Below are 89,055 nucleotides of genomic sequence, written 5' to 3'. Positions count from 1 at the left end.
CGGCGACCAGATGAACATTACGCCTCCGTGACGCGCTTGCCAAATCGAGGAACGCCCCAGCGAAGGCTGTCACCTTCGCCAGGGCGTTCTCGCAGGTCAGAGGCTACTTGAGGCGTACGCCGGCGAACTTCTTCTTGCCCCTGCGCAGGACGACCCAGCCGTCACCGAGCAACTCTTTTTCGTCGAGCGCGCCCTCAGCGTCCTCGACGCGGACGTTGTTGACGTACGCACCGCCCTCGGAGATCGTCCGGCGGGCCTCCCCCTTGGAGGAGACCAGGCCGGCGGCGACGAAGAGGTCGACGTACGTCGGCAGCTCCTCACCACGCTCCACCTCGACGGCACCGGCCTCCGTGATCGCGGCGGCCAGCGTCGTACTGCTCAGGGTTGCCAGGTCGCCGCCCCCGAAGAGCGCGGCTGCGGCCTGCTTGGCCTGCTCGGTCTCCCCCGCCCCGTGGACGAGGGTCGTCATGTGATCGGCCAGCGCCTTCTGTGCCACCCGCAGGAACGGCTTCTCCGCGTGCTGAGCCTCCAGGGTCTCGATCTCCTCGTGGGACAGGAACGTGAAGACGCGCAGCATCTCCCCGACCTTGGCGTCCTCGACGTTGAGCCAGAACTGGTGGAAGGCGTAGGGCGACATCATCGTCGGGTCGAGCCAGAGGGCGCCGCCCTCGGTCTTGCCGTACTTGGTGCCGTCGGCCTTCGTGATCAGCGGAGTGGTGAAGGCGTGAACGGTCTCGCCGGTGACCCGGCGGACCAGCTCGACACCGCCGGTGATGTTCCCCCACTGGTCCGAGCCACCGAACTGGAGGCTGACCCCGTGCGTACGGAAGAGGTTCAGGTAGTCCATGGACTGCAGGAGGATGTAGGAGAACTCGGTGTAGGAGATGCCGTCCTCGAGACGCTTCTTCACCGTGTCGCGGGCAAGCATCCGGTTGACCGGGAAGTGCTTGCCGATGTCACGCAGGAAGTCGATCACCGACAGCGACGCCGTCCAGTCGGCGTTGTTGACCATCGTCGCGGCCGTCTCGCCCTCGAAGGAGACGAATCGCTCGATCTGGCTACGCACCTTCCCGACCCATTCCTTGACGGTCTCGGGCGAGTTGAGGGTGCGCTCACCGGAATCGCGCGGGTCGCCGATCATGCCGGTGGCGCCGCCGACGAGTACGTAGGGCGTGTGGCCGGCCTGCTGCAGGCGCATCGCCATGGTGATCTGGAGGAGGTTGCCCATGTGGAGGCTCGGCGCGGTGGGGTCGAACCCGATATAGAACCGCACACTCCCGCCGGCCAGCGCTTCTCGGAGCGCGTCGCGGTCCGTCGAGTCGGCGATGAGGCCTCGCCACTCGAGGTCGTCGAGGAGGGTGGGATCGATGGACACGTGGTGCCTTTCTCAGATCGTTCTCAGATGGTGTTTCCGGGGCCCGGAACGGGTTGTCCCGGAAGCAAGGGTAGTAGGCGATACCCCCTAGAGTTGACCACTGGCGTTCGCGACGAGATTTGAGGGGACCTGGGTGATCGCAGGGAGGTACCGGCTCGAGAGGGAGCTCGGCCGGGGAGCGATGGGGGCCGTCTGGCTCGCCACCGACGACGTGCTGGGACGTTCCGTCGCGCTCAAACAGCTGGTCGCGCTCGACGGCGTGTCCGATGCCGCGGTCGAACGCGAGGCACGGCTCGCGGCACGACTGGTCCACCCGAACGTCGTCGCCGTCTTCGATCTGGTGCGCGACGACGACAAGCCGTGGCTGGTGATGGAGTACGTCGAGGGGAAGACCCTCGCCCACATGGTGCGCGACGACGGTCCCCTGACCGTCGAGGACGCCGCGAGGCTGATCGGTCAGATCGCCTCCGCCCTGCGCGCCGCCCATGCCGCCGGCATCGTCCACCGCGACGTGAAGCCCGCCAACATCGTGGTCGGCCGTGCCGACCGTGCCAAGCTGACCGACTTCGGCATCGCCCGCGGCGTCGACTCCCAGACCACCCAGACCGGGCAGGTGACCGGGTCGCCGGCATACCTGGCTCCGGAGATCGCCACCGGCGGCCGGGCCAGCCCGGCCAGCGACATGTGGTCGCTGGGGGCCACGCTCTTCCAGGCGCTGACCGGCGAGCCGCCCTACGGGATCGGCGACAACGCGCTGGCGACGCTGTATCGCGTGGTGCACGAGGACCCGCCGCGTACGCCGCTGGCCGGCCGGCTCGCGCCGCTGTTGGAGCACACCATGGCCTACGACCCGGCCGAGCGGTGGTCGGCCCAGGACGTCCTCGACTTCCTGGCGGGGCGGATCGCGGCCGAGAAGCTGGAGCCGGTGGCGATGCGTACGCAGACGCTCACCGCCGTCGCGGCGCCGGCTCCGGCTCCGGTGGAGGCCCCAGCACCCGCGGTGGCGTCGCGGCCGGCCGCGGCCGGCCGCCGCAGGTGGTGGCCGGTGGTCGCCGTCGTGGCCGCAGCACTGGTGCTGCTGGTCGGCGGGGCGCTGTGGGCCAACCGTGGGGACGAGCCGACCGCGAAGCCGAAGGAGGTCGCCTCCGCGTCGCCGCTGTCGGAGGCCACCGACGAGAAGACCGAGGACGCCGCCGAGGAGGAGTCAGAGGAGCCGTCGGAGGAGCCGACGCCTACCGAGACCGCCAGCGAGACCCCGAGCGAGAGCCCGTCGGCGAGCCAGACCGCCGGCGCGAGCGCCGAGGGCATCGACGCCTTCATCCGCAGCTATCTCGCCACCGCTCCCGCGAACCCCGACAGCGCCTACAGCTCCATGCTGACCCCGGCGTTCCAGGCGAGCAGCGGCGGGCTCGAGGGCTATCGCGACTGGTGGGGCTCCGTCGACAGCACCAGCGTCGTGTCGGTCTCACCCAGCGTCGACCCGCTCAAGGTGACCTACACCTACAGGTACACGATGAAGGACGGCCGCCAGGACGGCGGCACGGTGACGCTCGGGCTCGTCTACGCCGACGGGCGCTACCTGATCAACAGCGAGGGTTGAGCACGTCAGAGCAGTTTGCCGAGCGGGCCCAGATCGATGTTGAGGTCCTCGGCGGTGAGACCGAAGTGGTCACGCAGCTCCGTCATCTTCTCGTCGAGCAGCATCAGGGTCTGTCCCAGGCGCTCGATGTCGTCGTCGCTCAGGCCGCCGGCATCCATGCGCCGGATCGCCTGCCGTTCCATCAGCTGCCGGAGCAGTTCCACGAGGGTGAGGACAAGCTGCACGAGCCCCTTCTCCACGGACTCGGGATCGGCGTCGATGCGCCGGCTCAACGCCGACGGCAGGTCGCGTTCGTCGTCGAGGTCCAAGGGCCACGGGGCGGAGTCGTCGGGCCGGTTCACTCGCCCGCCTCCTGACAGAAGCTGAACGGTGGCCACGGGCCGGTGACGGTCGCCTCGGGCCCGTTCGTGGACCACTCTTCGACTACCGTTCGGACCGCCTCCACGTGCTCGTCCGGAACCAGGACCGCCAGTCGCACCTCGTGCGGGCGGACGGGCGGCAGGGGCCTGATCTCCGAGGCGTACGGTGCGAGCAGGGCCTGCAGCTCAGCGGTCTCGGCATCGCGCTGCTTCACCTCCATCGCCCGTCGACGGAGATAGTCCGACCCGGTCCGCACCGTCGCGGCGCGGGCCGGCATCAGGAGGTGGACGATGCACTCGCTGTGTCCGGTGACGGCGGCGAGCCGATCGCTCCACTCGCTCTCGTGCTCGGCGACGAGCCGGTCCAGCTCGTCGTCGTCTCGGACGACCGTCCCGAAGCGCATCGGCAGCACCGGGACATACGCCCAGAGCTGGTGGAGGGCGCGCCCGAACCCGAGCAGCTCGCGCGTCGAGCGCTGGGGTGGCTGCGTACGCGGTTCCGCGAAGACGGTCAGGCCACGGGATCGGTGTGCCCGGAGCGGGAGGTCGACCTCCTCCCCCGTGCTGCCGGCGTCCGCGGCGGCCACTGCGTAGAGGAGCATCACCGCTGCCTCCCGGAGTCGGGCGGCGAGACCTTGTGGGCGGGGGCGAGCACCAGGCGCAGGCCGAGGTAGACGAGGTCGACGCCCGCGAGCGACAGCACGATGTCGCCGCCCACGACGACACCGCCGTCGATCAGACGGTCGACGAGGTCGACGAGCGACGTCTCGTCGAGGGCCGGGGAATGCTCGAGCGTCACGACGCCGTCCCGGTCAGGTCGTCATCGCGCCGCTCCCCCGCACCGACGAAGCTGTAGGGCGGCCACGGGCCACTCACCTCGACGCGCATGCCCGCGTCGACGACCAGCTGGTTGTGGTGCTCCTCGGCGACCCGGAGGAACCGCCGCTCCTTCTCACGTGGCACCAGGTAGGCGCTGTTGAGCAGCATCGGCTCCTCGCGGCCGGTCACGGCGCTGTCGAGAGGGGCTCTGACCACGCTCGCGACCGCCTCGCGAGCCAGCGCTTCGTGGGTGTTCGCCAGGAGGCGCTCGCGCCGTCCGCGTTGCTCGTCGCGCTCGTCCTGCTGGGACCGGCGTCGCTCCAGGTACTCCCGGCCGCTGCGGGGCGCGGGCACCTCGGACTTGCGCGGAGCCGAGGTCGGGAAGACCTGCAGCGACCACTCGACACGTCCGCTCAGGAACCGCCAGACGCCTTCGAGATGGGCGCGGCTCGACTCCAGCGCGGCGACCAGCGCCTCGTCGTTCCGGTAGATGCCCGGCAGCTGCAACGGGAGCACGTCACCGCGGTCGACCAGATCCTGGAGCACCTCGTGGTGAGCCGAAGCGACGGGCGTGACCCAGCGGGTGTCCTCGCCGTGCTCTGCCCACGCGGCCTCGCCGAACGACTCCGCGGCCAGATCGCTGACGACCACCTCGAGGTCGTGGAAGCCGATGGTGCGTAGGTCCGCCTCGGCGATGCCGTGGTCGGGCAGCGTCCGGGGCCTGTGCACGAGGCCGTACGCATGGACGACGGTGGTCGGGTCAGCGGCGCTCACGGCTCGTCTCACCTTCCACGATCTGGCTCTGTTCGCCGACGCTGCGCTCGAGCGCCTCGAGGCGCTTGCGGAGGTCGAGCTCCTCGTCCCGCTTCTCCTCGTCCGCGAGGTTGCTGACGAACGGGTCGCCCTCCCACCAGTTGATGCCCATCTCCCGGGCGCGGTCGACCGAGGCGACCATGAGCCTGACCTTGATGGTCAGCAGCTCGATGTCGAGGAGCCGGACCTGGATGTCGCCGACGATGACGATGCCCTTGTCGAGCACGCGCTCGAGCACGTCGGCGAGGTTCTGAGAAGATGGCTGGGGCCGGTTGTTGACGAAGACCGGCGTACGCGGTGTCTCGCTCATCGATCGTCCACCTGGGCTCGGAGGTAACGGTTGACGCGGCGGTAGCCGGTGATCTCACCGTCCTTGTCGACGGTCACCTCGTAGGAGGCGAGCACGTCGGTGGTCTCCGGGACTCGTTCGAGCTCGAGAATGTCCGCGGTGACGATCCAACCGTCGTCGTCGCGACGGATCGCGGTCACGCCCTCGGCGGGGCAGCCCACCAGCGCCTCGAGCTCCTCGAGCACGTGCTCGGCGATCGTCGACAGGGACGAGTCAGTCATGCCAGCCTCCGGCCATCAGCCGCTGCACCAGCTCCTCCTCGAGGGCGGCCGCCTCCTCGTCGGTCAGCTCACCTGCCTGATGGCGGGCGTCGACGTCGTCGAGCGCGGCCTGGATCGCGGCCGGGTCGTAGTACTGGCTCTCGGCCTCCTCGAGGATCTTCTCGCCGACCCAGACCACACCGCGTACGGGCGCGATCGGCAGGGTGAGCAGCTGGGTGATCAGCCCCATGCGGGCACCTCCGACGACGCGGCATCGAGGAATGCGTACGGTGGCTGCGGGCCGACGTAGCGAAGGGCTGCCAACGGCGTCAGGTCGTCGCGCAGGGTGGTCACCGTCGCGTCGACCTCGCTCTGTCGGTCGCGCTCGACCAGCAGCGCGGCCTCGACCGCCTGCAGCGCTCCACGGGCTTCGCCGAGCGAGACGGCCCGGGCGACCGCAACCAGCTCGTCGACGACACGGTCGCCGACCTCGGCCCGCAGCATGTCGAGCGCGCCGGCCATCGCCTCGCCCAGGCGCAGCTCGGACGAGGGCCGCTCCCCCGGGCTCGCACGCCGTACGTGGTCGCGCAGGGCGACGAGGTCAGGATCGCGTCGCAGCGCCTCCCGGAGGGCTTCCTCCTCGTTCAGCTCGACCGACACGCTGAGCTGGAGCAGGCCGTCGAACCGCTCCAGGAGCGAGCGGATCTCTCCGCCCCGGCTCTCGATCAGCTCGTGGCGTACAGTGTCGTCGTCCGGCATCTCGACGCCGAACTGCATCGGCAGCACCGTGCCGGCCGCGGCCATCGCCTCGAGCGCGTGGGCGTGGGCCATCAGGTCCTCGCGCATCACGCGCGAGTCGGCGTCCACGTCGCTCACGAGCACCCGCAAACCATCGCCGTCGATGCGACGCAGCGGACGTGAGGCTCGTCCCTTCCGGTCCGCAGGGATGGCGACCGAGGTGTCCGTGACTCCGTAGATGTGGACAGGCACGGTCAGTCCTCCTTCGCCTTCGTCTGTCTGGACGTGCTCTTCCGAGTACGCCGAGCCGGCTGCTTGCGACCCTGGCCTTGGTCCTCGTCGTCGTCCTCGTCTGCGTCCTTGTCGGCGTCCTCGTCGGAGTCCTCGTCGTCGCCGCCGAGAATGCTCCCCAGCTTCTCCTTGGCTCCTTCGATCGCTCCGGATGTCTTCCCCTTGGCCCCGGACTCGGTCACCCCCTCGATCAGCTCCGGGATGCCGTGCGTCTGGGTGTCGGTGAGGTCCAGCCGATTCACCGCCTCGGCGAAGCGTAGGTAGGTGTCGACGCTGGCGATCACGATGCGGGCGTCGATCGTCAGCAGCTCGATGCCGACTAGCGAGACACGCACATAGATGTCGATCACCAGACCCTTGTCGAGGATCGTGTCGATGACGTCGGCGAGGCTGCTCGGAGCCGGGCGGTCGAGGTACCGGTTCTGCTGGGTGATGGTCATGACTCAGTCGCTTTCTGCCGGGGTGCCAGCGGGCACGGGTTGCTCGGCCCGCTTCAGTACGTGCCTGCGGATGTAGGCCCGGTTGGCGCCGAGCGACCTCGCCAGGCCGGATTTCCCGCACCCGACGAAGTAGCCGATGCACCAGTCGAGCTGCTGCAAGGCGTCCTCGGTGGCGGTCCGATAGCGATCGACCTCCACCATGAGCTCCTCGACGTTGCGCTCGAGCTCCTGGACACGGCGTTCGTCGTCTTCGGCCATGGTCAGGATGCCTTCGTGGAGGAGCCGGAGGACGTACGCCTGCTCGGGCTCTGCTTGCTGGCGCTCTGCTTGCTGGCGCTCCGCTTGCTCGCGCTCTGCTTGCTCGCGCTCTGCTTGCTCGCGCTCTGCTTGCTCGCGCTCTGCTTGCTCGCGCTCTGCTTGCTCGCACTCTGCTTCGTCGGGCGCCGCGTGGTCGTGGTCTTCTTGGCCGCCGGTTTCTGGGCAGCCGTCTTCTTCGCAGCTGTCTTCTTGGCTGCCGGCCTCTTGGCAGCGGCCTTCTTCGCGGTCGTCCTCCTCGCCTGCGGCTTGTCACCGGACGACCCGTTCGCGGAAGACCTGCTGTTGGAAGACCCGTTGCCCGTCGTGCTGCTCGACGACGACTTCTCGGAGCTCCGGGAGCTGCTCGTCGTACGGGCCTTCGTCCTCCCGCTCTGCTCCCGACGCTTCTCCGAGCCGTTCTTCTGCCCTCTCTCCGACCCCTCGCCGGAACCGTCGTCCACGACCTCCTTGTCATGGATCTCGCCCGTCCACCCCTCGATCTCCTCGCGGTGGAGAAGCGTGTGGTTGGCCACATGACGCCGGAAGTGCTTCATCTCCAGGCGAACCCGGCGCCCCTGGGCCCGCCAGAGGTTTCCGGTGTGCTCGAAGAGGCCCTTCGGGTGGTACTCGAGCGAGACGAGGATCCGGGTCAGGTTCGGCGCGAGCTCGTGGAAGGTGACCGCGCCGTCGATGCGTCCCTTCTCGCTCTCGCTCTTCCACACGATGTGCTCGTTCGGAACCTGGTCGAGGATGGTTGCCTTCCACGTGCGGTGGGACCAGAACACCTGGGCCTGCCAGGTCACGACCTGGTCGTCCTCCTGGGTGACGTTCTCGACCTTCTTCATGAACGACGGGAATTCCTCGAACTGGGTCCACTGCTCGTAGGCGACGTCCCGGCTGACGGGTACGTCGACGGTCTCGACGATGTTGGTCACCTTGAGCTTCTTGCCGGTGGGCTGCTCGCTCTTGTTGAGACCGCCCGAGACCTTGTCAACGGTGTCCTTGACCTGAGTCGCCGTGTCCTTGACCTGGGCGGCGGTGTTCTTCACCTTGCCGACCGGCGCCGTCACCTTGTCGACGGCCGCCTTCGCCCCCGCTTTCACGGTCGAGCCACCCTTGGACCCCTTCGCCCCTCTCATCGAAGGGACACCGTCGGCGATGCCGGTCAGTCGGTCGGTGAGCCCCTCGACGCCGCTGCCCAGCTTGCTCAGGCTCCGCTTCCCGAAGGCGCGGCTGAGGCCCAGGACCTCCTTACGCAGCCGATCGACGGGGAGCTGCGACAGAAGGCCCGAGTCCTCCGTGTCGGAAGCCGCTTTCTTGCGTGTCTGCTCCGTCATGACTCAGGCACCTCCTCTCGGCGCACCTGCGCGCTGACGACGGGAGCTCCGCGCGCGCCGGCGCGGCTTCTCCTCTTCCTCGTCCTCGTCCTGCTGGTCGGCCTCGTCCTGCTGGTCCGCCTCGTCCTCGGGCTCGTCCTCGTCTTCGTACTCGTCCTCGGGCTCTTCCTCCGCCTCTTCGTCGTACTCGTCCTCGGGCTCTTCCTCAGCCTCGTCCTCAGGCTCCTCCTCGTACTCGTCCTCAGGCTCCTCGCCCTCGGCTTCGTCTTCGGGTTCGTCTTCGGGTTCGTACTCGTCCTCGGGTTCCTCGTCCTCCGGAACCTCGTCGGTGTCCTCGTCGGCGTCCTCATCAGATGACGACGCGCTCCAGAGCGTGCTCTGCTCGTGCAACCGATCGCTGAGCTTGTCGATCTGGCTCGCGGCCGCGGCGACCGCGGCCGCCTTACCAGCCATGACGAGCTTTCCGCTGACCTGCTGCCCGAGCTTCTGTACGTCCGACGAGCCGCCAAGGCTCTGCGTACCGATCTTCAACAGCTCGAGGCTGCGGTCGCGAACGGCGCTGTTGCTGAGCGCTGACCCGACGATCACGGCGAGTCGAAGCTTCTTGAAGCGCCCGAGCACATAACCCGCCGCGACAGCGGTTCCCACTCGTGTGGTGACAGACATGTTGGTGCTCCCTCCTCGGGCGGCCCTCCAACCACCCGCGTACCCCGGGAGGTACCCGATGCATGGCGGGGCATACCTTGGCGGCGCGAATTCGCGATTCGGCGACGACACCGAGAGGGACGCGCAGGCGTCGGTACGCCGCCGGACGATCGCCGTCAACGACGAGGGTTGAGCGCGGGAGCGTGCCGGGTCCCGATAGGCTCCCCTGCGGGCCGTTAGCTCAGTCGGTTAGAGCAGAGGACTCATAATCCTTGGGTCGCGGGTTCGAGCCCCGCACGGCCTACCAACGATCGGTGCGCTGGACCTCGTGCATGAGCTCGATCTTGCGGAAGCCGAACTGTCGGTTGATGCGCTGCATCACGTCGTTGGACGGGTCGGTCCAGGTGTGGATGCTGGTGCGTTCGGGGTGGTCGCGCTGGACGGCGGCGAGGGTGGCGACCTTGAGGGCCAGGCCGAGCTTGTGGCCGCGGTGGGCGGACTTGACGAAGGTGTCGTCCTGGATGGCCTCGTCGCTGCCGTGGGCCAGGAAGATGACCGAGTAGCCGACGAGCTCGCCGGTGAGGATCTCGCGGGCGGCGGCGGTGATGCGGTCGTAGGAACGGGCGGTGCTCTTCTCCGCCGAGCGGATGCGGTCGGCGGTGTGGGCGACCATGTCCTCCTGGGACTTGCCCGGCATCTCCTTGCCCATCTGGTTGCGCAGGCCGACGAACTGCGCCAGCAGCTCCTCGGGGGTGCGGTCCTCCCACATCAGGATCTCGTAGCCGAGCACGTTGAAGGGCTTGTGCGGCAGGGGGAGGTCGGCGGCGAGGTGGTCCTCGCGGCGTACGGACTTGAAGCCGAGCGCCCGCGCGAAGGCCAGGGAGGACTTCGGGGGGATGGTCACCTCGGCGGTCGTCAGGGTGCGGCCGTTGGTGCGACGTACGTCGTCGGCGGCTCGCCACAGCTCGGTGCCGACGCCGCGCCAGCGGTGCACGGGAAGGACGTGGATCCCGAGCTCGACGACATGGCTGCGCTCCTCCTCGGGGAGATCGAGCTCGGCGATGCCGATCGTCTCGCCCTGCTCCTTCGCAGCGAGCAGGACCCGGCGGCCGTGGTCGTGCGGCATCCGGACCGAGTTGGCCAGCGCCTCGTAGGTGCGATGTGACGCGTAGGGTCGGTCGAAGGCCATCGATGCCGCCTCCACGGCGTACCAAGCCTTCAGAGCGGTGTCATCGTGGACGTCAACGGGGGCGATCACAGACACGGGCTCTATCTAACCGTGTCGAGCAAGGTCGCGGGAAGTGAGGTCCCCCAGCAAGCGTTGACACGTCATCTGATGCCGACCCGAGGCGCCTCAGACGGGCCCGGGCTCGGTCGACGGGTCCTCGGGATCAGGATCCGGAGGACCGGGCGACTTGGTCGGCGTCGGAGTGGGCGTCGGCGTCGGAGTGGGGGTCGGCGTCGGAGTGGGCGTCGGCGTCTGGGACGGCACCGGGGTGTTCGACGGCGACGGCTCCTTGGTCGGCTCCGGGTCGGGGCTCGGCGGGACGTAGGGCGCGTGACCCTCCTCCGGGGCGTCGCCGTCGAGCCAGGCCGGCTCGGGGAACTGCTCGTAGTCGAGCTCGTCGGTCAGCGGGCCCATGATCTCGACCCAGGTGTCGGCCGGATAGTCGGCGCCGAAGAACGTGTCGAGCCAGCCGTCGAGGGCACCGCTGCCCTGTCCGCGGCTGTAGGCGACGGCGGTGGAGAGCTGCGGGGTGTAGCCGACGAACCAGGCCGAGGAGACCTCGTCCTTGTCGTTGGTCGCGGTGCCGGTCTTGCCGGCGGCCGGCTGGACCACCGCGCTGGCGGCCTGGCCGGTGCCGCTGGAGACGACCTGCTGGAGGGCGTAGGAGGTGTCGTCGGCGACTTCCTCGTCCATCGCCCGCCGGCTGGTCTCGGTGTCGTCGTGCTCGTAGAGGACCGTGCCATCGGCGTCGACCACCTTGGAGACGACGAAGACGTCGTTGTGCATTCCCCCGTTGGCGATCGTGGCGTAGGAGTTGGCCATGTTGATCGGGCTGACCGTCGAGTTGCCCAGCGTGAGCAGGAAGTTGTCGGGACGCATGTCGCCGCCGGACTTCATCGGGATGCCCGGGTAGTTGGCGTCGCTGCGGTCACCGCGCGGGATGCCGGCGCGTACGGCCATGTCGTAGACGTCCTTGCTGCCGTTGGGCAGCGAGTCGGACATCTCCACGAAGGCGGTGTTGATCGAGTCCTCCATCGCCTGGAGGCTGCTGACGTTGGCTCCGTAGCTGTGGCCGTACGGGTCGGCAGCACTCTGGCCGGAGTTGCGGATGCTCACGCCCCCGGGGAACTCCATCGGCGAGTTGCCGTTCCAGCTGTCCTTGAGCGAGTAGCCCGCCCTGAGCGCGGCGGCGAGGGTGAACGGCTTCATCGTCGACCCGGCCATGGTGGCGCTGCTCGCGGCCCAGTTGATCTGCGACTCGAGGTAGTCCTGGCCGCCGTAGAAGCCGCGCAGGGCGCCGGTCTTGACGTCGACGGTGGCCGCGCCGACGTGGAGCTCGTCGGAGACGTCGCCCTCGACGTACGCCTTCTTGTCCTCCGGACGTACGTCGTTGACCGCGTCCTCCACGGTCTTCATCGTCTTCTTGGTCAGTGTGGTGGTGATCCGCAGGCCGCCGCCGTTGATCTCGTCCTCGGTGACCAGCTGGTTGCCCTGCTCGTCCTCGAGCTTGAGGAGCTCGTCGCGCACGAGCTTGAGCGCGTGCCCCTTCTGGCCGCCGTAGCGGCTGTCGGAGCGCGGCTTCTTGAACTTCGGCAGCGAGGCCTTGGCCTCCTCCCCCTCGGCGGCGTCGACCATGCCCATCTTGACCATCGAGTTGATGACGTAGCGGTAGCGGCCGTCGAGCTCGGCAACCGACTCCTCGCCGTTGCTGGGATCGAGGTCGTTGGGGTCGTTGAGGATGGCGGCCAGCGCGGCTGCCTCCCGGAGGTTGATCTTCGCGGCCGGCTTGTCGAAGTAGGCGTTGGACGCCGCCTCGATGCCGTAGGCACCGCGGCCGAAGTAGATGGTGTTGAGGTAGCCGGCGAGGATCTCCTCCTTGGACTTCTGCCGGCTGATCTTCAGCGAGATGACCGCTTCCTTCACCTTGCGGGTGTAGGTGCGCTCCTGGGTGAGGTAGAGGTTCTTGACGTACTGCTGCGTGATCGTCGAGGCGCCGGACTGGGTGCCGCCGGTGTTGTTGTTGACCACAGCGCGCAGGATGCCCTTGATGTCGATGCCGCTGTTGGTCCAGAAGGTGCGGTCCTCGGCGGCGACCGCGGCGTCCTTCATCAGCTGCGGGATCTCGTCGTACGGCAGCGAGTCGCGGTCCTGGGAGTCGGCGATGTAGCGGCCGAGCTCCTCCTTGCCACCGCGGTAGTAGACGAAGGAGGTCTCCTTCTCGTAGGCCGCGTTGGCGTTCGGGATCGGGATGGCGTTGTAGGCCACGATCACACCCAGGGTGCCGATCAGCGCGCCCACCAGAATCAGCACGAAGAAGGCCTTCAGAACCTTCTTCACCCGCTTCTTCTTCGGCTTCGGCGTGGGTGTGTAAGGCGGATTGCCCTGCCAGCTCAAGATGTCCCCTCCCGCGGTCACAAACGAACCAAGAGTACGGCGGGCTCCCAGGCCCGACGCGATCCTCGGCGTCGTGTCCAGAACGTCTCAGCGGGGTCTCAGGTTGCACGTGGCGTACGAAAGGGCCTCTGACCTGGGCGAGCGCGTCGGTGTCGTCCCAGGTCAGAGGCCCCTTCAACGAGTCAGACCAGCTTGTAGAAGGTGCTGTAGTGGTCCGGGGTGAAGTACACCGCACCGGAGCTGCGGTCGACGACGATCCGGTAGGACTGACGCGCGGCGCCACAGGCGCGCGGGGTGACGTCGAACTCGAGGTAGGAGCGGCCGGTAGGCAGCTCGCCCTCGTAGTTGTTGTAGGTGCCGCCGGCGAAGTTGCAGGTTCCGGTGGGGGCCCAGTCGTACCAGCCGCGGCTGGAGGGATAGCCCATCGACTTCCAGGTGCTGTTGGAGCTGCGCGCCTCCGCACAGCCGCTGTGGGTGCAGCTCGGGTTGTAGTAGGCGCTCGCGGACGGAGCGGTGGCGAGACCGGCACCGACGAGGCCGGTGGTGGCGACGAGGGCTGCGAGCAGCAGCTTGACGATGGTGAGCACGGAGCGGTTCTTCCCGGACATGAATCCTCCAGTGTGTGCGTTACGGACGCAGGTAATTCTGCTACCTGATCCGCCCGGATAGGGGCTCCCGAGGTCACGAACCGGTGAACTCTCGGCGGTGTCCGCGTCTCAGACGACGCCGGCCTCGCGGGCCACGATCGCCGCCTGGACCCGCGAGGTGACCTCGAGCTTCGCCAGGACCCGGGACACGTGGGTCTTCGCGGTCGCCTCGGAGATCACCAACCGCTCCGCGATGTCGGCGTTGGACAGACCCTGGCCCAGGGCCGCCAGCACATCGCGCTCTCTCGGGGTGAGATCGGCCGGAAGCCGCGTCTCGGTGGCAGCCGCGGACGGCTGCCTCGGGTTGGTCAGCTCGGCGAGCACCCGGCGGGTCACCTCCGGGGCGACCACGCCGTCACCGGCGGCGACGTGCCGGACCGCGTCGATCAGCGCGGAGGCCTCCGCCGACTTGAGCAGGAACCCGGCTGCTCCGGCGCGCAGCGCACCGAAGACGTACTCGTCCAGGTCGAAGGTGGTGAGCACGAGTACGTCGGCGAGCCCCTCGTCCACGACCTGGCGGGTGGCGGTCACGCCGTCGGTGCCCGGCATGCGTACGTCCATCAGCACGACGTCGGGACGCAGCGCGCGGGCGTTGGCGACCGCGGTCGCGCCGTCGGCGGCCTCCCCCACCACCTCGATGTCGCCGGCGGTGGCCAGCAGCATGCGCAGGCCCGCCCGGATGGCCGCGTGGTCGTCGGCGAGCAGGACACGGATCATGCGCTCGTACCTCCTTCCGGCGCGCTGTCGGCGCTCGTGGTCGCCGCGGGCAGCGGGAGAACGGCGCGCACCCACCAGCCGCTGCCGGCAGGGCCGGCCTCGAAGGTGCCGTCGAGAGCTTCGGCGCGCTCGCGCATCGAGACCAGCCCGGTGCCGGTGCCGACCCCGGTCTCGACGGCCGGGGCGTTCGCGCCGCCCTCGTCGCTCACCTCGACCTCGAGGGCGTCTCCGGGGATCAGCCGCAGCTCAGCCGTGCCGCCACCGTGCTTGAGCACGTTGGTGAGGGACTCGCGCACGATCCGGTAGACGGCGTGGTCGACCGCCACCGGCAGCGCGTGGTCTGCGCCGTCGAGCAGCCCGCCGGGGTCCTCGACCCGCAGCGACAGACCGGCCAGCCGGGCCTGCTCCAGGACCGGGCCGAGGTCGGCCGTGCGGGAGGCGGCGGTGAGATCCTCGGCCTCCCCAGGCTCCTCGTCCGCACGCAGTACCCGGATCATGGCACGCATGTCGTCCAGGGAGGCCAGACTCTCGGCCCGCACCGACCGCAGCGCCGCCCGGTCCCGCTCGGGGTCCTGATCGCCGGCCAGCGCCGCGCCCGAGGTGAGCGCGATGGCCGACAGGTGCGAGGCGACCACGTCGTGGAGGTCGCGGGCGACCGCGGAGCGCTCCGCCCTGACAGCGTCGTGCCGCTCGGCGTCGGCCAGGCGCAGCAGCGCGGCGCTGCGCTCACGCTCGAGCCGGGCACGTTCGTCCGCCGCGTCGGCGAGCTCGCTGCCCTGACGTACGTTGTCTCCCCACCACATCGGCGTGACCACGAGCGCGACGAGGGTGAGCGCGAGCACGGCGGGCGTGCGCGGGTCGGCGGTGGCCGCCGCGGTGGCGATGACCGCGGCTGCGATGACCGCGACGACCGTCCCCGTCGTGAGGCGGCGTGCCGGGAGCGATCCATGCAGGTGGACCGCGAAGAGGGCGTCCCAGAGCACCACCACCATCGCGACGCTGCCCCCGATCAGCAGATCCGCTCCGACGCAGAGGGCGACCACGGTCATGGCGGCCAGCGGCCGACGACGCTTGAGCACGAGCGCGCCGGCCGCGAGCGCAAGCGGGAGCAGATGCCACCAGGACGGAGCGTTGTCGGAGCCGAGGCCGAACGGGTGCAGGCCGCGTACGGTCCCCACCTGGCCCAGCGCGTAGAGCGCGATGCCGGCGACGAGGACGACGCCGGCATCGAGCCAGGCCAGGCGCCGGTCCCCGGCGCGCAGACTGGTGCCACCGCCGAGAAGCGCCGCGGGCAGCTGCTGCAGCAGGGTCGGGCGGTCCACGACACCATCTCAGCACGTACGCCGCCGCTCCGGGGTCATCCAAAGGATGTATCCCCGCCTCGAAGGATCACCGGTTCGGCCGACGCCCGGTGGACACCGCGCGCACGAGGCTCGGGGCATGGACATCGACCTCGGCCCACTGACCGGCGATCTGGGCGGCACGGCGACGTACGTCGCACTGGCGGTGCTGGCGCTGATCGACTCGACCAGCTTCGGCACTCTCCTCATCCCGGTCTGGCTGCTGATGGCGCCCGGGCGGGTGCGAGCCGGGCGAATCCTGGTCTATCTCGGCGCCATCGCCGGCTTCTATGCGCTGCTCGGCATCGCGATCCTGCTGGGCGGATCGGCCGTGGCGGAGACGCTCGCGGGACTGCGCGACTCGCGTGCGTTCCTGTGGGGACAGCTGCTCGTCGGCGTCGGCCTGTTCGCCTGGAGCTTCAAGCTGGACCCACCGAGATCGGCGAAGGAGCGCGCCCCGGAGACCCCGCGCCGGCTGCTTCGCTGGCGCGAGCGGGCGGTCGCCTCCGAGTCCGGCTCGGCGTCCGCACTGGCAGCGATGGCGGTGCTCGCCGGGCTCGTCGAGGCCGCCTCGATGCTCCCCTACCTCGCGGCGATCGGAATCATCGGGACCGAGGGGCCGGAGTGGCCCGTCTCGGGCCTGTGGGTCCTGGCGTACTGCGCGGTGATGATCGCTCCGGCGCTCGTCCTCACGGCGCTGCGGGTCCTGGCCGCGCCGCTCGTCGCCAGACCGCTGGCACTGCTCGACGGCTGGCTGATCAAGCACGCCGCGAGCGCCACGGCGTGGGCGGTGGGGATCGTCGGGTTCCTGCTCGCCCGGGCCGCGCTCGGGCCGCTGTTCGGCTGAGGCGCCTCACTCCCAGCCGCAGTGGCCGGGCAGGAAGTCGTAGAGCGCCGCCTTCTGCGGCTTGCTGAGCGGCAGGAAGTAGGCCGCCTCCTCGGGAATGCCTGGACCACCGACGTGGACCCGGAAGAGGCTGCCGACCTTGTCGTCGGCCAGGGCGTGCGGGTCGCATCGGGCAGGCAGGACCCGAAGCTCCAGCGTGGTCGGCTCGCCGGTCATCGGGCGCGGCGCCGAACGCGGCCAGGTCGGTGTCTCGGCGGCGAGCTGGAAGAGGACGGTGCCCTCCCAGCCGGCGAAGGTGACCTCCGGAGCCTTCTCCGTCGGGGCGAAGGTGACCGGGAGGACGAAGACGCTCTGCTTGCCCTCGCCTTCGACGCGGGGCTCGCCGACGGTGATCTCTGCGGCCTCGGTCAGGGTGCGCTCGGCGCAGTCGCGGTCGAGGAGACGGTCGATGTTGGCGTACCTGTCCTCGGCGGTGCCGGTGCTGGTGCGCCACTCCCCTGCCTCGCCTGTCTTGCGCCAGGTGATCGTCAGGTCGGCGTCACCGCCCTCGCCGCACTGTCCGCGTGGCATGTCGAAGTCGAAGTCCATCTCGGGGTCGACCGGTTCCGAGCCCTTCCATCGGGCCCGGAACCGGTCGCTGCTCACCTCGAGGCGCGAGACCTCGATCGAGGAGCCGGTGTCGTTGACGAGGCGTACGAACGCCTCACCGGTGTTGCGCTGCAGCCGGGTCTGGTCGAGGTATGCGGTCAGCCCGTCGGGCCATGCGGTCTTCTGCGGCTCGTCCGTGCCGCAGGCGGCCGGCATCGACCCGATCAGGAGAACCGCGGCCAGCGCGGCGATTCGGCGCACTGCGGCAGGTTAGCGAAGTCACCGGTCGGTGGCGACCACCAGGACGTGGAGGGTGCGGGGGCCGTGCACGCCCTCGACGCGGTCGAGCTCGATGTCGCTGGTGGCCGAGGGGCCGCTGATCCAGGTCTGCGGGCGGGCCGGGTCCAGGACGGCGATCGCGTCGGGGACGTCGGCGACCACCTGGTCCTCGCGGACCACGCAGAGGTGGGTGTCGGGGACCAGGGAGATCGCCCGGCGGCCCTGGTCGGGGGCGTGGTCGAGGACGATCGTGCCGGTCTCGGCGATGCCGATGCGGGCCTCGGTGACGACGGCCGCGATCCGGTCCAGCTCCGCGGCGGTCAGGGTGCCGTCGTCGACGACGGCGCCGGGGACATGGACCGACAGGCCGGGCGGTACGACGACCTGACCGGCCGGGAGCGCGGCGGCGATGCGGTCCTGGATCTCGTCGGCTCGGCAGCGCTCGACCACGGCACGGTAGTCGGCCACGCGCTCGGCGAAGAGGTCGATGACCTCGGGGGCGGCGACGGGCGCGAGGTCCCTCGGCGCCGGGGTCTCGGCGGGCTCGACCGCCGAGCCGGCAAGTGCCTCGCGGACCCGGGCGAGGATCTCGGTGCGGGCGTCGGTCATGCGTCGTCCTTTCCGCCGTTCGTACGTTGCCACCAGGCCCGGAAGCTTTCCCCCGGCGCGTCGGGCAGGTCGCGCGCGCCGGTCCAGGCGGTGGGGCCGAAGCGGCGCGCGAAGCGCATCCCGAGACCGGTGAGGCGCTCGAGGGCGGACAGGCGGCGCGAGCGCCCCAGGACGTACGCCGCGCCCTTCATCGCCGCGGCCTCCGGCTTCGGCACGCCGCCTCGGTGGGCGTCGACCACCTGGGCGCGCAGGTCGACCAGGACGGAGGGGATGTCGATGCGTACCGGGCAGACCTCGAAGCAGGCGCCGCACAGCGAGGAGGCGTAGGGCAGCGAGTCGACCTGGTCGTCGTGGCCCACCCCCTTGAGCAGCGGGTTGAGGATGGCGCCGATCGGGCCCGGGTAGACCGAGCCGTACGCATGCCCGCCGGTGCGCTCGTAGACCGGGCAGACGTTGAGGCAGGCCGAGCAGCGGATGCAGCGCAGCGCCTGCCGGCCGACCTCGTCGGCGAGCGCGCGGGTGCGGCCGTTGTCGAGCAGGACGACGTGGACCTCCTGCGGGCCGTCGCCAGGGGTGATCCCGCTCCAGGTCGAGGTGTAGGGGTTCATCCGCTCGCCGGTCGAGGACCTGGGCAGCAGCCTCAGCAGAGGGTCGAGATCCTCCCAGCGGGAGACGACCTTCTCGATGCCGACCACCGAGACGAGCACCTCGGGCAGGGTCAGGCACATCCGGCCGTTGCCCTCGGACTCGACCACGACCAGGGTGCCGGTCTCGGCGACCGCGAAGTTGGCGCCGGAGATCCCGACCTTGGCACGCAGGAACTTCTCGCGCAGGTGCTCCCGGGCCGCGGCGGCGAGGACGGCGGGCTCGTCGGTGAGGTCGGCCGGCGCCGGACGGCCCGCGGCCGCCATCCTGGAGCGGAAGATCTCCCGGATCTCGGCGCGGTTGCGGTGGATCGCCGGCACCAGGATGTGCGACGGCAGGTCGTCGCCGAGCTGCACGATCAGCTCGGCCAGGTCGGTCTCCCAGGCCGCAATTCCCTCCTCGGCGAGCGCCTCGTTGAGCCCGATCTCCTGGGTCACCATCGACTTGACCTTCACCACCTCCTGGGCGGCGTGAGCCTTGGCGATCGAGGCGACGATCGCGTTGGCCTCGGCAGCGTCGCGGGCCCAGTGGACGGTGGCGCCGTTGGCGGTGAGGGTCTCCTCGAGGCGTACGAGCTGGGTGTCGAGATCCAGCAGCGCGCGCTCCTTGACCGCGGCGCCGGCCAGGCGCAGCTCCTCCCAGTCCTCGACCTCGGCGACGACCCTGGCCCGCTTGGCGCGGATGGTGCCGGTCGCGTGGGCGAGGTTGTGGCGCAGCTGGGAGTCGGCGAGGGCCTCGCGCGCGGCGGTGGGGAAGGCCGGCATGCCGACGAAGGTGCCACTCATCGCAGCGTCCTTTCGATCGAGCCCGCCTCGGTCGAGGCGAGGATCTCGGCGAGATGGACCGTGCGTACGCCCGAGCGTTGCCGGGAGAGCACGCCGCCGATGTGGGTCAGGCAGGAGTTGTCGCCGGCGACCACGATCTCGGCGCCGGTCTCGCGGATGTGGCGGGCCTTGTCGGCGCCCATCGCGACCGAGGTGTCGGCGTTCTTGACCGCGAACGTGCCGCCGAAGCCGCAGCACTGGTCGGCGCCGGGCAAATCCACGAGCCGGATCCCCCGGACCGCCTCGAGCAGCCGGCGCGGCCGGTCCCCCACCCCGAGCATCCGCAGCGAGTGGCAGGTCGGGTGGTAGGTCACCCGGTGCGGGTAGTAGGCGCCGACGTCGGTCACTTTCAGGACGTCGATGAGGAACTCGGAGAGCTCGTAGACCTTCGGTCCGACCTCCGCGACGGCCTCCTGAAGGGCCGCGTCGCCGGAGCGGCGGGCCACGATCGAGTGCTGGTGCCGCGCCGAGCCTGCGCACGATCCGGACGGGGTCACGACGGCGTCGTAGCCGGCGAAGGCGTCCACGAACGTACGCACCACCGGGACCGCCTCGTCCAGATAGCCGGTGTTGACCATCGGCTGCCCACAGCAGGTCTGTGCCAGCGGGAAGTCGACCTCGACGCCCAGCCGGCGCAGGAGGCGTACGACCGCCTGCCCGGTGCTCGGGTAGAGCGCGTCGTTGATGCAGGTGACCATCAGCGCGACTCGCATCCGGCATGCCTCCTTCGTCGGTGTTGCCATCAAATCAGATGAGTCCGGCGCGTACGGCCCGCACGACCGCCTCAACGCTCGTCCCCGCTCCGAGCGCGTCGGCCGCCGCTCGCAGCCGCCGCCGCACGGTGCGCTCGGAGACCCCCAGCTCCCGCGCGATCCGCTCGATCGTGTAGCCCCGGGCGAACAGCGCCAGCACCTCCACCTCGTCCTTGGGAAGGTCGGTGGAAGGACGTACGCCGCCCGAGGCTGCCACGATTCACTCCTGTCTCAGCATGACGCTGCCCGATGCGCGGAGCAGCACGGTGCTCATCCGGCGACCACCTTCTCGACGTAGGGCACCAGCCGGACCGGTCCGGCGAGCCCGTAGCTCTGCCGGGCCGCCACGCCGTAGACCGACGGGGTCACGGTGCGCAGCCGGTTGAGCAGTGTCGAGGCGACCTCGACCTCGATAGTGTTGGAACCGGCGACGAGCGTGTGGCCGAGGTCGACGACCGGGTCCATCGGATCGCACGGCGGCAGCAGCTCGCCGTTGACGCGGACGCGGAAGGTGTCGTTGACCTCGCCGAGCTCCAGGTGGGCGCCGTCCTCCGCGGTCCAGTCGGTGCCGAGGTCGACGGTCGTGCGGTAGCGGCCGATACCGGAGACGTCCTCGAGCCCGGCGACCTTCGACCAGGACTGCAGCTCAGCGAGGTCCCGCGCGACGATCTCCTTCGTGGTGGTGAGGTCCTTCGGGTCGGCCGGGTTCGCCGGCTTCCAGTCCTCGAGCTCGAGGCTCCACGACGTCGGCACCACGGGCTCGCGGACCCTGTCGACGGCGACGCTCACGGTGCGTCCGCCGGCTTCGGTGAGCTCGAAGCTGCCGGCGGTCGTCGTGCGGAGCGCGACGTTGGCGCCCCGCGCCACCACGGCCTGACCAGCGGTGGCGACGGGGAGTACGGAGCGGGCCACGCCCGCGCCCGGGGCCGCGAGGGCGACCACGGTGGACTGGCCCGGGACGAACTCGACCCGGACCCGGACCCGGTCACCGGCCCGCTCGTAGCCGGCGATCCGGGTGACCCGGCCGGTCCACGCGTCCAGCAGCCACGGCACGGCGGCGCGGTCGGTGGCGGTCAGCCAGACGTCCTGCTGCACCGGGTTGAGCCGCCGGTTCTCGGCATGCCTCGCGTTGGCGAGGTAGTAGAGGTCGACGTCGCCATCGACCCGGCGGACGTGCATGACCGTGGAGTCGGCGTGCTCGACGTCGCGTACGACACCGAGAGCGGCCAGCGCGTTGCCGACCTCGGCCTCGGGGACGGTGCGGGTGGTCGGCAGGGCGCCGACCTGGGCCATCAGCGTACGGACCTCGGCGGTCGCCGCCGCGTCGTCGCGGCCGGCGGCCGTCACCTGCGACCAGTCGCCGATGAGCACGATCAGCAGGCCCTTGCGGCCGAGCGCGAGCAGCCGCTTCGCCCCGTCGACGTCCATCGTGAACGCGTTCCCGCGCAGGTTGTCGGGGCCGATGACCACGGCCTTGTAGGCCGGTCCCTCCGGCGCCAGCCGGCCGTCGGCGAAGTCGACGCCGTCGAGCGCGAGCAGCGAGGCGCTCACGAAGGAGTGCGACCAGCCGAGCTTGGTGCCGTTGTTGGTGATCCACTGCGGGCCGATGCCGGTGGAGGCCCAGCCCTTGTGCCGCCAGAAGGCGACGTCGTACTTGGGGGTGCCGGTCTGCAGGACCAGCTGGGTGCGGGCGAGGTAGGCGGCGATGCCGGGGACGTGCTGCCACTGCGGCGTGCGCGGTCCCCAGGCCTCGCCGAAGCCGATGGCGTTGTTGTAGTAGGGCGAGAAGGCGGCGAAGCCCGGCCAGGTGACGCCGGGGGCCTTCGCGTAGGGGAAGCCGTGGACCATCAGCTGGTTGACGCCGGCGGCGAAGATGCTGTTGATGGTGAACAGCGCCTGGTTCTGCGCGGTGGGGCTGGTCCCGTTGGCGCCCCAGGTGGTGTTGTAGGCCGCGCCGTTGTAGCAGATCGCCTCGCAGGAGAGGACCGTGTGGCCGGCGAGGTCGCGACCGGCCGCCATGACGCGGTAGTCGTCGAGGTTCTTGAAGCCGAGCGACTCGGTCTCCGGGACGTCGACCACCGCCGCGTGCTGCATGGTGTCCGTCTCCAGGCCGTAGGGCTGGATCCGGATGCCCATGCCCAGCGACCGCGCGAACTCCTGCATCGGGCGCAGGTGCTGGTCGCGGTAGAGGTCGGAGAGGACGATGTTGTAGTCGTCGCGGATCTCGTTGGTGCGCAGGCTGTCCGCGGTCGTGGGGTCGGCCGCGGCCAGGGAGAACTGGTACTTCTCGTCCTTCTCCAGCACGAACGGGAGCCACGGCCGCAGGTCGTAGCCGTGCTTCGCCTCGAACTCCTCGAGGAAGTCGCGGGTCCAGATCGTCGCCTCGGTCTCGATCTCCAGCGAGTCCTCGAAGAGGTAGCCGCCGGCCTTCCGGAGCAGGGTCCGCAGCTCGCCGTCGAGGACGCGGTCCTGCCACAGGTCGATCACCTTCTGCGCTCCCCGGCGGCTGAAGTGGTCGACGACGTAGGCGCGCGGCGAGGTGTGCGGACCGGCCTCGGGCTCCTGGCCCGAGCCGCGACGCCAGGTGACGAGCAGGACCCAGGTGGCACCAACCGGCTCGGCCGGGGCGGTCCAGGTGAGGTGCTCGCCGTCGGTCTCGCCGCTCAGGTCGACGTAGGACGCCGGGTCGAGGATCGTGCTGGTGATGTTGTTGTTGCGGTCGCGTACGTAGCCGGTGACGCGGTGGGCCTGCACCGTGACCAGCTCGACGCGGGTGACCGCCGATGCGGGCTCGACCACGGGCTCGGGCAAGGCGGCGTCATAGGTCGAGCCGGCGGTGACCATCGCCTGCCCGTGCACCAGCTCGGTGCAGGCCGCGTCGTCGTCCGGAGTGATCGTCGGGACCGCGGCGGGCCAGGAGGGACCGACCGTGACGTCGACACGTACGCCTCGCTTCGCGGCCTGGGCGAGCGCCGCCTTCACACCGGCCACCCACGGGGCACTCCCCCAGCCGTACGTCGCGACGTCGATCTCGATGTTGCGGGCGCGCAGGCTGTGGGTGACGTCGGCGACCTCCAGCACCCCGAAGCCGGCGTCGGCGACCTGGTCGACCTCGCGGGCGATCTCGACGGGGTCGACGAGGCCGTGCGGCCACCACCAGCGGAAGCCGGCGGCGGTGGCGGTGCCGGGCTTGCGGAAGGCCTTCGTGAAGGCGTCCGGGAGGCCGGCGGGGACCGCGGCTTCGGCGGCCTGCGCGGGGATGGTGTCGGCCGCGCCGGCGACGGCGGCGGTGCCGAGGGTGGCGGCCGCGGCGCCGAAGAGCGCGCGACGGCTGAGCCGGGGGTTGGTGAGGAAGTCAGTCATGGGGGCCTTCGGGGTGGGCTGGGTCAGGGGATACGGGCCTCGGCGGCGGCCCAGTCGAGGCCGTCGCGCGGCTCGAAGCGGCGTACGTCGTAGGAGCGGCGGACGAGATCCCGCATCCCGGGCAGGCCGGGCAGGTCGGCCCCGAGGGACCTGCCTTGGACCAGGACGTTGCCGAGTGCGGCTGCCTCGACCGGACCGGCGAGGACCGGCAGGCCGCAGGCGTCGGCGGTGAGCTGGCAGAGCAGCTCGTTCTGAGAGCCACCGCCGACGACATGGACGACCTCGGGCGAGGTGCCCGCGAGCGCGGCGGCGGTGCGGACGTGGCGGCGGTAGGCGACAGCGAGGCTGTCGAGGATGCAGCGGGTCATGGCGGCCGGCGAGTGCGGGATCGCCTCGTCGGACTCGGCGGCGAGCGCGGCGATCCGCTCCGGCATCGGGTCGGCCGAGGTGCTCGGGAAGAGCAGCCGCGAGTCGTTGATGTCGACCACCGTACGCAGCGGCTCGAGCTCCGCCGCGGCGGCGAGCAGAGCGCCCAGCTCGGCGCCCTGGTAGCGCCGCTCGCTCCAAGACCGCAGCGACTCGGACAGGACCCACAGGCCCATCACGTTCTTGAGGAACCGGATGGTGCCGTCGACGCCGACCTCGTTGGTGAAGTCGGCGAGCCGGGCCTCCTCGGTGAGCACCGGACCGTCGAGCTCGAGGCCGACCAGCGACCAGGTGCCCGAGGAGATGTAGGCGAAGTCCCGGGTCTCCGCGGGGACCGCGACGACCGCCGAGGCGGTGTCGTGAGAGCCCACCGCGACCACGGGCACGTCGGCGGATGCCCCCAGATCCTCGGCGACGTCGGGCAGCAGCGGGCCGAGGAGGGAGCCCGGGTCCCGAAGGGGAGGGAGGATCCCTTCGGGAAGCCCGAGCTCCTGGCACAGGTCGACCGCCCAGACGCCCTGGCGGACGTCGTAGAGCTGGGTGGTCGAGGCGTTGGTGCGTTCCGCGCCGATGGCACCGGTCAGCCAGTAACCGAGCAGGTCCGGCAGCAGCAGCATCGTCTCGGCGGAGTCGAGGACGGCGGTCCCTCGTGCCGCGGCGAGCTGGTAGATCGTGTTGAACGGGAGCTGCTGGATGCCGGTGGTGGCGTAGAGCCTGCTCGCGCCGAGCTGGGCGACCACCTTCTCGGCGATCCCCTCGACGCGGGCGTCGCGGTGGCTGAAGACCTGGCCGAGCAGCTGGCCGTCGTGGTCGAGCAGCCCGTGGTCGATGGCCCAGGCGTCGATCCCGATGCCGTGCAACGGCCCGGTCCGGGCGACCTCCCGGATGCCCGCGAGCACCTCGCGGTGGATGCCGAGCACGTCCCAGAAGAGCGAGCCGCGGACGCGTACCGCTCCGTTCGGGAAGCGGTGCATCTCGTCGAGCTCGACCCGGTCGCCACCGATCCGGCCGGACATCACGCGGCCGGAGGTGGCGCCCAGGTCGACCGCGGCGACGCGTACGGTCACGGGTGGCTCCTCGGGGTCGGCGGCGTCGGTTCGTCAAGGTATGCAGACCAACCTGCGCTTCCCACGCGGAGCTCCGCTTGGGAAGCATCGGGTCGGCTGCATACCTTGATGAACATGCGTGACCCACTCATCGCAAGAACGCCGCCGCGACGCCGGCGTCGACGGGCACGTGCAGACCGGTCGTGTGGGTCAGGTCCGGTCCGCAGAGCACGAAGACGGCGTTGGCGATGTTCTCCGGGAGCACCTCGCGCTTGAGCAGGGTGCGCTGGGCGTAGAACTTGCCGAGCTCCTCCTCCTTGACGCCGTAGACCTCGGCGCGCTTGGCGCCCCAGCCGCCGGCGAAGATGCCGGAGCCCTGGACGACGCCGTCGGGGTTGATCCCGTTGACCTTGATGCCGTGCTCGCCGAGCTCGGCCGCCAGCAGCCGGACCTGGTGGGCCTGGTCGGCCTTCGCGGCACCGTAGGCGACGTTGTTGGGGCCGGCGAAGAGCGAGTTCTTCGAGGAGATGTAGACGATGTCGCCACCCATCTCCTGCTCGATGAGCACCTTGGCGGCGGCCTTGGAGACCAGGAACGAGCCCTTGGCCATCACGTCGTGCTGGAGGTCCCAGTCGCGCTCGGTGGTCTCCAGCAGCGACTTCGACAGCGACAGGCCGGCGTTGTTGACGACCAGGTCGACACCGCCGAAGGCGAGGACCGCGGCGTCGAACATCGCCTGTACGGCGGCCTCGTCGGAGACGTCGGCGGCGAGGCCGACGGCCACATCACTGTTCCCGATCTCGGCGGCGGCGGCCTCGGCCTTGGCGAGGTCGAGGTCGGCGATCACGACGCAGGCACCCTCTGCGGCTAGCCGCTTCGCGGTCGCCTTGCCGATCCCGGAGGCGGCGCCGGTGACGAGCGCGACCCGGGTCGCCAGGGGCTTGGGGGCGGGCATCCGCTGGAGCTTGGCCTCCTCCAGCGCCCAGTACTCGATCCGGAACTTCTCCGACTCGTCGATCGGGGCGTACGTGGAAAGCCCCTCGGCGCCGCGCATCACGTTGATCGCGTTGACATAGAACTCCCCCGCCACCCGTGCGGTCTGCTTGTTCTTGCCGAAGGAGAACATGCCGACGCCGGGGACCAGGACGATGAGCGGGTCCTTGCCGCGGATCGCGGGGCTGTTCGCGTCCTTGTGCCTGTCGTAGTAGGCCTGGTAGTCCTCGCGGTAGGTCACCGCGAGCTCCTTCAGCCGGGCGACGCTCTCCTCGACGGTCGCGTTGGCCGGGAGGTCGAGGACCAGCGGCTTCACCTTGGTGCGCAGGAAGTGGTCGGGGCACGAGGTGCCGAGTTCGGCCAGACGCGGGTGAGCCTCGCTGGCCAGGAAGTCGAGGACCACCTCGGAGTCGTTGAAGTGGCCGACCATCGGCTGGTCCGCCGAGGCGATGCCACGGATCGTGGGAGCGAGAGCCGCTGCCTTCGTACGCCGCTCCTGCTCCGGGAGGGCCGCGTAGCCCTCCAGCGCGGAACCGAACGGCTCCGCCTTGCTGTGCTCCTCGATGTAGGCGGCCGCGGTGTCGATGATCCACAGCGAGTTCTTCTCGGCCTCCTCGGACGTGTCGCCCCATGCGGTGATGCCGTGGCCACCGAGGATGCAGCCGACCGCCTGCGGGTTCTTCGCCTTGATCTCGGCGATGTCGAGACCGAGCTGGAAGCCGGGTCGACGCCACGGCACCCAGACGACCTGATCGCCGAAGATCGTCGTGGTCAGCGCCTCGCCGTCGGCGGCCGTCGCGATCGCGATGCCGGAGTCGGGGTGGAGGTGGTCGACGTGGGCGGCGTCGACCAGGCCGTGCATGGCGGTGTCGATCGACGGCGCCGCGCCGCCCTTGCCGTGCAGGCAGTAGTCGAACGCGGCGACCATCTCGTCCTCGCGCTCGACGCCCGGGTAGACGTCGACCAGCGCGCGCATCCGGTCGAGCCGGAGCACCGCCAGGCCGCTCTCCTTCAGCGTGCCGAGGTCACCGCCGGACCCCTTCACCCAGAGCAGCTCGACGTCCTGGCCGGTCACCGGGTCGGTCGCGGTGCCCTTGGCGGAGGTGTTGCCGCCGGCGTAGTTGGTGTTCTTCGGATCCGCGCCGAGACGGTTCGAGCGCGCGATCAGGTCTTCTGCAGTCGTCATTGCTTCCCTTGTTTCTTGGTGTGGGGTCGCGTGGGGCCCGGGCGCTGTTCGTCTAGGTATGCAGCCGAGCAGTCGCTTCCCACGCGGAGTTCCGCATGGGGAGTGATGGCTGGGCTGCGTACCTTGACGAACATTCAGCTCCAGCCCGCCTGGGTGCCGCCGACTCGGGCGGCCTCGATCTGTTCCTGGTAGCCGCTGGCGAGGTAGGCGCGCATCGGGTCCGCGGGCAGGCCACGGTCCTCACGCCACCCGCCGAGGTCGGCGCGTACGTCGGTGTAGAAGGCGTCCATGAAGATCTCGTTGGCCAGGAGTACGTCGCCGTCCTCCTGCGCCCGGGCGAGAGCATCGGTGTCGAGCAGGAGCGCCCGTGCGGTCATCTCCTGGACGTTGAGCACGGAGCGGATCTGGCCCGGGATCTTCTTCTCGATGTTGTGGCACTGGTCGAGCATGAAGGCGACGCCGCCGTCCTTCACCGGCTTGAAGCCGCCGCCGCGGACCACCTCGACGAGGATCCGGAAGAGCTGGAACGGATCCGCCGCACCGACGATCAGGTCGTCGTCGGCGTAGAAGCGGCTGTTGAAGTCGAACGAGCCGAGCTTCCCCAGCCGCAGCAGCTGCATCACGATGAACTCGATGTTGGTGCCGGGCGCGTGGTGGCCGGTGTCGAGGCAGACGACGGCCCGCTCGCCGAGGGTGTTGACCTGGGCGAACGAGGTGCCCCAGTCGGGGACGTCGGTGTGGTAGAACGCCGGCTCGAAGAACTTGTACTCGAGGACGAGGCGCTGGTCCTCGCCGAGGCGCTCGTAGATCGTGGCGAGGGACTCGGCGAGCCGGTCCTGGCGGCCGCGCATGTCGGCCTGACCGGGGTAGTTGGAGCCCTCGGCGAGCCAGATCTTCAGGTCGCGCGAGCCGGTCGCGTTCATCACCTCGATGCACTCGAAGTGGTGGTCGATCGCCTTCTGCCGGATCTTGGCGTCGGTGTGGGTGAGCGCACCGAGCTTGTAGTCGTCGTCCTGGAAGGTGTTCGAGTTGATCGTGCCGAGCGCGATCCCCTGGTCCTCTGCGTGGGCGCGCAGGGCGGCGTAGTCGTCGACCTTGTCCCACGGGATGTGCAGCGCGACGCTCGGCGCCAGGCCGGTGAAGCGGTGGACGGTCGCGGCGTCGGCGATCTTCTCCTCGGGGGTGCGCGGCGTGCCCGGGGTGCCGAAGACCTTGAACCGGGTCCCCGAGTTTCCGTAGGCCCACGAGGGGACCTCGATCTCGAGGGCGGCCAGGTCGCCCGAGATCTGGTCGAACGTCGTCATCGGAGAGCCTCTCTATCTGCGAGTTGAAAGGTTTCAAAGCGCGCATCCGACGTTAGTGGCGCACGTCACTCGCGTCAAGAGGAGGCTGGCTTTCGTCGCGTTTCAGTTTCGCCGACCGTCGCCGAGTCGACGCGTCCCGACCACGAACGTCGCCGAGTCGGCGCGTCAGAACGAGCCGACTCGGCGAGGCATTCAGTCGCGACCGAGCTGATCCTCGAGATGGAAGACCTCCTCGAGGCGGAGGAAGCCCTCGTCGGGGGCGACGCCGTCGAGGTCCTCGAAGAACTCCGCCATCTCGGCCTGCCAGCGGGCGTTGACCTCGGTCGCGGCCATCCCTGCCTGAGCCGCCTCGATGGATGGCGTCTCGACATAGCCGATCAGCAGGCCGTCGGGACGGAGGAACAGGGAGTAGTTGTGCCACCCGGTCTCCGCCAGCGCCTGGAGCATCTCGGGCCAGACGGCGGCGTGGCGCCGCTTGTACTCCTCGATGCGCTCGGACTTGACCTGCAGCTGGAAGCAGACGCGCTCCATGACAACCTCCGATGAAACGATTTAGGCACGGACGCTAATGAGCATGTCCGACACCGGTCAATCCCGGTAGCGTCCTTCCTCGTCACAGCGCCGCCCACGGCCTATGCTGCGATTGAACGTTTCAGGAAGGAGCCCAGGTGGCGATCACCCCAGGTGCGGGCACACCGCGCAGCGCCTCGGTCAAGGACGTCGCGGCCACCGCCGGCGTCTCCCTAGGCACGGTGTCCAACGTGCTCAACCGCCCCGACCGGGTCAGCCGGACGACCCGCGAGCGTGTCGAGCGCGCGATGGCCGAGCTGGGCTTCGTACGCAACGAGTCCGCGCGCTCGCTGCGCACCGGCAGCACCCAGTCGCTCGCCTACGTCATGCTCGACGCCGGCAACCCGTTCTTCACCGACGTCGCCCGCGGCATCGAGCTGGCCGCCGAGGCGGCCGGCCTCTCCCTGTTTCTGTGCAACAGTGACGGGCGCTCGGCCCGCGAGGGCGCCCACCTGGCTCACCTGCAGCAGCAGCGGGTCCAGGGCATCCTGATCACTCCGGTCGACCCGGACGATCCGCAGATCGACCAGCTGCGCGAGCGCGGCACCCCGGTCGTCATCGTCGACCGCACCCGAGCGGGCTCGTCGTTCTGCTCCGTCGCCGTCGACGACGTCCTCGGCGGGCGGCTGGCCGTGGAGCACCTCATCGACGCAGGCCACAAGCGGGTGGCGTACGTCGGGGGGCCGGAGTCGATCGGACAGGTCCGCGACCGCGGCGAGGGCGCCCGGCAGGCCTGGGCCGAGGCCGGTCTCCCGCCCGAGGACCTGATCACGCTCTCCTGCGAGGCTCCGACCGTCGCCTGCGGCCGCGCCGCCGGCGAGCGGCTCGTCGGACTGCCGGCCCGCCGCCGCCCCACCGCCGCGTTCTGCGCCAATGATCTGCTCGCGCTAGGGCTGCTCCAGCAGACGATCTCCGGCGGCCGGACCGTACCCGGCGACCTGGCGATCGTCGGCTACGACGACATCGAGTTCGCTGCTGCCGCGGCCGTGCCCCTCACCTCCGTACGCCAGCCCCGCCAGGACCTCGGCCGCCGCGCCGCCGAGCTGCTCCTCGACGAGGTCGGCAACCCCGCCCACAAGCACGAGCAGGTCGTCTTCACCCCCGAGCTCGTCGCCCGCGCCTCCACCCTCGGCCGCCCCTCCTGACCGCCCACTCGGCGCATCTGTCCCGGGCCGAAGTGTCGAGTCGGCGCGAATGTCCCGCCATTCCGCGCCGAGTCGGCTCATCTGTCCCAAGACTCCGGGACAGACGCGCCGACTCGACGGGCTGGCGCGGGACAGATGCACCGAGTCGTCGGGTGACGCGGGACATCTGGAGGAGACACGAAGCGCGGCGTACGTCATCGTCGGATGCCATAGGCTCCAGGAGCGGAAGCCTAAGGAGAGTCAGTTGGCCGGAGAACGCGCAGCGACGCTGAGCGACGTCGCCCGCGAGGCGGGGGTCTCGCTGGCGACCGCGTCGCGCGCGCTGAACGGGAGCGACCGGGTGGTGCGCCCTGAGCTGCAGGAGCGCGTCCTGGCGGCGGCGAACAAGCTCGGCTACACGCCCAACGCCAACGCCCAGGCGATGGCGCGCGGCTCGACCGAGACGGTCGGACTGCTGGTCAAGGACATCTCCGACCCCTACTTCTCCACGATCGCCGGCGGCCTGGCCGACGAGGCCGAGAAGCACGGCCTGCTGGTGATGCTGTGCAACACCGGCGGTCAGCCTGAGCGGGAGAAGAAGTTCCTGGCCGCCCTGCGGCGCCAGCGGAGCCGGGCGATCGTGCTGGCGGGTAGCGACACGGCCGACGTACGCCACACCCGCGAGGTCGCCGGCCTGCTGACCTCCTACGTCGATGGCGGCGGCCGCGCGGCCGCGGTCAGCCAGCCGCGCCTGCCGGTCGACACCGTCGTGATCGACAACCACGGCGGCGCCAAGGCATTGGCGGAGCGGCTGGTCGGCCTCGGCTACCGCCGCGCCGCGGTGCTCACCGGGCCCGAGGACCTGCTGGTCTCGGCCGAGCGGCACGCCGGCTTCGCGGAGGGATGGCTGGAAGCGGCCGGCTCGAAGCCGGGCTACGTCGCCGACGAGTTCAGCCGTGACGGCGGACACCGGGCGATGTCCCGACTCCTCGAGGACGGCCCCGAGGTCGACTGCGTCTTCGCGGTCAACGACCTGATGGCCGTCGGCGCCCTGGCCGCCTGCCGTCAGGCCGGCGTGGACGTCGGGAAGGACCTGGCCGTCGCGGGCTTCGACGACATCGCGACACTGCGAGACGTGACACCGGGGCTGACCACCGTACGTCTCCCCCTGGCCGACATCGGCCGGCTGGCTCTCGAGCTCGTGCTCGGCGAGCCGTCGGCGGAGATCCGCAAGCAGTCCGTACACGGCGAGGTCGTGCTGCGGGAGAGCACTCCCCCACGCACCTAGCCCGGCGCGAGTCGGCGCAACTGCCCCACTGACGCGTGCCGAGTCGGCGCAACTGCCCCACTGACGCGTGCCGAGTCGGCGCAACAGTCCCGCTGGATCGGGCCGAGTCGGCGCTCCGAACCGAGACAGACGCGCCGACTCGGCGTACGCCTGACGGAACGCGCCTCTTGCGACGGGCATCACATTTGTCCTACCGTACCGGGAAAGCGCTTTCCCCCACCGCTTTTCCGGCACTCCAGCAGACGAGGACCCTCACATGGCCACACGACGGCTCGGCATCATCATGAACGGCGTCACCGGGCGGATGGGCTACCGCCAGCACCTGGTGCGGAGCATCCTGGCGATCCAGGAGCAGGGCGGCGTGGAGCTCTCCGACGGCACCCTGATCCAGCCCGACCCGATCCTCGTCGGTCGCAATGCCGAGAAGCTCCAGGACATCGCCAAGGAGCATGGTCTGGACCGTTGGACGACCGATCTCGACGAGGCCCTGGGCAACGCCGAGGACACGGTCTACTTCGACTCGCAGCTGACCAACGTCCGCGAGGCCGCCATCAGCAAGGCGATCGCGGCCGGCAAGCACGTCTACACAGAGAAGCCGATCGCCGACGACGTCGAGGGATCGCTGCGCCTCGCCCGCCTCGCCGCGGACAAAGGCGTGAAAAGCGGCGTCGTCCACGACAAGCTCTACCTGCCCGGCCTGCTGAAGCTGCGCCGCCTGGTCGAGTCGGGGTTCTTCGGCCGCATCCTCAGCGTGCGCGGCGAGTTCGGCTACTGGGTCTTCGAGGGCGATCTGCAGCCCTCCCAGCGGCCGAGCTGGAACTACCGCAAGGAGGACGGCGGCGGGATCACCGTCGACATGTTCCCCCACTGGAACTACGTCCTGGAGAACCTCTTCGGCAAGGTCGAGGCCGTCACCGCCAAGGTCGTCACCCACATCCCGGAGCGCTGGGACGAGCAGGGCAACGCGTACGCAGCCACCGCTGACGACTCCGCCTACGGCATCTTCGAGCTGGAGGGCGGGATCATCGCCCAGATCAACTCCTCGTGGGCGACCAGGGTCAACCGCGGCGAGCTGGTCGAGTTCCACGTCGACGGCACCCACGGCTCCGCCGTCGCCGGCCTGCACCATTGCGTCACCCAGGACCGCAACCTGACCCCGAAGCCGGTCTGGAACCCGGATCTCGTCGAGTCGATCCGGTTCCGTGAGCTCTGGAACGAGGTCCCCGACAACCAGCCCTTCGACAACGGCTTCAAGGCGCAGTGGGAGCAGTTCATCCGCTACGTCGAGGGCGACGGCGACCACCCCTACGACTTCATGGCCGGCGTCCGCGGCCTACGGCTCGCCGAGGCCGGGCTCACCTCCTCGGCCGAGGGACGTCGGGTCGAGCTCGGAGAGATCGAGCTGTGACCTCCGTACGTCTCCCCCTGCCCGACGGCGGCATCGAGCTCTACACCCTCGCAGACCCCACGGAGTGGACGAGGCCCACCGCGCCGTTCACCTCCCGCACCGCCTACGCCGCCGCCCACGTCGTCCCCCGCACCCTGGCCGAGAACGTGCCCGGCGCCGCCGCGGACATCGACTGGGACCGCACCCTGGCCTACCGGCACGAGCTGTGGTCCTACGGTCTCGGCGTCGCGGAGGCGATGGACACCGCCCAGCGTGGCATGGGCGTGGACTGGACCGCCGCGGCCGAGCTGATCCGCCGCTCGGCCGCCGAGGCGGCGACCGTGGGCGGCTCGATCGCCTGCGGCGCCGGCACCGACCAGCTCGTCCTGTCCGCCGTCCCCGAGGGTCGTCAAGGTCTGGACACCGTCATCGACGCCTACCGCGAGCAGATGAAGGTCGTCGCCGACACCGGGGCGACCACGATCGTGATGGCCTCGCGTGCCTTGGCCAAGGTCGCCCGCGACGCCGATGACTACGCCGAGGTCTACGCGACCCTGCTCGACGAGGCCGACAGCCCGGTCATCCTGCACTGGCTGGGCGACATGTTCGACCCGGCACTGGCGGGCTACTGGGGCTCCCCGTCGGTCGAGGAGGCGACCCAGACCTTCCTCGACATCATCCGGGCCCGGCCCGGCAAGGTCGACGGGGTCAAGGTCTCGCTCCTCGACGCCGAGCACGAGGTCGGGCTGCGCCGGGCGCTGCCCGGCGGCGTACGGCTCTACACCGGGGACGACTTCAACTATCCCGAGCTGATCGTCGGTGAGGGAACGGGCGAGGGCGAGTTCTCGCACGCGCTGCTCGGCATCTTCGCGGCGATCTACCCGGCCGCCTCGGCCGCGCTGCAGGCGCTGGATGACGACGACCCCGACACCGCCCGGCAGCTGCTGGAGAGCACCCAGGCGCTCGGCCGGAAGATCTTCGAAGCACCGACCTACTACTACAAGACCGGGATCGCGTTCCTCTCCTGGTTGAACGGCCACCAGCCGGCCTTCTCGATGGCCGGCGGCCTGCACGCCGGCCGCTCGGTGCCCCACCTGGCCGAGGTCTTCCGGCTCGCCGACGCGGCCGGCCTGCTGACCAGCCCCGACCTCGCGGCCGCACGCATGCGCGCCTTCCTCACCGTGCAAGGAGTCGATCAGTGACCGACCATGCCACCGGGCTCGAGCGGCTCTCGCTCAACACCAAGACCACGAACTCCTGGACCCTCGCCGAGGCTGTCGACGGCGCCGCTCGCGCCGGTATCCCGGCGCTGGGACTGTGGCGCGACCGCGTCCACGAGGCCGGGGTGGAGAAGGCCACCAAGCTCGTACGCGACGCCGGCCTGCGCGTCTCCTCGCTCTGCCGCGGCGGGTTCCTGACCGCGTCTGATCCAGCCGGGATCGCGGAAGCGCTCGCGGACAACAAACGGGCGGTCGACGAGGCCGCGACCCTGGGCACCGACGCGCTGGTGATGGTCGTCGGCGGCCTCCCCGAGGGCGACGTCGACCTGGCCGGGGCCAGGGAGCGGGTTGCCGAGCGGCTGGCCGAGCTCGCCCCCTACGCCCAGGCCGCCGGCGTGAGGCTCGTCCTGGAGGCGCTCCATCCGATGTACGTCGCCGACCGGGCGGTCATCTCCACCCTCGGCCAGGCGCTCGACCTGGCGGCGCCGCACCCGGTCGACGCGGTCGCGGTCGTCGTCGACACCTTCCACGTGTTCTGGGACCCCGACCTCGCCGCCCAGGTGGCTCGCGCGGGCGAGGAGCGGCGGATCGCGGCGTACCAGGTCTGCGATTTCAACCTGCCGATCCCCGCCGACGCGCTGCTCGCCCGCGGGATGATGGGCGACGGGGTCATCGACTTCGCCTCGATCACCCGGATGGTCGCCGAGACCGGCTACACCGGCGACGTCGAGGTCGAGATCTTCAACGAGGCGGTCTGGGCCGCCGACCCCGACGAGGTGCTCGCCACCATGGCGCAGCGCTACCGCGACCTCGTCCTCCCCCACCTGTGATGGCCGTCCACCAGCCTGACGGTCGGGTCGTCGTGGTCGCCTGCGACAAGTTCAAGGGCTCCCTGACCGCCCGCGAGGTCGACGAGGCGGTCGCCGCCGGGATCCTCGCGGCGAACCCCGAGACAGAGGTACGCATCGTGCCGATCGCCGACGGCGGCGACGGCACCGTGGCGGCGCTGGCCGGCGCCGGCTTCCGCCTGGTCCCGGTGACGGTCGCCGGTCCGACGCTCGAGCCGGTGGCGGCGCACTACGCCGTCCGCGGCGACCTGGCGGTCGTCGAACTGGCCGACACCTGCGGGCTGCTGCGGCTGCCCGGCGACCGGCTGGCCCCGCTCACCGCCTCCTCCCGTGGGCTGGGTGAGGCCATGCTCGCCGCCGTCGACGGCGGCGGCCGCACGGTCGTCATCGGTCTGGGCGGCAGTGCCAGCAACGACGGCGGCGCGGGGATGCTCCGCGCCCTCGGCGTACGCCTCCTCGACGCCTCCGGGGCCGAGCTCGCGGAAGGTGGCGCGGCTCTCCAGGACCTGGCATGCGTCGACCTCGACGGCCTCGACCCACGCCTGCGGGAGACGGAGATCGTGGTCGCCTGCGACGTCGACAACCCGCTCCTCGGCCCCCGCGGCGCGGTCGCCACCTTCTCCGCGCAGAAGGGCGCCGGCCCTGAAGAACAGGCCATCCTCGAGGCGTCGCTGACGACGTACGCCTCCCTCGTCTCCGACGCTCTCGACCGCGCCGCACCGGCCGACACCCCTGGTGCAGGCGCGGCCGGGGGCGTCGGGTTCGCCGCGCTCGCGGTGCTGGGCGGCCGGGTCGAGCGGGGCGTCCACCTCCTCCTCGACCTGGTCGGCTTCCACGAGGCCCTGGTCGGCGCCGACCTGGTGGTCACCGGCGAGGGTTCGTTCGACCACCAGACCCTGTCCGGCAAGGCCCCGCTCGGCGTACTCGAGGCGGCGGCGAGGCGCGGCATCCCCGCCGCCGTCCTGTGCGGCCGCACCACCCTCTCCTCCGCTGAGGCCGAGCAGGCCGGAGCCACCACGGTCCGCGCGCTGACCGACCTCGAGCCGGACCCCGAGCGCTGCATGACGAACGCCGCCGAGCTGCTCACACAGCTCGGCGGCGGACTCGTGTAACACGTCGTTCGTAGGTCTACCCGGTCGTTCTGATAGGGCGAGTAGTCCTACGAACAGCGTGTTACACGGGGATGGGCGCCGAGGAGGCGTAGATCTCGACCCGCCCGTCGTTCCGGCGAGCAAGCTCACCGGAACGGGGCTCGCAGGCTCAGAAGTCGAAGTCGTCGATGTTCGACTCCTCGAAGACCGTCGGCTCACCGAGGACGACGACGCCGTCGGCACCGACGGTGTACTCACCCAGGTCACCGGCCTCGAAGGTGTCGCCCTCCTTGCCCTCGATGTCACCGGAGGCGAGAGCCTCGGCGGTGTACGCGGCCAGGTAGCCGAGCTGCTCGGGGTCCCACAGCGCGAAGGACTTCACGGTGCCGTCCTTGACGTACTCCCGCATCTGGTTCGGGGTGCCGAGACCGGTCAGCGCGACCTTGCCCTTGTACTGCGAGTCGGACAGGTAGCGCGCGGCCGCGGCGATGCCGACCGTGGTCGGGCTGATGATGCCCTTGAGGTTCGGGTGGGACTGCAGCAGGCCGGCGGTCTTGTCGAAGGAGGTCTGGTCGTCGTCGTTGCCGTAGACGGTGTCGACGAGCTTGATGTCGGGGTGGTTCGCGGCCAGCTCCTCCTCCATCAGCTTGATCCACTCGTTCTGGTTGGTGGCGTTGGCCGCCGCGGAGAGGATCGCGATCTCGCCCTTGCCGCCGATCTGCTCGGCGATCAGGTCGACCTGGCTCTTGGCGATGCCGGCGGCGTCGGCCTGGCTGACGAAGACGTCGCGGAACTGCGGCTCGGTGTCGGAGTCCATCGTGACGACCTTGGTGCCGGCGTTGCGGGCCTCGTCGAGGGCGTCGCCGATGGCGGTCGGGTCGTTGGCCGAGACGACGAGCGCGCCGGCACGCTGCTGCGTCGCGGTGTTGATGAAGCTGACCTGGGAGTCGGGGGTCGCCTCGGTCGGGCCGACCTGCGACCACTTCGTGCCGATCTCGTCGGCTGCCTTCTGGCCGCCCGCGTCGGAGGCGTCGAAGTAGGGGTTGCCGAGGTTCTTCGGGATGAAGGTGATGCTGCTGGTGTCGCCGCCACCCTCTCCATCGCTGCCGCTGCCGCTCCCGCCACCGCAGGCGGACAGGGTGAGGCCGAGGGCCGCAACGATGGCGACGGCACTGCCGGCGCGTCGGAACTTGCTGGTCATGTCTCTCACTCCGATTTCTTTGAGTTCTTCGAGGATGGTTTGTCCGAGCTCTGCTCTACCCGTTCTTTGGGCAGCCGATAGGTGCCGACGATGCGACCGGTCCAGCCGAGGACGCTGGCCGCGATGACCGCTGCGATGAGGAGTACGCCGGTGATGATCTGGATGAGGTTGGCGCTGAGTCCGTCGAGGCGCAGCGCGCTGCCGATGGTCCCGATCAGGACGACGCCGGCGATCACCCCGGGGATCGCGCCGCGGCCGCCGAAGATGGACACCCCGCCGAGCAGCACCGCCGCGATGACCTGCAGCTCCATGCCGGTGGCGTTGTCACCCCGCGCACTGCCGTAGCGCAGCGTGAAGTAGATGCCGGCCAGCCCCGAGATCAGGCCGCTGAGCGTGAACAGGATCAGCTTCGTACGGTCGACGTTGACACCCGAGAAGCGGGCCGCATCCTTGCTGAGACCCGCGGCGAAGATGCCCCGACCGAACGGCGTGAAGTGCAGGACGACCGCGAAGAGCACGATCAGGACGACCAGCGGAACCGTCATCAGCGGGATCTGGGAGTCGCCGATCCGAGCCTGTACGACATCGCCCCAGGCGTCGGGCCAGTCGGTGATCGCGGTGGTGCCGAGCGCGCCGACCGCGATCCCGCGGAAGAGCGCCATGGTGCCGATCGTGACGGCCAGCGACGGCAGCCCGTAGCGGGTGACGAGCACGCCGTTGAGCGCTCCCGCGACCGCGCAGGCGAGCAGCGCGAGCACCATCGCGGCCACCATCGGGAGGCCTTCACGGTGCAGCACCCCGAACAGGACGCTGGAGAGCCCGACGACGCTCGCCACCGACAGGTCGATCTCGCCGGTGATGATGATCAGGGTCATCGGCAGCGCGATCAGCAGGATCGGCGCGATGTCGAGCACCAGGAAGTAGACCGTGATCGGGTCGGAGAAGTTGAGGATCGCGATCGAGGCGTACGTCCACACGACCACGAGCAGGGCGATGATCGCCGTGTCCCTGGTCATCAGGGTGCGCTGCCACCACGGCTTGGCGTGCGCGGCGTACGTCCGGGCGGGCGCCTTCTCGGAGAGCAGGCTGGTCATGCTTCTTCCCTCTCTGCGAGGAGCTTGTCGTGCTGACGGCGGGCGAAGTAGCGGTCCAGGACGATCGCGCCGATGATCAGCGCGCCGACGACGGCCTGCTGCCAGAAGTCGGGGATGCCCAGGACCGGGAGCGCCCGGTTGATGGTGGTGAGGAGGTACGCCCCCAGAGCCGCCCCGAGCACGGTGCCGCTGCCGCCGAAGATGGCCACGCCACCGACGACGGCGGCGCCGACGGCCTCGAGCTCGATGCCCAGGCCGACACCGGAGCTGATGGTGCCGTAGCGGGAGACGTACAGGATCCCGGCGAGGCCCGCGAGCGCACCCGAGGTGGCGAACGCCTGCAGGACCCGGCGCTTGTCGCGCAGCCCGTAGAGCGTGGCGGCATCGGGGTCGGAGCCGATCGCGTAGAACTCGCGGCCGACGCGGGTGGAGCGCATCAGATAGATGGCCACGGCCAGCAGCGCGAACGAGATCCACGCCAGGTTGGGGATGAACAGGAACGATCCGGTTCCGAAGTCGAGCAGCCCGGGCGGGATGTCGGAGGCGTTGATCCGGTCGCTGCCGGCCCACTCGAGCATGATCCCGCGGTAGACGTAGAGGGTGCCGAGGGTGATCACCAGCGCCGGCACCTTCGCGAAGGCGACCAGCACCCCGTTGACCAGACCGAGCACGGCGCCCGCGGCGACTGCGATCAGCACGACGAGGATCACCGGGAGCCCGGTGTCGAGGAAGAGCCGACCGGCGAGGTACGCCGTCAGCCCGAGGGTCGACCCGACGCTGAGGTCCACGTTGCGGGTGACGATCACCATCGCCTGGCCGATCGCCAGGCAGACGAGGATCGCCGGGGTCAGGGTGAGGTCGCGCCAGCCGTCGGTGCTGAACAGGAAGTTGGGGTTCACCGCCGTGGTCACCACGAGCAGCAGGATGAAGGCGACGGCGATGCCGGTCTCGCGCTGCTTCAGGAGCCAGGTCAGCCGGCTGGCTGCTCTGTGGCGTGGCTGCGGCGCGGCCGGGGCAGGCGCGTCGAGCGTGGTGGTCATGATGCCTCGCTGACGTTCAGGGTGGTGGAGTGGTGGGCCGTCGCCGCGCGCATGACGGCCTCGGGGGTCGCCTCCTCGCGGCTCAGCTCGGCCGTCTGGTGACCCTCGCTGAGGACGATCACGCGGTCGGCCATCCCGAGCACCTCGGGGAGCTCGGAGGAGATCATCAGGATCCCGAGGCCCTCCTGCGCGAGCGTGGAGAGCAGTCGGTGCACCTCGGACTTGGTGCCGACGTCGATGCCTCGGGTGGGCTCGTCGATGATCAGCACCTTCGGCTGGGTGGAGAGCCACTTGGCCAGGACGACCTTCTGCTGGTTGCCGCCCGAGAGGGTGCCGGCGAGGGTGTCGAGGGTCGCGGCCTTGACCTCGAGCCGGGCGGCCCAGTCGGCGGCCGAGCGGTTCTCGATGCCGGTGCTGATCAGCCCGGTGCGGGCGAGCCGGCCGCTCGTCGGAAGCGTGATGTTGCGCGAGATCGGTGCGTCCAGGACGAGGCCGTGCTGGCGGCGGTCCTCGGGGACGAAGGCCAGTCCCATCTCGATCGCGCGTCGCGGGTCACCCGGCGGGACCGGCCGCCCGTCGAGGGTCACCTCACCGCTCTCGTAGGGGTCGACGCCGAAGATCGCCTGGGCGACCTCGCTGCGCCCGGCACCGACGAGGCCGGCCAGGCCGACGATCTCACCTTCGCGGACGGTGAGGCTGATGTCCTGGAACAGGCCGGTGCGGGTGAGGCCGCTGACCTCGAGCAGGGGCTTGCCGACGGTGGCCTCGAGCTTCGGGTAGAGGTCGGAGACCTCGCGCCCGACCAGTCGCTGGACGATCTCGTCCTCGGTGACCGCGGCGATCGGGTCGGTGGAGATGTAGGCGCCGTCGCGCATCACCGTGATGGTGTCGCACAGCGCGAACACCTCGTCGAAGCGGTGCGAGATGAACACGACGGCGCAGCCCTGGTCGCGCAGCGTGCGCGCCACGGTCATCAGTCGCTCGACCTCGTTGCCCGACAGGGCCGCGGTCGGCTCGTCCATGATCAGGACCTTGGCGTCGAGCGAGAGCGCCTTGGCGATCTCGATCAGCTGCTGGTCGGCGATCGAGAGACCCTCGGTCGGGCGGTCGGGCTCGATCGGCACGCCGAGCCGGGCGAAGAGCTCGATGACCTCGGTGCGCATAGCGGCACGGTCGATCCTGCCCCAGCGGTTGGTCGGCTGGCGTCCCATGAAGATGTTCTCGGTGACCGAGAGGTCGGGGAAGAGGGTCGGCTCCTGGTAGATGACCGCGACGCCGGCCTGCTTGGCCTCGGCGGTGTTGCGGAAGTCGACCTGCTCCCCGGAGAGCAGATAGTCGCCGGCGTCGCGGCGGTAGAGCCCGGCGACGATCTTGACCAGGGTCGACTTCCCGGCTCCGTTCTCCCCCACGAGCGCGTGGATGGATCCGGCCTCGACCCGGAGGCTTCCAGACCGGAGGGCGCGTACGGGGCCGAACGACTTGGCCACGTCCCGCAGCTCCAGTGCGGCGGGTGTGTCCGGCATGGGCAGCTCCTCGAATTGAAAGGTTTCAAGCCTGGTTTACGCTAGTGATGGCAATCACATACGTCAACACTCTTCGGCCGCTAATTTGAGCGAGGTTCGGACTTTGTGGTCAGACCGGCACGACGCCCACCCACATCCAGGCGGGAATCCTGCCGCGTCAGACCGCGTTCAGAGACCCATGCACGCACTCTGGGTATGGGCACATCCGCACGCGTCGTCCCTCAACGGACGGTTGCAGGAGGCGGGCCGGAACGCTCTCGTCGCGACCGGCTGGACCGTCGACGAGATCGACCTCTATCGAGAAGGTTTCAATCCACTTCTGGTGGAACGGGGCGAGGCCGACGTACGCCACCACCAGGACCGCCTGCGGGAGGCAGATCTGCTGGTCGTGCAGTTCCCGCTGTGGTGGTATTCGGTGCCGGCCATCCTCAAGGGCTGGATCGACCGGGTCTTCGAGTCGGGGTTCGCCTTCGACGTACCGGATCCGGAGACCGGCAAGCCGCTCAAGTACGGCAAGGGCGGCCTGGCCGGCAAGCGCGCCCTGACCATCGTCACGGCCGGCGACCGGGCCGCGACCCTGGGCCCGCGCGGGATCAGCGGCCACATCGAGGACGTCCTGTGGCCGCTGCTGCACGGCACGTTCTGGTACACCGGGATGGACCCGCTGCGTCCGCACCTGATCACCGACGCCGACCTCGTCGACGCCGAGGTCATGGCACGGATCGAGGCCGACCTGAGCGTACGTCTCGAGGGCGTGATGACGGAGCCGCGGATCGCCTACCGGCCGATGGTCGAGGAGCAGTACGACCACACGATCAAGCTCCACGACTCGGTTGCGCCCGGGCAGGACGGGCTCAGCGCCCATCGCGAGGGCTGAGGGCGTCACGGCGGCGGGCGGGCGCGCCTGCTACGGTCTTCGGGCCAGCCGCTCGGGACGTAGTCCCGGCACGGGAACCCGGTGAGAGTCCGGGACTGACGCGCAGCGGTGTGGGTGACGGACGGGACACTGTGCCACTGGGCCCTCGGGTCTGGGAAGGCGTCTCGCGCCGGTCGATCCCGAGTCCGAAGACCTGCTGGCCCTGCAGCAGACCGCTGCCGGTCAGCACGGGCGACGCGCACCAGCCCGCGACCCGCTCGAGGACCGACGTGCACCTGTCTCGCACCATCCGACCGACCCTGATCCGAACGGTCGCCGCGAGCGCCGTGCTGGTGCTCGGCGCCGCACTGGTCGGCTGCGGAGCCGGCCAGCCCTCCGGCGCGCAGCAGGCGGCGGCCGACGCCGGCGACGCTGCCGGCTTCCCGTTCACGCTGACCAACTGCGGTCGCGAGATCACCCTCGAGGCGCCACCCGAGCGGGCGGTCTCGCTCAACCAGGGTTCCACCGAGATCCTGCTCTCGCTCGGCCTCGCCGACCGGATGGCCGGCACCGCGGTGTGGACCGACCCGGTGCTCGACTCGCTCGCCGAGGACAACGAGCGCGTCCCCCGGCTCGCTGACGACTGGCCCTCCTACGAGCGCGTACTGGAGGCCGAGCCCGACTTCGTCACCGCCTCCTTCATCAGCACCCTGGGCGAGGGTGGGGTGACCACGCCGGAGGACCTGGAGAAGCTGGGCGTCGGCTCCTACCTCTCCCCCGCCGAGTGCGTCAAGGACAACGAGGGCGACGACGACGGCACCCGTCTCGACCCTCTCGAGATCGAGACGATCTTCCAGGAGATCACCGACCTGGCGCGGATCTTCGGCGTCCCCGACCGCGGCGAGAAGCTGGTCGCCGACCTGTCGCAGCGGCTGGAGGCCGCCCGGACGAAGGCACCCGCCGGCGAGGTGAGCGCGATGTACTGGTTCGCGAACTCCGAGTCGCCCTACCTGGCCGGCTGCTGCGGCGGCCCCGGCATCATCGGCCGCACCCTCGGTGTGGAGAACGTCTTCGACGACACCACCGACGAGTGGCCGCAGATCAACTGGGAGACCGTCGCCGAGCGCAACCCCGACGTCATCGTCCTCGGCGACCTGACCCGCAAGAGCCAGACCGCCGAGACGGCCCGCGCCAAGATCGACTACCTGAAGAGCAACCCGGTCACCGCCCGGATGGACGCGGTCCGCAACGACCGCTTCGTGACGGTCTCCGGCGCCGAGCTCAACCCCTCGATCCGCACCGTCTACGCGGTCGAGAACGTCGCCGACCAGCTGGCCGCCCTCGGCCTCCGCTGATGTCGGCGCGCCGCGTCCCCCGCGCCGGCGTCCTGCTGGCCCTGGCTCCCCTGGTGGTGGTCGCCTCGGTGGCGGGCGCCATCACCGTCGGCCCCTCCGACCTGAGCATCGCCGACGTCTACGGCGTCGTGGCCGACCGGGCCGGGCTCGGGTCCTCCGAGCTGACGCTGCTGCAGCAGAGCATCGTGTGGGACCTGCGGCTGCCGCGTACGTTGCTCGCGGGGATCTGCGGTGCGGGTCTCGCCATCTGCGGGATCATCCTGCAGTCGCTGCTGCGCAACCCGCTCGCCGACCCGTTCGTGCTCGGCATCTCCTCGGGTGCCTCCACCGGCGCGGTCTCGATCGTCGTCCTCGGCGTCGGCTCGGGCGCGATCGGGCTCTCCACCGGGGCGTTCGCCGGTGCGCTCGCCTCGTTCGCCCTGGTGCTGCTGCTCGCCTCGCTCGCCGGCGGCACCACCGACCGGCTCATCCTGGCCGGCATCGCGGCGACCCAGCTCTTCTCGGCGCTCACCTCGTTCATCGTGTTCACCGCAGCCGATGCCGAGCAGACCCGCGGGGTGCTGTTCTGGCTGCTCGGGTCGCTCTCCTCGGCCAGCTGGACCGACGTACTCGTGTGCGGGGTGATCGTGCTCGGCGGGCTGCTCTGCTGCGTCGTCGGCGCCGGCTGGCTGGACGCGTTCGCGTTCGGCAACGACGCGGCGGCCTCGCTCGGCGTCGACGTCGCGCGCATCCGGGCGGTGCTGCTGGTGCTGACGGCGCTGATGACGGCCGTCATCGTCGCGACCTCGGGCGCGATCGGATTCGTCGGGCTGGTCCTCCCCCACCTGGCCCGCGCCCTGGTCGGGGTCGGGCACCGGCTGCTGCTCCCGGCCACCGCGCTGCTCGGCGCGATCTTCCTGATCTGGGTCGACACCGCGGCCCGGACCGTGATCGACCCCGAAGAGCTCCCCGTCGGGGTGGCGACCGCGCTGGTCGGGGTGCCGGCCTTCGCGCTGGTGCTGATGAGGGCGCGGCGATGACCGCGCTCGAGGCCGGCCGGGTCAGCTGGGCTCCCCGCGGCCGACTCGTCGTCGACGACGTGTCCCTCCAGGTCGAGGACGGCGCCACCGTCGGCCTGCTCGGGCCCAACGGGTCCGGGAAGTCCTCGCTGATCCGGATCCTGGCCGGGCTCCGGCCGCCGGACTCGGGCGACGTCCTGCTCGACGGCAGCCCGCTCGGCGGCATGTCCCGGCGCCGCCTCGCGCGCCGGCTCGCCGTCGTCGAGCAGGAGCCCGCGACCAGCCAGGACCTCCGCGTACGCGACGTCGTCGCCCTCGGCCGGATCCCGCACCGCCCGGCCTGGGCGCCCGACAGCGCCCAGGACCGCGCCGTCATCGAGGAGGCCGCCGCCCATGCTGGGATCGCCGACCGCCTCGAGCAGCGCTTCTCGACCCTGTCGGGCGGCGAGCGGCAGCGTACGCAGATCGCCCGGGCGCTCGCCCAGGAGCCGGACATCCTGCTCCTGGACGAGCCGACGAACCACCTCGACGTACGTCACCAGCTGGCGCTGCTCGCACTGGTCCGCCGGATGCCCACGACCTGCCTCGTCGCCCTGCACGACCTCAACCTCGCCGCCGCCTACTGCGACCAGGTCTTCGTGCTCGCCGAGGGCCGCGTCGTGGCCGGAGGCCCGCCCGCCGAGGTGCTGACCGAGTCGCTCATCGCCGAGGTCTACGGAGTCCGCGCCCGGGTGCACCACGACGAGGGCGTCGTCATCCGCTTCCTCGGCCCGGTCACCGCCTAGAGCTGGGAGTCGTAGACGCGTACGTAGTCCACGACCATGCGCTGCGGGAACTGGGTCGTGCCGTCGGGGTTGCCGGGCCAGTTGCCGCCGACCGCGACGTTGAGGATGAAGAAGAACGGCTGGTCGAAGACCCAGGGGTTGGCCCCGGTGCTGGCCGTGGTGAAGGTCTGGTAGGCGACCCCGTCGACGGACCAGGTGATCGAGCCGGGCCGCCAGTCGATGGCGAAGGTGTGGAAGGTGTCGGCGAAGGACCAGCCCTGCGGGTGCATGTACTGCCCGGTGATGCCGTTGCCGCCGGAGTAGCCCGGGCCGTGCAGGGTGCCATGGACGAGGTGGGGCTCGTAGCCGACGTTCTCCATGATGTCGATCTCACCGGCGTTGGGCCACGGCGTGTTCGGGAACTGGCCGCCCAGCATCCAGAACGCCGGCCAGATGCCCTGCCCGCGCGGGATCTGGATGCGCGCCTCGAGCCGTCCGAACTTCGGCTGGACCTTGCCCTTGGTGGTGAGGCGGGCCGAGGTGTAGCCGCCACCGCTCTGCCGGGCGGTGATGACCAGGTTGCCGTTGCCGTCGAGGGCGGAGTTGTCGCGGGAGTCGGTGTAGGTCTGCAGCTCGTTGTTGCCCCAGCCACCCCCGCCCGTCTCGTGGTTCCAGTTGGCGGGGTTGGGCGCGCTGCCGGCGGGCCCGTCGAACTCGTCGGACCAGGTCAGGGCGGCGGCCTCCACCTCTCCGGCCCGGGACGCGCCGGCCTCCGGGTCGGGCACCGCGGCCGGCGCGGCCAACGGGGCGACCAGGACGAGGGCCAGGGCTGCGGTCATGGTGAGTGTGGTGCGGATGGTGCGGATCCTCGAGCTACGCATCGAACGCTCCTTCATGGGGGTTAACTGTAAAGCGACCTTACAGTTATTCGCCGCCCTCTGGAACGGAAACGCCGGGCGACGTCCGGTCACCGCCAGTAGGCGCTCGATGCGCTCTAATGGGTCACCGGAGCGGGGCCATCGGGGGCCCTGCGGGTGAGGTGATCGCAATGGCACGGGATCCGTACAGGCCACGGACGCCGATCATCGGCATGGTGATGGTGTTCCTCGCGTTGGCGATCGTCGGGGTGACGGCCTACCTGCATCTGGGCTGGTGGTCGCTGATCGGCTACGCGGCCGCGGCGGTCATCGCCGTGGTCGGCGGCTGGCTGCTGTTCAAGGACGTGCCCGAGCCACCCCACTCCGGACCTGGAGCGAGCCGATGACCGACACCGACGACCAGACCATCGACCCGGCCGGCCACCAGGCGGTCGGCCTGACGGACGAGGACGAGGGCTACCACAAGAGCCTCAGCCCGCGGCAGCTGCAGATGATCGCGATCGGCGGCGCCATCGGCACCGGCCTGTTCCTGGGCGCGGGCGGCCGCCTGCACGAGGCAGGGCCCGGCCTGTTCCTCGTCTACGCCTTCTGCGGCGTCTTCGTCTTCCTCATCCTGCGCGCGCTCGGCGAGCTCGTGCTGCACCGACCGTCGTCGGGGTCGTTCGTCTCCTACGCGCGTGAGTTCCTGGGTGAGCCGGCCGCGTTCGCCGCCGGCTGGATGTACTTCCTGAACTGGGCGATGACCTCGATCGTCGACGTCACGGCGATCGCGACGTACGTGCACTTCTGGGGCACCTTCGAGGTCGTCCCGCAATGGGTGATCGCGCTCGTCGCGCTCGCCGTCGTGCTCTCGATGAACCTGATCTCGGTGAAGCTCTTCGGCGAGCTGGAGTTCTGGGCAGCGCTGATCAAGGTGGTCGCGCTGCTGGGCTTCCTGGTGCTGGGGATGATCGTGCTCGCCGGTCGCGAGGAGCTGAACGGCCAGGAGACCGGTATCGGCATGGTCCTCGACAACGGCGGGCTCTTCCCGGTCGGCGCGCTCCCGCTGGTCATCGTCGTGTCCGGCGTCGTCTTCGCGTACGCCGCGGTCGAGCTCGTCGGCACCGCCGCCGGTGAGACCGCCGAGCCGGCGAAGGTCATGCCCCGCGCGATCAACTCGGTGATCGCCCGGATCGCGGTCTTCTACGTCGGCTCGCTCGTGCTGCTGGCGCTGCTGCTGCCCTACACGACCTATCGGGCCGACGAGAGCCCGTTCGTGACGTTCTTCGACCAGCTCGGGATCGCGAACTCCGGCACGATCATGAACCTCGTCGTGCTGACCGCGGCACTGTCCTCGCTCAACGCCGGCCTCTACTCGACCGGCCGGATCCTGCGCTCGATGGCGATGAGCGGGAGCGCGCCGGCCTTCACCGCCCGGATGTCGAGGAACGGGGTGCCGTTCGGCGGGATCCTGCTCACCGGCAGCATCACCCTCCTCGGCGTCGGCCTCAATGCGGTCGTCCCCGGGCAGGCGTTCGAGATCGTGCTGAACATGTCGGCGCTCGGCATCATCGCGTCCTGGGCGACCATCGTGATCTGCCAGATCCAGCTCTACCGGCGGTGGAAGAAGGGTCTGATGTACCGGCCCGACTTCCGGCTGTGGGGCTCGCCGTGGACCGGATACGCGACCCTGGTGTTCCTCGCGGTCGTCCTCGTCCTGATGGGCTTCGACTACCCGATCGGCACCTGGACGGTCGCCACCCTCGCCATCATCATCCCGGCGCTGATGATCGGCTGGCGCCTCGTCCGTGACCGCGTCCGGCAGATCGCTCTCGAGCGCGAGGGCCACACCGGCGCGATCCCGATCAGGGCCGAGCGCCCGATCGCCGAAGAGGCGACGGGCGGCGGCCCCCGCGACGACGAGGGGCCCGACAGCCGGGCCTGATCAGGCCACGGGGCCCTCGCCCAGGGTCACGGTGGCGGTGTGCGCCTCGCCGGCGGCATCGGTCCAGCCGACCGAGATCCGGTCACCCGGTTCGTGGTTCCCGAGAACCGAGGTGATGTCGTCGATGCTCGCCACGGCGGTGCCGTCGACGGAGGTGATCGTGCTGCCCTCGGCGATCCCGCCCGCCTCGGCGGCACCGTCCTCGACGACACCGACGACCAGTGTCGACCTGGTCGTGTCGACCTGCACCCCGAGGGCCGCTGCCGGGCCGCCGATCTCGACGTCGCCCGACTCCTCTCCGGCGAGGATCTGGGCGGCGATGTCGAGCACGGTTCCGATCGGGATCGCATAGCCGGAGATCTCGGCCGAGCCGGAGGTCGCGGCGACGTTCATGCCGATGACCTCGCCGTCCTCGTCCAGCAGCGCGCCGCCGGAATCGCCGGAGACGACGTCGGCATCCGTCTCGATCAGGTCGGTCAGGTCGGCGGCGGTCCCGTCCTCGTTGCCGACCGTGATCGCGGTGCTCGGGTCGGTGACCGTGCCGTCCGCGGCCGAGAGCTCACCCTGACCTTCGGCGTTGCCGACGGAGGTGACCGTCTCACCCCGGGTCGCGGCGCCCCGGTCGGTCGCGACGGTCGAGAGCCCGGAGGCGTCCTCGAGCTGCAGCACCGCGACGTCGCGGACGTCGTCGTAGCCGAGCACGGTCGCGTCGTACGTCGTGCCCGTGCTCGGGTCGGTCACCGTGATCGAGGTGGCGCCCTCGACGACGTGGTGGTTGGTCACCACGATCCCGTCCTCGGTGATGGTGAGGCCCGTGCCGGCGCCCTGGGCCGTGCCGTAGTCGACGGTCGTGTTGACCAGCACGACGCCGGTCGACTCGGAGTCGGTCGCAGGCTCGGAGTCGACCGTCGCGGCCGAGGTGCCGAGGCTCTGCCGGTAGGGATCAACCGTCCTACCGCCGTAGCCCTCGACGGATCCGTATCCAGAGCCGTATCCGGGGCCGTATCCGGAGCCATATCCGGGGCCGGACTCGGCGACGTACGTCCGGGTCGCGCCGACCGCGGCCACCGCGAGGGCCGGGGTGGCGACGGGGATCGCGACGAGCGGGATCGCCAGGGCGGCGACGACAGACTGGCGGATGCGGCGTGAGCGGGACATCGGGTCCTCCTTGAGGCGGTTGATGTCTCGAGAATCCGCCCGCCTGCTGTGGGCTTCCTGTGAACCAGGCACGGACTGGCTGGGAACGTCAGCAGTCCGCGATCGGGCTGAGATGCTTGACCCGATGTCCACCGAGTCGCAGAGCCAGCATCAGGGGCGCCGGTCGCTCTTCCGGGCCGGCATCGTCATGGTCGTCGCCGGACTGCTCATCCTCGGCTACGTCGCCTGGGAGCTCTACGGAACCACCATCGTCAGCAAGCAGCGCCAGCGAGAGGCGACCTCGAGGATCGAACAGGCATGGGGCTCAGGCGAGACCGAGGTGAGCACCGAGTTCGGGTCGGCCGAGGCTCTCATCGAGATCCCCCGCTTCGGCGACGACTACCGGATCCCGGTCCTTGAAGGCACCTCCGACCGTGCCCTCGGCGCCGGCTTCGGCCACTTCGAGGGCACCGCCGATCCCGGAGAGGTCGGCAACTTCGCGCTCGCCGGCCACCGGGTCACCCACGGCGAGCCGCTGCGCGACCTCCCCGAGCTGCGGCCAGGGGACGAGATCCGCGTGCTGACCAGGGAGAAGAGGTACGTCTACGCCCTCACCAGCGGCGGCGATGACCTGATCGTCCCGTTCACCTCGATCTGGGTCACCGACCCGCTTCCCGACAACCCGGAGCGAGGCGGCGTGGAACCCGAGCAGGTGGAGGGGCAGCGCCTGATCACCCTCACCACCTGCTCCGAGCTCTTCCACACCGACAACCGGATGATCGCCTTCGGGAAGCTGGTCTCCGAGGAGCCGACCAGGTAGAACCACCACGGGCCCGGAGCAGACGCTGCGCGGCGTACGGCTCGGAATGAAAACTCTCCGGATGGGGTACCTCTGGGCATGGCCGAACCCACCGTCCCCCACCTTCAGCAGATGGGCGAAGCCCCGCCGTCAGTCGCGGGCCCGCATCGAGTCGACGCCGAGCTGCACGACCGGATCCAGCCGGGTGATCTCCCGGGTGGCCAGGTCGACCATGACCGCCGTGTCGGCGGGCACCGGGGTCCACCCCGGCTGGTCGAGACCGCTGGAGACGATCTCGAGACCGTGGTCGGTCCTGCGGTAGTCCATCGCGAAGTACTCCGTGGTGTGACGCGGCGGGATCTCACCCTCGTCGTCGAAGAGCTCGCGCAGGGCGCGCAGGGGCGAGTCGGCACGCGAGTTGATGTGGATCGCGAACATGTGCGTCCGGGTGAGCATCAGCGCGTTCAGGCTGCATCTCGGGAACTTCTGGACGAGCGTGGCCAGCGCCTGGGTGACCCCCTCCGCCTCGTCGCCGTACTTCTCGACGTTCTGGTGCACGAAGTGGAAGTAGCGCTCGCTGTCGGTGTCGCCGCGCAGCCGCTCTCGGGACTCCGGCGTCAGCAGCGCCTCGAGATCCGCGATCGGAGAGATGTGACCGTTGTGCGCGAAGGCGGCGCCGTCCGTCAGGAAGGGGTGGGTGTTCTCCGGACGTACGTCGAGCCCGCCCGTCGCCCAGCGCAGATGCACGAAGCCGGCATTCGAGAGCGGGGCCTCGACGAGCCTGCGGTAGGTCTCGTCGATGTCCGCCGAACGTGGCGAGCTCGTCGTGCAGGTGCCTTCGGGTGCGTTCCAGGCCATCCCCCAGCCGTCGGAGTGCACGGTGGTGAGCGAGGTGAAGGCGTCCAGACCCTCCTCCCCCAGCAGATCGGCTACGGCGCACGGGGACTCGGTCACATATCCGAACAGACGACACATCCTCGAGTTGCTCCTTCCAGAGGCAGGTGCATGTGGTGAGCGCAGACTCTTCGAGCAGTACCCATCACCGGGTCCGGACAGTCGGCGTCGAGGAGGAGCTCCTCCTCGTCGACGCCGGGACGGGCGCCCCGCGGTCGGTGGCCAGCGAGGTGTTGCGGGTCGCACGCCGGCACGGCGACACCGAGACCGGTGCCGGCGAGGTCGGGGGCTCGGTGGGACCCGAGATGCAGGAGCAGCAGGTCGAGACCGACACGCCTCCGGCGGAGTACCTCGGTCTCCTCGAGCTCGACCTGCGACGTTGGCGCGACAAGGCGCGCGCGGCGGCGAAGGAGGCGGGTGCGATGATCCTGGCCAGCGGTACGACCCCGTTGCCGGTGCGTCCGCAGACCTTCGACGACGAGCGCTACGCGGCGATCACCGCGAAGTTCGGGCTGACCGCCAACGAGCAGCTCACCTGCGGCTGCCACGTACACGTCTCGGTCGACTCCGACGACGAGGCCGTCGGGGCGCTCGACCGGATCCGCACCTGGCTGCCGGTGCTGCTGGCGGTGAGCGCCAACTCACCGTTCTGGCAGGGCGGCGACTCCGGCTACGAGAGCTACCGGTCCCAGGCGATGACGCGGTGGCCGACCAACGGACCGACCGAGACCTTCGGCAGCGCTCAGGCGTACGCCGACCACCTGCGTCTCCTCGTCGACACCGGGGTGCCCCTGGACGAGGGCATGGCGTACTTCGACGCCCGGCCGTCCCGCCACTACCCGACGCTCGAGGTCCGGGTCGCCGACGTCTGCCTCGACCCCCGCGACGCCGTGCTGGTCGCCGGACTGGCGCGGGCGCTGGTCGAGACCGGGGCGAGGGAATGGGCGCAGGGCCTGCCGGCCGACCCGGTGTCGGTGGCCGTGCTGCGGCTGGCCATGTGGCAGGCGGGCCGGCACGGGACCAACGGCGACCTGCTCGACCCGAGGACGCACCGTCCCCGGCCGGCGCGCGAGGTGGTGGACCGGCTGCTCGAGCACATCGGACCGGCGCTGCGGGACACCGGAGACCTGGCCCGCGTCGAGCAAGGCATCGACCGGGTCTTCGCCCGCGGCACCGGCTCCTCGACCCAGCGCCGGATCCACTCCGAGGAGGGCCGGCTCGACCGGGCCGTGGTCCGTCTGGCCGAGCTCACCTGAATGTCGAAATCTGGAGGAGGTATTGCTGTCATGATCCGATTCGGTCATCTCGACATCGACTTCGACGAACGCGTGCTCACGCCGCGTACGTGGACCGTCCGGCAGTCCGAGTGGGCGGCCGAGCTGTCGGCGGGCCTGCCGGACGGGCCGATTCTCGAGCTGTGCTCGGGCGCCGGCCAGATCGGCCTGCTCGCGGCCGCGAGGGTCGGCCGCCGGCTGGTGTGCGTCGATGCGGACCCGGTCGCCTGCGCGTTCACCCGCGCCAACGCCGAGCGCGCCGGGCTCGCCCACCTGGTGGAGGTACGCCAGAGCAGCATGGACCACGCACTCGACCCGGACGAGCGCTTCCACCTGGTGATCGCCGACCCGCCCTGGGTCCCCTCGGCCCAGGTCGGGCGCTATCCCGAGGACCCGCTGCTGGCGATCGACGGCGGCGCCGACGGGATGCAGGTCGCCAGGACGTGCCTGGCCACGACCGCCCGCCACCTCTCCCCCGGTGGCGCGGCCGTGCTCCAGCTCGGCACGCCCGAGCAGGCCGACCGCGTACTGGAGCTGCTCGAGGGCAGCGATCTGGCCGTCGAGGAGGTCCGCGACTCACCCGGCGAAGGCGTGCTCGTGCACATCGCCCGGGCAACGGCGGCGAGCATGCCGGGCACCGACCCTGGGTACCGGGAGCTCGAGGGAAAGGTGGGCTGAGATGCTGCCGAAGTCGCGTGGCGCCCTGAGTGCCGCTGTGTTCAACGCGCTCCAGAGCGGCGCCACCGCCGGTCTGGAGCCGTCGCCGGAGTCCGAGGAGGATGCCCAGATCGCCCTGTGGGCGCTCTACGAGCTGCACTACCGCGGCTTCGACGAGGTCGATCCCGAGCTCGAGTGGGACGCGGACCTGCTGCGTCTGCGCCGGGACCTGGAGAGGTCGTTCGAGGCCGAGCTGCGCAGGCGGTGGGAGGCCAGCCCTCTTCACGAGGCCGGCGAGCTGACCGGCGTGATCGACGGGCACGACGGTCCGTCGTTGGCGCGTTTCGTACAGCGCAAGGCCGACCGCGAGCAGGTGCTCGAGCTCCTGCAGCACCGCTCGCTCTACCACCTCAAGGAGGCCGATCCCACCAGCTGGGTCATCCCCCGACTCGACACCCGGCCCAAGGCCGCCCTGATGGAGATCCTCTTCGACGAGTACGGCGACGGTGACCCGAACCGGCTCCATCACCACCTGTTCCGTCGTGGGATGGACGCGTCCGGCCTGCGGACCGACCACGCCTGCTACGTCGACGAGGCACCGGTCGAGATCCTGGCGATGAACAACGCGCTGTCGCTGTTCGGGCTGCACCGCCGGCTCCGCGGAGCGGCGCTCGGCCACTTCGCCGCGTTCGAGGCGACGAGCTCGGTGCCGTCTCGCCAGCTCGCCCGCGGCCTGCGGCGGCTCGACTTCCCGGACGAGATGGCCGCCTACTACGACGAGCACGTCGAGGCCGATGCCGTCCACGAGCAGGTCGCCCTACGCGACGTGTGCGGCGCCTTCCTGGAGGAGAACCCGAGCGAGGGCGACCAGCTGCTCCTGGGTGCGTTCACCTGTCTCGACCTGGAGGCGCGCTACGCCGAAGCGATGCTGAACCGGTGGGGTGTCTCATGACCGAGTTCGAGCACGCCTCGATCGTGCTGTGCCCGGCCGGGCCGATGCTCCTGCGTGGGAAGCACGAGGTCCTGGACGCCGACGGGAAGGTGCACCACACGGTGCGTCCGGTCAGTGCGGTGTGCATGTGCGGTGGCTCCGCGATCAAGCCGTGGTGCGACGGTACGCATCGCCTGCTGGCCGCGCGAGCGCGTGACAACGACGAGCCCAACGCCGGGTGAGAGGAGTCCCTGGTGGTTCGACTTCGCCGGGTTTCGGCGGAGGAGCCGGGATGGACCCGCCGCCGCGCGGGCAAGGGCTTCGTGTACGTCGACGACGCCGGCGACCGCCTGCCTGAGGACGCCGTGGCGCGCATCCGCGCGCTCGCGATCCCGCCGGCCTGGGAGGACGTGTGGATCTGTCCGCGCGACAACGGGCATCTCCAGGCGGTGGGCACGGACGCGGCCGGCCGTCGCCAGTACCTCTACCATCCCGACTGGCGGGCGAAGCGCGACCAGGAGAAGTTCGACCGGGTCCTGGAGCTCGGCAGGGTCCTTCCCCGCGTACGCGAGCGGACGGAGCGCGACCTCGCCACGACCGGGATGAGCCTTGCCCGGGCGTCCGCGCTCGCGCTACGTCTCCTGGACCTCGGGTGCTTCCGGATCGGCAGCGACGCCTACGCCGACGACAACGGTGGCTTCGGCCTGACGACGCTGGAGCGCCGTCACGTCCGCAAGCGGGGCGACGCCTATGTCTTCGACTTCACCGGGAAGTCCGGCGTCCACCACACGATCAGCATCGACGACCCGCCCTCCGTCGAGGCGATCGCTCAGCTGCGTCGCCGGCGGGCCGGCTTCGAGGAGATCCTCGCCTACAAGCAGGGCCGCAGGTGGCAGCGGCTGACACCGGCCATGGTCAACGACTACATGCGCGAGGTGAGCGGGCTGGAGGTGTCGGCGAAGGACTTCCGGACCTGGCACGCCACCGTCCTCGCGGCGCTCGCCCTGGCGGACGACCCCGAGGCGGCGAAGCGAGTGACCCCGACCGCCAGGTCCCGGCGCAAGCAGCAGGTCGCCGCGGTCAAGGAGGTCGCGGAGTACCTCGGCAACACCCCGGCGATCGCCCGTGCCTCCTACGTCGATCCGCGGGTGCTCGAGCTCCACGAGCAGGGATGCACGATCCAGGTACGCAGGGGCGCGAGCACGGAGCCGAGGGCGCGACAGGCCGCGGCGGAGCGGGCGGTGCTCCGGCTGCTGGCTCAGGACGACGCCTGACCGGCTGCTCAGCCCTCGACGCCGGTGGTCTCGTGGGAGGACCCCACCGGCTTGCTCTCCGGTGAGCCGCGCTGCCTGAGATAGATCGAGAGCACGGCCATGGAGCCGACCGCGAGGAACTCCGACTGCCAGTTCTGGAGGGTACGGGCCCAGAAGTCGGAGTGCAGCAGGTAGGAGCCCCACGCGATCGGGTCACGCAGCTGCTGCAGCCTGACCTCGTTGTAGGAGGCCCAACCGGCCACCGACTGGACCAGCCAGGACAGCAGGAAGATCACGCCCATGGTGATGCCGAGCGACCTGGAGTAGAACGCGGTCCGCAGGCCTCCGACCCGGGCGAGCCTGGGCGAGTCCTCACGGGCGTACGCACCGACCTTCTGCCTCTCGTCCGACTCCTGCCCGGCGTCCTCGAGCGGCTTGGACTCCGGGGAGCCTCGTTGCACCAGCCAGACGGTCAGCACGACGTAGAGCAGGAACTGGAGGTACTCGCTCTGCCAGTTCTCGGTCACGTCCACCGCGAAGCTCGCCGAGGTGAGGTAGCCACCCAGCGTGATCCGATCGAGACCGTCGGCGAACAGCTCGTCGTTGAGCTGGTGCCAGCCGGCGATGGCCTGCCCGGCGAGGCTGCCCAGGAAGAGCACGCCGAAGGCGAGGCTGAGCGAGTTCTCCTTCAGAAACCGGCGCATCGCTCCTCCTCACCCGTGCCTCAGCGCGAGCACGAACGTGTAGAGCAGTCCGATGCCGATGACCGCCAGGTAGGCGACGTACATGATGCGCATCTCAGCCTCCGTGCAGGGCGCAGTCGTAGGGCTTCGGCTGCTGCGGTGTGCAGCCGGCCGCGTGCAGCAGCCAGCGGTCGGCGAACCGCGTCAGGAAGAGCGTGTCGCCCTGGTAGCGGACCTGGGCCATCGTTCCGTAGACGTCGACCCGGTCGAGGGTGCCCGGCCCGGGCAGCTGCTCCTCGGGCAGCGCCTCGGCACAGGGCTTCTTGGCAGCTGCCTCCAGCTCGGTTCGCGTCTCCGGGGCGAGCAGCGCGCACGCTCCCGCCCAGTCCTTCGCGGTGACCGAGTCCTCGAAGGCGGCCGCGCTGTCACGTACGGCGTCCTCCTGCCCGGAAGCGCACCCGGTGAGGATCATCGGGAGAAGCAGTGCCAGCGTCGTCGACCACCACCGCATCGGATCCCCCTCAGCCGCGGGCGGCGCGGGCCGCGCCTGCCTCCGTGGACTCGCCGCTGGTCTGCAGCTGGCCGCCCTGGTCCTCCAGGTGGGCGCGTACGAACCAGTGGAAGAGCTCGAGCTGCTCGGTCTGGCCGATCAGGATGTCCTGGGTCACCAGGTCGAGCTCCTCGAGGGCCTTGATCGCCTCGCGGTAGGACTCGATCACGCCCCGGTAGGTGACGTCGAGCGCGGCGAGGTGCTCCTGCGTCGTGGCCCGGCCGATGCTGTAGTCGTTCCACTCGCGCTCCTCGACCAGTGCGCCCGGGGTGCCTCGCGGAGCACCGCCCAGGGTCGCGATGCGCTCGGCGAGCGCATCGGCCATCGCGCGTACCGCGTCGACCTGGGGGTCGATCATCTCGTGGACCGCGATGAAGTGCGGCCCCACGACGTTCCAGTGCACGTGCTTGAGCGTGAGCTGGAGGTCGTTCGCGGCGTGCAGGCGGGACTGGAGGAGGTCGATGGTCGTCCGAGCAGCGCTCTCGTCCATGCCCGGGATCGTGTAGTGCAGCGTGTCGGTCGTCATGCTCCGATCGGTACCCGTGGCCGCTCGATTCATACCAGTACACGGGTGCGAATAAACTTTGGCGCGTGTCCGCTCTTCTTCGCTCGCCGTCTCGTGTCTACCGGATCGTCGCCACTGCCGAGGCGGTGACCTGGGCGGGACTGCTCAGCGGCATGTTCCTGAAGTACGTCACCGAGACGACCGACCTCGGAGTCAGCATCTTCGGCATGCTGCACGGGATCGTCTTCATCAGCTACTGCGTGACCACGACCGTGGTCGCGATCGACCAGCGCTGGTCGATCGGCCGGCTCGTCGCCGGCCTGGCGTCCTCGATCCCGCCGTTCCTCACCCTCTGGTTCGAGCGCTACGCGGAGCGACGCGGCCTCCTCGCCCCGACGTGGCGACTGCTCGACGAGGCCCCCGTTCGCCCGCTCGAGCGGCCGCTGGCGTGGCTCCTCCGCAACCCCGTGCGCGGCCTGGCCACCGGCGTCGCGAGCGTCGCCGCACTGACCGTGGTCGCGCTCATCGCCGGGCCGCCGGTCGGCTGACCCAGGCTCCCAGGCCGCACGATCGGCCCGATCAGCCGGCGGCGTCCGCGATCTCGACCTCGCCGCTGCGTACGACCTCGCCGCAGGCCTTGCAGGCCAGCACGGGGTGGAACTCCGAGCCGCAGGAGTGCACGAACCTGAGCGGCGGGCCGTCCTCGCCGGCGAGGTGACGGTCGCCGAACTCGCGCATCGCGGCGATGATCGGCGCGAGCGAGCGCCCGAGGTCGGTCAGGTGGTACTCGAACCTCGGCGGACGCTGCTCGTACTGCACCCGGGTCACCAGCCCGTGCGCCTCGAGCCGGCGTAGGCGGTCGGTGAGGATGTCGCGCGGACCTCCCGTGAACCGGACGATCTCCTCGAACCGGCGACTCCCGAGAAACAGCTCACGGACGACGAGCAGGGTCCACTTGGAGCCGACGAGCTCGAGCGTCCGCGCCACCGAGCACTCACGTACCTCCGTCTTCATGCTTCGATCCTAATCGAGTTGGAAAACCAAACCAACCCGGGTACGTTGGAAAAACCAACCGACACGGAGCGCGTCCGCGCCCTCGAACAGGAGAACCTCATGCCCACTCTCGCGAACGCGGTCGTCCTGGTGACCGGCGCCAACGGCGGCCTCGGCACCCATTTCGTCCACCAGGCCCTGGAGCGCGGCGCCGCCAAGGTGTACGCAGCCGCCCGCAGCCCCCGCGAGTGGGACGACCCCCGCATCGTGCCGCTGAGGCTCGACGTGACCGACCACGACTCGGTCGTCGAGGCGGCGGCGTCCGCCGGAGACGTCACGGTGCTGATCAACAACGCGGGCAGCTCGACCGGCGCCAGCGTGACGGGCGACCTGAGCGCCGCCCGCGACCTCTTCGAGACCAACTTCTGGGGAGCGCTCGACGTCACGAACACCTTCCTGCCGTCGCTGCGCGCCAGCAAGGGTGTCGTGCTCAACGTGCTCTCGGTCCTGAGCTGGTACGGCATCGGCGACGCCTACAGCGCAACCAAGGCCGCGCTGTGGTCGGCGACCAACACCCAGCGTCTCGCTCTGGCCGGCGACGGCATCCACGTCGCATCGCTGCACCTGGGCTACACCGACACCCCGATGGCGGCCCGCATCACCGAGCCGAAGAACGATCCGGCCGACGTGATCCGCAGTGCCTACGACGGACTCGAGAGGGATGCGTACGAGATCATCGCCGACCAGGTGAGCGCTGACGTCAAGGCCGGTCTCGCTCAGCCGATCGAGGCGCTCTACCCGCAGCTGAGCCGCTGATGGCCAGCGATTTCGAGGCCTTCTACCTGCCGACGGGTGACGACGCGGTCTTCGAGTCGACCCCGGCCACGGCCAGCCCCTGGGACCACTCGCTGCAGCATGGCGGCCCTCCTGCTGCCCTGCTGGCCCGGGCGGTCGAGTCCGTACGCTCCGACCCGGCTCTCTCCATCGCCCGGTTCACGGCCGACATGCTCGGCGGCATCCCTCAGGGGACCATGCGCGTCGAGGCTCACGTGGTCCGGCCGGGTCGCCGGGTCGAGCTCGTCGAGGCCTCGCTGTGGGCCGGGGACCGGCTGGCCGTCAAGGCGAGCGCCTGGCTGATCCGGTCCACGCCAGGGTCGACCCGCGAGCACTGGCGTCCCGCCGAGACTCCCTCGATCCCGGCGGCCTCCTCCGAGCGCTTCTTCGAGGGAGTCAGCCCGGACTGGGGCTACGGGCGCGCCCTCGACTGGCGGTTCGTCAGCGGGGGCTACGAGCCCGGCCCGGCGACGGTGTGGGCGCGCCTGCGGGTCCCACTGGTCGCGGGCGAGCCGGCCTCCCCGGTGCAGCGTCTCCTCACCCTGGCCGACTCCACCAACGGCTTGTCCGGCTCCCTGCCGATGAGCTCGTGGTACTTCATCCCGCCGACCGTGACCGTCACCGTCGAGCGACCGCCGGCGAGCGAGTGGATGCTGCTCGATGCCCGCAGCACCATCGGCACCGACGGTATCGGGCTCGCTCAGGGCCACATGTCCGACGAGCACGGCACCTTCGCCGTGGTCACGCAGCCGCTGATGGTCGCACCGCGCTGATCATCCACCAACCGCTCGAACCAGCTCGAACCAGAAGGAGAACCACCATGCCGAACGCCGTGATCGTCGACGCCGTCCGTACGCCGGTAGCCAAGGGCAAGCCCGGAGGCGCCTACTCCGAGATCCACGCCGTCGACCTCCATGCCCACGCCCTCGCCGCCCTCGTCGAACGCACCGGCATCGACCCCGCCGTCGTCGACGACGTGATCAGCGGCGCCGTCGGGCAGGTCGGCGAGCAGTCCGGCAACACCGCCCGCTGGGCCCTGCTCGGTGCCGGATTCCCGGAGTCGGTCCCCGGCGTCACCGTCGACCGACAGTGCGGGAGCTCGCAGCAGGCGCTCCACTTCGCCGCGCAGGGAGTGATCGCCGGCGCGTACGACGTGGCCATCGCGTCCGGTGTGGAGTCCATGAGCCGCATCCCGATCGGGTCGCAGTTCCTGGGCAAGGACTTCGCCGGCCCCAAGGTGAACGCTCGCTACGACGGCGGTCTGGTCCTGCAGGGCATCTCGGCAGAGCTGATCGCCGACAAGTGGGACCTGTCCCGCACCGAGCTCGACGAGTTCGCGGCAGCGTCGCACCAGCGGGCCGCGACGGCATGGAAGAACGGAAACTTCGACTCGCAGGTCGCCTACGTGAACGACCTCCGCATCGACGAGACGATCCGCCCGGAATCCACGACCGAGTCGCTCGCGGGCCTTCGACTGGCCTTCAAGGACGCGGACTCCGTGGCCCGGTTCCCCGACCTCGACTGGCGCGTCACGGCCGGCAACAGCTCGCCCGTCAACGACGGCTCCGCCGCAGTCCTGGTCGCGTCCGAGGAGGCCGCCGCCCGCCTCGGCCTGACCCCCAGGGCGCGGGTGCACTCGTTCGCCGTCGCCGGCGACGACCCGATCTTCATGCTCACCGGCATCATCCCGGCGACCCAGAAGGTGCTCGCCCGCGCCGGTCTCTCCATCGACGACATCGACGCCTTCGAGGTCAACGAGGCCTTCGCCTCCGTCGTGCTCGCCTGGCAGCGAGAGACCGGCGCCGACCTCGCCAAGGTCAACATCAACGGCGGCGCCATCGCCATCGGCCACCCACTGGGCGCGTCCGGTGCCCGACTGATGACCACGCTGCTCCACAACCTGGAGCTGACCGGCGGCCGTTACGGACTGCAGGTCATGTGCGAGGCCGGCGGCCTGGCGAACGCCACGATCATCGAGCGGATCTGAGGTCCCTGGCCGAGGTCAGCTGTCGGCGTGCTGATCCAGCTCGCGCCGGAGGGCCTCCTTGCCCTTGTCGCCGACCGGGATGTCCGCGTTGGCGGCCTGGCGACGCAGCTCGTCGCGGGTGATGTCCTGGGGCATGTCGCCGAGATGCTCCTGTCGGCTCTTCAGGAAGGCCTTGCCCAGCTCGGCACGACGGGCGTCGTCGAGACGGCTGCGCATGCCCGGCAGCACGGTCGACTCCTCCTCCTCGACATGGTGGGAGACGGCGTCGACCACCTCGGCCAGCTTGTTCTCGTAGGCCGTGGAGAAGGGGTCGCACTCACTGAGCTCGGCGAGGAGGCGGTCGGCCAGCAGATGCTCCTCCTGGCTGTGCGCGACGTCGTCCGCCTCGCCGGCCTCGTCCCGGGCGACAGGGTAGACCTCGGCCTCCTCGGCACGGCTGTGCGCGGACAGGAGTGTCACCAGAACCGGCGTCAGCCCGGCACGTACCTCTGGTTCTCGCTCGAGCTTCTCGAACAGGCTCTCCACCTCACGGTGGTCCTGCATGATCAGGTCGGTCACGTCTTCGGACACGGCAGCTCTCCTCTGTGCTGATAGGGATCCGGCCCCTCACCGGTACCCCTGAAAGCCCGGGATCAGCCTCAGTCAGGAGGCTCGTCGACGATGTGCACGGCCGCTTCCTCGGCCGAGGCACCGGCACCGTCGATACCTTCGTCATGGCCGATGAGCTTGCCCTCGTCGTCCTCGCGCACGCCCTGGTCGGGGCTGGTGAGCCGGCCGGAGCGGGCCTCGCCCACCTCCCCGGTCACCGGTCCGTCCAGGATGTCGGCGTCGGCCTCGGCCTCCGCTTCCTCCCAGACCTCGGGCTCCTCCTGAGCACGGCGTTCGTCGATGGTCTCGCCCTCGCTCTCCTCCCGAGGCGTGACCCCCTTGGCGTTGACACCCCGCGGACGCTCGGGCGGGGAGTAGCCCTCGTCCAGGACGTCGTCCACGCCGCGGTCGTCGAGGGTGTCCTCTGGCTGAAGCTGTTCTCCACTCATGGCTCGACCGGTATCCCCCGACCGGTCCGACGATGCTCGCGGGTCGGCCATCTCCTGCATAACCTGGTGGAGCAGGCAGGGGCCGGACTCGACCGACGACGCGATGAACAGGGGCGATGCAGCTATGACCGCCGACCTCGCCTACGTGGTGATCGGCGCGAGCCTGTTGCTGGCCATCGTGCTTCCCGACCTGCTCAGGCGCTGGGCGATCTCGGCGCCGATGGTGCTGGTCGGCATCGGCATGCTGATCGGGCTCACGCCGCTCCCCGACGGCCTGCCCCTGGACCCGCGGGCCAACCGGGTCGCGATCGAGCACGCCACCGAGCTGGTGATCATCGTGGCGCTGATGGGTGTCGGCCTGGCGCTCGACCGGCCCCTGGAGCTCCGCAACCCGCGGAGCTGGCGCCGGTGGTCGGCGACCTGGCGGCTGCTGGTGATCGGGATGCCGGTCACGATCGCCGCGGTCGCGCTCCTCGGCTGGGCCGCCGGGCTGGCACCCGCAGTCGCTCTGCTCCTGGGCGCGGCGCTGGCACCCACGGACCCTGTTCTCGCTTCCGACGTCCAGGTCGCCGGTCCGCAGACCGGCGACCACGAGGTCGACGAGAGCGACGAGCTCCGCTTCACGCTCACCTCGGAGGCCGGCCTGAACGACGGCCTGGCGTTCCCGTTCGTGTACATGGCGATCCTGCTCGCCACCGAAGGCGCGGTGTCGCGCTGGGCTCTGGAATGGGTCGGCTTCTACCTGGTCGCCAAGGTCGTGATCGGCGTCGTCGCCGGGATGCTCGTGGGGAGGACGCTCGCCTACGTCGCGTTCCGGTCCAGCAACCGGTCCCTGCGCGTGGCGGAGCGGGGCGAGTCGCTCCTCGCGCTCGCAGCGCTGGTCGCGTCGTACGGCGTCGGCGAGGTGCTCGGCGGCTACGGCTTCCTCTCGGTCTTCGTCTGCGCCATGTCCTTCCGCTCCGCCGAGCGCTCGCACGACTACCACGCGGCCATGCACGAGGTGGCCGAACGCCTCGAGCGCCTGCTGACGCTCTTCGTGCTGCTCGTCCTCGGCATCGCGCTCACCCGGGGTCTGCTCGAAGCCCTCGACTGGCGCGGGATCGCCATCGGGCTGGCGCTGATCCTCGTGCTGCGTCCGGCCGCGGGGATGCTGGCTCTCACCCCGTGGGCCGGGCGCACCAAGGGCACGGCCTCGCTCACCCGGGGTCAGCGGTGGGCCACGGCGTTCTTCGGGGTGCGGGGCGTCGGCTCCGTCTACTACCTCGCCTACGCCGCCGGGGAGGACGAGGCACTGGCCCAGGACTGGCTGTGGTCGACGGTCGCCTTCACGATCGTCGCCTCCGTGCTGATCCACGGAGTCCTCGCCACCCCGGTGATGGCGCGTATCGATCCCGTCCGGCGATGACGGTCAGGTTGCGCCTCAGGCGGGCCCGCCCTCCCCGCTGTCGGCGGCGAGCAGGTCGACGTCGACCTCCTCCTGACGCGAGATCCGCTCCGTGACGAGCTCCTGCTGCTCCTCGGTGAGGGTCACCCCGGCCTCGTGCAGAGCCTTGCCGAGCTCGTCCCGGATGGTCCCCTCCGGGGCGGTCTCCTGCCAGGCCGTGACTCGTTCGACCACACCCTGGAGCGCCTGTACGCGGGCATCATCCTGGTTCATCTCAGTCATCTGCTCGCGGTACCCGGCCCGGTGGAGGACATGCGGACGGTCGCTCAGACCGGGTTGTCCTCGTCCGCGCGGGCGATCGCCTCGCGCAGTCGCTCGGCCTGGTGCTCCGGCGGGATGTCCGCCACCCAGGCCCCCATCGCCGCCTCGCTGCCGGCCAGGTATTTCAGCTTGTCGGCGCCGCGACGCGGGCTGGTGAGCTGGAGGGTGAGGCGGACGCTGTCGCGGTGGGAGCGCACCGGAGCCTGGTGCCAGGCGGCGATGTAGGGGGTCGGGTCGTCGTAGAGCGCATCGATGCCGCGCAGGAGCCGCAGGTAGAGCGTGCTCAGCTCCTCGCGCTGCGCCTCGGTGGTGGCGGCGAAGTCCGGCACCTGGTCGTGCGGCATCAGGTGGACCTCGACCGGCCAGCGGGCGGCGTACGGGACGAAGGCGGTCCAGTGCTCGCCGGAGAGGACGACCCGCTCCCCCTTCTGCTCGAAGGCGAGGAGGTCGGCCTGCAGGCTCGGCCCGTACTCCTCGATCGCGGCGAGGAGGCGCTGCGTCCTCGGGGTGATGTAGGGGTAGGCGTAGATCTGGCCGTGCGGGTGCCGGAGGGTGACCCCGATGGCCTCGCCGCGGTTCTCGAACGGGAAGACCTGTGCGACCCCCGGGATGGCCGAGAGCTCGGCGGTGCGATCCGCCCAGGCCTCGATCACCGTCCGGGCGCGCTCGCGCGACAGCGAGCCGAACGATCCCTCGTGCTCGGGGCTGAAGCAGACCACCTCGCAACGCCCGACGGCCGTGGCGCTGCGGCCGAGCGCGAGACCGGACAGATCCGCCGGCCCCTCCCCCGGCTCCGGGCCGAACGAGGGCGACCGGTTCTCGAAGACCGCGACGTCGTACGCCGACGGGATCTCGGAGGGGTTGTCCGGCGTCTGCGGCGCCAACGGGTCCAGATGGGCCGGCGGCAGCATCACCCTGGTCTGCCGCGCGGCGGCCACGGTGACCCATTCGCCGGTCAGCACGTCCTGGCGCATCTGCGCGGTCGAGGGCCGCGGGGGCAGCTCGCGCCGGTCGGCCGCACGTTCGGCCGGCAAGGTCGAGGCGGGATCGTCGAAGTAGATGAGCTCGCGCCCGTCTGCCAGCGTGTGGACCTGTTTGGGAATCCCTGTCACAACTCGAAGGCTAGATCTCTTTCGTTATCGAAATCAACTCTTTCGCATTGACAAATCTTGAGCGGGTGAGCAGCATGTCCGCATGCCCGAGCCTGTGGAGCATCTGCCGACCGAGGAGCGCCGCGACCGGATCCGCGCGCTCGTCGAGGAGCGCAGCTTCATGCGGGTCGTCGACCTCAGCGAGACGTTCGGCGTCTCCACCGTCACGGTGCGTACGGACCTGGAGGCCCTCGAGCACGGCGGCGCCGTCCGGCGCATCCGTGGCGGTGCGATGCCGGCCGAAGGTCTGCGCGAGCGATCGTTCGAGGAGGTCCAGGTCGACGCCGCCCCGCAGAAGAAGGCCATCGCCCGCCTCGCCGTCGACCAGCTCACCTCCGGCATGAGCGTCCTGCTCGACGTCGGCACCACCACCGCCGCCATCGCAGCCGAGCTGGTCCGCCGGACCGACCTGGTCGACCTCACCGTGATCACGAACGGGCTCTCGATCGCGCTCTCCCTGGAGCCCGGGCTGCCCCGCCTGCAGGTCATCGTCACCGGCGGTACGCTCCGCCCGCTGCAGCACTCCCTGGTTCCGCCGCTCGCCGACACCGTCCTGAGCCGCATCCGCGCCGACCTCGCCTTCATCGGCTGCAACGGCGTCGACGTCGAGGCCGGCATCACCAACATCAACCTGCCCGAGGCGGAGCTGAAACGGGCGATGATCGCGGCCGCCTCCCGCGTCGTCGTCACCGCGGACAGCAGCAAGATCGGTCGCGTCCATCTCGGCCGCGTCGCCGAGATCGGCCAGATCGACACCCTCGTCACCGACGGCGATCACCACCGCCCTGCCCTCGACGCGATCCAGGCCGTCACCGACCTCGAGGTGCTCATCGCCACGGGCGAAGGTCGCTAGGCCGCGGGCGTATCGGCTCGCCAGCAGTCCGCCCAGACCCTGATCAGGCAGGGCTGAGCGCACAGCCCCGACAGAACGAAGAACTCCGCCTGCCCTGTGTGACCAGCTCATTCTCGGAGAAGCTGGCTGACCAGGGAGTCGCCGAGCCACTCCTCATAGCGACGGTGGCTCCATCCACGCTCGACGACGAGCAGGTGGAAGACCTCGGGCAGAGTGAGCGCCAGCGTGAGATCGAGTGCTGTGGCGACGGTGAGCTCGGACCGCAAGTGTGGCGCCAGCGCGTCGATGAGCTTGCGGATCTCACGCTCACGCGCGCCGAGGACGTTTCGCAGAGTCTCTGCCATGTGCGGTTCCGACGCCGCCGCCTGCTGGTAGATCGCGACGACGTCGAAGCCTGCCTCCATCTGGCGCCGGTTGAGCTCGGCGAGCATCTGCAGCTGCCGGGCGGGATCTGACTCCTCCAGGTACGCAGCGGCGCGCGACGTCGTCTGCGCCTCGTTCATCCAGAGCTCGGTGATCTTGTCGAGGATTCGCGCCTTCGACCCGAAGGCCGAGTAGATCGTCTGGACCGGGATGTCGGCCTCGGCGGAGATGGTGCTGATGGTGGTGGCGACGTAGCCGTGCTCGGCGAAGAGGGCCCGGGCGACGCGGGCCACCTCGCGCTTCGTGGCTTCGGCCTGCCGCTGACGGTGCCCGGATCTCTTGACAGTCACACGTCATGGTAGCAATATGTTGATCATAGTCGCACTATGACGAGTTTGATCCGGAGGAGCCTCAGATGGACGAGCCACTCGTGTACTTCAAGCCGGGATGTCCCTTCGGCCTCAGGTTGCGGATCGCCCTGACCCTGCACCGTGTGCCTCACCGCTCCGTACGTTTCCGAGACGACGAGGACGGTGCCGCCCGGGTCCGAGCCGTGAACGAGGGCAACGAGATCTCGCCGACCGTCCACGTCGCCGACAGATGGCTGACGAACCCGAGCTGGCGCGAGGTCCGGAGAGCAGTGTCGACCACGACGCCCTGACGCTGCACGTCATGAGATCGACGTTGCCCGACTACCAGGGGATTTCGGACGACGTGTTCCAGCGGGCGCTGTACATGACCTCTTGACGGATCGCGCGAACGGCGCTGGCCGCGTCGGCGCCTGCCTTGGAAATGGGCAACGGCTCGTGACGTTGCGTTTCCGCAGGTCACGAGCCGCTCTCTCTGGCTCCCCCGGTTGGACTCGAACCAACAACCCTCCGTTTCGGAAGGCCGACGACGGCGCTTGACGCACGTTGATGGACAGCCACTCTCACCTGCGGGAACGTGAAAAGGTTGGACCCGCTGTCAATCCGTGTCATCTGCCCAAAAACGGGAGAAAGACAGGATATTCACCCAATCCCGTCGAATCGGTCGGCAACCCCGTCAAGGACGGGCAGGAAGAACTTCAACCGCGAGACCGTGAAGGTGGACTGCCCTGATGATGGCCGCTGAGCAACACCGTAGGATGGACGAGCCTGGGCCGGACACTGCCGCCGTCGTCAGCGTGCGAGAAGAGAGGCCCCCGCACCGGCGAGTGCCCCCAGAGCCGTAGCAGCCGCGAGGACGGCCACCTCCCACTCTTTGCTTCTCCCCCCTTCAAGGAATGACACAACTTCCAGTGCGTTCCGGATTTCAGGCCCGTACTCTTCGAAAGCGACGTTACGTAGCTTCTTTTCGCTCTGCGCGAGCGGTCGCGCACCCGAATAAATGTCCTCAATCTCGGCTCTGGCGTACGCAGCGTCTTCTTCCGAGGTGACTTGAGCCCTCAGCGCGGATATGCCCAGCGACCGCGCCGTATGGCCGGACCGGAATAGTCGCGTCAGCATCCCCCAAAAACCGCGACGCTGGTGCATCCCAACCAGGAGACCCGCGTCGGAAACCAGGCGGTCAGCATCGCGCCGTCTACGGTTGCTACGCAACCGGAGTTCATAGAAGAGGCTGACCTCCCCCACCAGGTCGCGCATCATCACATCCCGAGCCTCGTCTATCGACTCAAACCTAGAGATCGAGTATCCATAGAGAAGCACATCATACCCGGGTCGGACTTCTCGTTCAAGAGACCAATGACCGAACTCATCTAGTAGGTCAGGAACTCCGGGCTGCGAGGATCTGTCCACGCCCGCCAACACAAAGTCCACATGGAACGGGCTTGGCCCCAAGGTCCGCAGCACCAGTTCATCGGTCCTCTGCCTTAGTTCCTTCCGCAAGAACTCACGTACAAGAATCACTCCTGAGGATCCTCGCTGGCCCACCACGTCCAACGCGTAGATAAAGGTTGCAGGCGCTTCATATCCGTACTCAGTAACCACCTCGAATCGCTCCGACTGTTTGCCCAGTCCGTCGAATAGAGATGAGTGCAATCGTCGGGGAATCGTCACCGCGAATCTAATGCATGCCCCACTCGGATTAGGATAGAAATCGCCGTAGAAATCATCGATGTCGTCGCCAGAGGCGTCGGGTTCCCAAGTTAGGTCAGGGTCGTCCCCGCAATCAACCGAAACATCAGAGACCGACGGGATCGACAGAAGCGTCTGCTTTACAAGGTCTGCCCACGCTCGCGTCGTAATTCCTTGATCCGTGTTCGCATAGGTGAAGTGAAAGCATCCGACACCGAACGGCATATGCCCGTAATCATAAGCAGCGCGCTTCTGCATCAGCGGAGTGTTTCTGACATCCTGCGTCAGCGTTCGCCCATCCGGAAACGGATACCGAGTTTTGAGGACGTGCGACGGGACGGAACGGGCCACGGTCGTTTGCGCTAGCCCGAGGGCTGGCGAGGGCCACGCCATAATGAGTGTTATGTAGTGGCGGTGCAGCCACCGCGTACGCTGCCGTAGGTGACCTCGTGGTTCTGCGACTGTTGGACAGTCATTGCGAGGGTGCCTCTCGAAGATCTAGAGCCAGCGCTCGCCGCCACAGCAGTTCTAGTGCATGCAGACCCGCGCATCCGGCACGCTGCCACCGACTCAGCCTCGCTCCCCGAGGTCCGGTTCGTGGTCGAGCTCGACGCTGACAGCGAGGGTCAGGCCATGGTCCGGGCCACTGCGGTCGTCGCCGCCGCCGTCGCCGGAAGCCCCCTGGTCCCGGCGCAATGGACCTACCGGGTGCGGCTCGTCGGATAACGTTCAGCTTCCCGTAACCCGAATGGCCCGATTTAACCATGTCAAGGGAGCAATCCATCCTCATAGAGTGTGATCTCGCGAAACCAGGGATCCGCGTAGGACAATTCGAGGATCAGTCTGGTTCGTCCCCATGAAAACGACACATGAGGTGACGTATGCGACGCATCAAACAAATCGCCACCATCTTCGTGGGCTTAACGGTATTCGTCGCGGTGGGCATTGCACCCGCCTATGCGAACTTCGTCACCCATGTAAGCACATACTGCGATTATGGGCGCGTCTGCTTAGCAGACTCCGCAGCTCATGATTGGGGCGCCGAAACGGGCCCACGGATGACGTCCGCCATCGAGTGGACTCTATACGGAAGCTACGACACCACCGCGTTGTCCATATCGGGTCCAAAGAGTCATTCGACCACAGTGGACGTCTGGTACAAGTTTGATACGGACACCGCGCTCCCAGCAAATGTGTATGGTCAATACACTTGCCAGGCATGGCGGGGACTAGTGTGCGATCACTCGCATATCCTTCTCAATTCCGACGAGATTGCCTCCTGGTCCGATGATTGGCTTCGGCGGCTCGCTTGCCACGAGACAGGGCATTCGGTGGGCCTGACCCACCCAAACGTAGATCCCGACGGCGACCCAAACCTGTCGATCTCGGAAAACTATCGCTGTATGTCCTTGGGATTCCCGGGGCCGAACCTCTTAGGACCACACAATGTCTCACACATCAACGCGTACTACGGTTGAGCGGATCGCGGCGACACTCCTGGTGCTCATGTTCGCCCTGACCCAGGGATGCTCATCCGACTCCCAGGCGAGAGATGACTCGCAGGTAAAGACCGACGGCACCGACGATCATTGCGATCAAGACCTGCACCTCGATACAGCGACATACGAAGCGAGCGACCTCAACGAGGCAGTCAGCCTTGCCGATGTGATCCTCGAAGCGAAGGTGCTCGATGTCACGACCGACGAGCAGGAGCCAACCGACGATAGCAAGCTCTCCTCAGTGTCTTACACCGCCACCATCAAAGCGATCAGAACCCTCAAGGGCACCCCTCCAAGCGACCCATGGAGTAGCCACTTCTCAAGTGACTTCCTCGAGCGCACCAGTGGCGAGGTGGTTGAGCGCATCGGCGACCACGATCGCGCAGCCCTCACCGCCGGAAATCATGTGCTTATCTTCGTGACAGTCACTGGATCGGGCAGCTTCGCCATTCAGCCACCCGGGCCACTTGTGGTCACCGATGACGTCGCGCACATGACGCCATGCGGTGTCCGATCTGCCGATCGCGTCGCCGCATCGTCCCTCAGCGACCTCGACGGGATGCAGATCGCCGAGGTTCGATCCAAAATCCAAGCAGAACTTCCCTAGCGTCCTCGGCGGTGCAAGAGAGCCCGGCCTCAGAAAGATTACTGAGGCCGGGCTCTCTCGCTCTGCGGGTCATGTTCGGTCCTGACTTGGCTCACCGGTCGGGGATGGGCGGGACGAGATGTCGCTGACCTGCGGGTATGGATGACGCTTAGTACGTTTTCACGCACTAAGCGGGCGCGGTCTAGGGTCGCGGGGTGGCGTTCATTCGGCGGGTGAGGACCGGGTCGGGTGCCACCGCGGTCCAGATCGCTGAATACGCCGGCGGGCGTCAGCGGATCGTGAAGCACCTTGGTTCGGCGCACACTGATGCCGAGCTCGGGCTCCTGCTTGAACAGGCACGCAGCCTGCTGGCCGATCCCGGACAGGACGCTCTCGACCTGGATGTCGCGCCCACGCCGCGGGTCGCGGAACTCGTGTCCGAACCGGTTGCACAGGGCGTCCTCGACCCGGTTCCACGGCCGGTGAGGGCGCGGCGTGATGAACCCGGTCGGGTCGTGAGCACTGACTCCCGACTCCTGCACGAGACCCTCGCGACGGTCTTCGACAGTTTGGGGTTCAACATCCTCGACGATCCGGTCTTCCGCGACCTGGTGATCGCCCGGATCGTAGAGCCGACCTCACTGCTTGACACCGGGCGCGTGTTGAAGGACCTGGGCCGAACCCCAGCCAGCTACGCGACGATGAAGCGCACCCTGAGCCGCGCACACGCCAAGACCAAGCCCGCGACGACGGGCGGCGCGAAGAAGGGCAGCAGCTACCGCGACCAGATCGCGACCGCCTGCTTCGCTCACGCCGCCACCCGCGGCGACATCAGCCTGATCCTCTACGACGTCACCACTCTTTACTTCGAGGCAGAGAAGGAAGACGAACTGCGCAAGGTCGGCTACTCCAAGGAACGCCGCGTCGACCCCCAGATCGTCGTGGGCCTGCTGGTCGACCGACGCGGGTTCCCGCTCGAGATCGGCTGCTTCGAGGGCAACAAGGCCGAGACGCTCACGCTGATCCCGATCGTGAAGCAGTTCCAGACCCGGCACGGGCTGGCTGACATCGTGATCGTCGCCGACGCCGGGATGCTGGCAGCCACGAATCTGCGCGACCTGGACGAGGCTGACCTGCGGTTCATCGTGGGATCGCGAGTGACCAAGGCACCCAACGATCTGGAGTCCCACTTCCGCTGGCACGGCGACGCCTTCACCGACGCCCAAGTCATCGACACCATCACCCCACGCACCGGGCACAAGATCGAGAACGACCCGAAGCAGAAGGCCGAACCGGTCTGGGACCCCGAGCACCATCCCGGCTCGTGGCGAGCGGTGTGGGCCTACTCGACCAAGCGCGCAGTGCGCGACAACCGGACGCTGACCCTGCAGGAGAACAAGGCCAAAGCCGTCGTCGCGGGCGAGAAGGCCGCCCGCACGCCCCGGTTCGTCAAGACCCGCAACGGCGCTGCCGAGCTTGACGAGGCATCGCTGGCCCGAGCCCGGCGACTGGTCGGGCTGAAGGGCTACGTCACCAACATCCCCGCCACGGTGATGCCCGCCGGCGAGGTCATCGCCAGCTACCACGCCCTATGGCAGGTCGAGCAGTCCTTCCGGATGTCCAAGACCGACCTCCGCGCCCGGCCGATGTTCCACCACACCCGCGACGCGATCGAGGCCCACCTCACCATCGTGTTCACCGCGCTCGCGGTCAGCCGCGAGGTCCAAGCCCGGACCGGGCTCGCCATCCGCAACGTCGTTCGCCAACTACGGCCACTGCGGTCCGCGACCATCGCGATCAACGGCACCCAGCAGACCTTCGCCCCCATCATCCCCGAACCACAGCAAGCCATCCTCGACGCGCTCGAGCACGCCTAACCTCACGCACTAACCACTTGAGCCAACTCAGGTCGGTCGATTTCTGCATCACATTTCGAGGCAGCCGAGACTGGGGGCTAGTCGGTCTCGTTGGCGCGGTGAGCGTTAGGCGGGAACGTGCACAGAACGGCTGTCGCGTCGTCGTGACGCTTCCCGCGAAACTTCCCGGTGCTCACCTCGTCGGCAGAGCGAACGTGTCCGATCAGGACCCGAGGTCCTTGCTTGAGGAGGCGCATCGTCTCGGCCCATTCGCCGCCGTGGCGCTCCACGAGGGTAGCCGCGCCATCGCTGAGGAGAGCAACCGCGCGGACCTGCTCGGCCGGGCCGTCGCCGTTAAGGCCAAGGGTCCCCGTAACGGCCATGCCTCCGGCCTCCGGTCGCGTGCTGGCGACCCAGAATCCATCGGGCGAGTTCCTCAGCTTGCTGATCCCTGCGACCGAGTAATCCGGCAGACGGGACTGCTGCAGGATCGGGTGACAGGTTGGGTCACGCAGCCTGAGCGGCTGGTGCGGTCTTGATTGTCTCGTACTCGATGGGCGTTAAACGTCCCAGGGCCGCTTGACGTCGTCGACGGTGGTAGGTCTTCTCGATCCAGGTCACGATCGCGATGCGGAGGTCCTCGCGGGTCTCCCACGCCCGGCGGTCGAGGACGTTCTTCTGGAGCAGGCTGAAGAACGACTCCATGGCCGCGTTGTCGCCACACGCGCCGACGCGACCCATCGATCCGACCAGCCCGTGGCGGTTGATCGCGCGGACGAACTTCCGGCTGCGGAACTGGCTTCCCCTATCGGAATGAACGATGCAACCGGCCACGTCCTCACCTGCTGCCTGGCGCATCCGGACCGCATTCTCGAGTGCGTTGACCGCGAGTGTGGACTTCATCCGGCCGCTGATGGAGTAGCCCACGATCCGGTTCGCGTAGACGTCCTTGACCGCGCACAGGTAGAGCTTGCCCTCACCGGTGGGATGCTCGGTGATGTCGGTCAACCACAACTCGTTCGGAGTGCCCGCGTCGAACCGGTGCCGGGTCACACCGTGCTCGTCGACGAACGCGACCAAGTCGTCGTGGACCGGTGGTCCGGCCTTCTTCGACTCCGCGCGCTTGGGCTTGGCGAACACGCTCCACCAGCCGTTGACCGAGCAGATCCGCCACGCGGTCCGCTCAGCCATCTGCTGCCCGGCGGCACCGGCTTCCTCGACCAGGAGCCGGTAACCGAACTCGGGGTCGTCGCGATGGGCATCGAAGAGCGCGTTGGCTCGGTAGGCCTCTTCCAGCATGGCGGGCGTGAGGGGTCCTCGAAGCCACCGGTAGTAGGGCTGGCGAGCGATCTTGAGGACCCGACACGTCACCGCCACAGGGATCCCCTCGGCGGCCAGTTCACGAACGAGCGGGTACATCATTTCCCGGCAGGTTCGCCTGCGACAGATACGCCGCGGCCCGCCGCAGCACCTCGTTCTCCTGCTCGAGCAACCGAATCCGGCGCTTCGCTTCCCGCAACTCAGCGTTCTCAGCCGCCGTGGTCCCCGGCTTCACCCCGTCCTCAACATCAGCCTGCCGCAGCCAGTTGGTCAGACACGACTCGCTGATCCCGAAGTCAGCAGCGATCTGCTTCAACTGCTGACCAGGCTCACGGTTCCTCGCGACACGAACAACATCGTCACGAAACTCCTTGGGGTACGGCTTCGGCACAGCACACATCCTTCCAGCAGCACCTCTCAGCACCACAGATCAGATGTCACCTACCCCTGCAGCAGTCCCCTCGCCCGCACCGTCCAGCCCACGGTCGTCGGTGCCAATCGACCGCACCGGAGCACCAATGTTCGAGCCGCTCTTGACGATCGACGACCTCGCCCTATGGCTTGGCAAGCCGCGAGGGACTCTCTACCAGTGGCGCACGCGCGGTCTCGGCCCGCGAGCAATCAAGGTCGGCAACGACCTTCGCTACCAGCGCAGCGAGGTTGAAGCGTGGCTCGCATCTCAGCTCGACACGCGAGAGTCCGCGTGACCGCGATCCAGAACCAACGAAAGGTGACCGACTGATGGCCCGCCGCCGTATCCCGATCGGCCAGCATGGCGAGATCCGGTTTGATAGGCCGACCGCCCAGGCAGGTGGCAGCAACCCGTACCGCGCACGGTGCAACGTTCGCGACTTCGACGGCGCCCTTCGCGAGGTATCTGCGTCGGGGCCGTCGCGGGAGGCCGCGCGCCACGCGCTGCTTGAGGACATTCGCCTTCGGTTCGAGACGGCCTCCGGTGTGGGGGCCGATGGCATCACTCCTGACACGAGGATCCGGGTTCTTGTTGACGAGTGGCTCGAAGAGTGCCGAACCCGGAACCTCTCGACGAGCACGATGCGGATCTACGAATCGTCGGCACGGCTCTACATCAAGCCGTACATGGGCGAATGGCTGATCCGCGAGGCGAAGACTGCGCGGGTGGACCGAGTCATCAAGGAACACATCGCCGCCGGCCTGGACCACAAGGCGCTCAGGAAGCACCTGAACCAACTATTCGACGTAGCGATCCGTCACGACGCGCTGGCAACGAACCCAGTCGACGCGGTGGCCGAGGTCAACGCCAAGAGGTCAGGCGGCCGGAAGGTCAAGAGCATCGAGACAGCGGCTCAGGTGGCCGAGATCCGCGCGATCATCACGGCGTGGCAGACGAAGGACCGCCCCGGTCCGAAGGCCACGGACGATCTGTTCCTGTTCGTCATGCTGCTCGTGGTCACCGGCCTTCGCCCCGGCGAGCTCCTCGCGCTTCGGTGGTCGGACGTGAACCTGTTGGCACCGCGCCCGTACCTCGAAGTCACGGGCACCATCAAGCAGGAGAAGGGCCTCGGGGTCTACCGACAGGAGTATCCGAAGTCCGAGTCGTCGGAGCGCCCCGTCGAGATCCCCGGGTCGCTCGTCGCCATGCTTCTGGAGCGCCAGGTCAACCAGACCGGACCGAACCCCATCGACGCGGTCTTCCCGTCACGCGTCGGATCCTGGATCCCGTACTCCAACATGCGGCGCCGCTGGGTCTCCGCGGTGGCGGGGACCAAGTACGCCTGGGTCACCTTCAAGACGTTCCGCAAGGCCGTGGCGAAACTGCTCACCGAGCAGTACGACCTTCGCACAGCCCAGGAGCAGCTCGGCCACGCAAGCCAGGCCACGACAGAGACGTTCTACGTCGGGCTCAACACGGAGGCACCGAAGGTCGCCGAGACCCTTGAGAAGTTCTTCAAGGAGTCCACTCCGAGCCCCAAAACCGGGTGAATTCCGGGAGAAAGTGCCTCGGATCGAAATGACAAGAGCCGCTGACTTTGGCATTTTGCCTGGTCAGCGGCTCTTTTGTTGCTCCCCCGGTTGGACTCGAACCAACAACCCTCCGGTTAACAGCCGAATGCTCTGCCAATTGAGCTACAGGGGAATCGCACCTTGCGGCGCGGGTGAAACCTTAGCAACCCGGAAGTGGCGATCGGAAATCGGGAGGCCCTCATTCGGCGACCAGGTTGCGCAGGCCTCGACGGTGCTGCTCGAGAGCAGCGAGCTGGGCGAAAAGACGGTTGTAGGCCTCGGGGTCTGCGGCCGCGTCGGAGCGCTGCAGACGGCTCTTCACGTCGGCGATGCGGCGCTGGTCGAGGAGCTCCAGGAGGCGTACGACATATTGCAGGACGTACGCCGAGTCGGGCTCCTTCGCGGACGGGATCGGCTCCACGGCGAGCTCGGCGAGGATGCGGTTGACGAGCGGGTCCGAGGCGGCGGCGCTGAGCTTCTGGGCCCAGCCGGCGTCACCGGTGCCGGCACCGGGGCCACCGAGGCCGGCGATGATCTCCCACAGCGCCCGGTAGAGCGGGTGGGTGAAGGCCTCGGGGGTGATCTCGCTGGTGGTGCGCCCGAGGGCGACCGGGTGCTGCACGAAGAGCTTGAGGGTCTCCCGCTCGACCGTGAAGCGGGGCTCGCGCGGGTGCGGCATGGGTGGGCGGCGCGGCGCCGCAGGTGCCTCGGTGGGGGCGGAGGCGGGTTCACGCCGCGGCGGAGCGGCCTGGGGCGCCGGGCGACCGGCGGCGCGGCGTACCTCTCTGGCGGCCTCGTCCGGGTCCACACCGAGGAAGCGGGCCAGGTCGCGGGTGAAGCCCATCTTCTTGGACTCGTCGCGCACCGAGGCGACCAGCGGGGCCGCCTCGCGAAGGGCGTCGACGCGGCCGTCGGCGCGGTCGAGGTCGTACTTGGACGCGACGTTGCGGAGGACGAACTCGTAGAGCGGGACCCTGTTCGCGAGGAGCTCGCGGACCGCCTCGTCGCCCTTCTTGATCCGCAGGTCGTTGGGGTCGAGGCCGTCGGGCTCGACGGCGACGTAGGTCTGCGAGGTGAAGTTGCCGTCGCCCTTGAACGCCTTCAGCGCCGCGGCCTGGCCGGCGGCGTCTCCGTCGAAGGTGAACACGACCGCGCCCCGCAGCTGCTGGTCGTCGGAGATGAAACGGCGCAGCACCTTGGCGTGGTCGTCGCCGAACGCGGTGCCGCAGGTGGCGACCGCGGTGGTGATCCCGGCGAGGTGGCAGGCCATCACGTCGGTGTAGCCCTCCACGATCACCGCCTCGCGGGTGCGGGCCATCTCCTTGCGGGCCAGGTCGATGCCGTAGAGGACGTGGGACTTCTTGTAGATCGGCGTCTCGGAGGTGTTGAGGTATTTCGCCTCGATGCGGTCGTCGTCGAAGAGCCTGCGCGCACCGAAGCCGATGACGTCGCCGCCCGACTCCCGGATCGGCCACATCAGCCGGCCACGGAACCGGTCGTAGTGCGACCGCCCCTGCGCCACCAGCCCGGCGGTGACGACCTCCTCGTCGGAGAACCCGCGCGCACGCAGGTGCCGGTAGAGGTCCTCTCCCCCGCGCGGCGAGAACCCGACGCCGAAGTGCGACGCGGCGTCGCGGTCGAACCCCTTCTCGGCGAGGAACTGCCGCGCGACCACCGCATCCGGGGTCAGCAGCTGCTCGGCGTAGAACTCGGCGGCCACCTTGTGGGCCTCGACCAGCTTGCCGCGGCCGGGACCCCGACGCACCGGCGCCTCGTCGCCCTCCTCGCGCTGGACCTGGACGCCGACCTTGTCGCCGAGCCGCTCGACCGCCTCGAAGAAGCTCAGCCCGTCGAGCTTCATCACGAAGTCGATGACGTCGCCGCCCTCGCCGCAGCCGAAGCACTTGTAGAACCCACGGCTCGGGTTGACGTTGAACGACGGCGACTTCTCGTCGTGGAACGGGCACAGGCCCTTGTAGGTCCCCGGCCCCGCGCGGCGCAGCGTGACGTACTGGGAGACGATGTCGTCCAAGCGCGCCTTCTCGCGCACCTCCTGGATGCTCGTCTCCTTGATGCGGCCCGCCACGAGGTGAATCCTACGGGGCGGCGACGGAGAGGGTACGCCGCCGGCCGAGGTCGGCCCGGTGGTCGGCCCACATCCGTTGGTCGTCGCGGACCCGCGCCACCTCCGCCGGGTCGATCGTGGCGACGACCATGCCCGGGGTGGCGTCGTCGAGGCGCTCGATCGGCCGGCCGAGCGGGTCGTAGACGGCCGAGCCGCCGATGAGGTCGAGCGGCCCGCCGACGAGGCCGGCGAAGGCGACGTACATCGAGTTGTCCAGCGCCCGGGCGGCGTAGTGCAGGTCGCGCCGGTGACCGCCGCCGGGGAAGTAGGCGCCGGTGTTGAGGTAGAGGATCGCGCCGTCGGCGGCGGCCGCGGCGGCGTGCTCGGGGAAGTTGGCGTCGTAGCAGACCGACAGGGCGACCCGGACGCCGTCGATCTCGACCGTCGTGCCGTGCTCGCCGGGCTCGAAGCGCTCGCGCTCGGGCGGGTAGAGGTGCTGCTTGTCGTACGCCGCGACCGGCTCCTCCCCCGGCGCGATGACCAGGGTGGTGATCGCCCTTCGGCCGTCTCCAGCCCGGGCGAGGGGCGAGTTGAGCACCAGCACCGCGCCGGTCTCGTCCACCGCGGCCTGGGCCGGAGCGAGCCAGCCGGTGTCGTCGAGCGTGGGCAGCGGACCGTCGAAGACGTCCAGGTCCCACGAGGTGGTGAACGTCTCCGGCAGCGCGACCAGCCGAGCACCCCTCGCGGCCGCCTCGCGGACCCGGCCCGCCGCGGTCTCGACGTTGGCGATCAGATCACCTGGAACCGCTGTCTCCTGGACGACTGCCACGCGAAGCATGTTGTCGACCCTATCCGGCGGGATAGTCCAGGGAGTTTCCGTCGCTCTACCGGTCAGTAACCGACCGAAACTCCCTGGACTATCTCAGTAGTCCCCCGACATCACGTTCGCCAACGGCTCCCCGGCAGCGAACCGCTCGAGCTGCTCGCGGACGACCCGGTAGGCGCGTGGCCACATCGCGCTCGAGGCGCCGCCCACGTGCGGGGTGATGAGCAGGTTGGGCGAGCTCCACAGCGGGCTGTCGGCCGGGAGCGGTTCGGTCTCGGCGACGTCGACGGCGGCATGGATCCGCTCGGTGGCGAGCTCGGCGACCAGGTCGTCGGTCGCCACCACACCACCGCGGGCGACGTTGACCAGCAGCGCGCCGTCCTTCATCCGGCCCAGGAACTCGCTGTCGACCAGGCCACGGGTCTCATCCGTCAACGGCGTGACCAGCACGATCACGTCGGCCTCGGGCACGAGCGCGCCGAGCTCGTCGAAGCCGTGGACGCCGTCCCGGGCGGTGCGCGCGACCCCGACCACCTCGGTCTCGAACGGGAGCAGCCGCGCCTCGATGGCGCGGCCGATCGCCCCGTAGCCGACGATCAGGACCCGCTTGTCCGCCAGCGACGGAAACCACCCCGGCCGCCAGGCGTGCTCGTCCTGATGACGTACGTGACCAGGGATGCCGCGCAGCGACGAGAGGATCAGCGTGACGGCGAGCTCGGCGGTCGAGGTGTCGTGGATGCCTCGGCCGTTGCACAGGGTCACTCCCTCGGGGATGTGGCCACGGGCGGCGTCGACCCCCGCGGTGAGCAGCTGCACGACCTGGAGCGACTTCATCTGGCTGACCACGTCGAAGATCCGCGACCCGAGCATGTAGGGCGGCAGGTAGAAGGCCACCTCACCGACCGAGTCCGGTACCTCCACATGGGAGCCGGCGAATCGGGTGTGGTCGAAGAGCTCGAAGCGGAGACCGCGGGGCACCTCGCCCAGCTCGGTGGGGTCGAAGGGCAGCCAGACGAGTGGATCGCTCACACCGGGAGACTCTCATACCCCCGGAGGGGTGACCTCGATCACACCGCGTCGCTAGGGTGACCGCCATGGATCCGCTGGCACCGGCACACCCCACATGGGTGATGCTCCTGATCGCCGCGGTCGCGGTGGCCGTACTCCTCGTCCTGATCGCCAAGGTCAAGCTGCACGCCTTCATCTCGCTCGTGCTGGTCAGCGCGGTGACCGCGGTCGCCGCCGGGATCCCGGTCGCAGACGTCCCGGCCGCGATGCTGACCGGCTTCAGCGCGACGCTCGGCTCGGTGGCGCTTCTGGTGGCGTTCGGGGTGATGCTGGGACGGCTACTGGAGGTGACCGGCGGGGCGCAGGTGCTGGCCGACACGCTCATCGGTGTGTTCGGCGAGAAGCGGGCGCCGCTCGCGCTCGGTGTCGCCGCGCTCATCTTCGGGTTCCCGATCTTCTTCGACGCCGGCCTGGTCGTCTTCCTGCCGATCATCTTCGCGGTCGCGCGACGCTTCGGTGGCTCGATCCTCGTCTACGCCCTGCCCACCGCCGGCAGCTTCGCGGCGATGCACGCGGTCGTGCCACCCCACCCCGGTCCGGTCGCCGCGGCCACCGAGCTCGGCGGCGACATCGGTCTGACCCTGCTGATCGGCGTACCGGTCGCCGTCCTGGCCTGGATTCCAGGCGCCTACCTCGTCGGCACCAGACTGGGTGCCCGGTTCGACCCGGAGCCGACCAACGTCTTCGCGATCGACGACGGCACCTCGGAGAACGAGGCCACGACCCCGGCCTTCGTCACCGTCGTCCTCCTCCTGGCCCTGCCCCTGGTCCTGATCGGCCTCAACACCGTCGTCACCACCTTGCAGGCGGCCGGGGCGGTCAGCGAGGACGCCACCTGGGCCAGCGTCCTGGTGCTCATCGGTCAGACGCCGATCGCGCTGCTCATCACCGTTCTGGTCGCGATCCTGGTGCTCGCGCCCGGGCGCTTCCCGATCGGCCGCGCGAGCGAGATCCTCGACCAGGCGCTCGGGCCGATCTGCGCGATCATCCTGATCACGGGCGCCGGCGGGATGTTCGGCGGCGTGCTGCGTACCAGCGGCATCGGGGAGGCGCTGTCGACCTCGCTCTCGGACCTCGGCATGTCACTCATCGTGCAGGCGTTCCTCATCGCGACCCTGCTGCGGGTCGCCCAGGGCTCCGCGACGGTCGCGCTGACCACCACCGCCGGTCTCATCTCCGCCCAGGTGGCCGCGGCCGGCCTCGGCAGCTTCGACATCGCCCTGCTCGTCTTCGCCATCGCCGCCGGCGCGACCGTCCTCTCCCACGTCAACGACTCCGGGTTCTGGCTGGTCAGCCGGTTCTTCGGGATGGACGTCATCACGACTCTCAAGACCTGGACGGTCCTGGAGACCACCCTCGGCCTCTCGGTCTTCGTGATCGCCTCGGCGCTCTGGTTGGTCGTCTAGGCCGTGTCTCCCAAAGACACGGCCTAGCCCTGCACCCGGCTCGCCAGGGTCGCGAGCCCCGGACCGGCGAGCTCCGGGAGCGCATCGGAGCGTCCGCAGACCGCCATCAGCAGCGCCTCGCCCGGGCCGGTGACCTCCGCACCGCTTCCGTGGGACCAGTCGAGATCGCTGGCCACGAGCCGAAGCCCCTGACCGTTCCGCTTCGCCGGCAGCGGCGGGGCGATCATCGCGAAGCCGAGAACCGGAACGAGCCGCTCGGCCGGGACCCGGCGCGGCTTCCCGAGCGCGCGACGGATGTCCTGGTGGTGGATGAGGCCGTCGGTGAGCCCGATCCGGGCATCCGCCACCGCCGTCGGCCCCGACGGCTTCGCGTGCTCACGCACGTAGGCGACCAGCTCGCCGGAGGTCCGGGCCCCGAACTCCTCCAGCCGGCGCTGGTTCATGGTGCCGAAGCTGAACCCCTGGCGCGCGAACCGGCCGATGAAGCCGACCAGCCCGACCTCCTCGTAGCTGATCAGGTGCGCGACGACGTCGCGGACCGTCCACCCGCTGCACAGCGAGGGGTGGTCCCACTGCTCCGGCGTCAGGGTCTCGAGGAAGTCGGCGAGGTCGCGCCGCTCGGCGGTCGCGAGCGCGGTCCGGTCGACCTTCATCAGGCCTCGGCGAGGGCCCGGAAGCGCTCCAGGTAGATCCCCCAGGCACTGTCGCCCGCAGCCCGGTCCCGCCAGCCCTGCCACCCGGCACCGTGCCGGTCGAGGTGCCGGTGCTCGAGACGTACGCGGGTCTGCTCGGGTCCCACCGAGGTGAAGCTGAACTCGACCTCGCTGCACCGGGCCGGGTCGGGCTCGAGGTTGAAGTCGGGGGTGATGTCCCAGGAGATCACCAGCCGGTGGGGCGGCTCGACGACGAGGACGCGGGCCCACTGACAGGTGCTGCCGTCGACGCCGCGGTCGTAGACGCGGCCGCCGACCTGCGGCTCGAGCACCGTCTCGGCGATCTCGACAGGCAGCATGTTGTGATCGCGCGGCTTGATCCGGTCGAAGTCCTCGGTGAACACCTTGAAGGCGTGCTCGACCGGTACGTCGACGGTGATCTCCAGGTCGACGGAGGTGGGTTCACGGGTGATGCTCATTGCTGCTCCTTCCCTGCCCGGTAGCTGGCCTCAGCCACCTGCTTGAACGAATGCAACGCCTGGGTCCAGTACGTGTCCAGCTCGGCGCGCAACTCGGCCAGGCCCTCGAGCCGGGCCTGGTAGATCCGCCGCCGGCCGGCCGGTGTCATCGACACCAGGCCGGCCTCGCGCAGGACCTTGAGGTGCTGGGACACCGCGGCCATGCTCACCGGCAGCGCGTCGGCGATCTCCCCCACCGAGCACGGGTCGGCGGCCACCCGCGCCAGGACCTGGCGGCGGGTGGAGTCGGAGACGGCGTACCAGACATCGGTCACGACATTTAAGGTAACGCTTAAATGTGGTGACCGCAATGGCACTCACGACCGCAGGCAGAGCCGTTCGTGCCAGGCGAGCGCAGTGATGTCGGTGAGTGAGGCGACCTGGTCGATCACCACACGGAGCCGGGCGGCGTCGTCCCCCGCTTCGCGCCAGTCGTCGGCGAACTGCCGGTCGAGGTCGGCGGGCGCGGTGTCGACGAGGTGCTCGACCAGCTCACCGAGAACACCACGCTGACGGTCCATCTTCGCGGCCCGCTCGTCGGTGCGCATCACGTAGTGCGCCGCGATCCCCTTCAGCAGCGCGATCTCCAGGCGGGTCCGCTCCGGCACCACCAGGTCGGCACCGTAACGGGCATAGGGTCCACCGCCGGCGGCGTACGTCGCCTCCTTCACGGCCCCGCAGAACCGGCCGATGACGTCGGAGGTCAGGTTCTTCAGCATCGCCTGAGAACGTCGGGAGCCGTCGTACGCAGCACCCTCGGCGATCCAGCAGCCGGCGGCGCGGAGATCGGCGATCGTCGAGAGCGCCAGAGCGCGGTCGAAGCCGGGGACGTACCAGTCGGCGACCGTCTCGGCGACGCCGTCGAGGTCGATCCGGGCCAGGTCGATCTTCCCAGCGACGATGCCGTCCTCGACGTCGTGGACGGAGTAGGCGACATCGTCGGAGAGGTCCATGATCTGCGCCTCGACGCACTGCCGCTGCCCGGCATCCGCGGCGCGCAGCCAGCTGAAGACCGGCAGGTCGTCCTCGTAGACACCGAACTTCGCGCCCTTCCGCTCACCGAATCCCCACGGGTACTTGGTGCACGCGTCCAGCGTCGCCCGGGTGAGGTTGAGCCCCACCGAGCGGCCGTCGGCGTCGAAGGTCTTCGCCTCCAGGCGGGTCAGGATCCGCAGCGTCTGCGCATTGCCCTCGAACCCACCGATGCCCTTGGCCTTCTCGGCGAGCACGTTCTCGCCGTTGTGGCCGAACGGCGGGTGACCGAGGTCGTGCGCCAGGGCCGCGGTCTCGGCGATGTCGGGCTGCGGCGAGTCCGGCCCGTTCAGGGCACGCGACAGGTCCCGCGCGACCTGGGCGACCTCGAGCGAGTGGGTCAGCCGGTTGCGTACGAAGTCGTCGGCCTGCGGCCCCACGACCTGCGTCTTCGCCGCCAGCCGCCGGGTCGAGGCGGCGTGCACCACGCGGGCGCGGTCACGCTCGAACTGCGTACGCTCCGGCGCGGCCACCCGCTTGGGCGGCTCGGCGACGATGCGCTCGCGGTCAGCGGCCCCGTATAGCTCCACAGTCCGAGAGGCTATCGCTGACTCATGGCAGGAACGCAGCGAAGTCCGCCGGGTCGAAGCCGGAGTCGTCGAGGATGTCGTTGAGCGAGATGCCCTCGAGCTCGACCAGGACGGCCTTGGCCACCCGGCGATCGAGGTCGGTCAGCACTCCTTGGATGCTGGCGCCGACCGGGCAGGCGGGGTTCGGGCCATGGATGCCGAGCACGGGATCGTCTCCCTGCAGCACCTGCCACACCAGGGCGAGGTTGACGACACCGGGATCCGCGGCGAGCTCCCATCCCCCGTGGGCGCCGGGACGCGACCGGACCAGACCGGCGGCCCGGAGAGGCCCGAGGACCTTGCGCACATGGACCGGGTTGACGGCAGTGCTCGCGGCCAGCTCGTCGGAGCTGACCGGAGTCGTGCGCCCGGCAGCCGCGCCCGAGGCGAGGTAGGTCAGGACATGGACCGCCACCGCGAAACGGGTGTTCGTCGGACTGGCCATACCCCCATCTTGCCTTATTGCCATCATTATGACTACATTTGAAGAACCGTCATCACCGTGACTACAGATAGGACTCCTCCATGACCATCGCCATCACCGGCGCCTCCGGCCAGCTCGGCCGTCTCGTCGCCGACCAGCTCCTCGACACCGTCGACTCCGCCGAGGTCGTGCTCCTCACCCGCGACCCCGCCAAGCTCGCCGACTACGCCGAGCGCGGTGCCGACGTACGTGCCGCCGACTTCGGAAAGCCCGACGAGCTGGTGGACGCCTTCGCCGGCGTCGAGCGGGTCCTGCTGATCTCGACCGATGTCGTCGGCGCCCGCGTCGAGGGTCACCGCAACGCCATCGACGCCGCCGCCAAGGCGGGCGTACGCCACATCGCTTACACCTCCATCTCCGAGCCGACCCCGGACAACCCTGCCGGTGTCGTCGCCGACCACGCCGCCACCGAGGACGCGCTGCGCGAGAGCGGCCTGGCGTGGACGATGCTGCGCAACAACCTCTACGCCGACATGCAGGTCGACTCCGTCGCCCAGGCCGCCGCGAGCGGACGGCTGGTCACCAACTTCGGCGACGGTGGCGCGGCCTACGTCACCCGCGAGGACTGCGCCGCGGTCGCCGTCGGCGTGCTGACGAGCGAGGGACACGAGGGCAAGGCGTACGACGTGACCGGCCCTCACGCCTACACCGCGACCGACCTGGCCGAGCTCGCCACCAAGCAGTCCGGCAACCCGGTCGAGGTCGTCCAGGTCGACGACGAGGCCTACACCACCGGTCTCGTCTCCGCCGGGGTCCCGGACTTCATCGCCCCGCTGTTCACCTCGTTCGGCACCGCCACCCGCCTCGGCAAGCTCGCCACCGTCACCGACGTCGTCGAGAAGATCGGTGGTCGTACGCCGACCCCGCTGAGCGCCCTGATCTGAGCCGCCAGACCCTCCACCGAGTCGGCGCATCTGTCCCACCGCACGACGCCGAGTCGGCGCAACTGTCCCAGCACCTTGGGACAGATGCGCCGACTCGGCGGTTCTCGACGAGACAGATGCGCCGACTCGGCATTCAGCTGACCGCCACGTGCACGTGGTCGTAGTGGTTGGCGGTGGGGTCGCCGCGGTCCTCCATCGGGCGCCAACCCTCGTCAGCCCGGACGGGGGTCCAGATGCGCTGGTACCAGATGATGTCGTAGATGTTCAGCTCGGCGGCGTGCTCCTGGACGAAGGCGGCGATCGCGTCGCCGAGCTCCTTGTCGTCGGTCATGAAGTCGAGCGCCTTGCCGTCGATGTGCTCGCCGTGCGGGTCGTAGCCGTAGGTCGTGCCCGAGGCGACCGCGGGGAACGCGTTGCAGACCGCGCGGTAGAGGTCGACGGCGTCAGGGACGAGACCGTTCTCCACCGAGGAGTCGCCGCACGCGGAGAAGTCCAGCCCGGCGGGGGCCTCCTCGGAGGGCGACGGGGAGGGTGTCGGGGTCGGCTCGGGCGGCGGCTCCGGCTTGGTCCTGCCCAGGTTGCCGGCGGGAATCCACACCGGGTTTCCCTCCAGGACGATCTCCTGGCGGCCACCCTCGTCGCGTCCGGTGTAGTAGACCGCCCGGCCGAGCTCCAGCTCGCCGAGCTCCTTGGCGCGCTTTCCGTACGACGCGTAGACCGTGACGTCCTCCTGTACGTAGCGCAGCACCGCCTTCTGGGCACCACCGCTGACCGACGTCGGCCGCTCGACCAGCGACTCGATCGTCGCGACCTCGCTCAGCACGTGGGTGGTGGTGCCCGCCCCACGCTCGCCGCTGCGGCTGACCGTCGTCTCCCGGCCGCTGAGCTCGCGACGGTCGCTGGACATCCGGGTGTCCTCGCGGGTCGTCGGCAGCGCCGGAAGCTTCGCCTTCGCCTCCGCCCTGGCCTCGATCCGGCGATCGGCCGGCGAGGGAAGCCGGAGCCCGGATCTCTCCTCCACCTCGGAGATCACGATGCCGGGGTTCGCCGCGGCCGTCCCGGCGGCCACCGCTCCACTGGTCGCGAACGTCACGATCCCTGCGGTCGCGACGGCTTTCTTGGTTCTACGGACAGCTCGATAATCGCCTCTGTGGCTGGTGGCCACTGCGCAATCCTTCGCTCGACTACGTGGGGGGCACCGAGTCAAGCACACACCTGTGGGGGTATCCCACGTTCGTCCGGAGACTTTTGCGATGTTGTTAACCGGCCGGACGACCGAGAACGCAGGTCGGCCCGGGCTGTTGTAGCCCGGGCCGACAACCTCGCATCCAGCGCTGGAGCGCCCCTCGTCTGGACGCAGCGAAGCGACGAGCGCAGCGGAGGAAGACGAGGGTCAAGCGAAAGCGCTGCGCGAATTGCGAAGCAATCGCGATTAATTCGTGGAGACGTGGACGTGGTCGTAGTGGTTGGCGGTGGCGGACCCGCGGTCCTCCATGTAGCGCCAGCCCTCCGAGGCACGCACCGGCGTCCAGATCCGCTGATACCAGATGATGTCGTAGAGGTTGAGCTCCGCTGCGTACTGCTGCAGGAAGGCGGCGATCGCGTCGCCGAGCGCCTTGTCGACCATGAAGTCGAGCGCCTTGCCCGAGGAGTGCTCGCCGTGGTCGTCCCAGCCGCCGACGGTGATGGAGGCGACCTCCGGGAAGGCGTTGCAGACCGCGCGGTAGACGGTGACCGCGTCGGAGACCAGGCCGCTCTCGACCGAGGAGTCCCCGCAGGCGGCGGTGCTGATGCCGGCCGCGACACCGGTGGTCTCGGGCTTCTCGTCACTGAGGTTGCCGGTGGTCACCCAGGCGACCTCGCCGTCGACGAGGATCTCGTCGCGGCCGGACTCGGTGCGCCCGGTGGCGTAGACGAGCTCACCGGCCTCGATCTCACCGGCCTGGGCAGCGTGCTTGCCGTAGGCGGACCAGAGGTTGAGGGTCTCCGTGGTCCAGCGCTTGACCGCCTTGGCGGTGCCGGTCTCGACCTGCTCGGGGCCCTTGGTCAGCTCCTCGACCGAGGAGACCGACTCGCGGTCGCCTCCGTTACGGCTGACGACGGTCTCCCGGCGATCTCCGGCGACGCGCGCGTCGTCACGGGTGCTCGGCACGTTGGTCTTGGTCGAGGAGACGGAAGCGCCTGCGTTCTTGGCGATCAGGGAGGTCGGCTCCGCGAAGGCGGCTCCGGTGCCGACTGCGACGCCTGTCGCGAGGACCGCGACCCCTGCGCTGGCAACTATTGATTTGGTCTTACGGACGGCCCGAGTGTCGCCTCTGTGGCTGCCGGCCACACGCAATTCCTTTGCTCGACTACATGGTCTGTGCGCGAGCGTTTCCCATGGTTTCAACGGAGGAAACCCGTCGAGAGTTGTGCTGGTGGGGGCTCGGCACGGCAATGAGTACAACACACACGACAGGGGGTATTCCAATTCCGTTGCCGAGTTTTTGCGTTGTTTTGTACCTGTCGGGCGACTGATTCCGAAGCCCCGAAACGCCTCTCCGGACCCCTGAAACCCGGCCTTGGAGCCTCAGCCGCCGGAGGTCTCCGAGACGTTCTCCGCGAACCCGCAGCCACGCCCGTCGGCGTCGTCCAGCCACCCCTCCGGAAGAACCACCTTGTCGCGCGGCGCACCCTGTCGCCCACGCGGCGCACCCAGCTGTGACGAGGGGAAAGGCTCGTTCCGGTCGAGCTTGCCGAGCATCTCGTCGAGGTCGGCGAGGCTGTTCACCAGGCCCAGGGTCCGGCGCAGCTCGCCACCCGCGCCGAAGCCCTTGAGGTACCACGCGATGTGCTTGCGGATCTCCTTGCAGCCGCGCTCCTCGCCCATGTGCTCGCAGAGCAGCTCGGCATGGCGCCGCATGATGTCGGTCACTTCGCCCAGATTCGGCAGCACGTTGACGGCCTCACCGGCGAACGCGGCCACCAGGTCGCGGAAGAGCCAGGGGCGGCCGAGGCAGCCGCGGCCGATGACGACACCGTCCACGCCGGTCTCCTCGACCATCCGGATCGCGTCGGCCGCCTCCCAGATGTCGCCGTTGCCGAGCACCGGGATGTCGACGGAGGCCTTCAGCTCTGCGATGGCGTCCCAGTCGGCGGTGCCGGAGTAGGCCTGAGCGACCGTACGCCCGTGCAGCGCGATCGCGGCCGCGCCGCTCTCCTGGGCGATCCGGCCGGCGTCCATGTAGGTCAGGTGGGCGTCGTCGATGCCCTTGCGGGTCTTCATCGTCACCGGTACGTCATAGGGCTCCGCCGCGCGCACGGCGTGCTCGAGGATCTCGCCGAGCAGACCGCGCTTGTAGGGCAGCGCTCCCCCGCCGCCCTTGCGGGTCACCTTGGGCACCGGGCAGCCGAAGTTGAGGTCGACGTGGGCCACCCCGTAGTCGGCGCAGAGGATCTCGGTCGCCTTGCCGACGTAGACCGGGTCGGTGCCGTAGAGCTGCACGCTGCGTACGGTCTCGGCCTCGTCGAAGACGAGCATGTCCTTGGTGTGCTGGTCGCCCTCCACCAGGCCGCGGGAGGTGATCATCTCGCAGACGTAGAGGCCCGCGCCCTGCTCGGCGCACAGCCGCCGGAAGGCGGCGTTGGTGACACCGGCCATCGGCGCGAGCACCACAGGGGTGTCGACGGTCAGGCTGCCGAGGCGGAGGGGGCCGGGAAGGGACATGGGTCCATTGTCCGGTCAGGGCACGACGTACGGAAAATCAGGAGGAGGACGACGCCGACGAGCTCGGCTTCGCGGAGGCCTTGGGCGCGACGTACGGCACCGGGTCGGCCTCCCAGGTGATCGGGTCGAACTCCTCGTAGGGACGGAAGCTCACGCCGACGAGCTTGCCCTGGTCCGGGACGAGCATGACCAGGCAGACATTGACGGTGGCCCCGGGAGCGAACGGCTTGGGAAAGGTCTTCCCGTCGCAGGGCTTGAACGGCTCCTTGAACGCGGCGGCCTCGACCAGGTTGCCCTCGCCGTCGAGACCCCACAGCGGCGCGTCGTAGCCCCCGAGGTCGGTCTTGCCCTCGTTCTTGATGGTGGCGCGTACGAAGTAGGGCGCGCGCTCCAGCGTCGCCTCGTCGAGCTTCCAGCCGGAGAAGGTCTGCTTGTAGGAGGTCGACTCGAGCCGCGCGATGGTGATCGAGAGCTTGCCGTCGATGCCCTCCTTGGGCGCCCACTCGACCGTTGCGGTCTCACCGAGCTTGCGGTCGGCCCCGGGCTCGGTGAGCGCACCGGGGGACGGCTCGGCCGACACGGAGGGCGAGGCTGACGCGGAGGCGGAGGGGCTCTCGGATGCCCTGGGCGCGTTCGACCTCGGCGCGGTGCCGCTGCACCCCATCACTGACATGGCCATGACCGCACCCGTCACGGATGCGGCGAGTACGGACCCCGCTCGTTGCATGGGGACATCCTGCCCCACTCATCTGGGAAATCGTGCGGCAGGATGCCCCATGCAACGTCTACGACGCGGTAACGGTCTCGCTCAGGCGCCGATCAGCCGCTCGGCGAAGTAGCGGCTCACGCCCTCCAGCGGGATCCGCTCCTGCTTCATGGTGTCGCGCTCGCGGATGGTGACCGCGTTGTCCTCGAGGGTGTCGAAGTCGACGGTGACGCAGTAGGGCGTACCGATCTCGTCCTGGCGGCGGTAGCGCTTGCCGATCGACTGGGAGTCGTCGAAGTCGACGGCCCAGTTCTGGCGCAGCTCGGCCGAGAGGGCCTTCGCCTTCGGGCTCAGCGCCTCGTTGCGGGACAGCGGGAGCACGGCGATCTTGACCGGCGCGATCCGGTGGTCGAGGCGGAGCACGACCCGCTTGTCGACGCCGCCCTTGGCGTTGGGGGCCTCCTCCTCGGCGTACCCGTCGACGAGGAAGGTCATCAGCGCACGGGTCAGACCGGCCGCGGGCTCGATGACGTAGGGCAGGTAGCGCTCGTTGTTGGCCTGGTCGAAGTACTGCAGGTCCTGGCCGGAGTGCTTCATGTGGGTGCCGAGGTCGAAGTCG

The 89,055-nt window shown here is 69.5% G+C and carries 93 protein-coding genes, 2 tRNA genes and 1 riboswitch (1 of these 96 cut by a window edge); of the genes, 35 read left to right on the top strand and 60 right to left on the bottom strand.

Features of this window, described 5'->3' with window-relative positions; all coding sequences use genetic code 11:
• Positions 1 to 103: 103 nt before the first annotated feature.
• On the bottom strand, positions 104 to 1,375 hold the full coding sequence (tyrS, locus tag OG984_RS29465; RefSeq protein WP_328529637.1) for a tyrosine--tRNA ligase: 1,272 nt from the start codon (positions 1,373 to 1,375) through the stop codon (positions 104 to 106).
• 133 nt (positions 1,376 to 1,508) lie between these two features.
• Here tyrS and OG984_RS29460 point away from each other — a divergent pair, with 133 nt between their 5' ends.
• A complete protein-coding gene (locus OG984_RS29460) occupies positions 1,509 to 2,975 on the top strand; it encodes a serine/threonine-protein kinase (RefSeq protein WP_328529636.1) in 1,467 nt (488 codons plus the stop codon).
• A 5-nt stretch (positions 2,976 to 2,980) separates the two neighbouring features.
• Here OG984_RS29460 and OG984_RS29455 read toward each other — a convergent pair whose 3' ends face one another.
• The 12 genes from OG984_RS29455 to OG984_RS29400 are packed head-to-tail and all read right to left on the bottom strand — an operon-like array spanning position 2,981 to position 9,284.
• On the bottom strand, positions 2,981 to 3,283 hold the full coding sequence (locus OG984_RS29455) for a gas vesicle protein K (protein WP_328529635.1): 303 nt from the start codon (positions 3,281 to 3,283) through the stop codon (positions 2,981 to 2,983).
• 29 nt (positions 3,284 to 3,312) lie between these two features.
• Positions 3,313 to 3,936 (bottom strand): GvpL/GvpF family gas vesicle protein, encoded by a 624-nt coding sequence (locus OG984_RS29450; protein ID WP_328529634.1) that lies wholly within the window; start codon positions 3,934 to 3,936, stop codon positions 3,313 to 3,315.
• The gene (gene gvpJ, locus OG984_RS29445; RefSeq protein ID WP_328529633.1) at positions 3,936 to 4,133 is read right to left on the bottom strand and encodes a gas vesicle protein GvpJ; all 198 of its coding nucleotides are present in this window, start codon (positions 4,131 to 4,133) and stop codon (positions 3,936 to 3,938) included. Before gvpJ (OG984_RS29445) ends, OG984_RS29450 begins: the two co-directional genes overlap by 1 nt.
• Positions 4,130 to 4,927, bottom strand: a complete 798-nt coding sequence (locus tag OG984_RS29440; protein WP_328529632.1) for a GvpL/GvpF family gas vesicle protein — start codon at positions 4,925 to 4,927, stop codon at positions 4,130 to 4,132. Before OG984_RS29440 ends, gvpJ (OG984_RS29445) begins: the two co-directional genes overlap by 4 nt.
• On the bottom strand, positions 4,914 to 5,276 hold the full coding sequence (locus OG984_RS29435) for a gas vesicle protein (protein ID WP_328529631.1): 363 nt from the start codon (positions 5,274 to 5,276) through the stop codon (positions 4,914 to 4,916). Before OG984_RS29435 ends, OG984_RS29440 begins: the two co-directional genes overlap by 14 nt.
• The gene (locus OG984_RS29430) at positions 5,273 to 5,536 is read right to left on the bottom strand and encodes a gas vesicle protein GvpO (protein ID WP_328529630.1); all 264 of its coding nucleotides are present in this window, start codon (positions 5,534 to 5,536) and stop codon (positions 5,273 to 5,275) included. The genes OG984_RS29435 and OG984_RS29430 overlap by 4 nt, the downstream gene beginning before the upstream one ends.
• Complete coding sequence (locus tag OG984_RS29425) at positions 5,529 to 5,765, bottom strand: gas vesicle protein GvpG (protein ID WP_328529629.1); 237 nt, start codon at positions 5,763 to 5,765, stop codon at positions 5,529 to 5,531. Before OG984_RS29425 ends, OG984_RS29430 begins: the two co-directional genes overlap by 8 nt.
• On the bottom strand, positions 5,756 to 6,505 hold the full coding sequence (locus OG984_RS29420) for a GvpL/GvpF family gas vesicle protein (protein WP_328529628.1): 750 nt from the start codon (positions 6,503 to 6,505) through the stop codon (positions 5,756 to 5,758). Before OG984_RS29420 ends, OG984_RS29425 begins: the two co-directional genes overlap by 10 nt.
• Positions 6,506 to 6,507: 2 nt before the next feature.
• Positions 6,508 to 6,984, bottom strand: coding sequence for a gas vesicle protein GvpJ (gene gvpJ / locus OG984_RS29415; RefSeq protein ID WP_328529627.1), 477 nt, complete (start codon positions 6,982 to 6,984; stop codon positions 6,508 to 6,510).
• A 3-nt stretch (positions 6,985 to 6,987) separates the two neighbouring features.
• Complete coding sequence (locus tag OG984_RS29410; protein WP_328529626.1) at positions 6,988 to 7,242, bottom strand: hypothetical protein; 255 nt, start codon at positions 7,240 to 7,242, stop codon at positions 6,988 to 6,990.
• Positions 7,243 to 7,244: 2 nt separating this feature from the next.
• Entirely contained in the window at positions 7,245 to 8,618 is a 1,374-nt protein-coding gene (locus OG984_RS29405; protein WP_328529625.1) for an SRPBCC family protein, read from the bottom strand.
• Positions 8,619 to 8,621: 3 nt separating this feature from the next.
• Entirely contained in the window at positions 8,622 to 9,284 is a 663-nt protein-coding gene (locus tag OG984_RS29400) for a hypothetical protein (protein ID WP_328529624.1), read from the bottom strand.
• Positions 9,285 to 9,493: 209 nt separating this feature from the next.
• On the opposite strand from OG984_RS29400, the gene OG984_RS29395 reads away from it, so the two are divergent.
• Positions 9,494 to 9,570 (top strand) — tRNA-Ile (locus OG984_RS29395).
• Here OG984_RS29395 and OG984_RS29390 read toward each other — a convergent pair.
• The 5 genes from OG984_RS29390 to OG984_RS29370 all read right to left on the bottom strand — a co-directional run bounded on the left by OG984_RS29390 (position 9,565) and on the right by OG984_RS29370 (position 15,571).
• Positions 9,565 to 10,527, bottom strand: a complete 963-nt coding sequence (locus tag OG984_RS29390; protein ID WP_328529623.1) for a GNAT family N-acetyltransferase — start codon at positions 10,525 to 10,527, stop codon at positions 9,565 to 9,567. The two genes, OG984_RS29395 and OG984_RS29390, sit on opposite strands and share 6 nt — an antisense overlap.
• Positions 10,528 to 10,617: 90 nt before the next feature.
• A complete protein-coding gene (locus OG984_RS29385) occupies positions 10,618 to 12,828 on the bottom strand; it encodes a transglycosylase domain-containing protein (RefSeq protein ID WP_328529622.1) in 2,211 nt (736 codons plus the stop codon).
• A gap of 239 nt (positions 12,829 to 13,067) precedes the next feature.
• The gene (locus OG984_RS29380; RefSeq protein WP_328529621.1) at positions 13,068 to 13,493 is read right to left on the bottom strand and encodes a ribonuclease domain-containing protein; all 426 of its coding nucleotides are present in this window, start codon (positions 13,491 to 13,493) and stop codon (positions 13,068 to 13,070) included.
• A 108-nt stretch (positions 13,494 to 13,601) separates the two neighbouring features.
• Positions 13,602 to 14,249: a response regulator transcription factor gene (locus OG984_RS29375; RefSeq protein ID WP_328529620.1), complete on the bottom strand. Its 648-nt coding sequence runs from the start codon at positions 14,247 to 14,249 to the stop codon at positions 13,602 to 13,604.
• On the bottom strand, positions 14,246 to 15,571 hold the full coding sequence (locus OG984_RS29370; RefSeq protein ID WP_328529619.1) for a sensor histidine kinase: 1,326 nt from the start codon (positions 15,569 to 15,571) through the stop codon (positions 14,246 to 14,248). The genes OG984_RS29375 and OG984_RS29370 overlap by 4 nt, the downstream gene beginning before the upstream one ends.
• Before the next feature lie 118 nt (positions 15,572 to 15,689).
• Here OG984_RS29370 and OG984_RS29365 point away from each other — a divergent pair, with 118 nt between their 5' ends.
• Positions 15,690 to 16,436, top strand: coding sequence for a GAP family protein (locus OG984_RS29365; protein ID WP_328529618.1), 747 nt, complete (start codon positions 15,690 to 15,692; stop codon positions 16,434 to 16,436).
• A 6-nt stretch (positions 16,437 to 16,442) separates the two neighbouring features.
• Here the strand turns inward: OG984_RS29365 and OG984_RS29360 are convergent, their stop codons facing one another.
• From OG984_RS29360 to OG984_RS29315, 10 genes are all read right to left on the bottom strand, one after another.
• Positions 16,443 to 17,285: a hypothetical protein gene (locus OG984_RS29360; protein WP_328529617.1), complete on the bottom strand. Its 843-nt coding sequence runs from the start codon at positions 17,283 to 17,285 to the stop codon at positions 16,443 to 16,445.
• 18 nt (positions 17,286 to 17,303) lie between these two features.
• Entirely contained in the window at positions 17,304 to 17,912 is a 609-nt protein-coding gene (locus tag OG984_RS29355; RefSeq protein WP_328529616.1) for a LutC/YkgG family protein, read from the bottom strand.
• Entirely contained in the window at positions 17,909 to 19,342 is a 1,434-nt protein-coding gene (locus tag OG984_RS29350; RefSeq protein ID WP_328529615.1) for a lactate utilization protein B, read from the bottom strand. Before OG984_RS29350 ends, OG984_RS29355 begins: the two co-directional genes overlap by 4 nt.
• Entirely contained in the window at positions 19,339 to 20,094 is a 756-nt protein-coding gene (locus tag OG984_RS29345; RefSeq protein ID WP_328529614.1) for a (Fe-S)-binding protein, read from the bottom strand. The genes OG984_RS29350 and OG984_RS29345 overlap by 4 nt, the downstream gene beginning before the upstream one ends.
• Positions 20,095 to 20,128: 34 nt before the next feature.
• Positions 20,129 to 20,350 (bottom strand): helix-turn-helix domain-containing protein, encoded by a 222-nt coding sequence (locus tag OG984_RS29340; protein WP_328529613.1) that lies wholly within the window; start codon positions 20,348 to 20,350, stop codon positions 20,129 to 20,131.
• Between the two features lie 53 nt (positions 20,351 to 20,403).
• Positions 20,404 to 23,496: a glycosyl hydrolase gene (locus tag OG984_RS29335; protein ID WP_328529612.1), complete on the bottom strand. Its 3,093-nt coding sequence runs from the start codon at positions 23,494 to 23,496 to the stop codon at positions 20,404 to 20,406.
• A gap of 23 nt (positions 23,497 to 23,519) precedes the next feature.
• On the bottom strand, positions 23,520 to 24,989 hold the full coding sequence (locus OG984_RS29330) for a rhamnulokinase (RefSeq protein ID WP_328529611.1): 1,470 nt from the start codon (positions 24,987 to 24,989) through the stop codon (positions 23,520 to 23,522).
• A gap of 127 nt (positions 24,990 to 25,116) precedes the next feature.
• The gene (locus OG984_RS29325) at positions 25,117 to 27,147 is read right to left on the bottom strand and encodes a bifunctional aldolase/short-chain dehydrogenase (protein WP_328529610.1); all 2,031 of its coding nucleotides are present in this window, start codon (positions 27,145 to 27,147) and stop codon (positions 25,117 to 25,119) included.
• 134 nt (positions 27,148 to 27,281) lie between these two features.
• The gene (gene rhaI / locus OG984_RS29320; RefSeq protein WP_328529609.1) at positions 27,282 to 28,451 is read right to left on the bottom strand and encodes an L-rhamnose isomerase; all 1,170 of its coding nucleotides are present in this window, start codon (positions 28,449 to 28,451) and stop codon (positions 27,282 to 27,284) included.
• A gap of 192 nt (positions 28,452 to 28,643) precedes the next feature.
• Entirely contained in the window at positions 28,644 to 28,982 is a 339-nt protein-coding gene (locus OG984_RS29315) for an L-rhamnose mutarotase (protein ID WP_328529608.1), read from the bottom strand.
• A gap of 137 nt (positions 28,983 to 29,119) precedes the next feature.
• Here OG984_RS29315 and OG984_RS29310 point away from each other — a divergent pair, with 137 nt between their 5' ends.
• The 6 genes from OG984_RS29310 (at position 29,120) to OG984_RS29285 (ending at position 36,000) form a co-directional block, all read left to right on the top strand.
• A complete protein-coding gene (locus OG984_RS29310; protein ID WP_328529607.1) occupies positions 29,120 to 30,166 on the top strand; it encodes a LacI family DNA-binding transcriptional regulator in 1,047 nt (348 codons plus the stop codon).
• A gap of 244 nt (positions 30,167 to 30,410) precedes the next feature.
• Positions 30,411 to 31,433 (top strand): LacI family DNA-binding transcriptional regulator, encoded by a 1,023-nt coding sequence (locus tag OG984_RS29305; protein WP_328529606.1) that lies wholly within the window; start codon positions 30,411 to 30,413, stop codon positions 31,431 to 31,433.
• Positions 31,434 to 31,689: 256 nt separating this feature from the next.
• A complete protein-coding gene (locus OG984_RS29300; RefSeq protein WP_328529605.1) occupies positions 31,690 to 32,841 on the top strand; it encodes a Gfo/Idh/MocA family protein in 1,152 nt (383 codons plus the stop codon).
• Complete coding sequence (locus OG984_RS29295) at positions 32,838 to 34,022, top strand: dihydrodipicolinate synthase family protein (RefSeq protein ID WP_328529604.1); 1,185 nt, start codon at positions 32,838 to 32,840, stop codon at positions 34,020 to 34,022. The genes OG984_RS29300 and OG984_RS29295 overlap by 4 nt, the downstream gene beginning before the upstream one ends.
• Complete coding sequence (locus OG984_RS29290) at positions 34,019 to 34,870, top strand: sugar phosphate isomerase/epimerase family protein (protein ID WP_328529603.1); 852 nt, start codon at positions 34,019 to 34,021, stop codon at positions 34,868 to 34,870. Before OG984_RS29295 ends, OG984_RS29290 begins: the two co-directional genes overlap by 4 nt.
• Positions 34,870 to 36,000 carry a glycerate kinase gene (locus OG984_RS29285; RefSeq protein ID WP_328529602.1) on the top strand — a complete coding sequence of 377 codons (1,131 nt, stop codon included), beginning with the start codon at positions 34,870 to 34,872 and terminating at the stop codon, positions 35,998 to 36,000. The genes OG984_RS29290 and OG984_RS29285 overlap by 1 nt, the downstream gene beginning before the upstream one ends.
• A 148-nt stretch (positions 36,001 to 36,148) precedes the next feature.
• On the opposite strand, the gene rhaS is transcribed toward OG984_RS29285, so the two are convergent.
• Genes rhaS through OG984_RS29265 form a run of 4 tightly spaced genes read right to left on the bottom strand, consistent with a single transcriptional unit; the run spans position 36,149 to position 40,837 of the window.
• Complete coding sequence (rhaS, locus tag OG984_RS29280) at positions 36,149 to 37,180, bottom strand: rhamnose ABC transporter substrate-binding protein (RefSeq protein ID WP_328529601.1); 1,032 nt, start codon at positions 37,178 to 37,180, stop codon at positions 36,149 to 36,151.
• Positions 37,181 to 37,185: 5 nt separating this feature from the next.
• On the bottom strand, positions 37,186 to 38,274 hold the full coding sequence (locus OG984_RS29275) for an ABC transporter permease (protein WP_328529600.1): 1,089 nt from the start codon (positions 38,272 to 38,274) through the stop codon (positions 37,186 to 37,188).
• Positions 38,271 to 39,314, bottom strand: coding sequence for an ABC transporter permease (locus OG984_RS29270; RefSeq protein WP_328529599.1), 1,044 nt, complete (start codon positions 39,312 to 39,314; stop codon positions 38,271 to 38,273). Before OG984_RS29270 ends, OG984_RS29275 begins: the two co-directional genes overlap by 4 nt.
• On the bottom strand, positions 39,311 to 40,837 hold the full coding sequence (locus OG984_RS29265) for a sugar ABC transporter ATP-binding protein (protein ID WP_328529598.1): 1,527 nt from the start codon (positions 40,835 to 40,837) through the stop codon (positions 39,311 to 39,313). Before OG984_RS29265 ends, OG984_RS29270 begins: the two co-directional genes overlap by 4 nt.
• A gap of 178 nt (positions 40,838 to 41,015) precedes the next feature.
• Here OG984_RS29265 and OG984_RS29260 point away from each other — a divergent pair, with 178 nt between their 5' ends.
• The 4 genes from OG984_RS29260 (at position 41,016) to OG984_RS29245 (ending at position 44,831) form a co-directional block, all read left to right on the top strand.
• Complete coding sequence (locus OG984_RS29260) at positions 41,016 to 41,714, top strand: NAD(P)H-dependent oxidoreductase (protein WP_328529597.1); 699 nt, start codon at positions 41,016 to 41,018, stop codon at positions 41,712 to 41,714.
• Between the two features lie 28 nt (positions 41,715 to 41,742).
• A riboswitch (cobalamin riboswitch) is annotated at positions 41,743 to 41,929 on the top strand.
• Between the two features lie 54 nt (positions 41,930 to 41,983).
• Positions 41,984 to 43,048 (top strand): ABC transporter substrate-binding protein, encoded by a 1,065-nt coding sequence (locus tag OG984_RS29255; protein ID WP_328529596.1) that lies wholly within the window; start codon positions 41,984 to 41,986, stop codon positions 43,046 to 43,048.
• Positions 43,048 to 44,067: a FecCD family ABC transporter permease gene (locus tag OG984_RS29250; RefSeq protein WP_328529595.1), complete on the top strand. Its 1,020-nt coding sequence runs from the start codon at positions 43,048 to 43,050 to the stop codon at positions 44,065 to 44,067. The genes OG984_RS29255 and OG984_RS29250 overlap by 1 nt, the downstream gene beginning before the upstream one ends.
• The gene (locus OG984_RS29245) at positions 44,064 to 44,831 is read left to right on the top strand and encodes an ABC transporter ATP-binding protein (RefSeq protein ID WP_328529594.1); all 768 of its coding nucleotides are present in this window, start codon (positions 44,064 to 44,066) and stop codon (positions 44,829 to 44,831) included. Before OG984_RS29250 ends, OG984_RS29245 begins: the two co-directional genes overlap by 4 nt.
• Here OG984_RS29245 and OG984_RS29240 read toward each other — a convergent pair.
• Complete coding sequence (locus OG984_RS29240) at positions 44,828 to 45,691, bottom strand: glycoside hydrolase family 16 protein (protein WP_328529593.1); 864 nt, start codon at positions 45,689 to 45,691, stop codon at positions 44,828 to 44,830. The genes OG984_RS29245 and OG984_RS29240 overlap by 4 nt on opposite strands.
• A 167-nt stretch (positions 45,692 to 45,858) precedes the next feature.
• Between OG984_RS29240 and OG984_RS29235 the strand changes: the two genes are divergently transcribed.
• Entirely contained in the window at positions 45,859 to 46,074 is a 216-nt protein-coding gene (locus OG984_RS29235; RefSeq protein WP_040757374.1) for a hypothetical protein, read from the top strand.
• Complete coding sequence (locus tag OG984_RS29230; protein WP_328529592.1) at positions 46,071 to 47,612, top strand: amino acid permease; 1,542 nt, start codon at positions 46,071 to 46,073, stop codon at positions 47,610 to 47,612. The genes OG984_RS29235 and OG984_RS29230 overlap by 4 nt, the downstream gene beginning before the upstream one ends.
• On the opposite strand, the gene OG984_RS29225 is transcribed toward OG984_RS29230, so the two are convergent.
• Complete coding sequence (locus tag OG984_RS29225; protein ID WP_328529591.1) at positions 47,613 to 48,770, bottom strand: S1C family serine protease; 1,158 nt, start codon at positions 48,768 to 48,770, stop codon at positions 47,613 to 47,615.
• Positions 48,771 to 48,894: 124 nt separating this feature from the next.
• On the opposite strand from OG984_RS29225, the gene OG984_RS29220 reads away from it, so the two are divergent.
• On the top strand, positions 48,895 to 49,569 hold the full coding sequence (locus OG984_RS29220) for a class E sortase (protein ID WP_328529590.1): 675 nt from the start codon (positions 48,895 to 48,897) through the stop codon (positions 49,567 to 49,569).
• Between the two features lie 129 nt (positions 49,570 to 49,698).
• Here the strand turns inward: OG984_RS29220 and OG984_RS29215 are convergent, their stop codons facing one another.
• Positions 49,699 to 50,523 carry a class II glutamine amidotransferase gene (locus OG984_RS29215; RefSeq protein ID WP_328529589.1) on the bottom strand — a complete coding sequence of 275 codons (825 nt, stop codon included), beginning with the start codon at positions 50,521 to 50,523 and terminating at the stop codon, positions 49,699 to 49,701.
• Between the two features lie 35 nt (positions 50,524 to 50,558).
• On the opposite strand from OG984_RS29215, the gene OG984_RS29210 reads away from it, so the two are divergent.
• From OG984_RS29210 to OG984_RS29190, 5 genes are read left to right on the top strand one after another with little or no spacing between them, the layout of a single operon-like run.
• Positions 50,559 to 51,698, top strand: coding sequence for a carboxylate-amine ligase (locus tag OG984_RS29210; RefSeq protein WP_328529588.1), 1,140 nt, complete (start codon positions 50,559 to 50,561; stop codon positions 51,696 to 51,698).
• A gap of 30 nt (positions 51,699 to 51,728) precedes the next feature.
• Complete coding sequence (locus OG984_RS29205; protein WP_328529587.1) at positions 51,729 to 52,394, top strand: class I SAM-dependent methyltransferase; 666 nt, start codon at positions 51,729 to 51,731, stop codon at positions 52,392 to 52,394.
• Position 52,395: 1 nt separating this feature from the next.
• Positions 52,396 to 53,325, top strand: a complete 930-nt coding sequence (locus OG984_RS29200) for an iron-containing redox enzyme family protein (RefSeq protein WP_328529586.1) — start codon at positions 52,396 to 52,398, stop codon at positions 53,323 to 53,325.
• Entirely contained in the window at positions 53,322 to 53,546 is a 225-nt protein-coding gene (locus OG984_RS29195) for a CDGSH iron-sulfur domain-containing protein (RefSeq protein ID WP_328529585.1), read from the top strand. The genes OG984_RS29200 and OG984_RS29195 overlap by 4 nt, the downstream gene beginning before the upstream one ends.
• Before the next feature lie 12 nt (positions 53,547 to 53,558).
• The gene (locus OG984_RS29190) at positions 53,559 to 54,578 is read left to right on the top strand and encodes a DNA topoisomerase IB (RefSeq protein WP_328529584.1); all 1,020 of its coding nucleotides are present in this window, start codon (positions 53,559 to 53,561) and stop codon (positions 54,576 to 54,578) included.
• Positions 54,579 to 54,586: 8 nt separating this feature from the next.
• Here the strand turns inward: OG984_RS29190 and OG984_RS29185 are convergent, their stop codons facing one another.
• The 3 genes from OG984_RS29185 to OG984_RS29175 form a co-directional block, all read right to left on the bottom strand.
• Positions 54,587 to 55,261, bottom strand: coding sequence for a DUF6766 family protein (locus tag OG984_RS29185; RefSeq protein ID WP_328529583.1), 675 nt, complete (start codon positions 55,259 to 55,261; stop codon positions 54,587 to 54,589).
• A gap of 94 nt (positions 55,262 to 55,355) precedes the next feature.
• Complete coding sequence (locus OG984_RS29180) at positions 55,356 to 55,751, bottom strand: hypothetical protein (protein ID WP_328529582.1); 396 nt, start codon at positions 55,749 to 55,751, stop codon at positions 55,356 to 55,358.
• Between the two features lie 10 nt (positions 55,752 to 55,761).
• Positions 55,762 to 56,316: a Dps family protein gene (locus OG984_RS29175; protein WP_328529581.1), complete on the bottom strand. Its 555-nt coding sequence runs from the start codon at positions 56,314 to 56,316 to the stop codon at positions 55,762 to 55,764.
• A 65-nt stretch (positions 56,317 to 56,381) separates the two neighbouring features.
• Here OG984_RS29175 and OG984_RS29170 point away from each other — a divergent pair, with 65 nt between their 5' ends.
• Positions 56,382 to 56,843, top strand: a complete 462-nt coding sequence (locus tag OG984_RS29170) for a DUF3817 domain-containing protein (RefSeq protein ID WP_328529580.1) — start codon at positions 56,382 to 56,384, stop codon at positions 56,841 to 56,843.
• A gap of 31 nt (positions 56,844 to 56,874) precedes the next feature.
• Here the strand turns inward: OG984_RS29170 and OG984_RS29165 are convergent, their stop codons facing one another.
• The gene (locus tag OG984_RS29165) at positions 56,875 to 57,309 is read right to left on the bottom strand and encodes a winged helix-turn-helix transcriptional regulator (protein WP_328529579.1); all 435 of its coding nucleotides are present in this window, start codon (positions 57,307 to 57,309) and stop codon (positions 56,875 to 56,877) included.
• Positions 57,310 to 57,408: 99 nt separating this feature from the next.
• Here OG984_RS29165 and OG984_RS29160 point away from each other — a divergent pair, with 99 nt between their 5' ends.
• From OG984_RS29160 to OG984_RS29150, 3 genes are read left to right on the top strand one after another with little or no spacing between them, the layout of a single operon-like run.
• On the top strand, positions 57,409 to 58,104 hold the full coding sequence (locus OG984_RS29160; RefSeq protein ID WP_328529578.1) for an SDR family oxidoreductase: 696 nt from the start codon (positions 57,409 to 57,411) through the stop codon (positions 58,102 to 58,104).
• Positions 58,104 to 58,895: a thioesterase family protein gene (locus tag OG984_RS29155; RefSeq protein ID WP_328529577.1), complete on the top strand. Its 792-nt coding sequence runs from the start codon at positions 58,104 to 58,106 to the stop codon at positions 58,893 to 58,895. The genes OG984_RS29160 and OG984_RS29155 overlap by 1 nt, the downstream gene beginning before the upstream one ends.
• Positions 58,896 to 58,942: 47 nt before the next feature.
• Positions 58,943 to 60,109 (top strand): acetyl-CoA C-acyltransferase, encoded by a 1,167-nt coding sequence (locus tag OG984_RS29150; RefSeq protein WP_328529576.1) that lies wholly within the window; start codon positions 58,943 to 58,945, stop codon positions 60,107 to 60,109.
• A gap of 15 nt (positions 60,110 to 60,124) precedes the next feature.
• On the opposite strand, the gene OG984_RS29145 is transcribed toward OG984_RS29150, so the two are convergent.
• Positions 60,125 to 60,679, bottom strand: a complete 555-nt coding sequence (locus OG984_RS29145; protein ID WP_328529575.1) for a hemerythrin domain-containing protein — start codon at positions 60,677 to 60,679, stop codon at positions 60,125 to 60,127.
• A 68-nt stretch (positions 60,680 to 60,747) separates the two neighbouring features.
• Entirely contained in the window at positions 60,748 to 61,146 is a 399-nt protein-coding gene (locus OG984_RS29140; RefSeq protein WP_328529574.1) for a DUF5709 domain-containing protein, read from the bottom strand.
• 124 nt (positions 61,147 to 61,270) lie between these two features.
• Between OG984_RS29140 and OG984_RS29135 the strand changes: the two genes are divergently transcribed.
• The gene (locus tag OG984_RS29135) at positions 61,271 to 62,551 is read left to right on the top strand and encodes a cation:proton antiporter (RefSeq protein WP_328529573.1); all 1,281 of its coding nucleotides are present in this window, start codon (positions 61,271 to 61,273) and stop codon (positions 62,549 to 62,551) included.
• A 15-nt stretch (positions 62,552 to 62,566) separates the two neighbouring features.
• Here OG984_RS29135 and OG984_RS29130 read toward each other — a convergent pair whose 3' ends face one another.
• Together OG984_RS29130 and galT are read right to left on the bottom strand one after the other, a co-directional pair.
• Positions 62,567 to 62,812, bottom strand: coding sequence for a hypothetical protein (locus OG984_RS29130; protein WP_328529572.1), 246 nt, complete (start codon positions 62,810 to 62,812; stop codon positions 62,567 to 62,569).
• 44 nt (positions 62,813 to 62,856) lie between these two features.
• Positions 62,857 to 63,963 carry a galactose-1-phosphate uridylyltransferase gene (gene galT / locus OG984_RS29125; protein ID WP_328529571.1) on the bottom strand — a complete coding sequence of 369 codons (1,107 nt, stop codon included), beginning with the start codon at positions 63,961 to 63,963 and terminating at the stop codon, positions 62,857 to 62,859.
• A gap of 82 nt (positions 63,964 to 64,045) precedes the next feature.
• Between galT and OG984_RS29120 the strand changes: the two genes are divergently transcribed.
• Positions 64,046 to 64,855 (top strand): DeoR/GlpR family DNA-binding transcription regulator, encoded by an 810-nt coding sequence (locus OG984_RS29120; RefSeq protein ID WP_328529570.1) that lies wholly within the window; start codon positions 64,046 to 64,048, stop codon positions 64,853 to 64,855.
• Between the two features lie 107 nt (positions 64,856 to 64,962).
• Here the strand turns inward: OG984_RS29120 and OG984_RS29115 are convergent, their stop codons facing one another.
• Positions 64,963 to 65,568, bottom strand: a complete 606-nt coding sequence (locus OG984_RS29115) for a TetR/AcrR family transcriptional regulator (protein WP_328529569.1) — start codon at positions 65,566 to 65,568, stop codon at positions 64,963 to 64,965.
• A 65-nt stretch (positions 65,569 to 65,633) separates the two neighbouring features.
• Between OG984_RS29115 and OG984_RS29110 the strand changes: the two genes are divergently transcribed.
• Entirely contained in the window at positions 65,634 to 65,879 is a 246-nt protein-coding gene (locus OG984_RS29110; protein WP_328529568.1) for a glutathione S-transferase N-terminal domain-containing protein, read from the top strand.
• A gap of 499 nt (positions 65,880 to 66,378) precedes the next feature.
• Here the strand turns inward: OG984_RS29110 and OG984_RS29105 are convergent, their stop codons facing one another.
• A complete protein-coding gene (locus OG984_RS29105; RefSeq protein WP_328529567.1) occupies positions 66,379 to 67,533 on the bottom strand; it encodes a hypothetical protein in 1,155 nt (384 codons plus the stop codon).
• Between the two features lie 273 nt (positions 67,534 to 67,806).
• Between OG984_RS29105 and OG984_RS29100 the strand changes: the two genes are divergently transcribed.
• From OG984_RS29100 to OG984_RS29090, 3 genes are all read left to right on the top strand, one after another.
• Entirely contained in the window at positions 67,807 to 68,001 is a 195-nt protein-coding gene (locus tag OG984_RS29100) for a hypothetical protein (protein ID WP_328529566.1), read from the top strand.
• A 780-nt stretch (positions 68,002 to 68,781) separates the two neighbouring features.
• Positions 68,782 to 69,381, top strand: a complete 600-nt coding sequence (locus OG984_RS29095; RefSeq protein ID WP_328529565.1) for a hypothetical protein — start codon at positions 68,782 to 68,784, stop codon at positions 69,379 to 69,381.
• Between the two features lie 194 nt (positions 69,382 to 69,575).
• Positions 69,576 to 71,237, top strand: coding sequence for an IS1634 family transposase (locus tag OG984_RS29090; RefSeq protein ID WP_328527560.1), 1,662 nt, complete (start codon positions 69,576 to 69,578; stop codon positions 71,235 to 71,237).
• Positions 71,238 to 71,723: 486 nt separating this feature from the next.
• On the opposite strand, the gene OG984_RS29085 is transcribed toward OG984_RS29090, so the two are convergent.
• Positions 71,724 to 72,927, bottom strand: a protein-coding gene (locus OG984_RS29085) for an IS3 family transposase (RefSeq protein ID WP_328529564.1) whose coding sequence is annotated in 2 segments (ribosomal slippage) — positions 71,724 to 72,641 and positions 72,643 to 72,927 — 1,203 coding nt in all. Because the reading frame shifts where the segments join, the coding sequence is not laid out codon by codon here.
• 43 nt (positions 72,928 to 72,970) lie between these two features.
• On the opposite strand from OG984_RS29085, the gene OG984_RS29570 reads away from it, so the two are divergent.
• Complete coding sequence (locus OG984_RS29570; protein ID WP_442940936.1) at positions 72,971 to 73,243, top strand: helix-turn-helix transcriptional regulator; 273 nt, start codon at positions 72,971 to 72,973, stop codon at positions 73,241 to 73,243.
• Between the two features lie 34 nt (positions 73,244 to 73,277).
• A complete protein-coding gene (locus tag OG984_RS29080; RefSeq protein ID WP_442941018.1) occupies positions 73,278 to 74,498 on the top strand; it encodes a site-specific integrase in 1,221 nt (406 codons plus the stop codon).
• 81 nt (positions 74,499 to 74,579) lie between these two features.
• Here OG984_RS29080 and OG984_RS29075 read toward each other — a convergent pair.
• The 4 genes from OG984_RS29075 to OG984_RS29060 form a co-directional block, all read right to left on the bottom strand.
• A tRNA-Asn gene (locus OG984_RS29075) sits at positions 74,580 to 74,652 on the bottom strand.
• Positions 74,653 to 74,718: 66 nt separating this feature from the next.
• A complete protein-coding gene (gene dnaG, locus OG984_RS29070; protein ID WP_328529562.1) occupies positions 74,719 to 76,605 on the bottom strand; it encodes a DNA primase in 1,887 nt (628 codons plus the stop codon).
• A gap of 10 nt (positions 76,606 to 76,615) precedes the next feature.
• A complete protein-coding gene (locus OG984_RS29065; protein ID WP_328529561.1) occupies positions 76,616 to 77,422 on the bottom strand; it encodes a carbon-nitrogen hydrolase family protein in 807 nt (268 codons plus the stop codon).
• Between the two features lie 84 nt (positions 77,423 to 77,506).
• Complete coding sequence (locus tag OG984_RS29060; RefSeq protein WP_328529560.1) at positions 77,507 to 78,439, bottom strand: 2-hydroxyacid dehydrogenase; 933 nt, start codon at positions 78,437 to 78,439, stop codon at positions 77,507 to 77,509.
• Positions 78,440 to 78,504: 65 nt separating this feature from the next.
• On the opposite strand from OG984_RS29060, the gene OG984_RS29055 reads away from it, so the two are divergent.
• Positions 78,505 to 79,884, top strand: coding sequence for a GntP family permease (locus tag OG984_RS29055; RefSeq protein WP_328529559.1), 1,380 nt, complete (start codon positions 78,505 to 78,507; stop codon positions 79,882 to 79,884).
• A gap of 23 nt (positions 79,885 to 79,907) precedes the next feature.
• Here the strand turns inward: OG984_RS29055 and OG984_RS29050 are convergent, their stop codons facing one another.
• From OG984_RS29050 to OG984_RS29030, 5 genes are read right to left on the bottom strand one after another with little or no spacing between them, the layout of a single operon-like run.
• On the bottom strand, positions 79,908 to 80,537 hold the full coding sequence (locus OG984_RS29050; RefSeq protein WP_328529558.1) for a maleylpyruvate isomerase family mycothiol-dependent enzyme: 630 nt from the start codon (positions 80,535 to 80,537) through the stop codon (positions 79,908 to 79,910).
• The gene (locus OG984_RS29045) at positions 80,537 to 81,016 is read right to left on the bottom strand and encodes an SRPBCC family protein (RefSeq protein ID WP_328529557.1); all 480 of its coding nucleotides are present in this window, start codon (positions 81,014 to 81,016) and stop codon (positions 80,537 to 80,539) included. Before OG984_RS29045 ends, OG984_RS29050 begins: the two co-directional genes overlap by 1 nt.
• A complete protein-coding gene (locus OG984_RS29040; RefSeq protein ID WP_328529556.1) occupies positions 81,013 to 81,330 on the bottom strand; it encodes an ArsR/SmtB family transcription factor in 318 nt (105 codons plus the stop codon). The genes OG984_RS29045 and OG984_RS29040 overlap by 4 nt, the downstream gene beginning before the upstream one ends.
• A 42-nt stretch (positions 81,331 to 81,372) precedes the next feature.
• Positions 81,373 to 82,617: a deoxyguanosinetriphosphate triphosphohydrolase gene (locus OG984_RS29035; protein WP_328529555.1), complete on the bottom strand. Its 1,245-nt coding sequence runs from the start codon at positions 82,615 to 82,617 to the stop codon at positions 81,373 to 81,375.
• 22 nt (positions 82,618 to 82,639) lie between these two features.
• Positions 82,640 to 83,101, bottom strand: coding sequence for an Rrf2 family transcriptional regulator (locus tag OG984_RS29030; protein WP_328529554.1), 462 nt, complete (start codon positions 83,099 to 83,101; stop codon positions 82,640 to 82,642).
• An 80-nt stretch (positions 83,102 to 83,181) separates the two neighbouring features.
• Here OG984_RS29030 and OG984_RS29025 point away from each other — a divergent pair, with 80 nt between their 5' ends.
• A complete protein-coding gene (locus OG984_RS29025; protein ID WP_328529553.1) occupies positions 83,182 to 84,024 on the top strand; it encodes an SDR family oxidoreductase in 843 nt (280 codons plus the stop codon).
• Positions 84,025 to 84,157: 133 nt separating this feature from the next.
• On the opposite strand, the gene OG984_RS29020 is transcribed toward OG984_RS29025, so the two are convergent.
• The 5 genes from OG984_RS29020 to OG984_RS29000 all read right to left on the bottom strand — a co-directional run.
• Positions 84,158 to 85,117 carry a mucin-2 protein gene (locus OG984_RS29020; RefSeq protein ID WP_328529552.1) on the bottom strand — a complete coding sequence of 320 codons (960 nt, stop codon included), beginning with the start codon at positions 85,115 to 85,117 and terminating at the stop codon, positions 84,158 to 84,160.
• Positions 85,118 to 85,456: 339 nt separating this feature from the next.
• On the bottom strand, positions 85,457 to 86,356 hold the full coding sequence (locus OG984_RS29015) for a mucin-2 protein (protein ID WP_328529551.1): 900 nt from the start codon (positions 86,354 to 86,356) through the stop codon (positions 85,457 to 85,459).
• A gap of 237 nt (positions 86,357 to 86,593) precedes the next feature.
• Positions 86,594 to 87,730 (bottom strand): tRNA dihydrouridine synthase DusB, encoded by a 1,137-nt coding sequence (gene dusB, locus OG984_RS29010; RefSeq protein WP_328529550.1) that lies wholly within the window; start codon positions 87,728 to 87,730, stop codon positions 86,594 to 86,596.
• Between the two features lie 37 nt (positions 87,731 to 87,767).
• Complete coding sequence (locus OG984_RS29005; protein ID WP_328529549.1) at positions 87,768 to 88,310, bottom strand: hypothetical protein; 543 nt, start codon at positions 88,308 to 88,310, stop codon at positions 87,768 to 87,770.
• 228 nt (positions 88,311 to 88,538) lie between these two features.
• Positions 88,539 to 89,055: the 3' portion of a glycine--tRNA ligase gene (locus OG984_RS29000; protein ID WP_008363819.1), read on the bottom strand. It continues 884 nt past the right edge of the window; only the last 517 of its 1,401 coding nucleotides appear in the window; its start codon lies beyond the right edge, outside the window; its stop codon occupies positions 88,539 to 88,541.

Origin of the sequence: Nocardioides sp. NBC_00368 (genome assembly GCF_036090055.1) — a bacterium.
Classification (GTDB): Bacteria; Actinomycetota; Actinomycetes; order Propionibacteriales; family Nocardioidaceae; genus Nocardioides.
This window is presented reverse-complemented; position numbering and strand designations above follow the sequence as displayed.

Excerpts from the sequence above, each read along its gene's own strand:
- OG984_RS29450 (WP_328529634.1), bottom strand. The coding sequence starts at position 3,936 with ATGCTCCTCTACGCAGTGGCCGCCGCGGACGCCGGCAGCACGGGGGAG.
- OG984_RS29435 (WP_328529631.1), bottom strand. The coding sequence starts at position 5,276 with ATGAGCGAGACACCGCGTACGCCGGTCTTCGTCAACAACCGGCCCCAG.
- OG984_RS29430 (WP_328529630.1), bottom strand. The coding sequence starts at position 5,536 with ATGACTGACTCGTCCCTGTCGACGATCGCCGAGCACGTGCTCGAGGAG.
- OG984_RS29425 (WP_328529629.1), bottom strand. The coding sequence starts at position 5,765 with ATGGGGCTGATCACCCAGCTGCTCACCCTGCCGATCGCGCCCGTACGC.
- gvpJ (WP_328529627.1), bottom strand. The coding sequence starts at position 6,984 with ATGACCATCACCCAGCAGAACCGGTACCTCGACCGCCCGGCTCCGAGC.
- OG984_RS29410 (WP_328529626.1), bottom strand. The coding sequence starts at position 7,242 with ATGGCCGAAGACGACGAACGCCGTGTCCAGGAGCTCGAGCGCAACGTC.
- OG984_RS29405 (WP_328529625.1), bottom strand. The coding sequence starts at position 8,618 with ATGACGGAGCAGACACGCAAGAAAGCGGCTTCCGACACGGAGGACTCG.
- OG984_RS29400 (WP_328529624.1), bottom strand. The coding sequence starts at position 9,284 with ATGTCTGTCACCACACGAGTGGGAACCGCTGTCGCGGCGGGTTATGTG.
- OG984_RS29380 (WP_328529621.1), bottom strand. The coding sequence starts at position 13,493 with ATGTCCGGGAAGAACCGCTCCGTGCTCACCATCGTCAAGCTGCTGCTC.
- OG984_RS29375 (WP_328529620.1), bottom strand. The coding sequence starts at position 14,249 with ATGATCCGTGTCCTGCTCGCCGACGACCACGCGGCCATCCGGGCGGGC.
- OG984_RS29365 (WP_328529618.1), top strand. The coding sequence starts at position 15,690 with ATGGACATCGACCTCGGCCCACTGACCGGCGATCTGGGCGGCACGGCG.
- OG984_RS29355 (WP_328529616.1), bottom strand. The coding sequence starts at position 17,912 with ATGACCGACGCCCGCACCGAGATCCTCGCCCGGGTCCGCGAGGCACTT.
- OG984_RS29350 (WP_328529615.1), bottom strand. The coding sequence starts at position 19,342 with ATGAGTGGCACCTTCGTCGGCATGCCGGCCTTCCCCACCGCCGCGCGC.
- OG984_RS29345 (WP_328529614.1), bottom strand. The coding sequence starts at position 20,094 with ATGCGAGTCGCGCTGATGGTCACCTGCATCAACGACGCGCTCTACCCG.
- OG984_RS29335 (WP_328529612.1), bottom strand. The coding sequence starts at position 23,496 with ATGACTGACTTCCTCACCAACCCCCGGCTCAGCCGTCGCGCGCTCTTC.
- OG984_RS29325 (WP_328529610.1), bottom strand. The coding sequence starts at position 27,147 with ATGACGACTGCAGAAGACCTGATCGCGCGCTCGAACCGTCTCGGCGCG.
- rhaI (WP_328529609.1), bottom strand. The coding sequence starts at position 28,451 with ATGACGACGTTCGACCAGATCTCGGGCGACCTGGCCGCCCTCGAGATC.
- OG984_RS29315 (WP_328529608.1), bottom strand. The coding sequence starts at position 28,982 with ATGGAGCGCGTCTGCTTCCAGCTGCAGGTCAAGTCCGAGCGCATCGAG.
- OG984_RS29300 (WP_328529605.1), top strand. The coding sequence starts at position 31,690 with ATGGCCACACGACGGCTCGGCATCATCATGAACGGCGTCACCGGGCGG.
- OG984_RS29285 (WP_328529602.1), top strand. The coding sequence starts at position 34,870 with ATGGCCGTCCACCAGCCTGACGGTCGGGTCGTCGTGGTCGCCTGCGAC.
- rhaS (WP_328529601.1), bottom strand. The coding sequence starts at position 37,180 with ATGACCAGCAAGTTCCGACGCGCCGGCAGTGCCGTCGCCATCGTTGCG.
- OG984_RS29275 (WP_328529600.1), bottom strand. The coding sequence starts at position 38,274 with ATGACCAGCCTGCTCTCCGAGAAGGCGCCCGCCCGGACGTACGCCGCG.
- OG984_RS29270 (WP_328529599.1), bottom strand. The coding sequence starts at position 39,314 with ATGACCACCACGCTCGACGCGCCTGCCCCGGCCGCGCCGCAGCCACGC.
- OG984_RS29265 (WP_328529598.1), bottom strand. The coding sequence starts at position 40,837 with ATGCCGGACACACCCGCCGCACTGGAGCTGCGGGACGTGGCCAAGTCG.
- OG984_RS29260 (WP_328529597.1), top strand. The coding sequence starts at position 41,016 with ATGCACGCACTCTGGGTATGGGCACATCCGCACGCGTCGTCCCTCAAC.
- OG984_RS29250 (WP_328529595.1), top strand. The coding sequence starts at position 43,048 with ATGTCGGCGCGCCGCGTCCCCCGCGCCGGCGTCCTGCTGGCCCTGGCT.
- OG984_RS29245 (WP_328529594.1), top strand. The coding sequence starts at position 44,064 with ATGACCGCGCTCGAGGCCGGCCGGGTCAGCTGGGCTCCCCGCGGCCGA.
- OG984_RS29240 (WP_328529593.1), bottom strand. The coding sequence starts at position 45,691 with ATGCGTAGCTCGAGGATCCGCACCATCCGCACCACACTCACCATGACC.
- OG984_RS29235 (WP_040757374.1), top strand. The coding sequence starts at position 45,859 with ATGGCACGGGATCCGTACAGGCCACGGACGCCGATCATCGGCATGGTG.
- OG984_RS29230 (WP_328529592.1), top strand. The coding sequence starts at position 46,071 with ATGACCGACACCGACGACCAGACCATCGACCCGGCCGGCCACCAGGCG.
- OG984_RS29225 (WP_328529591.1), bottom strand. The coding sequence starts at position 48,770 with ATGTCCCGCTCACGCCGCATCCGCCAGTCTGTCGTCGCCGCCCTGGCG.
- OG984_RS29220 (WP_328529590.1), top strand. The coding sequence starts at position 48,895 with ATGTCCACCGAGTCGCAGAGCCAGCATCAGGGGCGCCGGTCGCTCTTC.
- OG984_RS29215 (WP_328529589.1), bottom strand. The coding sequence starts at position 50,523 with ATGTGTCGTCTGTTCGGATATGTGACCGAGTCCCCGTGCGCCGTAGCC.
- OG984_RS29205 (WP_328529587.1), top strand. The coding sequence starts at position 51,729 with ATGATCCGATTCGGTCATCTCGACATCGACTTCGACGAACGCGTGCTC.
- OG984_RS29200 (WP_328529586.1), top strand. The coding sequence starts at position 52,396 with ATGCTGCCGAAGTCGCGTGGCGCCCTGAGTGCCGCTGTGTTCAACGCG.
- OG984_RS29195 (WP_328529585.1), top strand. The coding sequence starts at position 53,322 with ATGACCGAGTTCGAGCACGCCTCGATCGTGCTGTGCCCGGCCGGGCCG.
- OG984_RS29185 (WP_328529583.1), bottom strand. The coding sequence starts at position 55,261 with ATGCGCCGGTTTCTGAAGGAGAACTCGCTCAGCCTCGCCTTCGGCGTG.
- OG984_RS29180 (WP_328529582.1), bottom strand. The coding sequence starts at position 55,751 with ATGCGGTGGTGGTCGACGACGCTGGCACTGCTTCTCCCGATGATCCTC.
- OG984_RS29175 (WP_328529581.1), bottom strand. The coding sequence starts at position 56,316 with ATGACGACCGACACGCTGCACTACACGATCCCGGGCATGGACGAGAGC.
- OG984_RS29165 (WP_328529579.1), bottom strand. The coding sequence starts at position 57,309 with ATGAAGACGGAGGTACGTGAGTGCTCGGTGGCGCGGACGCTCGAGCTC.
- OG984_RS29160 (WP_328529578.1), top strand. The coding sequence starts at position 57,409 with ATGCCCACTCTCGCGAACGCGGTCGTCCTGGTGACCGGCGCCAACGGC.
- OG984_RS29155 (WP_328529577.1), top strand. The coding sequence starts at position 58,104 with ATGGCCAGCGATTTCGAGGCCTTCTACCTGCCGACGGGTGACGACGCG.
- OG984_RS29150 (WP_328529576.1), top strand. The coding sequence starts at position 58,943 with ATGCCGAACGCCGTGATCGTCGACGCCGTCCGTACGCCGGTAGCCAAG.
- OG984_RS29140 (WP_328529574.1), bottom strand. The coding sequence starts at position 61,146 with ATGAGTGGAGAACAGCTTCAGCCAGAGGACACCCTCGACGACCGCGGC.
- OG984_RS29135 (WP_328529573.1), top strand. The coding sequence starts at position 61,271 with ATGACCGCCGACCTCGCCTACGTGGTGATCGGCGCGAGCCTGTTGCTG.
- OG984_RS29130 (WP_328529572.1), bottom strand. The coding sequence starts at position 62,812 with ATGACTGAGATGAACCAGGATGATGCCCGCGTACAGGCGCTCCAGGGT.
- OG984_RS29120 (WP_328529570.1), top strand. The coding sequence starts at position 64,046 with ATGCCCGAGCCTGTGGAGCATCTGCCGACCGAGGAGCGCCGCGACCGG.
- OG984_RS29110 (WP_328529568.1), top strand. The coding sequence starts at position 65,634 with ATGGACGAGCCACTCGTGTACTTCAAGCCGGGATGTCCCTTCGGCCTC.
- OG984_RS29105 (WP_328529567.1), bottom strand. The coding sequence starts at position 67,533 with ATGCAGAAGCGCGCTGCTTATGATTACGGGCATATGCCGTTCGGTGTC.
- OG984_RS29095 (WP_328529565.1), top strand. The coding sequence starts at position 68,782 with ATGTTCGCCCTGACCCAGGGATGCTCATCCGACTCCCAGGCGAGAGAT.
- OG984_RS29570 (WP_442940936.1), top strand. The coding sequence starts at position 72,971 with ATGTCACCTACCCCTGCAGCAGTCCCCTCGCCCGCACCGTCCAGCCCA.
- OG984_RS29080 (WP_442941018.1), top strand. The coding sequence starts at position 73,278 with ATGGCCCGCCGCCGTATCCCGATCGGCCAGCATGGCGAGATCCGGTTT.
- OG984_RS29065 (WP_328529561.1), bottom strand. The coding sequence starts at position 77,422 with ATGCTTCGCGTGGCAGTCGTCCAGGAGACAGCGGTTCCAGGTGATCTG.
- OG984_RS29055 (WP_328529559.1), top strand. The coding sequence starts at position 78,505 with ATGGATCCGCTGGCACCGGCACACCCCACATGGGTGATGCTCCTGATC.
- OG984_RS29050 (WP_328529558.1), bottom strand. The coding sequence starts at position 80,537 with ATGAAGGTCGACCGGACCGCGCTCGCGACCGCCGAGCGGCGCGACCTC.
- OG984_RS29045 (WP_328529557.1), bottom strand. The coding sequence starts at position 81,016 with ATGAGCATCACCCGTGAACCCACCTCCGTCGACCTGGAGATCACCGTC.
- OG984_RS29030 (WP_328529554.1), bottom strand. The coding sequence starts at position 83,101 with ATGGCCAGTCCGACGAACACCCGTTTCGCGGTGGCGGTCCATGTCCTG.
- OG984_RS29025 (WP_328529553.1), top strand. The coding sequence starts at position 83,182 with ATGACCATCGCCATCACCGGCGCCTCCGGCCAGCTCGGCCGTCTCGTC.
- dusB (WP_328529550.1), bottom strand. The coding sequence starts at position 87,730 with ATGTCCCTTCCCGGCCCCCTCCGCCTCGGCAGCCTGACCGTCGACACC.